This is a genomic window from Cytobacillus oceanisediminis (genome assembly GCF_007830235.1).
Lineage (GTDB): Bacteria > Bacillota > Bacilli > Bacillales > Cytobacillaceae > Cytobacillus > Cytobacillus oceanisediminis.
Genome location: NZ_VLKI01000014.1, coordinates 1 through 115,343 on the forward strand (window position 1 = coordinate 1; position 115,343 = coordinate 115,343).

Genomic DNA, 115,343 nt, shown 5'->3' on the forward strand with positions numbered 1-115,343 from the left:
AATGGTCGGGAAGACAGGATTCGAACCTGCGACCCCTTGGTCCCAAACCAAGTGCTCTACCAAGCTGAGCTACTCCCCGTTTATATGGCGCGCCCGAGAGGAGTCGAACCCCTAACCTTTTGATCCGTAGTCAAACGCTCTATCCAATTGAGCTACGGGCGCATTTTTTAAAGCAACTCTTATATTATAATGATGTAAAGAACATTTGTCAACAACTTTTTTGGTGCGGCCGAGAGGACTTGAACCTCCACGGGGTTGCCCCCACTAGGCCCTCAACCTAGCGCGTCTGCCATTCCGCCACGACCGCTTAATGAAGCGACAAATACTATAATACCAAGATGAAGCATACATTTCAATGGTAATTAATGGTGCGGGTGAAGGGAGTCGAACCCCCACGCCTTGCGGCGCCAGATCCTAAGTCTGGTGCGTCTGCCAATTCCGCCACACCCGCAATATAAAATTAAAATGGTGAGCCATGAAGGACTCGAACCTTCGACCCTCTGATTAAAAGTCAGATGCTCTACCGACTGAGCTAATGGCTCATAAATAAAAATGGCTGGGCTAGCAGGATTCGAACCTGCGAGTGACGGAGTCAAAGTCCGGTGCCTTACCGCTTGGCTATAGCCCAATAAAATGGCGGTCCCGACGGGAATCGAACCCGCGATCTCCTGCGTGACAGGCAGGCATGTTAACCGCTACACCACGGGACCCTTGTATTAAACGATGATTATCTATGCTCGTTTATACAACTTGTTAACTGTCCCTTCCTCTTCAATCGACTCAAGGAAGCAAATTCGTCGGGATAACTCAAAGTTATTCAAGCAGCGCCGCTCATCGCTACACCTCGGGACCTGTTTATTTAATAAGATTTTTATAAGAAAGTGACCCGTACGGGATTCGAACCCGTGTTACCGCCGTGAAAGGGCGGTGTCTTAACCGCTTGACCAACGGGCCATTGTGAGAATATTCTGGCGGAGAAGGAGGGATTTGAACCCTCGCGCCGCTTACGCGACCTACACCCTTAGCAGGGGCGCCTCTTCAGCCACTTGAGTACTTCCCCAAATATGGCTCCGCAGGCAGGATTCGAACCTGCGACCGTTCGGTTAACAGCCGAATGCTCTACCACTGAGCTACTGCGGAATAATAATTAATCTTCGTCGAAATCGTGGTAATCATCTTATCGACTCTTTACATTATAAGGACGTGGTCGTAAAAAGTCAACCTTGTTTTTGAAAGAATTTATTAACCTCATGTCTTGTTTTTGTCCTGCGACAATTACTAAATATAATGCCTTTTTAGTCCATTGTCAATTCTTTTTCTAACACTAATTTCCCCCTGCATTTTCCGCATACATATCTCTTGGTATCAACAGCTCTTCTTCTCTGATAAGTTTGATTGCACTCTTTGCAAATATAGATGAGTATTTTCTTGGGTGTTCTTCTTTTTTGACGATCAGGCAAGGCGGAGCAAAATCGTGGTGCTCCCACTTTCTTCATTAACTGCCTAAAATCCTGGTCACGGTGTTTATATCCTCTTCCCTCTATATGCAAATGATAATGGCAAAGCTCATGCTTAATTATGCCGACAAGTTCTTCCATTCCAAGCTGCTCATAATATTTTTTATTTAGTTCTATATGATGAGAGTTTAACATATACCTTCCGCCCGTCGATCTAAGCCGGCCATTAAAGTAAGCTTGGTGGCGAAACGGTTTGCCGAAGCTATCTAAAGATATCTTTTCAACAAGTATTTGAAGATCTTTGTCATTCATTGCAATGTTTTCCCCTTTTATTGTAAACATGACAACCTATTATAGCATACATTATATATACCTTTTACAGAGAAGAAACAGTTCTTATTTTATGATCCATACTTTTCTTCCACGCGAAGGAAGCCATCCTATATACACATAAACCTTAAGGATAAAATCTAACACACGGGAGGTAATCATATGCCTGTTTGGTTTCAGAACCAAATCCAGCGTGCATTTTACGAGAAGGACCGTTATCAGATTAAATTATTAAATCAATGCTGGTTTTTTTATAGAAAAAAACACTGCTCATAGAAAAGCTGAGCGCCTTGTTCAGCTCCGACAAGCATAAGGCGAATCACGCAGGAAACCTCCCAAAGCTACGCTTTGGTCGGGCGATGTATCGCTGCCGAAGCTTTCCTTGTCCTGATTTTTGAAGTGATTTGGCTTATGACTCGAGGAGCTAGACGCTGAAGCTAGACAAAATAAGCAGTGTTTTTCCATTTAACTTGACGGGTCCAGCATAGTTAAGGCGACTCTTCCTTTCTGTTTATCTACAGAGTCAACCCAGACTGTGACTACATCTCCTACAGATACAACATCCAATGGATGTTTTACAAATTGGCGGCTAAGTTTGGAGATATGAACAAGGCCGTCCTGTTTGACTCCAATATCAACAAAAGCGCCAAAGTCGACTACGTTTCGTACTGTCCCTTGAAGTTCCATGCCCTCTTGTAAATCTTCGAGCTTTAAAACTTCTTTCTTTAAAAGAGGCTTCGGCAGTTCATCCCGGGGGTCCCGTTCAGGTCTCATTAGTGCATCGATTATATCTTTTAAAGTCAGCTCGCCAATTTCAAGTTCTTGTGCTGTTTGGCTAGTGTCCAATTCTTTTAGGGCATCTCTTAATGACTGGGTCCCCAGATCATTGGACTTAAAACCGAGATTAGCTAACAGCTTATTTACTTCTGCATACGTTTCAGGGTGAATGCCTGTCCTGTCCAATGGCTCTTTGCCATCAACAACTCTTAAGAATCCAATTGCCTGCTCATAAGTTTTCGCTCCAAGGCGCGGAATTTTTTTCAGCTGCTTGCGGTCTGCAAATTTTCCATCCTCTTCGCGCTTCTTGACTATATTATTGGCAACAGTTTTTGAGAGTCCGGCAACATGCTGAAGGAGTGACGATGATGCTGTATTGACATTGACACCCACTTGGTTTACTGCAGTTTCCACTACAAAGTCCAGCGACCCGGACAATCTCTTTTGAGATACATCATGCTGATATTGCCCCACTCCAACAGATTTTGGATCAATTTTCACAAGCTCTGCAAGCGGGTCTTGAAGGCGGCGCGCAATGGATATAGCACTCCTTTCTTCTACCTGCAGATCCGGGAATTCTTCTCTTGCCAAATCGGATGCAGAGTAAACACTTGCTCCTGCTTCATTAACGATTAGATAGAAAATCTCATCCTTCATTTCTTTTAGAATATCCGCAATAAATTGTTCGGTTTCTCTCGATGCAGTTCCATTACCGATCGCGACCATTTCTACCTTATAGGCATTGAGTATATGAATAACTTTTTCTCTTGCCTGTTTTGTTTTGGAAACAGGAGGATGAGGATAAATGACATCGATATTAAGCACTTTCCCTGTATCATCAACTACGGCCAGCTTGCAGCCTGTTCTATATGCAGGGTCTACCCCTAGTACAATCTTTCCTTTTAACGGAGGCTGCAGCAATAGTTTTCTAAGATTTTCCGAGAAGATCATAATTGCCTGCTCTTCCGCCTTTTCAGTTAATTCATTTCGTATTTCACGTTCAATGGAAGGCTGTATTAATCGCTTATAACCGTCCTCAATCGCTTCTTTTACAATTGGCGTTGCAAGAGCACGGCCATCCTGCACCCACTTTTTAAATAAGTAGTTCAGGATAAAGTCTGTATTCGGCTTAATGTTTATTTTTAATACATCTTCCTTTTCGCCTCTGTTTAATGCCAGCGTTCGATGAGGAACAATTTTATTAATTGGCTCCTCATATTCATAGTACATTTCAAAAACGCCCTTTTCGTCATTCTCTTTATTTTTAACAGACGACTCGATTGTTCCTTTTTTGGCAGTTTCCGTACGGATCCATTTCCTGCTGTCTGCTTCATCCGATACCCATTCTGCGATGATGTCTTTTGCACCGGTGATTGCTTCCTCAACAGTGTTTACTTCCTTTTCCTCGGACAAAAATTCTTTCGCTTTTATTTCAGGCTTTTCATTAAGTGAAAAGGTAAGCAGCCATTCAGCCAAAGGCTCAAGCCCCTTTTCTTTTGCCACAGTCGCTTTCGTACGGCGTTTTTGCTTGTAAGGGCGGTATAAATCCTCAACTTCCTGCAATTTAACTGCTTTTTCAATTTGGGCCTTTAATTCATCTGTCAATTTGCCCTGCTCTTCAATTAGACGGACTACTTCTTCTTTTCGCTGATTAAGATTTTGTATGTATTGCCAGCGCTCCATGATATCACGGATTTGAACCTCATCTAATGCGCCCGTCTGTTCTTTTCTGTACCGGGCAATAAAAGGGACGGTATTTCCTTCTTCCAGTAAGTTTATCGTATTTTTCACTTGTTTAACTGCAATTGAAAGTTCCCCTGCAATCATGTTTAACACTTGATCTTGTTTATCCAGTAATTTCTCCAAGTTCATTCCTCCATCATAGAGTTTCATCTTCCATTTTAACAAAAACTATTTAAAGTTTCACAATTTGCCATGGCGGCCCATTCTTTTTTAAACAAGGCTCTGCTAAAGCTCATTGTTGATATTGGCACCCTATTGATTGGAACGGAAGGCGCGAGACTCCAGCGGGAGAAGCGAGTCAAAAGGAGGCCCCGCAGGCCCAAGTAGCCGAGGAAGATCCCGGACCGCCCGCGTTCGCTGAGCTTGTTAAGTGGAAATCAACAGGCAAGTTTACCAGAGCCTAAAACAAAAAAGCTTACCCTGTTTTAGAGTAAGCTCCCAAGTATAAAAGTAGCATCATCAGCTGTTGATGGATACTGCTTTTTAATATCCTCCGAGATAAGATCAATAGGGAGAAATGCTTTTAGCAAAGATTTAACCCCTTGAATATTTAAGCCATCTGAGTATAGCAAGAATTTTGAATCAGCTTCATACGTAAAGCGTTGGGTGTGGAAAACCTGCGGCCTCCCTGATAGATACCCTGTCACAGGAAGAGGGTAGGTTAGTTTGCCAGTTGATGAGTAAAGGAAAAATCGGATATTTCCTACGCAGCTGTAGACAAAGTCCCTGGTGGCAAAATGCACCTTAAACAATGCAACGGCCGCCCCTCTTTTTTGTACAAGAACCTCATTGCAAAGCTTCATGAGTGTATCAACATCTTTCTCATGGTGCTCTTCTACAACTGCTATAACGGCCGAAGAAGCTTCATACGCAAATTCTCCGCTTCCAAGGCCGTCTGCTAGTACACATACAAAGTATTCATCTGTTGCGGTGAAATAATATCCATCCCCGCAGAATGACTTTCCTTCTTTAGCCGTCTGGTGAGCGATCACTTCGATGTTGTCTCTAACCAATTTGGTCATGAAAGGCACTCCGAGTTATTTGTTTCAGCATGGATAGCTTCCTGGAGTTTTTTGATCGCACGCCTTTGAAGTCTTGAGACATGCATTTGGGAAATCCCCAGCTTATCTCCTGCTTCTTTCTGGCTCATATTCTCAAGATATGTGTATTGAATAATCAATTTTTCTCTCTCAGATAAGACATGCAGGACTTTTTCAAGTACAAGCATTTGGTTTACTTTCTCGAAGCCCTCGTCCTCATTTCCAACGATATCCAGCAATGTTACTGTGCCGCCATCGGAATCAGCCTCGATCGAGTGGTCAACGGAAAGCGCCTGATAGCTTTTGCCCATTTCCATTGCTTCCAGCACTTCTTCTTCTGATACTCCGAGCACATCGGCAATTTCGTCCACTCGAGGAGACCGATGAAGCTCAGTTGTAAGCTCTTCAACGGTCGCCTTTATTTTCGGGCCTAGCTCTTTTATTCGGCGTGGCACATGGACACTCCATGTTTTATCCCTTAAAAAGCGCTTAATTTCACCAATAATTGTAGGAACCGCAAAGGCTTCGAACGTCTTTCCGTATGATTCATCATAACGGCGGATCGCCCCTAATAATCCGATAATGCCGACTTGGACAATATCTTCATGATACGATCTGCCTTTTGAATACTTACGGGCAATGGCTTCGACCAGGTTCTGATATTGAAGGACAAGCGCATTTTGGGCTTCTTCATCTTGGTGAAGCTGATAAGCCTTGATTAAAGCATTGGTTTCTTCTTTAGATTTTTGATTAGGTTGAGATTGTTTTTGCATCCCTCTCCACCTGCTCTCCCTCTAGGTATTTGGTCATGAAGACCGTAACACCCTCTTTGTGATGAATTCTCACTTCATCCATCAATGTTTCAATCAGGTATAGGCCCAAGCCTCCTTCACGCAAAAATTCCACAGAATCAGTCTGGTCATATGGTCCAATGCCTTGTCTCGCAGATTGGAAATCAAAACTCTTGCCGCTGTCTGCAACCATAACTTCAAGACGGTCATTATATAACCCAAATCCGATGACTACTTCACCCTGTTCATTCTGCTTGTATGCGTGTTGGACTGCATTGGTGCATGCTTCACTGGTAGCAATTTTTAAATCTTCAATTTCTTCGTAGGCAAATCCCATTCTGCTGGCAATCCCCGATAGAGTCAGGCGGATTACCCCAACAAATTCCGGCTTGGCCGGAATCTTCACCTCTATATAATCAAATGGTTCGTTCATTGTACTCCACCTTCAATCTCGCTGTTTATATCGATAATATCGGCTAGACCTGTAATTTCAAAAAGTCTCTTTAAGCGATCCGACAAACCTACAATTTTGAACTTGCCGTTATTGGCACGTACATTTTTAAATACACCAACAAATACGCCTAAGCCGGTACTATCCATATAAGAGACTTCAGATAGGTTTACCACCATTTCCACTCCTTCTTTTTCCGTTAAAGGAAAAAGCTCTTCCCGGAGCTTTGGAGCTGTATATGCATCAATTTCTCCGCTAACCATTGCTTCAATTAGCATATCATTTTCTTTTACATCTATTGTAATATTCATAACTGACCCACCTCTTTACATGTCAACTGCTTTTTACTACTTACCCGTTATTTAAACCGGTTAAACATTTCTTTTTAAAATAATTAAGGTAAAATCGTCTCGCAATTGAAAATGCTGGAGCTTTTCGAGTTCTTTATATACGCTATTAACAATTTCCTGTGCACTCAAATGAATATATTTCTTGATTAATTCAAGCAATGTTTCTTTTTCAATAAAACCTTCTTCAGTACGGCATTCAGTTACCCCATCTGACATTAATATAATCATATCTCCGGGATTTACTCCTTTTTCGTACTGGCGGTACTTAGTTTTTTTATCAATGCCAAGAAGAAGCCCCTTTGCCACTAACTCTGTAAATGCACCTTCTTTGGCATTATAGAAAAGCCCTGGTTCATGTCCGGCAGAACCATATGAGAACCTATGGGTCTTTATATCGTATATTCCATAGAACATCGTAATGAACATAGTCAAATCCACGTTCTGTTCCACAACCCGATTCAGGTTCTCAAGAACACTTTTAGGATCATTGCGGTTTTCAGGCAAACTATCCATGGCGTACTTGATCATGGACATACATAAAGCTGCCGGAAGGCCTTTTCCGATAACATCAGCAATTGCGATGCTAATGCTACCATTTTCATCCTGAACAAAATGGAAATAATCACCGTTCATATGTTTGGCAGGAACACTAATTGCGCCAATGTCCAATCCTTCTACAGAAGGAACCTGCGTTCCCAGCAGGGTTTGCTGCACGTTAGCAGCAATCTCCATTTCCGTTCTAAGTTCCTGCTGAATATGCTTCAAGTTCTGGTGCTCCCGATAGGCAAATCCATAGCCTATCATGACTTCCAGAAGGATATCAAAAGAATGGTGAACATACTCAGGCAAGTCCGGATACAGTTCACCCATCAGGCTTTTATGAACGCTGATAATCTCTTCAGGAGAGACTTTGTGTTCAATTGACTTCCTGCTGAACTTCTGGCCCTGATACAGAGCCTGTTCAGATTGTTCCTTTATATAATTCTCCAGAATATCCCGATACTTTGACTCCATCATTTCTCGGAAATCCATACCGCTTCCCCCTAACGGAGCCATTTAGTTGCTTTTATATCTGTTCCGGTTCCAGGATTGGAGTCAATTAAGAACTCATCCATTAACCGCTTGACACCTGGCAGGCCGGCTCCTAATCCCCCCGATGTTGAGAATCCATCTTCCATTACTTGGCGTAAATCATTTATTCCAGGGCCGCTGTCTACTGCAACTATACGCAATCCCGCTTTTCCGCCGTCATATATTTTTTCTATACAGATCTGTCCTTGTCCGGCGTATAAATAGATGTTCCGGGCAAGTTCACTAATGGCTGTAGTGATTCTAGCCTGGTCAACTGTACCAAAACCAAGCTCTTTAGCAACATTCCGCCCAAGCTGGCGGGCTGCAACGATGTCCCATTCGTTTATGATTTTAACGCAGGATTGGTTTTCCATACAGTTACTCCCCCAATTCCTGTTGTAATTTCTCCAAACCTTTTTCTAAATCTAATGCAGTAAGGACATCATCTAACCCAATACCTAACTCAATCAGCGTAATAGCTACGGCAGGCTGTATCCCGGTAATGACTACTTTTGCACCCATCAGTTTGGACATATTTATTACGTCGCCTAAAACTTTAGCGATGAATGAATCAATAAAGTCAATGGATGTTAAATCAATCACGACTCCATTCGCACTTGTTTCATGAATTTTATGAAGCAAATCCTCCTGAAACTGAAGTGCAGTCTGGTCATCTAATTCCCATTGGATGGAGACTAACAAACAATCGTTCAACTTTAAAATAGGAATTCGCACTCTCACTCCGCTCCCTCCACATTCACAATTTTGCGGCTTGTTAACTCAAGTGCCGCTTCTACTCCCTTTTTAAGCGTGTTCTTTGTGGTGAACTGATTTAAATCGATGCCCAAGTTTACAATTGTTTGGGCAATTTCAGGCCGAATGCCTACAAGCATGCATTTAGCCCCGACAAGCCTTACAGCATCAGCAGCCTGAATGATATGATGGGCTACCATCGTATCGACAACCGGCACACCGGTAATATCAATGAGAACCACTTCAGAACGGTGTTTAACAACTCCATTTAAAAGATTCTCCATGATCTGCTTTGCCCTCTCCGTATCAATCGTACCGACAAGCGGCATCACGGTAATCCCTTCGAAAACAGGTATCAGAGGAGCTGAAAGTTCCTGCAGGGCGATCTTTTGCAGAGAAACCGTTCTTTCCCATGTGGTTGAATACATATTAACGACTTCATTCACCATCGGGGTCATCCAGCTGTCAAATTCGTATACAATTTTCAACTGATTTTCTTTCGTAACAATCCCCGCATCTTGCATACCTTCAAATACAATTTTCCCAAAGGTTTGCAATCCCTTTGTCACAAAACTAAGAGGCCAGCCTAAGCGGACAATTTTCTCAGAGAAATCACTTAGTTTTGAAGTGAATTCTTCATTTGAACTTTTTATATTTGAAATAATCAGGTCAATAAATTCCCTGCTCGTCCCAATAAATACCTGGTCAGAAACTACCTTGGTGACTCTTTCATCCGCATTTTCCTTGGTGGCCTGAAGCCAGTCATTGAATATAGCGTCTTTATTATTTTGAATATAATTTAAAATTGTGGAATCCATTAGTTCCTCCCTATTTTATCATATATCTATTATTAGCCTTCCAAATTCCCTTTATTGTAAAGCAAACAAAAAATTTGTAAAAAAATAAATAATACCCGTTCGATATACATCTATTTAATGATAACAAGGGGTGCCAGTCAAATGATACCTATTATGATTCCCAAATAATACAACGTCGCATTTGTTATTTCGACAGTTTTTTATAAAAAACCTCTTTTCATTCTGTAAATAGGATTAATTAAAGAACTGACTCTTGAAAAGCTAAACTGAATAACATGTGTATTCTTCCATTTAATTGGGTATATTTACACAATCCGAACGGTTTTTAAAATATAAAAGACTTTCTTTTTTACCCTATTCCAAAAAGAGTAAACCTTTTTTGGCCAAAAACAAAAAAAACGCCCTTTAGAAGAGCGTTTTTGCTAAAATTCGATGAGGCCCAAGCTGATCTGCACGGCTTCATCCACTTTTTCCATCATTTCGTCATCGAGATGGGTTATTTTATCGGTTAAGCGTTGTTTATCAATTGTACGAATCTGTTCTAATAAGATGACCGAATCCCTTTCAAAACCATAACGCTTCGCATCAATTTCAACGTGAGTAGGCAGCTTAGCTTTTTGAATTTGAGCTGTGATTGCTGCAACAATTACTGTGGGACTAAACCGATTCCCGATGTCGTTTTGGATGACAAGCACTGGACGGACGCCGCCTTGTTCTGAACCAACAACTGGGGATAGGTCTGCAAAATAAACGTCACCACGTTTGACAATCAAAGGATTATCCTCCGCTTACTAGACGTTCAACTGTGTGTTCTGCCTCGTATTCCGCTTGAAATGCTTCAGATGCAATCGTCAAATTTATTTTCGCCATCTCCATATAGCCTCGTCTCATGGATTCGCGAATTTGTCTCTTTTTGCGTTCACGCAAATACATTTTGGTTGCCTGATAAATGAATTCGCTCCGGTTAACGTTTTCCTGCTTTGCAAATCCGTCTAACTCGGTTAAAAGATGTTGCGGTAATTTTACCATTATCTCTGTTGTTGTGCTGGACTCAGACACAAACATACACCTCCACCATCACTACACACCATTTTTATATCTACCATTTTCAATATTACCATTAATAACGCCTAATGCAAAGGGGGTTCTTTAATTCTTCTGTATTATCGGCCAAAAAAATAGCCTTTTATGCATTAAATTAAGAAAAGCGTGAGGTACCCGCCTATCAGCGAAAACCACTCGAACCGATGAAGCCCCTCCTAAGAGCTACCGTTTTTAGTCATGCGATGACTATGCTACCCAGCTTGGAAGATAGACAGTTATTGAAGTTTGAAACCCCAACCTTCTTTATGTGCTTTCATTATAGCAGATAATTGACTCCCCCGATAATATGGCCATCTCTTTTATATATGCGCGGAACCCGCGAAGATACCATACAGGTAACTTCATAGTTGATTGTTTCAAGTTTTTGGGCGATTTCATCTACGGGGATTTTATCGCCGCCCTGCTCGCCAATCAGAGTAACCTGAGTTCCAACAGGCATTTCATGAGGAAGCTTAATCATGCATTGATCCATACATATTCTGCCAACAATCGGAACCCTTATACCCTCTGCAAGTACTTCCTGCCCCTGAAGCTTTCGGATCCAGCCATCCGCATAACCAATCGGCAAAGTCGCGATCCATTCATCCTCACCGGCCTCATAAGTAGCGCCATAGCTAACCTTTTCACCTTTATGAAGCTTCTTGACATGGGAAATACGTGTATGAAGGGTAAAGGCTTCTTTCAGCGGAAAAGGAAGTTCAGTCTTCATTTCCATTGAAGGAGCCAGCCCGTACATGCTGATCCCCATTCTGACAGCATTTAAATGGGCCTGGGGAAACCTAAGACCTGCAGCACTATTGCTGGAATGGACATACTTCGGATCCTCCTCCATCCAGTCCGCCATCTCCTCAAATCGGCTTAACTGCTGTTCAAAATAAGCATTATCCAATGAGTCTGCTGTGGCAAAGTGGGTAAATGCCCCTTCTATTAGAAAACGCTTGTCCCCTTTGATAACGCTCTCAATTTCCTGAAGCTCTTCCCGCCTGCGAATGCCCAGGCGTCCCATTCCTGTGTCAAACTTCAAGTGGATATGAAGTGTATTTACACTCTCGATATAACCTTTGGCAGCAGCAAGCCAATCCTTTTGGAAAACCGTAAGAGCAATATTCTCTTTGGCTGCATCACCCGCATTTTCCGGACGGCTTGCACCCATTACCAAAATTGGGGCTGCAATCTTTTTCTTTCTCAAAGCCATTGCCTCATCCAGTGTTGCAACCGCAAGATAGGAAGCACCTGCATTCAATGCAACTTCAGCCACAGCGGCATCGCCATGCCCATAACCGTTTGCCTTCACAACAGCAATGACAATTGTGCCTTCCTCTACATGCTTTTTCATTGACTCTACATTATATGAAATATGGTCAAGATTTATCTCTGCCCATGTATCTCTGTATATTTTTGTTTGTTCACCCATTGATGTATTCACGTCCTTTAGCCAGTGCCATAATTCTGTACATGTCGATTATTAAACTCCTCAGGAGTATTTGTCAAATGAATTATTTGGCCATAAATTTGGAATTTCTTTTTTCTAACGCAAATCGGTAAGTGCCTATGATTTTAACAAACCCTGATATATGGCCTAGTGACCGATATAACTGAAAAGTGACCGATAAAATGAAATTTTGACCGATATATTTAAAAAGTGACCGATAAAAACAAAATCTGACCGATAAATCTTTAAAAGCGGCCGATAATATGTAAGGCGAAATGGAAACAGCCTGAAAATCAATTTAATTCCCGGAAACTCAACCTGATTTTCAGCAAAAACAAATAAATGCTCTGGAAACAACAATAAAACAGGCCCCTCTTGAGGACCTGTCTGAAGTAAGACCTTATTTCACCATGTCACCCTGTACGGAACGGGCAAGCATGGACATTTCTTCCGGAGATAAATCGTTGGAAGCAATTATATAATCAACACCCTGGTATGTCCATGAAATGGTGTTGTCAGATAAAGCTCCAATTGTGAATCCAAGATCAACCGGTTCCCCTTTGACTGAAGTTACAGAGGATGAAGTTGGCATTACAGTTGCTTTTTCCTGTACAAGCGTGAAGGATTTCTCGCCATCATAGGTTAAAACAACCCGCTTGCCGTCTTCTGTTTTCATTTCCTTCTCATCGACTAAATTCACTCCGGCGATTTCCATTTGAGGATATTTAACCGAGAATTCCTGTTCTTCCACCTCTGCCATAACCGGTACTTCCAGCTGGGCACCTGTCATGTTCTTCTGCATATCAAAGTCCTTTTTATCAAAGCTGGCATTAAACTTCACATTTGAAAATTCTACAGTTACAAGTGCTTTTTTATCCGGATCCATAACCTTAACGCTAACCGGTGACAAGTCCGACTTTTTCAAAGTAATTTCTTGCACAGGGAGAATTTGGTTATTCTGGTATCTTGTCTTCGTTTCAAACACATAATGATCTTTGGTAGCAGAGAATTTAGCTTCCTTATCCTCAATAATATCCTTTACTAGTGATTCATATAAATAAGCCTGGCTGCTGTTCTGCGGCCAATCACTCTGGAATCGGAAGCTTTTATTCAGCGCAGGAGTGAGGACAAATACGCCGTCATCGTTTCGCAGAATCATTTGGCTCTGGTCCTTTTGGGCATTTTTCAGGTTTACCCGGTAATAGGTTGGTTCCTTATGCCACACTTCAATATCATAGGTTTGCGGGTCAGTGCCCATCTGCAGGGTCATTTTGGCATCTGCCTTATACCCTTTAATGTCTTCCAGCTTATTGCCAAGCTCCTTTACAACATCGTCTTGTGATTTAGATCCACAGGCAGACAATGCAAAAACAACCATGAGCCCGGCAAGCAGCATTAACAACTTTTTCTTCATTCCTTCAGCCCCTTTGTCTCATTTCAGTGAGATCGGCCATTCCAATTGGCCTGTCTCTCCTATCGCACTATGAATATATGAGACAACCTTAGGGAATATGCTAGGAGGAATGGCAAGCTTTTTGAATTTCTTGCCTCTGTCAAATTGCCTGTTAATTTCCGCTCCAGGCACTCAGCTAACCGCGGGCGGCCCACGCTCCTGCGGGGTCTCCCTTTGACACGCTTCTCCCGCTGGAGTCTCGTGCCTTCCGCTCCAATCACCAGGGTGCCAAAATCAAAATGAGCTTTAACACAGCCAATTTCTTAAGCTTCTTCTATCACCACCTGTGCGACGGCATACTCTCTGCTGTGGGAGATTGACAGATGGACCCCCTTTTTAAAAGGCTTCGAAATAAATGGCTTTCCCAGTTCATCCTTTTCAATTTCAATATCCTGAAAAGAAAGCTTCTCGCCAATCCCGGTTCCGACCGCTTTGGAGAAGGCCTCTTTCGCAGCAAACCTCCCGGCAAGATATTCGGCACGCCTTTTTTCTGGCAGGTTATTATACACAGCCATCTCCTTCGAAGTCAGAATCCGCTCAGAAAACCGCTCCTGCCTGGCTATTATTTTTCGTATACGTTCAAGCTCAGCAATATCTATCCCAATACCGGAAATCATCTCTCATCTTCCTTCTAATTAGATTATTTGTTGCATAAAGAATACAGTAGATGCTTGGGTATGTACACACACAAAGACCGTACTGGCCTGTACAGACGCTTTACTCACATGAACAAGGGTTATTGCATGCTGAAAACTGCCTTTTCAGGCTATGATGGAGATATAAGAACCTTTAAACCCAAAATAATGGAGGATACCTATGTTTACGAGAACGGAGAGCTTAAAAGAATTTATTCGCTTTTACCCTGTTGTTTCCGCCATCATTTTTATCCATATCTTACTCTATTTATTAACAGTCATTCCTATTTTCCCCAATGTACTGATATTTGAAAAACTCGCGGGAGTCAATCTATTTATCATCCAGGGTGAATATTGGCGCCTTTTCACCCCAATGATTTTGCACAGCGGATTTCCCCATGTTCTATTTAACAGCTTTTCTCTTGTTCTATTTGGTCCTGCCCTGGAACGGATACTCGGGAAAACAAAATTCATCTTTCTATATGTCACAGCCGGGGTGGCAGCGAACATCGCCACACTCCTTTTGGAACCTATGACATATATACATGTTGGTGCGAGCGGAGCTATATTTGGTTTATTCGGCTTCTTCGCGGCGATTATTATCTTCCGGAAGGACCTCTTATCAAGGGAGAACTCGCAAATCATACTCACCATTACTGTAATTGGTGTGATCATGACCTTTTTGCAGCCAAACATCAATGTAACAGCCCATATTTTCGGGCTAATTGCCGGGTTCCTGATCGGTGCAGCTTTCCTTTCGAAAGGACGTCCTTCTATGGCATCAGGAATACCGCGTCCAGGAAGAATATCCGGATTGCGCCCTTCTCTAAAAGGATTACCAGCTTCCAGACTCATCCTTTGGGGTGTGGTTTTGCTGCTGGCTATACTGGGGTTTCTTGCAAGGTAATAAAAAAAGCGCTCATGGGCGCTTTTCTTTTTGTAAAGGAGTATTTCCATTCAAGCCTGTATAGGAGTACCATTTATATATCGCATATACATCATTTCGATCAAGATCAAGCACCGTTCCGCCTGTTCCACCGGTCCCGGACATGGCCACCGCTTCAATGGTAGCCAGACTCCGCCTTTTCTGAAAGAAGCTTTCGCTCATCGTAAGAGACTGGATGCGATTTTTCCTCATAAATACAGTCGTCCTGACTATACCGCGATACCTGAGAGCAAGCTGATGTGAACTAATATCCCAGCCCGCATCTTTGTACTTAAGATACGACCAGACAATTGAAATGATCAGCAGTAGCAGAGAGAAGTATCCCCACGGCCTGAAAAAAATGATTGGGGCAATGGTAAACGGCATTACCACCAGAAGCCCCCTCCATATATACCTATTGAGTGCTCTTTTTGGAGCTTTGAAAAATCCTGGCTGGAGTTCATAATCAGGCAAATGGGATTTTAGCAATCCAGCTACCCTGCTTCTTTTAACAATGGGCAAAACCATGACGCGGGCGCTTTCACTATCTTCAAGGGAACCGCCAGCGCTTTCGATATAAACAGTGGCTAAACCAATCGGCTGCCTTATAAGATTCTCACTGATTTGAATCGCCTGGATGCGGTGCAGCGGAATGGTAATTTGCCTTTTCTCCAGTAAACCTCTGGTTATGATTAATTCCTTTTCTGTTTTTTTCAGTGTGAAGCCGGCATACTTTAACATCGTTCCTACAAGGGCGATAATCCACGCAAGTAAAAAGCCGATAAAGACAAGAATGCTCACAAAAATGATGCCGTTTGCCATAAACCCTTCCAGTCCGGCAAAAACTTTTTCATAAGGAATGATTTCTTCAAATTGAAAAATGAAAGCAAACACTGCCGAAATAACGACTCCCACTCCACCTGAGGTCGAAGCAAGAAGCAGCAGCTCTCCTGCTGAGATTTTATAAATGACTTTCCGCCTTGTTGCTGCCGATTCTAATTCATTACGGTTTTCTGAGGGTTTATTTTTGGCCGACGAAAATGCCTGTTGAATATAATCAGCATCTTTCCTGGAAATAGCGGTCAGCACCGCTTCCGCATCTCCTGCACCGCTCGAACCAGCGGTTTCCACTTTCATCTTCACAAGCCCGAAAGGCCTCTGCAGCAGTCCTTCAGATAAGTCCAGACTTTGAATTCTTTCAAGCGGGATATACCTTTTCTTTCTGACTAAAATACCGTACTCAATCCGGAGCTCCCCTTCCTCCACCCTATAGGTATATCTTAGCCAGGATAGGACTCCGATGATAAACACGGCTATAACAACTCCAGCAGTAATAACCAGCTGAAACACTTCGCCGTTTCCGCCCCTGCTTCCGAAAACCACAAAGATTAAAAACGGGACAATTAATTCCTTCAGTTGCTTAAGGAAATTGGCTACAGCAGATATGGGATGAAGCCTTTTCGGATTAGACATCATCATCTGCAACCCTTGCCAATTGAGAAATGAAAAAACGAAGCTCCTCTGCTTCCTCCACATCCAACGCAGGAATCTCATGGACTGTAGCAGCAGTGGATATTGTCACAGTTGCCAACCGATACTTTCGCAAAATCGGTCCTTGCCTTGTGTCTACATGCTGTACCCGAATCATCGGGACAAGCGTTCTTTTAATAACAAAAATTCCACGCTTAAGTTCAATTTCATTTTCCCGAACCTCATATCTCCATCTCTTCCACCTTAATGCTGGAATGACCGTGATTAAAAAATAGGCATAGGCAGAAAAAAACATCAGGGCAGCCCCAATCACCCAGATAGGCCAATCGAATAGGATGGCTAAAGCAATGATTCCCCCTGATAAAAGCAAAGGAAATACAGAGTGGATCGTGCCGGAGATTCTCCACGCAAGCAGCCCCCGCGCCGGGATCCTTTTATGCGGCTCTGTAATCATGTAGTACCCCCTGAAATTCCAAAATATCACTCTTATTAGTATACATGACACCAAAAAGAAGTGTCTTCCTTTTATGAAAAAAGTGCGGGGGCGTTTGCTTAAATTTCAAAGCTCGAGTTTGCTTAAATTTCAAAGCTCGATTGGTCGATAAATTTAAGGCCATGTTTCGTCCTTAAGTCTTCAGCCAGATGGAATAATGCACTGTCCTTCATCTTCGCTTCAATCATACAATGGATTTCGGGCACAGAGCCTTTTATATTCTGAAGGAATTCCATGAACATATTAGAGTCGACATAATCGGCATGGGCCCTGAAATCCTTATCCGACTTCGGGCTGGAGATATGCATTTTCACAGGAAGTTTGGAATGATCCCATGTAGCAGAAGCCCTCTCCCACTGATCGATCCAGTTGTCGTTTTGAAAGTTTGCCTGATGGTGATGGTAATCAAAAACAAGCGGAATTCCAAGCTTTTCACAAAGATACAAGGTGTCATCAAGCGTAAAGGTCGTATCATCGTTCTCGAGGATAATCATTTGCTGAATCCCGGCTGGCGTGAACCCCCAATTGTGTATAAACTGCTCTAGAGCCTTTTCTTTATCGTCATAACCGCCGCCCACGTGGAGAACACAACGATGAGCCGGATCAACCCTCATTCCTTTTAAGAGAGCCTCATGCATGGCTAACGTTTTGATGGACATATTCAGCGTATCCACTTTTGGTGTATTAAGCAGCACAAAATGGTCCGGGTGAAAATCGACCCTCATCGGATGCTCCTCTAAAAAGTCCCCGATTTGGGATAAAGATTCTTTAAGAGGACGCATAAACTTCCAATCAGACAATTCCTCATGATTGGCAAGCGGAATTAACCGGGAGCTGAACCGGAAAAAATGAATATCATGAGCGGTATTATGCTTCAGCAAGCGGAGACAATTCTCCAGGTTAGAAACTGCAATCCGCTCAAGCCTGCCAATGGCTGCTTCTCGATCCTTGATTGCAGAAAATTGTTTGAAAGTCATCGTTTGCGAGGGCGAAGCATTTTTTAAATTCATGCTCATTGCGACATATCCGAGGCGTACAATCGTCATGTTTGGCTCCTCCTGTACCGGCGTTTTTCTTAGTATGTACGGCCGGGCGGAGAAATTACTCTAAAAGGCTGGTCAGGTTTAATAACGGCAAACTGACTTGCCAATTCTCACCGGAGACCTTTTCCCCCAACAAAAAAGAGAGCAGAAACTCTGCTCCCTCAAATTTACCGATAGCTATTGCTGTTTGATCGGTTGTTGTTATTATGGCGTTTTCCAGTGTGGCCTTGGCGGGATTTGTAGGATCCCTTTTGGCCTCCTTGTCTGCCTCTTCCGCCGTAGCCGCCGCGGCTCCGATCGTTTGGCTTTCGGTCACGCTTGGACGGAAGCGGCTTCTCTTCTGTAAGCTTAACCGGAGTTGTATCTGGTTCTTTTGTCAGCATTTTCAGCACAGCCTGAACAACTGTTGAAGCGTCCTTTTGGGCAAGCAATTCATCCGCAGCTTCTTTATAGCTGCCAAGGTTATTTTCCTCGATCGTTTGCAGGATTTTATCCATAACTGCTTTTTGCTGGCCTTCAAGTGCTTCATCCAGGGTTGGAGCATCCATGCGTTCCATTTTTCTCTTCGTTGTTTTTTCAACAACATGCAGATAAGATTTTTCACGCGGGTTGATAAACGTCATCGCAACGCCTGTTTTGCCGGCGCGTCCTGTACGCCCAATGCGGTGAACATAGCTTTCAGGATCCTGCGGAATATCAAAATTGTACACATGTGTAACGCCGGAAATATCCAATCCCCGTGCGGCAACATCTGTTGCTACAAGGACATCAATACTGCCTTCCTTAAATTTGCGCAAAACAGAAATACGCTTTGCCTGGCTTAAGTCTCCATGAATTCCTTCAGCCATGTATCCGCGCAGGTTCAATGCCTCTGCAAGCTCGTCAACGCGGCGCTTGGTGCGTCCAAAAACAATCGCCAATTCAGGTGATTGGATATCCAAAAGTCTTGTTAGAACATCAAATTTATTTTTTTCATGAACTTCAATGTAATATTGCTCAATAGACGATACAGTCATTTCTTTGGCCTGTACACGGACAACCTGAGGGTCTTTCATGAAGCGCTCTGCCATTCTGCGGATTGGGGCTGGCATAGTTGCCGAGAAAAGAAGCGTCTGGCGCTCTTCAGGAATCTGCGCAAGGATTGCTTCAATGTCATCAATAAAACCCATATTCAGCATTTCATCCGCTTCATCTAGAATTGCCGTATGGACATGATCAAGGCGCAGCGTTTTGCGGTTGATATGGTCCAGAATCCGTCCTGGCGTTCCAACAATAATATGCGGCTTATTCTTTAATGCACGAATTTGCCGGTTAATATCCTGGCCTCCATAAATGGAAAGGACTTTTGTTTTTTTGCCATAACCAATTTTATATAGCTCTTCAGATACTTGAATGGCAAGCTCGCGAGTTGGGGCGATAACGATTCCCTGGATAAAGTCCTTCGTGTTGTCAATTTTATCGATCATCGGAATACCAAAAGCAGCCGTTTTTCCTGTCCCTGTTTGCGCCTGGCCAATTAAATCTTTATTTTCTAAGCTCAATGGAATCGTTTGGGCCTGGATTGGAGTCGCTTCTTCAAACCCCATTCGTTTTAGTGATTTCATCGTCGCTGGGCTGATGCCCAAGTCTTGAAACTTTGTCAATGTATTCATTCTCCTTCTAATCATAGAAAAATTTTGTTCCCGCATATTTGCAGGCAGGAATTCTCCTGAAAATTGGCCTATGAGGCACTCTTCCGGACGATTATAAGAAAAGTTTAGGCATCCCTGAAAGGAGCCTTGAACCGGAAGAATCCGGCTTCATAAAGCTATACTTTCTTATTTTTATAAAAAGTGCGGTGTATTTTCGCTTAGAAGAGTCTCACTCAATATGAAACCCGCTTGAGGAAAGGATGAGGGTAAATTCAATCCCTATTTGATTTATGGACAAGTAGGTCTCTTGAAATGAATAGCTAACCTTATAAGATGGATAGCACTCAAAGCCTAACCGAAAGTACGTCATTGGCCAGGAAATTTCATTGCTTAGGCACAATCTCCTGCACATGCGTACTTCCGTATTTAATGAAAAAAGACATTCTCCTGCTGGAGTATGTCCGGGTTTCCAAAAGAAGTTCCTGTTGGCACTTTGGTGTTAATATTACCATTTTCAAGTAAGCAATGCAAACTTGACGACTGGCTGAAAACCTTATCATGCCGGCTTTTTCTTAAGAAATTCGAGGATTGCGTGAAAGAGCTGATCTCTTTCTTCACTATGGCAGATTAAATGCTTCGAGTCTTTTAAAAAAATCAGTTTTTTAGCAGAAGAACCTATATTTTTGTATAAGTATCGTGCACTTCTGGGAGGAACAACGCCATCGCTTTCCCCTTGTGCGATTAGAGTCGGTACGGTGACCTGATTCAGAATAGGCCTAACGGAAGCCACCAGACGGCGAAACTGGAGTGTGGCTGTTATAGGTGTCGCACTGATTTTTCGTTTGTACCTGACAAACATTTCATTGTCTGCCAAGTTTCCTCGAAAAGCATCCTTTGCCATATCATTAATATCTAAAAAAAGCTGTTTAGGATTTATGTAATAGGCAGCCGCACTGAGCAGAACCAATTTATCTACAGGATAATGTACGGTTAAATAACTGGCAATCAGGCCGCCCATTGAAAAACCGACCACATATACCTTTTCGCACCGGTCAATAAGCCCTTTTAGCTCTTCTTCCGCATGCTCAATCCATTTGTGATATGCGATGCCCTTAAGCTTTAATTCATCCCCGTGACCCGGCAAGGTTGGAACTGCAACCTCCCAGTCTGTATGTTCCTTTAAATAATCAACAAGGGGCTCCACTTCATAGGGGGCTCCTGTAAATCCATGTATACACATGCAGCCAATCATCCGTGGCACCGCCTTCTTTTTTTAAATGAAGTCCATTCTATTTTACACTTTTTCCTTTTTCCCATACTAATCAAACCTATTACAAGAGCTTGATTTAGTTCAGAGGAACGATAGAAAAATAATTCAAACCCCTGTTCCACGTGAAACAGGGGTTTATTAACTGTAATAACAGTTTTATCCAATTTATTTAGCGTAAGGATTTATATACCCTTCTGAAAGCTTCACAATCATTTCTTTCATTCGCTTCTGTTTGGTTTCCTCACGCTTGGCACTGGCGTATAGGAACGTTTGTAAAAAGGTGCCAGCGAATTGAAAAAGGAAAGGCATTCAGTATGCTGTTCCAGTTCCTGCATGATTCTGTTAAAGCTGTATCATTATGCGTTTCATCTTTATTAAACTGAGTTTCACTTTTTGCCGGAGAACTTCTTCTCTTGCTGCCCCCTACTTCCTTAGCAGGACGGAAGCGCATAGCCGACCAGGTTTCATCAATAGCGACTGACGCAATTCCTGTATAGCCAGCCTCCTTTACAGGCTCCCAGCCTTCATCTCTTGTCAAATCCTCAAACAAGAAGAGGACTTTTTCGGATAACTGAACCATAACTGTCCGTCATACCCAATTACATGCAAAGCCTGACCTGCATATTGCTGAACCTCGGCTTTATTTTTGACAAACACTTGCACAAAAGGGTATTGATCCATTTCCAGAGTCTCTTCTACCGTTACATTCTCAGGATGTTGATCTTTGCTATTTAAATACGGGCGCATACAAAACAAGCAGTTTCATATTGCCAGCGATTTTCAGTTTTTTGACTAAATCTGCAATCATTGCTCAATTTCCTCGTAAAAGTTATTGAAGGGCTGAGACGACCTCTTCTAACTTCATGCCTCTTGATGCTTTTACCAGTACGATTGTTTCGTTATCGACATGCTTTTTCAATTCTTCAATCAATGACTGTTTTTCTGTAAAAGCAAACACCCTTTCACCTGAAAGTGATTGCTCCGCCCCTTTGGCAATAAACTTGCCAAGCTTGCCGAATGTAAAGACATAATGAACTTTTTCCACATCTACTGATTTCCCAATGGTAAAATGGAAATCTTCCTCCTGAGGCCCAAGCTCCAGCATATCACCGAGAACCAGGATTTTCTTTTTATAGCCAGGCAGATTGGCAATAAGCTCAATCGCAGCATTCATAGAAGTCGGGCTTGCATTATAGGCATCATTGATAATCTTTTCGCCATTCTTCCCTTCTAAAAGCTCCATCCGCATATTGGTCAGCTTCAAGCTGGAGAAGCCTTTATTCATTTTTTCATACGGCACATCAAAATGGGAAGCTGCAATCATAGCCGCCAGCGCATTAAGAACATTATGCGTACCTAATACCGGCAGATAAAACTCTTCATTTGTGCCATTAATCTTAAAGGTACTGCCGCTGTCATTCTGTTCAATCCTAATCGGGTAGACATCATTTTTTTCGGTTCTGCCAAAGGTCCTTAAAGCAGCAGAACCCATGTAAGACTCTAATTTTTCATTAAGAAGCGGCTCGTCACCATAATAAATGACCAGTCCATTATCCTGAAGACCATTAACGATCTCAAGTTTCGCTTCCGCAATTCCTTCCCTGGATCCCAAATCCTGAAGATGGGACTCGCCTATATTCGTAATAATAACTGCTTCCGGACGGGCCAGCTTTGTCAGAAAATCAATTTCCCCTCGGCCGCTCATGCCCATTTCCAATACAGCAATTTCCGTGTCCTCTTCCAGTGCGAGAATCGTTAATGGCAGGCCGATATGGTTATTGTAGTTTCCTTCTGTCTTTTGAACCTTGTATTTTAAGGAAAGCAAATTTGCGGTCATATCCTTGGTTGTTGTTTTTCCATTGCTCCCTGTAATACCTACTGTTTTAACCTTTAGTTCGCCGCGGTAGCTTCTCGCCAATTCCTGGAGAGCTGTCAAAGTATCTTCAACCAGCAGAATCGGCAAATGAAGTGGAGGATTTGGGACATCCTTTTGCCATAACGCTGCGGCTGCCCCTTTTCGAAGGGCGTCTTCCACAAAACGATGGCCGTCCGAATTCTCCCCTTTAAAAGGGACAAACAGATTGCCTTGCCCGATTTTTCTTGAATCAATACTTACCCCCTTAACGGCGGTATCATAAAAAGATGAAAAATCATTCTCAATCTTAATCATCTGTCCAATCTCTTGAAGTGTTTTCTTAATCATACGGGGCCTCCTAATTTGATAGTTTTCAAAATGCACATATGGCAGCTGAAGCACTATCCGTTATGTATGAACAAAAGGAACACGACAAATATGCCGTGTTTCCTTGATAATGACGTTATTGCAGCCAAATGGCTTTACATTGTGTGTTTAATATTTTGTTTTTCAGCGTGGCGTTCGATGGCCAGATTTACAAGCTTTTCGATTAGTTGTGGATATTCAACACCAGTATGTTTCCAAAGAAGCGGGAACATGCTGAAAGGTGTAAAGCCAGGCATTGTATTCACTTCGTTAATGTATAGTTTACCCTCTCGTGTCAAAAAGAAATCAGCTCTGACAAGACCGGAGCAATCGAGGGCTTTAAATGCTTTGATCGCCATATCCTTCAGCTCGCTGTACTCCTTTTCAGAGATTTCAGCTGGTATGATCAAAGCTGTATCTCCATCTTCATATTTCGCTTTATAATCATAAAACTCCAATTTCGGAACAATCTCTCCGGCAACAGAGCATTCCGGATAGTCATTTCCAAGTACGCCAGCTTCAATTTCCCTTGCTGTCACGCCTTCTTCAATTATTATTTTACGGTCGAATTGGAAAGCTTCTTTAAACGCTTCCTCAAGCTCTGAACGATTCATACACTTGCTGATGCCCACACTCGAACCCAGGTTAGCCGGTTTAACAAAACAAGGGTAGCCGAGTTCCTTTTCAACTTTATCATAGGCAGCGGCTGTTTCATTTTCCCATTCACTGCGGATGAACCAGACATATTTCACCTGCGGAAGGTCTGCCTGTGCAAAGATATTTTTCATGATTACCTTATCCATGCCAGCAGATGAAGCCAATACCCCATTGCCTACATACGGAAGGTTGAGCAGTTCCAATAAGCCTTGAACCGTGCCATCTTCACCATTTGGACCGTGAAGCAGCGGAAATATAACATCAAAAGGACCTTTTTGCTGAGAATCCTGAAAAAGAGTCGGTGCCAATGCTGTTGGCGGAAGTGCTTCTCCCTGGGAAAATTCCAGTTCCTTCACACTGGAAACAGGGCCCTGTAATTGAGGGCCCTTAACCCATTGTCCTTCTTCGGATATATAAATTGGATGAATTTCAAATTTGTCTAAGTCCAACGCTTTGATTACAGCCATTGCTGTCTGCATCGATACTTTATGTTCTGCGGATTTTCCGCCGTACAATAGGCCAACCTTCGTTTTCATAAAAGAACCTCCATTATTCAATCATGGATTACCCGGCTTAGTTCGCCAAGTGGTATTTCCAGTATAAGTATCATCTCTTGTTTGCCCACCAGATCAAACACGTGCTGGTGAAGCTTCACTTTATTGTAACACTTTCTAATTTAAGAAAGGGAGTGATTACATGTTCAATTATTAAGGAATTTTTTTCTGCACGTACGCCCATATTCCTATATGTATGAAAAAGCATTGGAAAAGGAAACTTTTCTTATCCTTAAACCTGAAAAAATGCTCTTATTATTACTTCCTTTTCTTCCATAATTTAAAACCAAACTACCGAATTATTATTTTAAAATAACGCTTTATTTCTTATAATATAGAGATTCTTTCGATAAACCCTTAATAAATAGATTAGTAGTCAGAATTCATATAATTATTTTATTTTTAAAACAAATATTTTTACTCTTAACTTTTTATTTGAAACAGGATATAATCCCTCTATTGAAAACAAGTGTATTTTTAAGGAGGACAAAAATGAAAAGGTTCGGTTTGCTTCCCAGAATTATTTTAGCTATCGCTTTAGGTATTATACTAGGTTCTTTTTCTCCTGAATGGTTAATTAAACTATTCGCTACTTTTAATGGTCTGTTCGGAAACTTTCTAGGCTTTGCCATTCCATTAATCATCATCGGGTTCATCGCACCAGGGATCAGCAGCATGGGCAAAGGAGCCGGCAAACTGTTGGGCATTACAACTGGTTTTGCTTATGCCTCCACAGTTGCTGCAGGTTTATTGGCATTCTTCACAGCCACTTTCTTATATCCGATTCTACTAAAAAATCAAAGCTTCAAAGAATTTGAGAATCCGGAAGAAGCATTGCTTTCTCCATTTTTCCAGGTGGACATGCCTCCTGTTATGGGTGTTATGACAGCACTTCTTATTTCATTCACTTTGGGACTTGGCTTAGCGGCGATTAAAGGAAACACACTTCAAAATTCCATGAACGATTTCCGTGATGTTATCGAAAAATTGATTGAAAAAGTTATAATTCCATTGCTTCCTGTTCATATTTTCGGGATTTTTGCCAATATGACACAAGGCGGACAAGTTGGCGCCATCATGTCTGTTTTTGCAAAAGTGTTTGTTATGATTATTGCCCTTCATATTATCTTTTTACTGATTCAATATACAGCTGCAGGAAGTGTTACTAAAACAAATCCGATTAAGCTGATTAAAAACATGATGCCTGCTTACTTCACGGCACTTGGAACACAATCGTCCGCATCAACGATTCCTGTCACGCTAAAGCAGGTTAAAAAGCTTGGCGCACGTGAAAAAATTGCTGATTTCTCTGTTCCTTTACTGGCAACGATCCATCTGTCAGGAAGCACGATTACTCTTGTAAGCTGTGCAATTGCGGTTATGATGCTCCAAGGACAGACTGCTTCTTTCGCAGAAATCCTGCCGTTTGTCTTAATGCTCGGTGTAACCATGATTGCTGCACCAGGTGTTCCAGGCGGAGCTGTTATGGCGGCACTTGGATTGCTTGAAAGCATGCTCGGCTTCAACGAGACAATGATTGCCCTTATGATTGCTTTATATCTTGCTCAAGACAGCTTTGGAACAGCCTGCAACGTTACAGGTGACGGAGCGCTCACATTACTGTCTGACAAAGCAAGCGGAAAAGATAAAAAAGCGCAGCCACGGGCTGTAAAAGCAAGCTAATTAGAAAGGTGTCCCGAATGGGGCATCTTTTTTTGGGTTTGATCCGTGATTATCGGTTAATTTTTAAATATATCGGTCAGATCTTAATTTTATCGGTCACTTTTTCAATATATCGGTCAGATTTTGATTTTATCGGTCACTTTTTTGATATATCGGTCACTTTGCGCTGCACCAACTTTACATCACTTGGAAAGTGAAAACAAAGCCCTTTAGCCAAAAAGAAAACTGCCAGATAAAAAACCATTTCAGTTCTTTTTATCTGGCAGTTTTCTTTTTATTTTACAATCATAACGGGCGCTTTAACCCGTTTGGCAATTTTATGGCTTACACTTCCAAGCACCATTTCCTGCAGTGCATTTAATCCACGGCTGCCTACTACCACAATATCAAAGTCTCTTTGATTGGCATATTCCACAATGGCCGGTCCGGGCTCGCCCTGTAAAATTTTCAATTCATATGATACGCCTTTTTCTTTTAATATCTTTTCTATTGGCTGCAAGCGGCGTTTTCTTGCCTCATCCACAACCGACTTATCAAAATGGTGAAGAATATCTTCCTTTGATGTCTGTCCATCAATCGCGTATACCACCGTAACTTCAGCATCGGGATTTTGTTCTGCAAGATAAATGGCTTTTTTGGCTGAACGAATGGAATGATCGGATCCATCCGCAGCTATCAGTATCTTTTTAAACACGTCTTCACCCCTAATCTTTATCCTTATCAAAAAAATACCACAGTCCAGAAGACTGTGGCAGTCATTTTTATTTTATTTTTAATGCCCGGATAATTTGGCACCAGGTTTGCGGTGAACCGCCAATCGCTCAATTAAGTTGGAGCTCGGTGCATTTAATCCTGATAAACGGACCAATACTCCATTGTCCCGCAGCTTTATCACAATTTTATCTATAGCAGCGACACCTGAGTCATCCCAGACATGCGCCTGTGAAAAGTCGATTTCAACCTCTTTAACATCTCCGTTAAAGTCAAATGCTGCTACAAGTTCGTCTACAGAAGCAAAGAAAACCTGGCCTGTGACAGCGTAAATTTTCTTACCCCCTTCAATACGTGATGTAACATGCACCTTAGAAATTTTAGCAACAAAGAAGATCGCACTCAAGATAATACCAGCAAATACTCCTTTGGATAGATCGTGAGTAAAAACAGTTATCAAAGTAGTTGTTACCATAACAATGGAATCTGTAACAGGTGTCTTGGCAAGGCCCTTAATCGAAGACCAGTCAAAGGTTCCAATTGAAACCATGATCATGACACCTACTAGTGCAGCCATCGGTATTTGAACGACAATATTGCCTAATACTAAAATCAAGAACATAAGGAAGGTACCGGCAACAAGCGCAGAAAGTCTGCCTCTTCCGCCTGATTTAACGTTAATAACAGATTGCCCGATCATTGCACAGCCTGCCATTCCGCCAAATAAACCAGCCACGATATTCGCAATACCCTGTCCGCGGCTTTCCATATTTTTATCACTCGCTGTATCAGTCATATCGTCAACGATCGATGCAGTCAGCAAGGACTCAAGCAAGCCAACAATCGCAAGGGCCAGGGAATAAGGGAAGATAATTTTTAGAGTCTCAAGATTTAATGGGACATCCGGGATAAAAAAGGTTGGCAATGCAGAAGTTAAAGCTCCCATATCTCCAACTGTTCGAACATCACTTTTCGTCATAATGGCAATGACGGTAATCACAATAATTGGCACTAAAGGTGATGGCACTGCTTTTGTTACCCTTGGGAAAATATAAATAATCGCCAATGCTCCTGCAACCATCACATACATAACCCATGTTGCATCCACAAATTGCTCAAGCTGGGCCATAAAAATCAAAATCGCCAGCGCATTAACAAACCCAATCATGACTGCGCGGGGAATAAATTTCATAAAACGGGCCAATTTAAGCACACCAAATAAAATTTGCAGAACCCCTGTCAAAATGGTCGCCGCAAATAAATACTGCAATCCATGGTCAGCTACTAATGTAACCATCAATAAAGCCATCGCACCGGTTGCAGCAGAAATCATTCCAGGCCTTCCGCCTACTATTGCAATGGTTACAGCAATACAGAAAGAAGCATACAATCCAACCATTGGATCGACACCGGCAATAATGGAGAAAGCAATCGCCTCAGGTATAAGAGCCAATGCTACCACAATTCCAGCAAGAATGTCCCCTTTTACATTGCCAAACCATTGTTCTTTTAATGAATTAGCTTTCAAATAAACACCCCTTCTCGAAAAGCAGCAGAGCGCCTGATTTTCGGCGCTCCTGTTAGACGATATTATTTTTTATTGTAATGACTTTGAACTCTCATCAAAGTCGGGCCGACAAAAACAATAGAATCATATCACATTTGTCAGGAAATACAAGTTAGAATGAAAGCGTTTATAAACCGTAAATTCTCTCAATACCTATTAAAATCTCTCTTTTTCTATTAGTAACATTATTTTTTTACACACACATAAAAAAGGATCCTAATGATCAGGACCCTCTTAATCAAATAGATAGGTTACACTAAATAATTTGGCAGCCAATTTCAAACACCACTCTATATGATCTCCTTTTAATTTCCAGGATAAAGCCTATTGAACCCATAATCCAAATAACCCTTCAGTTATGCCGAGATTATACATATAATAGATTCCAAACAGAAAACTTACTGATCCAGCAGCTTGGGTCAAAAAACGATTTAACTTAACATTGCCTTTGCTATAGACAAATGGAATACCAAGGATCGTTGTAAAAGTTAACATGCCAAAAATAGTCCCCAGTCCGAATATCCCTATATATAATGCTCCTTCCCAAACAGTGGTCACGGTTGACATGGTTAATAACACCATTGCCGCACTTCCAGCAAGCCCGTGGACGAATCCAATAATGGTTACTTTCATTAATGATGATTTTTCACGGGATTCTGTATCGCTATCAGAATCCTGGTTTTTCATAAAAAGCAAACTCTTAATGCCTAAGTAGACCAGCATAATGCCGACCAGAAATTCAAAGGACATTGCCCATTTATCTGTAAGCTCTCCTTTCATGAGAATGAAAGCCATTCCCACAATAAAGAGAGTAATCGTGTGTCCGATTCCCCAAAACACACCTGTTAGAGTTGAACGCAATAATTTCCTGCTCTTTCCCACCATCGTGGAAACAGCAATAATATGATCCGGTTCAATCGAGTGCTTAACCCCTAAAATAAATCCAAGCAATAACACTGAAATTAAACTCATAAACATGTTAGCCTTTCTCCCCGCTGACTAATTTCTTGTGACATTCTTCGGTGGATCTACACCCCTTCCCCATAGGCCTTCCAAATCTGTTCATAAACCTTTTTTAAGGGTATGTTATGAAGGGAGGCAATCTTTTTGCACTCCTCATATTCCGGGGCTCTTTGTACCACTTCCCCCTTATATATCCCCTCTTTTACCGTTACTGTTCCCCATTCGATGTCCACCTTTTTAAAATTGCGTTCCAAACGGTGAACGGTTAAAGGATAATAGCGGATGCCAAGAGTGGTCGTCTCAGCAAATAAGATGTCTTTCATTTTATTCACCTTTGCCAGCGAACAAAGCAGCTGCAATAATACTCCAGGCCTATTTTTCTTCATATAGATTGGAGTGTAGAACACATCGTTTGCTCCGGCTTCAAACAGCAGATCCATGACATGGCCCAGCCACTCCCCGGGTATATCATCAAGATTGACTTCCATTTTAAACATTTGATTATCCATGTGCTCATGGTCAGGCGGAAGTTGAGAAACCATTTCACTCACTCCTCTCATTCTTAAATGGAACGTCTACTCCCCGATAATGACACGCAAGACGTTGGGATGGTTTTTAAAGGTTTTAGTTCCCGCTCCATAGCCAATGGATTGAACTTTCATAGAAGGTATCGAACAAAACTCTTCTGCCAGTACAGAAACAATCGCGGCACCTGTTGGCGTGGTAAGCTCCGCTCTTACATCCGATTGTTCGATTGGAACGCCTTTTAATATTTCAAGCGTGGCAGGTGCAGGCACAGGATATATCCCATGATCAATATGGATTCTTCCCTTTCCAACCGGAACCGGCGAAGACATAATTTCCGAAATATCTAACTGGTCTATTAAAATGGCTGCACCGATAATATCAATAATTGAATCCACCGCGCCCACTTCATGGAAATGGACTTTGTCCAATGGAAGTCCATGGATCAGACCCTCCGCTTCACCAATTTTCCGGAAGATTTTTAGCGCCATATCCTCTACTTTGGGATTGAACCCTGCTGCTTTTATCATCTTTGCAATATCCGAATAGGATCGGTGATGATGATGGCCGTGACTGTGGCCGTGTTCATGTTCATGATGGTGGTCGTGGGTATGGCTGTCTTCATGCCCGTGATGATGATCATGGCTATGGCCGTGTTCTTCGTGCTCGTGATGATGATCATGGCTATGGCCGTGTTCATGCCCGTGATGATGTTCATGGCTATGGCTGTGTTCATGCGTATGTCCCTGGCCTTGACCTTCATTCAATAACACCACATCAAACTTGGTGCTTGTAATGCCATTTTTCACAACCTTTTTCCACTTCAGCTCATATTCATCTTCGATATCCAGCTTCTTTAATTCTTCAACTAGAACGCTAGGATTTGCCCCCGCATCGATTAAGGCACCTATAACCATATCTCCGCTCATTCCTGAGAAACAATCAAAGTAAAGTATCTTCTTCATTAATCCCGGCCCCTTTTTGTGCTATTCGATGGATGAGAACCGCGTTGTATCCGCCGCCAAATCCATTATCAATGTTTACTACGCTAATTCCTGAAGCACATGAGTTCAACATCGTGAGCAATGCAGATAGCCCATTGAAATTCGCACCGTAGCCAATGCTCGTTGGAACGGCTATAACAGGATGGGAAACCAGCCCTCCAACCACACTCGGAAGAGCTCCTTCCATTCCTGCCACAACTACGGAAACAGTAGCATTCTGAATTTCTTCCGCATGATTTAAAAGCCGGTGGATTCCCGCAACCCCTACATCATAGAATCGGCGGACCTCACTTCCAAGCACTTCTGCAGTAAGAGCCGCCTCTTCAGCCACCCTTAAATCTGAAGTCCCTGCCGCAACGACTGCAATATAACCTTCTGAGCTTTCACCAATATTTTTTTCATTTTTCCAATAGAGAATTTGTGCCATTTCATGATAAATAAACTCAGGGCACTCGAGTAAAACCGCTTTCGCCTTTTCATTAGAGATCCTGGTAACAAGAACCTGGTTATTTCTTGCTCTTAAAGATTGAATGATAGAAATGATTTGTTCAGCTGTCTTGCCTTCCCCGAAGACCACTTCCGGGAAGCCCTGCCGCTTTTTCCGATGATGATCCACTTTGGCAAAACCCAGATTTTCAAAGGTTGCCAGCTGCTCCTTTGCGTCCGAAACGCTAAGGGTTCCCTTTTGAACTTGCTCTAAAATATTTTCTAGAATGAGAAACAACCCCTTTTTATAAGCTTAAAAGGTTTTTACTATATCCTTTGCCAGCTTTTCATAATTTTTATAAATAGACTTGTACATTTTACTATTATCCTTATTTGGCAACACTGGGGCTTCCATTGGAATACTCTTTTTAATTTCATCGAAGGACTCCACCTTGCCAATCGCAACTAATGCTGTCCAGGCAGCGCCCCAGGCCGCACTGTGATGGGTTTCGGAGACATAGATTTCTGCTTCAAATATATCAGCCATCATTTGCAGCCATAATGGTGATCTTGCAAGGCCGCCATTAACATAGATTTTCTTTTGTTCTCCAGCCAATCTCCCCAGCGCTTTTCCTATTTGATAAAGATTAAAAGTAACTCCCTCCAGGACCGCACGGATAAAATGTTCTTTTTTATGGGTGATGGCTACACCATAAAAATTCCCTTTCGCCCGCTGATTCCAAATGGGAGCTCTCTCTCCATTTATATAAGGCAAAAATAACATGCCTTCTGCCCCGGGTCCAACTTTTCCAGCTTCCGCCAAGAAGTCAGTAAAGCTGCCCTGATCATTCAGGACATCTTTTAGCCACTGCAGGACGATGCCTCCATTATTCGTCGGCCCTCCAATAATGGTTGACTCGGCTGTAAAGGAGTAACAGAATGTTTCTTGCTGATCATCAATGTCCACTCCATTTGTCATTTGTCTGATAGCACCGCTTGTACCGACAGAAACAGCTGCCTCACCTGGAAGAATCGCCCCAATTCCCAAATTGGAAAGCTGCCCGTCAGCAGCTCCAATTGCAAACGGAACCTCTGGCTCGATCCCCATTTCCTCTGCAATTACATTGTTGATTCCCGTTAAAACTTCAGTAGGAGGGACAATATCAGAAAGCTGTTCAGCGGTTACTCCCGTCCGCTCCAATAAATCCTGCTCCCAGCTGAGAGTTGCCGGATTAAAAAGCCCTGTTGCCGAAGCCATGGAATAATCGATCACTCTTTTATTAAACCAGTGCAGAATGAGATATTCTTTAATGGACATAAAATACGCAGCCTGCCGGTACGGTTCATATTCGTTTTCCTTCATCCATAATAACTTTAGAAATGGCGACATTGGATGAACAGGCGTTCCGGTCTTTGAATACACTTTGTCCCCTATCGTATTTAGCACCTTTTCAGCTTGAGGATTACTCCTTCCGTCTGCCCAAATAAGGGCATTCGACAAAGGCTTTCCTTCAGCATCCACACAGATAAGTGAATGCATCGCAGCCGAGAACCCCAGAGAAAGCAACTCTCCTTCTCCAACATCCGCCTTCTGTATAGCTTCCTTTATAGCTTGTACACAAAAACGTTCAATTTCTTGCGGGTTCTGTTCAACCCACCCCGGCTGCGGATAATGGGAAGGAATCATCCTTTCTGTTTCAGCTGCCAGCTTCCCCTGTAAGTTGAATACACATGCTTTTACACTGGTTGTTCCAATATCCAGTCCCATTACATATTCTCTTCTCATGCCGCATCTTCCTTTAACTATATTTCAAAGATATTATGCTAACTTTATTAATAGCTCTGTTAAACTTGCCTGTTGATTTCAGCTCAATAAGTTCGCTTTCCTCGGACGGTCCGAAGCCACCTCGGCGCATGAAGCGCCTGCGAGGTCCCCCTTTGAGAAGCTTTTCCCGCAGGACATTGAACCAGCATCCTTGAATAAAAACCGCACTAAGGAAATGCAAATGCATTTCCGAGGAGCTGCGCCATTCGCTCCAATCAACAGGTTGCAAAATTCAACAATGAGCTTTTACATAGCTAATAGAAAAGGCTTTGGACTTTTCCAAAGCCTTTTCTATTAGAATTTATTCAGTTATGCGAATGGACCTTGTTCATGCTTCCGCTTTGGTAACCGATTAAATCTAATGTAATATATTTATATCCGTAGCTTTGCAGTTCCTGTGAAATAAGATCATGATTTTCCAGGATGAGCTTCATATCTGCCGGCTCTACTTCGATTCTTGCAATATCCCCATGTGTTCTTACCCGAACTTGACGGACATGAAGAGATTTTAGATAAGCCTCCGCTTTATCAACTTTGGTTAGCTTCTCTTTCGTAATATATTCCCCATAAGCAATTCTTGAAGAAAGGCAAGCAAAGGACGGCTTGTTCCATGTTGGAAGATCAAACTGCTTTGATAGCTCCCGGATCTCCTGCTTATATAGTTCAGCTTCGAGAAGCGGTCCCCGTATTCCTTTTTCCTGTGCCGCTTTCATGCCGGGCCGATGCTCATTGATATCATCTGTAATTACTCCATAAATAACATTATTAAATCCCTTGCGCTCCATAACAGGGATGAGCAGGTCAAACAGGCTGCTCTTGCAAAAATAGCACCGGTTCTTATTATTTTCAGCATAACCGGGAATGGCCAGCTCTGATGTTTCAATAACTTGATGCTTAACCCCGATTGTATCCGCCAATCCCTTTGCCTCTTCAAGTTCGCTCGTTGGGTATGTTTCCGAATCGGCAGTAACCGCAAGGACATGTTCAGCACCTAACGTATCGGCCGCCGCCTTTAATAAAAATGTACTATCGACTCCTCCAGAGAATGCGACAACTACTGATTCCATGTCCCGAAGAATGGACTGCAATTTTTGATATTTCTCCCGTAGCATTGTCCCAGCTCCCTTCTCTCAAGCTTTATCAACATTTATCATTTATTAATGCCCTGCCATTCTATTAGATTGTCATACCCCCGAAACCGCCGTCCACTCGGATTAAAGCACCTGTTACAAAGCTTGATGCCTTTTCGGATGCCAGCCAGACAGCTGCTCCCTGCAGTTCCTCAGGTGTACCAAACCGGTTCATTGGCGTATGTTTCATAATCGAATCGATTCTTACAGGACTTAAGATTTTTTTATTCTGTTCAGCCGGGAAAAAGCCAGGAATAATCGCATTCACACGTATCCCGTTTGGAGCAAACTCACGTGCAAGGAATTGAGTGACACTGTTAAGTCCTGCTTTCGATACTGAATACGTGAATACTTTTGATAAAGGCGTTGTTGAAGAAACAGATGAAATATTAATAATGCTGCCTTTTCTTTTTAGCTCAATCATTTTCTTTGCGAAAATCTGGCAAGTTAGCACAATCCCTTTTAGATTAACGTCCATAATGTCATCCCATTCATCCATTTCAAGCTCAAAAAATGGAGTGGAGCTATTTTTTCCCGGCGCATTCAATAGGATGTCCCAGCCGCCTGACCATTGTTCAATTTCGTCAGCTACCCTGATTAAAGAATCTCTCGAACTTACATCAGCCTGGAAAGCCTTTGCCGTTCCGCCGCTGTTCTCGAGTTCCTTTACTACTTCCTCGGCTTTTTCAAGATTGCGCCCAACGATGGCAACCTTGGCGCCATGATCGATAAGCCCTTGTGCAATAGATGAACCCAGTACACTGTTTCCCCCTATAGCAACTGCTGTTTTGCCTGTTAAATCAAATAGCTTTGTCATGTATCTCTCTCTCCCTATTGGTTAAAATAGATTTCCTTCTCCGTCAAAAGGCATCTCATAAAGATCTGAAATTTGCTCCATGTTTGGATGCTCTAGAACATACCCGAGCATTTCTTCCGATACCTCAATTTCACTAATTTCTAATGTATTTTTAATGCGGACCATCTTTACCTTTTTAAAATCTAATATATTGCTGGTCTTGATAGCCGCTTTAATAGCGTCTTTATCAGAAGGCAATGTAGTGGCAATTTTGGTTGGCGCCACCACAGTTGAGGTTAAGCCGTTCGCGTAGGTAGTTTCCAGATCCATTTTGTCAACGAGCCGCTGCGTTGTAAAATCGGCTGTACCGACTCCGTTGGCATTCCCTTCTGTTTGGGGTGTCAAATCAAGAACAACCATTTTATTGACATCCGGTCCCCCGAAAGCATAAGGAGTCGGGTATCGGCCTGTGATATTCGGGTCCATTCCATCACCGCTTATGTTTTTTCCAATCTGGTCGATCACAAGCACTTCCAATTGCTCGAAAAATAGCTTCGGCAAAAATTCCTTAGCCTTTTTTTGCAGATCTGCTTCTTTTACTTTTATTTCTTCCGGAGTTAGAACATCGACAATGGCAACCTTATCAAAGGCATTTTCCACTGTTGCAACGCCAAAGAGCACCGGTTTTTTTTCCATGATCATCTTAGCCATGGCAGGTACATTTTCCGCCATATACTTAAAGCCAAGCTGATGGCAGGCTTCTGCCCCTCTTTGCTTCCCCAATCCAATGCTGATCATCTTCATGATTCCGCTTTCAACAGGCCCGCGGAAAGCAGTATGGGGTTTTACACGGTTGATAACGATAATCCCATCAGCTTCTGATGCAAACTTGTCTATATATACCGGCAATCCATTGGGCAGTTCCCCAATCTTGACCACTTGCATCGAAGAACGAATTTCACAGCCTGCACTTTCTTCTGTAACACCGAGATGGGCTAAAACCTCACGCTGTCCTTCAGCTGTTGCCCCTCCATGGCTTCCCATGCTTGGCACGATAAAAGGCTTTGCTCCTAATTCTTTAAGAAGTTCAACCGTTGTCGCCGTCAATTCCACAATGCGGTCGAGCCCTCTGCTGCCGACAGCTACTGCAATCTCCATTCCCGGTTTAACAGTCTTGCGGATGTGCTCTTGCTGAAGCTTTTCCCTTAAAGCGAGTTCAAGATTATCGATTTTCTGATCATCAAACTTCACCTTTACCTTCGCCATTTTGGGAACTGGGATATCTTTTAGTAAATCCTGAAGGATCCCCATTATCTGATTCACTCCTTTTCTTCCTTATGGTTCACTTTAGATTCGCTTTCATATACGGAATTATGTGGTATCCCTTTTCATTAAAAAAACAAAATATTTTTCATATAAAAACCTATTATCATTTAATTTGTTTACCAAACAAACTAATTACTTGTATAATATCATTATCATTTTCTTTTCGTCAATATCTATGCAGCCATGATTTTTAAATGGATGATGTTAAAACAGAAACATTAAAAAAGGAGGATCTATATGGTTACCGGAGATGCTGGTTATATAAAAAAGATAAATCGGTCGGTCATTTTAAGTAAAATTATTGAGCACAAACTAATCTCAAGAGCAGAATTAGCAAAAGTGACCGGATTAAATAAGGCCACTATTTCTGTCCAGGTATCTGATTTATTAGCTGAAAGCTTGATTATAGAATCACAGCTTGAACATAACAATATCGGCAGAAGGCCTATCATGCTTTCCATTAACCCTCAGGCCGGGTTCGTTTTAGGAATTGATCTTGATAGAGAAACGATAACATTTCAATTGGCTGATTTGATGGGGCGCCCCGTTTCTACTGAAGTGGTCCAGCTGGAAACCTCAAATTATGATGTTATCCTTACACAGCTGATTCTCAATATTAAGGAGTTTGAGGGACGATGTTCGCATTCTCTTTATGGGCTTACGGGAGTTGTAATTGGCATTCACGGTATTGTAAACATAGACGAAACAATTTATTTTGTCCCCCATCTCCAATGGAAAAATAAAGATCTAAAAAAAGATCTATTAAATGGACTTGAGTTGAATATTTTTATCGAAAATAATGCGAATTTATGTGCCTTCGCTGAAAAGATCTTCAACTATCATCGTGCTGAATACCTTCTAACTGTTACGTTATACTCGGGGATTGGACTTGGGAACATTGTCAATGGCGAAACGCTTAAAGGGTTTCACGGTTATGCCGGAGAAATCGGCCATATGATAGTCGTGCCTTACGGCAAACCGTGCAGCTGCGGCAACCGCGGCTGCTGGGAGCAATATGCCTCAGAATCAGGCTTTATGAAAATTTTATCTGACAGAACAGATGAGAGACATTTACAGCACGGAGAAATTCAGCAATGGATTGCTGCAAAGGAGACTATCACCTGCAGTCTTTTGGAAGATTACATTAAGTTTCTGTCTATCGGCGTGAATAATATTATTAACCTGTATAATCCGGAAATTTTAGTGTTAAACAGTGAATTGCTTCGGCTTTATCCGGATGCCATTACAGAAATTAAATCTCTTTTATCATCATCTGTAGGCCATTGCCGGGAAATCGAACTTTCCCATTACGGAAAGCAAGCCTGCATTATGGGGGCCTGCGCGCTGGCAATCAAGAATTTCTTAGGAGTATCCGAACTGCGTTTAAGCATGGACGATGTTTCTTAAAAAGCAGAAAACCCCAGCCGCCGCTAGGGTTTTCTGCTTACATTCTACTGTTATTCCATCCAATTTGTATGGAAAATTCCTTTTTTATCGACTCTCTGATAAGTATGGGCACCAAAATAGTCACGCTGGGCCTGAAGCAGGTTAGCTGGAAGGATCTCTGCCCGGTAGCTGTCATAGTAGGCAATTGCACTTGAGAAGGAAGGGACCGGAATGCCGTTCTCAATTGCTAATGAAAGCACCTGGCGTAAAGCTTGCTGGTAGCTTTCAATGATTTCCTTGAAATAGGGATCCAGCAAAAGGTTAGACAATGAAGGTTCGCGGTCAAAGGCTTCTTTAATCTTTTGCAAAAATTGAGCACGGATAATGCAACCGCCTCGGAAAATCATTGCAATGTCCCCGTAGCGAAGATCCCAATCGTATTCCTCCGATGCAGCTCGCATTTGGGCAAAGCCCTGCGCGTAAGAGACGATTTTGCTCATGTATAAAGCTTTTCGCACAGTCTCAATAAACTCCTCTTTCTTGCCGTCAAATGGCTTAACTCCAGGACCATTAAGAACTTTACTTGCTTTGGCACGCTCCTCCTTCATGGCTGAAATGAAGCGGGCAAAAACGGATTCTGTGATAATTGGCAGAGGTACGCCTAAATCCAATGCATTCTGGCTGGTCCATTTTCCTGTTCCCTTTTGTCCGGCTGTATCCAGTATGACATCAACTAAAGGTTTGCCTGTTTCTTCGTCCGTTTTTGTGAAAATGTCTGCTGTTATTTCAATCAAGTAGCTGTCCAGTTCGCCTTTATTCCAATCAGCAAACACCTTATGAAGCTCTTCTGCATCTAAGCCAAGGACGTTTTTGAGAATAAAGTAGGCTTCAGATATTAGTTGCATATCACCATATTCAATTCCGTTATGCACCATTTTTACATAATGACCTGCCCCATTAGGCCCAATATAGGTACAGCATGGGTTGCCATCCACTTTGGCTGCAATGGCTTCAAAAATTGGCTTTACAAGATCATAAGCTTCCTGTTTTCCGCCAGGCATAATAGAAGGGCCTTTTAATGCACCTTCCTCTCCGCCTGAAACTCCTGTGCCAATAAAATGGTATCCTGCCGTTTCCAGTTCCTTATTCCGTCTGATGGTATCCTGGAAGAAGGTGTTCCCTCCGTCAATCAAAATGTCCCCTTCTTCAAGAAAAGGCTTTAAAGAATCTATGGTTGCATCAGTTGCTGCCCCTGCTTTAACCATCAATAAAATTTTGCGCGGTTTTTCTAGGGATTGGACAAATTCTTCAACTGTTTTAGCGCCGATGAAGTTTTTTCCAGCCGCTTCATTGTTTAGAAATTCTTTTGTTTTATCATATGAGCGGTTAAATACAGCAACCGAATACCCGCGGCTTTCAATGTTTATGGCAAGATTTTTCCCCATTACGGCAAGACCGATAACACCAATTTGTTGTTTAGACATAACAGCCCTCTACCTCTCTTCTTCCAAAATAATTTAATTTTTCTCTATCATTAAAATCAGGAAATTCACCAGGTATTTGTCTTTCCTTATCTCTCCAGAAAATATCTCTCCGCATTTTGGTAACCAATATTCCCCACCATACTTTTAAGCAGCTCCATATCATTAGGCGCCATACCCTTTTCAGCCCACTCTCCCAGAATATTGCATAGAATTCTCCGGAAGTAATCATGGCGTGCATAAGAAAGGAAGCTGCGGGAATCCGTTAACATACCGATAAAGTGGCTTAATAATCCAACATTCGCCAAGTCCTTCATTTGCTTTTCCATTCCGTCGATATGGTCGTTAAACCACCAGCCTGAGCCAAACTGGATTTTGCCCGGGACACCTTCTTCATAAAAATTCCCCATCATGGCAGCCAGAACAGCGTTATCCTTTGGATTCAGGTTAAACAGTACAGTCCTTGGCAGAGCGTTTTCCTGATCAAGCGCATCCAGGAAACGAGATAGTCCTTCAGCAAAGTTTGATTCGCCAATCGAATCAAAGCCTGCATCTGAACCGATCAATTTTTTCATCCTTGTATTATTATTGCGCATTGCTCCCATATGAAGCTGCATAACCCACTGCTTTTCAGCATACATTTTTCCGAGTTCTTTTAATAAAAAAGAACGGTATGATACCAGCTCTCCATCTGAAAGCTTATCTCCGCGCATTCGTTTTGTGAAAATCGCTTCGACCTCTTCTTTTGCTGTTTCCACGTATTCCATTCTTTGAATATCATGGTCTGAAGCACGGCCGCCGTTTTCATGGAAGTAATCAACCCGTTGTCTAAGCGCAGCCAGGAATTGGTCTAATGAATTTATCTTTATACCAGACACTTCAGACAATTTCTCAATCCAGCTTTCAAAGGTAGGCCGTTCAATGAAAAAAGCACCATCCGGACGGAAGGTCGGGGCAATCATTGTTTGGAATGACTCATCATTCTTTAATAACCGATGATATCCCAATGTGGAAACAGGATCATCTGTTGTTCCAATAAATTTGACATGGGCTTTTTCGATCAATGCCCTTGGAGTGAAAGCGGGATCTTGAAGCTTTTCATTGCACTCATCATAAATTTCACGCGCTGTTTCAGGTGAAAGTACTTTTTCAATTCCAAAGAACATTTTTAATTCCATATGTGTCCAATGATATAGTGGATTCCCAATCAAACGTGGCACCGTTTCAGCCCATGCTGAAAACTTTTCCCAGTCACTTGCATCACCAGTAATGAATTGCTCGCCAATTCCATGCATGCGCATCGTCCGCCATTTGTAATGATCTCCGCCAAGCCATAATTGGGTAATGTTTTTGAAAGACTTATTTTCCCAAACTTCTTGAGGGATCAAATGGCAATGAAAATCGAAAATAGGCAAGCCCTTTGCTGCTTTCTCATATAAAAGTATAGCTGTATCCGTGTTTAACAGGAAATGATCATCTAAAAAAGATTTCATTTGTCCTCCTCCTTATTTTCATTTTTATTGAAATATCATTTGAAAAAAAGATTTATTGTTTTGTTATATTAATTTGTTTATTAAACAAATTAATTATCTATAAATTATCACTTTTATGTGATTGCGTCAATTACTAGTTTATACAGGATAGTGAGAGCATTAGTAATAACTGCTATAATAATGATAGAGCCGATGTAATACAATTGCTCGAAACGGAGGATACCTATGGTTACCGGAGATGCATCATATATAAAGAGAATAAACAGATCTTTAATTATCAGTGAAATTGTCAAACATAGAATGATTTCAAGGGCTGACCTATCCAAAGCTATAAACCTGACAAGAGCAACTATTTCAGCTCAAGTAGCTGACTTATTGGAGGAAGGCCTTATTATAGAAACACAGCTGGAACATAATACAGTTGGCAGGAAGCCGATCATGCTTTCAATAAATGGACAAGCAGGCTATGCTCTCGGCATTGACCTGGACTATGGCCAAATTTCTTTTACCCTGTCCGACCTTTTGGGCATTCCCGTAACATCCGCTGCAATTGAATTAAATACAACGGATTATTCTGAGATCCTAGCTCTATTGATTAAACAGATTAACCAGTATAAAGCCGAATTCTCTGAAAGCCGTTACGGGATTATTGGGGTTGCCGTAGCCATTCATGGTTTAGTAGGAAAAGATGAAACAATCCACTTTGTGCCTCGTTTTAAATGGAAGGATATTCAACTTAAAAACGACCTGGAAAATAAAATTGACCTAAATGTATTTGTCGAAAATAATGCTAACCTTTCTGCCTATGCTGAACGGGTGTTTTTTCACCACGATACAGAAAACCTGTTATGCGCCACACTCTATTCAGGAATCGGCCTAGGAATGATGATAAATAACCAGCCATTTAAGGGACATGATGGATTTGCCGGTGAAATTGGCCATATGATTGTTGTTCCGGAAGGCAAGCAGTGCAGTTGCGGCAACAAAGGGTGCTGGGAGCTGTATTCATCAGAGTCCAGCCTATTTAGCTATTTGACAGAGAAGAAGCAAGTGAGCCATTTAACATACAAACAAATTCAGCAATGGCTTGATGACGGTGACCAAGAAGTCGCTGAATTAATGAAACAGGCCCTTTACTACCTCTCCATCGGGTTAAATAATTTGATCAACATCTACAATCCAGAGGTGCTTGTGCTTGACAGTGAGCTGCTAAGGATGAACCCCGCCTCCCTGGAGATCGTAAAGAACCATTTACATTCTTCCGTCAGCCATTACCGGAAGCTTGCCATTTCATCAATTGGAAAGGAATCATCCATTTTAGGAGCATGCGCACTCGCCATTAAGCATTTTCTTGATGTACCTATACTGAATCTAGCTCACGAGAGGGAATAGCTCTCAGTAGCTTCCCCTTTAGCGTAAGCGAAAAAAGGCAGGATACCTCGTCCTGCCTTTTGTTTTACCCTATCGGAGAACAAATCTCAATAAAATGTCCATCCGGATCTTCCACATAAGCCACCATCTGGCCCCAAGGTTTTTCAATCGGCTCCAGCAAGACAGGAACTCCGGCTCCTTTTAGCCTTTCCACAACACCTTCCACCTCTTCCGTAACGAAACCAAGCTCGAAGGTCTGCTCCTTTCTCACCCCATCCGGAATCGGAAGCCCCGTGACCTCACGACCGCTTTCTCTCGTATTAAAAGAAAGAATCGTACTGCCAGTATCGTATTCTATGTAGGTTCCAAACTCATTTCGCAGTTCCAGGCCAAGCAGTTCTCCATAAAACTGTTTCGTTTTGTACAGGTTTTCCGCATATAGAATTACATAGCCCATTTTCAGATTCATTCCGTTCACCTTCCTGTTAATTACTGTGCTTTATATACATTCAATACATGAAGCGGATTACCCTTCAACCATTTTACATTACGGGTATATTGGCCATCCGTTTCAATTTAACCTTTCCTTTTTCCTACTAAATAGCAGTCATTTGGTACGAACTTCACGAATTGGTATAGACAACTAGCTTTTTTAATGTTATTTTCTGACATATGAGAATTTATTGGAAAAAGGAGGGATATTTTTACTAATTCATTACCCCGCTATTCTTCTGACATACTGTTCTATACCTTTCTAACATTTCACAACTTTTTCTTGGATTTACCTGAATTTTACACCCTCTACACCTCTAGTTAAACTTCCGCTGATACGCTAAAGATACATGAACCATTTCTAAGGAGGTAATTTATTTTGTATTCTATTAAAAAGGGCTTCTTTTATTTTTTAGCTATACTGCTAGCTTCCCAGTCCTTTCTTTTTCATAAACCGTTAGACCAGAAAACAGCATCAGCAGCTTCCTTTTCGCTTGGATCGGTAATTGAAGAATGGACAAGGCCTGTAGCTCCAGGTGTACACGAGACTGAGATGACTATTAATAGCGAAGCTGGCAGACAGGAAATTTTTATGATGAATATCAATACTGACAACCCGGACATACATATTGAGGCCGGACTTCCAAACGGGAAGGACTTTGGCATGCAGACTGTCAGCGAACAGGCTTCCTTTGTTTCTAAACCGGGGCACGTTGTGGTGGGAGGCGTTAATGGAGATTTCTTTAATACAGCCAATGGAATCCCCTTAGGCTCCGTTATTCATGAAGGAAAAATACTAAAGGCCTCCAATACCGAAACCTTTGGAATAAAGGAAAATGGAAAAGCTATCATCGGCTATCCAAATCCTTCATTTTCAGCCGTAATTAGGGAAATAGAAACAAAGATTCATAGTCTGAACGGCACACGGGGAGTCAATCAGCTGGCTGTGTACACTTCTAATATGAAAATGACAGGCACAAATCATGAAGGCACCGAGGTACTACTCAGTGAAGTATCCGGCGATATTCGCAAACCCGGCACCCTTACTGCTAAAGTGGAAAAAGTGATGGTAAACCAGGGGAACTCTGAAATTCCCGATGGAAAACTTATTCTTTCAGGAAGCGGCACTGCCTCAGAAAAGTTGAAAACATTGGCCTCCGGAGAGGAAATAGAGCTTAAAACGGCGGTCGCTGCCGGCTGGGAAGATGTTAAACAAGCACTGGGCGGACGCATTACTCTGATTAAAAACGGGCAAAAGGTCCAGTTTGCTGAAAGCTCCTTCACAACAACAAGAGCACCAAGAACTGCTGCAGCCATTAAAGCAGACGGCAGCATTTTCTTTCTCGTACTGGATGGAAGACAGCCCGGTTACTCGGAAGGGGTTACTGTTTTTGAGTTAAGGGACTTACTTTATGAACTTGGGGCCGTTGAAGCATTAAATCTAGATGGCGGCGGATCCTCCACCTACTTATCGCGGACAAACGGAGAAGATGGACTATCGCTTGGCAACCAGCCTTCTGACGGGAATGAGCGGGGCGTTGCAAACTCTTTTCTTGTCGTATCCGCAGCTACGCAAGGTGAACTTCAGCAGCTTGCTGTCCAGCCAGATCATTTATTAATGCTCTCCGGAAGCACTTACGATTTTAATGCAAAAGGTATGGACACGGCCTTTAACCCAGTACAAATAACAAAAGAGCCAAACTGGAGTATGTCTGATCAAGCTCTTGGCATCATTTCAGCAGATGGAATCTTCACAGCGGGAGAAGGCCCAATGTCCGGACAATTGCTTGCGGGTTTATCAGGCGCCAAAGGTGCATCTGAAATAACTGTGGTAAACCAATTGTCCGATCTCCAGCTTCCGCAGGATACCCTTACAGTTAAACGCGGAGATGAAATTAAATTAGACTTAAAAGCTATCTTAAATGGAAGAGCGGTTCATGCAAATCCCTCAAACTTTGAATGGGAAATTATTGGTGATATAGGTTCTCTAGATGAAAATGGCGTGTTTAAAGCTTCTCGTGAAACAGCAGAAGGCTCCATTACAGTACGCTATGGCGATAAATCCGATACAATTAATATTCAGGTCGGCAAAATGCCGGTCATATTGGAAACCTTTGAAAATGGACTCGACCAATGGACTTTCAGCGGTGCCCGTTATCAATCGGTTGCTATTCGGCAAACTACCTACCCAGAACCTGCACGTTTTGGAAACCATGCACTTGAACTAAAGTATGATTTTACTGGAACGATCGGAACATCCGGAGCTTATGCCTACCCGAAGGAAGATATCATTATTGAGGACTATCCGGAAACCATCGGGATGTGGGTATACGGAGACGGCAACGGCCATTGGCTGCGTTCTCAGTTAAGGGATGGGAATAATAATGCTTTTCCAATTGACTTTGAAACAAATATGGATTGGAAGGGCTGGAAATATGTCGAGGCAAGCGTTCCTCCCGGAAAGGAAACTCCTTTAAAGCTTGATCTTGCTGTCCGTCTGATGGAAACAAGCAATGATAATAAAAATGCCGGAGCCATCTATGTTGACAATATCCGGGCCGTTTATGGCGAAACAAATGATGACTTAATGAATCCGGAAATTTCACAAATATATCCTGCTGAAAATGAAGTGATCCCTGCTAACGAGCTTAAGATTAGTGCAGTTGCAAAGGATAATGAAAACGGATCAGGCATCAACCCATCACGAATAAAAATGTACCTTGATGGCAATGAGGTAATGGCAGAATTTAATGAAGAGACTGGTGAAATTGCCCATACTCCTTCACAGCCTCTTTTGGATGGCTATCATGAGGTTAAAGTTGTTGTCCAAGATCATTTCGGAAACGAAAGCGAACGGGTCTGGCAATTTGAAATTGACAGCGGCAGCACTGGATTGAAACCTGTCTTTGAAACAGAAGCGTATTTGGGCAGCCCCTATGAAGTTCTGCTTCAAACAAACGAGCTGCAAAATATAAAAACACTAAAACTGCATTTTAGTTTTGATAACAAGAAGGTTCAGCCTCAACAAGATAAGGTTTTGCTCGATAATAGAATATCGGAAGAGCATATTGCAAAAAACGAAATAACAAAAGACGGCCAAATTTATTTGGAGCTTAAGGACATCCAGAATATTGAAGGGGCTGAAGAAATTAAAGAACTCGGAAGGCTTCCTTTCCTCATCCCGGCTAATAGTATCGAGCCTATTGAAATACAATTTGTTGAAGGCGCTTTGGTACTGCAAGAACATAAAGAACCTGTGTCTATTTATATGCCTGATATAAAGGCTGTTTTAAAGGCTCACTATAAAATAGATGTAGACCGTGCGTCTGTAGGGTTTGACGCCAACATCACCGTGAAAAATGAAGATGGAAAAGTGGTAAATGGTGCTGCAGTTAAGGTTTTAGCACCTAACCATAAATTGGCTAATGTGAAGGAAAAAGAATCTGCTCTTTATGAAAGCCCTGATATGGGCAGCAAAACCATTGCACTGCTGAGTAAACACGCCAGTGCATTGATCGAGCAACAGCAAGGCGATTGGACAAAGGTGAAATACGGACATTTTGAAGGATGGCTGAAGACAAAAGATGTCGAGGTTTCTCCTTGGATTCTTGGAACAACAGATCAGGAAGGAAAAATAAAAACGGACCGCCTTTCTATCATTCCTTCTGATCTTATTATTCAAGTCCAAAAGGGACAGCAATACAGTTTTATTACCAATGTAAAAGTGCTTGAACATCTCGGCTCACAAACACCGGAGCGTTTAAACCTAACATTTAGCGAGCAAGTCAACAGCATGAATATCACCTGGACGACTTCTCCCCTGACTGTAAATTCGGTTGTTGAGCTTGTTGAAACCGAACACTATGAGAAATCAGGCTTTGAAGGCAAGGAAGTAAAAACAGTAAAAGGCAAAAGCAGTGAGTATGCTTTTGGTGAAGGTGAAGTTCAGGTCCATTCAGCTTCTATTAATGGACTGAAACGGAACACCTCGTATACCTATCGTGTTGGTGATGGTTCAGAAGAAGGCTGGAGTGAAACGGCAGCTTTTACTGCAAGAAGCAGAGATAATAATCCATTTAGCTTTATCTTAATGGGAGACACACAGGCTCCACCTAATCAGACAGAAAATGGCTTTGGAATTTTCACAGAGCTCTTCCAAAAAGCCAAACAGGGAGATCCGGATGCTTCTTTCATGCTTCACGTTGGGGATATGATTGATGATGGTAACCTTTACACCCATTGGAATGCTTTCTTTGAATCCATGAAAAACCCTAAGTTGGCACCTTCCACACCATTTGTTCCAGCTGTTGGCAACCATGAAAACATTGGAACGGGTGTGGAAACCTTCAAGCATCTATTTAAATTACCTCAGAATGGACCAGAGAAATTTAAAGGTACTGTGTATTCTTTTGATTATGGAAATGCACACTTCGCTGTCATGAATACTGAAACTTCAAAAGAAGGCCTTCTCGAGCAAGCCGAATGGCTGAAAGAAGACATGACTGGAACAGATAAAAAGTGGAAGATTGTTGTTTACCATCGCTCCCCATATTATTCGAATCCAGCAGGCGGAAGTGAGATGGTAAAAGAAGTATGGCCATCTATATTTGATGAATTGGATATTGACCTTGCTATATCCGGCCATGATCATTCCTATGTACGTACCTTCCCGCTCAAAAATGGAGAAAAAGCAGAAAACGGCACCACCTATGTGATAGCCGGATCAACTGGGAAAAAGTTCTACGCAACAACACCGCAGCCATATATGGATGTATACTTTGATGAAGACACTCAAGTCTATACTAATGTTTCCATAGATGACCAAGGTATTAATCTGATAGTCAAAACAAGAGATGGCAGAATAGTTGATCAGCATACAATTAAGAAATAAAGTTTGGGCATCCGGGTTCCCGGGTGCCTTTTTATTAATAGCATCCGAATGGTTTCCTCTGAGAAGAATGAAAGGGTTAAAAGCCCCTTAAAAATAAAAAGCAGGCTCGCTTTCCGGCGGGCCTGCTTGCAATGTTCCATGCATCCTTCTAGTAAGAATTCTTTTTTATCACTATGTATTCTTAAAATGGTAAGGCTTGTTCCATGGATGATTGGCGGATCCCAAATACGCTCAACACTTTTGTAAGATGCAGACCTATTCCAGCAGGCATCAAACTTTCCCGGATATCTCTCTTTTATCTCAAATTCGTTTTGTCCCTGCCAGGCTCCTAGATCAATCTCCATAATCTTTTATCAGTTTCAATCGGCACTGGCTTTTTTCTTTTACCAGCTCTGCCGTATGGAATATCCGATTGCCAGGAATTGATACGCTTAAAGTTTATGTCTTTCAATTTTTCCCCTAGCAACAATGCCTCCGGCTTTCCTTTCCCGGTTAAATCCGAATCGAGGTGCCCCTGCATTCTTTTTTCTTTATTCCATTCTGTTTCACCATGTCTCGTCACATATACAGTAAGCATTATATTTTTCAAAACCCTTCTGCCAATAGGTAAAAATAACTTCCTGCCAGCAACCTAATCTCCTCCGCGTTCTCTTGAGGAAAGACGGCTATAAAGCAAGTAGATGGGCCTGCCGATTTATGAATATCCAAATCTGTATTTAAATCCATGTCACTGAACACCTTACTGAAAAACAGCCCATTCAGCTCTGCAAGGATACCCTTTGACCCAACCGGAAGAGTCACAACATCACCAAGGGAATTCACCTCCTGGAAAAGCTTCAGGGGAGCAGCCTCTGACTCTCTCCTGATTACCTCTTCTCCAACTAAAGGAGAACCAATGACAGCAATGACTGTTTGATCATTATAAACGATTTTCTCTGTACCGCCATTCCCCTTCTTTTTTCCAAGAACAGATAATCCAACAGCAGACTGCTGCAGGGCAAAGTTGCTTTCAGTGCTGCCGCTAATCTCAAGGTCACCGATACCCAATTCGCCAACACCACGTTTAATTCCTTTAACTAGACCTTCCCAGGCACCATCTCCGCAAAAATTCTGCAGAATAACCGCAAAGGGTTCTGCTCCTGCTGACAAACACTCCATGACTGCAACACGAAAGGAATAGTAAGCAACAGTTTCATAAGACACTTTAACTGCGTCCTGGTCTTTTTCGCCAATTGCGCCGCTGTTATCACTGGCAACGACTATGGACTCCTCTGAGCTGACAGGAAAGATTAGTACATCCCTCATTGCCCTTCACCCGTTTTAGAAAAATAAGGTTCGACAAACCTTGCCAGCCTTGGTATCGCTATATAAGCAATAGCCGTATTTAAAACGGAACCTATAAATAAGGAAGGCACAATTGCCAGGTAAAAAGCTTTGCCCATCAAAAATATAAAAGGGAGCGGTGCAGCAAAAGCATTGCCTAGCACAAATAGCATCCCAGCCTGCCAGCGCTTGCCTCTCCGGAATAGAAAGCCAAACACAAAGGCTAACAAAGCCATTTCTCCAGCAATGAGGAAATGAAGCGGACCAAGCGGCATACCGCCAATCATTGCCGAAATCAGATGGCCAATCGAGGCAACAATAGCTCCGCCAGATCCGCCAAGCAAAACAGCTGCAAGCAGGGCAGGAAAGGCGTCCAGAGCCACGCTCCCAATAATTGCAGGGACTTTAATGGCTGCTCCAACAGCTGTCAAAGCAACCAGCATTCCAGCCGTGGCCATTCTCATGCTTTTCATTTATTTATCCTCCTTGCGCTTTCCTTCCCGGAATACTTTCGCGCTTCGTACATACTCAACATCTTTTTCGTTCATGCGGAAATTGATGACTCTTGCCAGGGCGAAGAAATAATCGGATAATCGGTTCAAGTATTTTAAGGCAACTGCAGAAGTCTCCGGATCTGTTTTTCTTAATGCGACAACCAATCTTTCCGCTCTTCTCGTTACTGTTCTTGCTATATGGATAGATGCAGAAGCAGGAGTTCCTCCAGGCAAAATAAACCTTTCCAGCTGAGGTGCTTCCTCAATGAATGCATCGATTTTAGCTTCCAAATAATCAATCGATTCCTTGGTCAGTTTCAACTCCCGATTCTTCGAGACATTTGCCAAGTCCCCGCCGCAGTCAAAAAGCTCGTGCTGAATCTTTTCCAGATCCGCCAACACATCCAGAAAAACAGCTGAATCAAGCTGTGTCATGGCCTGACCGACAAAGCAGTTCACTTCATCCACTGTTCCATATGCCTCAACCCTTACATCATCCTTCTCCACTCTGCCTCCGATAATGCTCGTTTTCCCCTCATCACCTGTTCGTGTATAAAGCTTCATAAACAAATTCCCCATTTCATTTTATTTTTCGGCTTATGCCATACCAGATTAAATCTACCCTGTCAGAAAGGACTGCGGTATCCTGATAGGCCCAGCCAGTTATATCCCGCCACTTTCTGTCTTCTGCTTCCATGGGAACAATGCCTTTAGTAATATCCGTTCCTATTAAAATAATTTCTCTATGGATATCTTCTTTTTCCCAATCAAGCCAATCCCTTAGATGATTCTGCCATCTGGTTCGAACCTCATTGTCACCTGACTCCTTTAACCAATCCCGGATCCAAACCTCAATGCCCTCCATTACAACAAGTCCATTTTTATGAAAACCAGTGACTGTTTCACCCTTGTAGGCGGAGACCCACTGGCACGGAACATTCTCCAGCTGATAAAAGTTCCTCACCCATCTGGATTTTCCGTTAAAGGCGCCACCCGTAACAAAGTGCATCTCTCACCCCTCCTTAACTCTTCCTGATTCCATACAAGCTCGTATCCTTTTCCAAAGGGGATAGGCCATTCCCAGAATTCTTTGCCATCAGGTCCATATTTGCTTAACAGGTACCGGATCACACCGCCATGCGTTACAATTGCTGCTTTCCGAATCCCTTCTTCTAGCATTCGATTAATCAGCTTTTGCCAGCCCCTATCAACCCGTTCCGAAAATTCCTCGAAAGATTCCCCTCCGGGCACCTTTTCTAAAAAAGGGGCTTCTAGCCACCTTTGATAATCGGCATCATCTTTTAATTCTTCATAGGTTCTGCCTTCCCACTTGCCAAAATAACATTCCCGCCATTCTTTGCCTATTTCCAGTTTGTTTCTTGGAAAGAGTATTTTAGCTGTTTGCTGGCATCTTCCTAAATCACTGGATTGAACCAATTCATAACCGCTAGGAACTTCAGCTATTTTTTCCTTATCGATGGGGCATAGAGGGGAATCCGTCCAGCCCAGGTAGGCATGCCGCTTATTGGCCTCTGTCAGCCCATGGCGAAATAGTGCAATAGCCATACAACCATCCATAGCAAAACCTCCGTTCCTTCTACACTTGCACCCAGCACATCTCCTGTCATGCCGCCAAACCATGTGTTAACTTTTTTTGATAGGAAAAAGAAAAGCAGCACGGAAATCACAATCATTATAAGAACTCCAATCAGAGCTGGGTCCATAAGCATTCCTGCTGCTCCGGCAATTATCAGCAGATAGATGGGATAGATATGCAAAGTATTACTGGAAGCGGACTGCTGAAATAAGAATCCGAGGCCTTCCTCCTTGGCGGCCTTCACCTTCAGCAGCAGTATTCCCATCATCATTTTTCCGAAAAAAGGGATCAAGGCAATTAAAAAGTAAGATACAGAACTTGCCAGCAGGACAATTTCATAGATGAACAGAAAGCGAGTGCTTAATAAAACAAGTACGGATAACACACCAAATGCTCCTGTTCTCGGATCACTCATGATTTCGAGCCTTTTTTTCTGATCGCGATAAGAAAAAAAGGCATCGCTCGCATCCATCCACCCGTCCAAATGAATACCGCCAGTCAGTACTATTCCTGCGAGCCAAACTGCAAATGCAGCTACTAAAATTGAAAAAGGAGTCCATTCAAGAAAAGCATAAAGAATAAAGGCATAAAGGCTGCCCTGAAACAGTCCAACTAGCGGAAATGTTCTTATCGCCTTCTCAAGATGTTCCCTGTCCATCGGAAGGGCTATCGATATCGGAATGCTTGTAAAAAATTGAAGATTGATTAATAATCCCTTAAGCGATTTCATCGCTGGTTCTCCAATTAAATACAATTTTCATCAGCTTTTCCCAATCTAAATGCTTCAGCATGCCCTCGGCAAGTTCATCATACTTTTCATCGGCCACTGCACCCTCAGCCTCATTACTTTCAACGTTGGAGAGTGAATCCTCTACTGGAATGTGATGATTATTTATGTATGGAAGTACACCAATTACAGGAAGCTTTGTTTTATCTTCAATCCACTTGATGCCATCCTCGAACAGCTCGGGTTTACCGTGAAATTTATTAATAATAATGCCCTGTACCCGTTGTCTTTCTTCTGGAGAAAGCAGCTCCAAAGTTCCAACAATGCTTGCAAACACTCCGCCCCTTTCAATATCGGCGACTAAAATCACCGGCACATCTGCCATCTCAGCTGCCTTCATATTGACGAGTTCTTTTTCTTTTAAATTGATTTCGACCGGGCTTCCCGCTCCTTCCAAAACGATAAGATCGTAATCCCTGCTTAATTTTTCAAGGGCCATCTGAATAGTTTCCAGTCCTGCTTGATAGAAGGAATCCTTGTAGCACCTCCCAGTAACCGTACCGATTGGATCTCCAAGGAGAACAACCTCTGATTTTTGGTTTGGCTTAGGTTTTAATAGGATCGGGTTCATCCACTCGCTTGCCGCAGTTTTTGCTGCTTCTGCCTGGAGCCCCTGGGCTCTCCCAATTTCCTTTCCTTCCTTTGTTACATATGTGAAATTGCACATATTTTGCGATTTAAAGGGAGCCACCCGATATCCTTCGTTCGCAAATGCCCGGCATAAAGCAGTAGCGATCAGGCTTTTCCCGACATCAGATGATGTACCCTGAATCATAATTCCTTTCATGCAGGTTCTCCTTTCATTTGAACTGGAATACCTGCTTCAACGAGATATGCTTGATTAGCTACTTCCACGATTTTTTGATGAAGTCTGCCCAGCATTTCCCCATATGTAAACACCAGTTTATTCCCGCCAATCAGTTCGTTTAACACTTCATTACTGACAATAATGATGGCTTTGCACCTCTGATGAATTTCAGCAATAGCCTGCAGAATACCAGAGGACACCTTCTCCTGAAAATCCTGTTTCCTCCATAGGTCTTCGGCCAAAAAAAGCTCATTATTTAAAAGAGTTGTCAAACAATCGAACAGAATAATATCATTTTCGCCAAAGAATTCAGAAAGCTCTGCAAGCCTGGCAGGCTGCTCCCAGGTTATCCAGCTCATCCCGCTTTTTCGCCGGTCTTCCTTATGCCTCTGGATTCTTGCTTCCATCTCAGAGTCATACGCTTTACCTGCAGCAATGTAATGAAGGTTTCCGCCAGTCTGTTTTGCCAGATCAGCAGCAACCTTTTCTGCAAAGGAGCTTTTTCCGCTGCGCACTCCCCCAGAAATAAAAATTAGCGAACCTTCCGCCATTCCTGTATCGCCTCCATCAGCCGGTCATTATCTTTCGGCCCTTTAATGGCAAAACGCAGCCATTTTCCTTCAAGTCCAGGGAAATTCATCGTGTGCCTAGGGATTATTCCTTTTTCAAGCAAAAATTGAAAGAGAGGGAGCTGAGCCTCCAATTTGGAATCCTTCAGTAAATAAAAATTCACAGAAGAAGGGGAGACAGAAAAATCCAGCTGCCGATAAAAAAGAGCCAGCCTATCCCTTTCCTGTTTGATCAATTTCTTTGTTAATTGGACATGCTCTTTACTTTCAAGGCACCACTCTCCTGCTTTTAAAGCGAGAGCATTTACACTCCAGTGAGGTTTTAGGGCAGCCATTTTTTCAATTAAAACCTCGTTTGCTAGCAAGTAGCCGAGACGCAATCCAGGAATCGAAAACATTTTTGTCATGGAGCGTAAGACTATAACATGCATGTTGTTTTTTATTACAGGAATAATAGATTGATAGTCGCAGGCGAAGTCATAAAAAGCTTCATCCATAACAAACAGACAATTATAAACCCTGCATCTTTCTATCAGTTCCTCCACAATCCCCGAGGAATAAAAAACACCGGTGGGGTTGTTTGGATTGCAGAAAAACAGAGCATCAGCATCCTTTAGTTTTAAAGATAACGCTTCCATATCGAGGTTCCAGCCTTCAGGCTCCAGCTGATGATAGGCAACCGTGCAGCCATTTACCCTGCAAGCTTCCTCATATTCCGAAAAGGCCGGCTGAATAATCAGCACTCTTTTTCCAGCTATCATCCTTGCAATTAGAGTAATCAGCTCGGCACCGCCATTTCCGACCAGGATCTGCGTTTCCTTTACTCCCTCTGCAGCGGCCAAGTTACTTTTTAAAAGAGAGGCATGAGGGTCCGGGTAATCTGTAATATATTCAAAAAGGGTATTCCACCTGGCTTTTAACTCCTGAGGAGGGCCAAGAGGATTTATATTTGCACTAAAATCAATCCGTTCTGCTGGCATTTTAATATTCATAGCTTCATATAAATATCGGGGATTAGAGCCGTGTGAGGGCCATTTCAAGGAGCATCCCTCCTGTCCATAGTAAGAGTAAAAATATGAAAACAGTCCTTTTCATAATCGATATGCTTTTTAAAATATGTTCTTTTTCAAGAAGGACCATAGGGTTTCCCATTGTTGCCCTGTTGGAGATTACACCTTTATAAAAATTTATTCCCCCCAATTGGATGCCAAGTAGAGCTGCCACAGCTGCTTCCCCCCAGCCGCTGTTGGGACTTGGATGCTCCCTTGCATCTCTTAGCAATATGCTCCAAGCATCTCCAGCTGAAGTATGGTCCGGCTTTTGGGTCAGCATGATGCATACCGATGTTAACCTGCTGGGAATCCAGTTAGCGATATCATCAATCCTTGCAGATGCCCAGCCAAATTCTCCGTATCTTTCATTTCGATGGCCTACCATGGAATCACATGTATTTATAGCCCTGTAGATAAGGGCAAGCGGAGCACCGCCAATGAATGCCCAAAATAACGGAGCAGTAATTCCATCGCTTGTATTTTCAGCTACCGTTTCCACTGTAGCCCTGACAATCCCGGGTTCATCCAGACTATCTGTATCCCTGCCAACAATATACGAAAGCTTTTCTCTCGCTTCTTTCATATCTCCTTTTGCCAGAGGTTCGTAAACATCCAGAGCCGCTTCTTTTAAGCTTTTTTGAGCGATGGCAGTGAAAATAAGAATTCCTTCTGCCAGGATGCCGGCGGTCGGGTGGATTCCATAGAAAAATCTGATGATTAAAAAGGAAATCCCTCCTGCAGCCAACAGGACGATTGCCAGCATGCCGGCTCCTTTTAATTTTCTCGATCGTCCTTTATTAAGCGATTTTTCAAGTTTATATATCAAAGCACCTATCCACCTTACAGGATGCGGCCAGTTTGGAGGGTCCCCTATCACCATATCAATGATATAGGCTAATGTAATAGCAATCAGGTGATGCATGATCATTTTTTTATCCTTCTTTGTGAATTCTGTATCGCCATAACTGTACACTCATAGACACCTTTTCCAATCACTTTGCCAAGCGGTGTAATGGTTCCTGCATACTCAAGGTTCTCGCCCTGCTGAGTGGCAGCAATCAAAATACTATCTGTAGATGTTCCGGTTGCAATCGTCCCTGTTACAGAGTCCTTCACCTGCTGGTCATGCAGAGCCCTTGTCTTTGCCTCGGTTGCGGTCATGATACATTGAATAAAAGCTTCCTCTGTCAGATTTCCATTAACGAAAACCCATGTGTTGATCGTTCCAGGTGTCAGATGATGAGAATGCACTTCACTTTTCGAGGCGTCAACAGCATTGCCGACACCTGCTGTCACGACCACATACACAGAGAAGGTTTCTTCTTCACAAAATTTGCTGCTGTAATCTTCAACATATACGGCAGTCATCATCCCCACTGTTTCTCCGGGTTCAAAGCCGATGTTCCGGACAAACTCCGCCATCTCTGCTCTATGATCACTGCAATCATAATTCTTGCTCACATGCCGGTTAAGAAATATGCGATTCCAGCCGGTCCCCGATCCAGTTACACCTGATGACATGGTTTTCAGCGGAAATGGCGAGCGAAGGACTAGCAAATTTTCCTTTACCTCCAGGCTGGCTGGATCGACTCGCTTCTCTGATTGGCTTTCCGCCTGAGAGCGTTCAGGCACCAACACCATCTGAGGGGCCGGGACTCTTGGATGCGGGAGCTTCTCAATCTTCGTCCTATAAACCTCCCGTATCCGCCCTTCTTTCAAAACCTCATTGGGAACGTGGTTAATATTGACTTCGCCATTCTCCAGCAGCAATAGGCGATCACAGTACAGGCCGGCCAAATTCAAATCATGAAAAATAGAAATGACCGTCAACCCGCAGTCCTTTGACCATACAGAAAGCAGATCCAGCAGTTCCTTTTGATAGGATAAGTCAAGATGGTTAGTCGGCTCATCCAGCAATAATATTTCCGGCTCCTGGGCAAGGGCCTGAGCTAAAAACACCCTCTGTCTTTCACCGCCGGATAATTGCTGAATATCAAAGTCTTGAAACTGAGAGATGCCCGTCTGCTCCATGACTCGATTGACCGTAGCCTCATCTTCGCTGCTCCAGCTCTGAAACCAGCCTTTTTGATGGGCATAACGGCCAAGGGAAACCGTTTCCTTAACGGTATAAGAAAAGGCCTGAGAGGAGTGCTGAGGCAGAACAGCAATAATTTTTGCAAGCTCTTTCGGTGTATACTGTGAAAGATTCTTTCCTTTGATCAGAATATCTCCTGACTTATAAGGCAAAATGCCGCTCAGCATCTTAAGAATCGTGGTCTTGCCGCTTCCATTCGGCCCCAATATTCCGAAAAGCTCCCCTTTTTCCACTTCAAAGCTTATATTTTTCACAACCGGTGCACCGGCATATCCGCCAGTGATTTGCTGAACGCTTAGCATGATTAACCACTTCTTTCTGAACTAAGATATGCACAAGCGCCTGCTCACCACCGACTTCTTGAATGGGTTGACGATTGCGCTGGACAGTTATCGAAGTTCAAAGTTTATTCTTTCTTTTAATTAAAATAATAGCAAACACAGGTGCACCGATTATCGCTGTAATCACACCAATTGGAAGTTCGGTAGGTGCAATGATCGTCCGTGAAACCAGATCAGCAATAATAAGAAAACCTGCTCCCATCAGAATGGATAGCGGCAATAGATGCTTATGATCCGGCCCCCATAACAGCCTGGTCAGATGAGGGATCACAAGCCCAACAAATCCTATCGTTCCAGACACAGCAACAGCTGCACCCGTTAAGATGGAACCGGCTATCAGGACCATCATTTTTCTCTTCTGAACGTCCACCCCTATATGGTGGGCCTTTTCTTCTCCGAAGCTCATGGCATTAAGCTCCTTGCTGTTCACTAAAAGAAGGATGGCACCTATCACAAAAAACGGAAGGATAATGTTAATATATGCCCAGCCCCTCATGGATACACTGCCAAGAAGCCATCCGATAATTTGCCTAAGCTCCTCTCCCGTCAAGGCGATCATAAGGGATATGAGCGCACCAAGAAAAGAGCTGAAAATAATTCCTGTCAAAATAATTGTTTCCACTTTCATGGATCTTTCAATATTTCTAGCAAATAACAAAACGGCAAAAATGGTTAAAAAAGAAAAAAGGATACTGAATAAGGGCAGGGTAAACATTCCGGCAAACGGAATAGATAAACCTAAAAACAAAGTTAAAACAGCACCGAGAGAAGCTCCGGAAGATACTCCTATTGTATATGGATCTGCCAGAGGATTTCTTAATAAACCTTGAAAGGCGGCTCCCGCAATTGCAAGAGACGCCCCTACTAAGCCGGCCAGCAATACTCGCGGCAGCCGAATATTCATGATGATATTTGAATGCATAGTGTCTGTATTTTCTAATGAAATAAATGGAAGAACCTCAGCAGCTATCACTTTGATAATCGTCATAGGGGGAACAGACACCGTACCAATTGAAATCCCCATCAGCATAGCAGAGAGTAAAAATGCTGCTGCTAATACATAAGCTAGTATTTTATTATTTAAATACATCCGGATATACTGCTTTTGCAAGTTCCTCGACTCCTTCAACAATACGCGGGCCAGAGCGGGTAACCATATCGGAATCTACATCGACAACTTGCTTATTTTTCACTGCGTTTATATCCTGCCAGCCATCCCTGCTCATTACATTGCCAACAGCATCTTCAGTGTAATAACCATGAGTTGTGATGATCACATCCGGATTTCTTTCAATAATCGCTTCCGGATCCATTTTTGGCCATCCTTCTTCAGTTATGATATTTTTTGCATTTATTGCACTTAACATCTCGTCCATAAATGTATTTGTACCTGCCGTATAGATTTCAGGAGCAGGTGAAACTTCAACGAATACAGATTTACGATCCTCTTCTTTTATGCCTTGAGCTTTTGTTTTAATTTCATCAAGCTTGCTCTTCATGTCCGAAACAAGCTGTTCCGCTTGTTCTTTTTCTCCGGCCGCAGTTCCAACCATTTCAATGGATTCAAAAACCTGATCAAAGCTCTTCGCATCATTTACAACAAGCACTGTCACGCCAGCATCCCTTAATTGCTGAAGACCTGCTTCCGAATTATGTGCACTGGAAGCGTGAGCTAGGACAAGGTCGGGGTTTAAAGAGATAATTTTCTCTACATTAAATTCCATGCCCCCAATCTTTTCTTTCTCAGTGGCTTCAGCCGGGTAGTTATCAAAATCGGAGACTCCTACAACTTCCTCTCCCAGCCCCAATCCAAAAGCAATTTCTGTGTTGCTTGGAATCATGGAAACGATTCTTTCAGGCTTGGATTCAATGACCACTTCATTATCAAGAGCATCCTTTATGGTTACAGGGAATTCAGATTCTTCCTCCCCAGCAGACTGATCTTCCTTAGCTGAATCATTATCCTTAGGCTGCTCAGCACTCTCCCCGCAGCCAGCCAGCACTCCAGCAGCCAGCAGCATAGCCAATAACAACGAATAAAATTTCTTCATCCTTCATTCCTCCAATACTTTTCGACAAAATTCTGGTGGTACCTGGTACCAACAATATAAATAAAAAAACATCTCCTCAAACGGCAAGGAGATGTTTGTGTGGTCATAATTCAGAAAAGCAAAAAGAATAGATGGCCGGACCAAACACCTCCCTATCCTCGTAGGTTAAGAGTGCTTAAGAATCAGGCAGGTCTCCTGGCTCATGGTCATTGCTATTCTGCTCCTTCCCATACAATTAAAGTACAGTGGGTGTTGCAGACAGCTCCCATTTACAGTGGCGGGACCGCGCTGGAATTTCACCAGCTTCCCTATTAAGTCTTCAAAAGAATAAATGGCCTATTGGCCTTTACTCCCTTTAAGAAGACACCTGTTCTTTCGTGCATATTGAATTTTTTCTATTTCCGATTATACACCATTCAACTAAAAATGTAAGAGAAATTTGCTGAATGCTGTAAAAAAGTTCAGAATTCTATCGGGAGTAAATCTTCCATTCCCTTGTTTTTTTATCGAATACAATCTTGGCTTCACAAGGTTCCTTCACGATGGATTCATATTCGTCATACATGTCATCCATGTTGGCAAAATCGCCAATTATCCAAATCGGAATTTCAATTCGTACCCGATTCTGGTCAATGTCCTTTATCGACAGCACTGCCCCTTCTTTCATTAATGGCTTCAGTGAAAGAAGGACATCTCTTGAAATGGGCGGATACGTCCTTTTCTTTTTAATGCCGAGCAGCGTTTTTTCGACTTTCATTTGCCCCATTTTACCCGGTATGACTTCCCCGAGCATCCGATAAAAGTCATTCAGGTCCCGATAATAAGTACGGTTAAACCAGCCGTCATCAATGGCAAGGTACACATACCGATTGCTCAAATAATTGTAAAACGGCGGCTTTAAGTGTTCTTTAACATGGCCAAGGTAAAGAAGCTCTGCGATTGACTGGCCTGGAAGCTCATTTACAGCTTCCTCTTCCTCAAAATCGATCCAGCAAAAATCGCCATAGCTGTATACATCATCTTCCACTAGCCTTCCCAGTTTGTCTCTTGACACGTAATCAAACATCGTATGCATATTATAATCGCCATGTTCATAACGGTGCTTCAGCAATAGCAGATTATTAATTGAATCTGAAAGAGTACGGACAAACTCCGCGAATTCAATTCCATAGGTCATAACATACTGATCCTGTTCATTAAGATGGATATAGATGAGATCACGAATAGTATGATTTCTTTTTTTCAATGGCGAAACCTCCGAACCGTTAACAAGAGTAGTATATTCAATAAAAAAACAGCTTCTGACTTTGAAACTGTCTGCCTAACATTACGAATATTTTCTTCTCTTATTGTAGCAAAAATATTAAAAAATATCTTTCCAGATTAGAAAAATATTATTAGATTTCCCATTTTATTTCCATATAACCTCTTTACATTATTTCAATATATAATGAATAAATTAATTATCGGAAAGTAATCTTTTCTTTGGCCCTTTATATTTTATGGAAAAGCAGGAAACTATCACGCTCTTTATTTCGTCTAATTAATACCGAGCAATAAAGAAATCACATCGAAACAGCCATTGTAAGGGGTATTTTTCTTTGTTAGGATAAAAATGTAAAAAAAGGTAAAGAAACCAGGTGTGTATGGATGGACCAGACTAAAAGATTTTCAGATCGAATTGATTGGACGTTATGTTTTCTATTGCTGCTATTTTTTCTCATTAGCTGTACCGCTATATACAGCGGGCAATCCTCCGATCAATATGCTGGCAACTTTGTTATAAAACAAATCGTTAACTATGTAATCGGAATTATTATTGTTGCTGTAGTTATGTATTTTGATAGTGAACAAATCAGGAAGCTCACCTGGTTCTTATACGGTTTAGGGATCATTTTATTGCTGGGATTATTTGTTGCACCGGAAAGCATAGCACCTGAGCGCAAAGGGGCAACTCTTTGGTATGTGATTCCCGGGCTAGGCTCCGTTCAGCCCTCCGAGTTTGTAAAAGTTTTTTTGATCATTGCTTTAAGCAAAATCATAGCTGACCATAATCAACAATATTTAAGTAAGACACTTGGTTCAGATTTTTTTCTTCTTACTAAGCTTGGGGCAGTGACATCGCTCCCATTAGGGTTAATTATTATTGAAGACCTTGGAACAGCCCTAGTTATTGTCGCTATTCTAACAGGAATTATTCTCGTTTCAGGAATATCATGGAAAATACTTGTGCCTATCTATGGGTTTCTGGGAGCCATCGCCGGCACCATTCTCTATCTGGTTATACAGGCACCGGAGATTCTGGAGAAATACCTGGGGGTAGACCCCTACCAGTTTAGCAGGATTTATTCCTGGCTTGATCCTGTAAACCATAAGCAAGGAGCGGGAATGCAGCTCTATAACTCTATGATGGCAATTGGGTCAGGCTTGATTTCCGGAAAAGGCTTTACTGACAGGCAGGTATATGTCCCAGATGCCCACACTGATTTTATTTTCAGTGTCATTGGAGAAGAGTACGGCTTTTTTGGAGCGAGCGTTGTCATCAGCCTATTTTTTCTTCTAATCTATCATTTGACAAAAATAGCGTTGGAAACAACTGACCCATTCAATACCTATATATGTGTCGGTATCATCAGCATGATAACCTTCCACGTTTTCCAGAATATCGGGATGACCATCCAGGTTCTGCCGATTACTGGCATTCCGCTGCCTTTTATCAGCTATGGGGGCAGTTCGCTTATGGGAAATATGCTGGCAATGGGCCTGATTTTCAGCATGCGATATCACCATAAATCCTATATGTTTTCAACAGATTCAAATTTTGTTGCAAAATAACTCCAGCAGAGTATAATAGCATTAATATATGTAGAGTCCATGATGAAGAGAGTAGCAAAAGACCCCTTCCTTAAGCGAGACAGGGACGGTGTAAGCCTGTTGGAAATTCTTTTGCGAAGCGCACTTTGGAGATGCAGAGCTGAAAATCGGGTAGGCTTTGCCGGGGGTTAAGGATCCCGTTAACAAATTTCTTAAAAGAGGTCCAATCATTTAGAATGGACAATCAGAGTGGTACCGCGGGCAATTCAAGCTCGTCTCTATTTTTAGAGACGGGCTTTTTTATTTTCAGGGAGGTGTAATTATGTTGAACTTTAAAGAAATATTCACCGCTCAATTGGCATCTGCTTTGGATCGACAGATGTCTGAAGAAGTGATTGCTGCTTTAATCGAAATTCCCAAAAATCCTGAGCATGGGGATTTGGCTTTTCCTTGTTTTACGCTTGCCAAAGCATTAAGGAAATCGCCGGCAGTTATTGCAGTTGACATCGCTAGCCAGATTCGGGCCCCGCTCATTGAAAAAGCAGAAGCATCTGGCCCTTATATTAATGTCTTTTTTTCAAAAGCAGCTGCCGGCAAAATCATTATGGAGAGAATTCTCAAAGAAGGAAAAGAGTATGGGAAACTTACAATTGGCGCCGGAAAAACAGTGGTGCTCGATTTTTCATCACCAAACATTGCAAAGCCTTTCTCCATGGGCCATTTGCGCTCAACGGTTATTGGAAATGCACTCGGCAATCTTGCTGATAAATGCGGTTATCAAACTGTCAGGATTAATCACTTGGGGGATTGGGGCACCCAGTTTGGCAAGTTAATTACAGCTTATAAAAAATGGGGGAACCAAGATAGAGTAAAAGAAAATCCAATCCAGGAGCTGCTTAGCTTATATATTCAGTTTCATGATGAAGTCGAAGAGAATCCTGCATTGGAAAATGAGGCACGATATTGGTTCAAAGAGCTCGAAAATGGCAATGAAGAAGCTGCCAGCCTCTGGGAATGGTTTAGAGAAGAATCCTTGAAAGAATTCGAACGCATATATGACATGCTTGGGATCAAATTTGATTCTTATAACGGCGAGGCTTTTTATAATAACAAAATGGAAGCTATTATTGAGAAGCTAAGCGCCAAGAATCTGCTTGTTATGTCCGACGGAGCTGAAGTAGTTCAACTTCCTGATCTGGACCTCCCTCCTTGCCTGATCAAAAAATCGGACGGTGCAACCTTATATGCAACACGTGACCTTGCCGCAGCTTTTTACAGAAAAAAGAAATATCACTTTGATCAGTCCTTATACATTGTCGGCCAGGAACAAAGCATCCATTTCCGCCAGGTTAAAAGTGTCATTAAAACGCTGGGCTATGAATGGGCAGACCACATGGCACATGTCCCGTTCGGCCTTTATATGAAGGACGGCAAAAAGATGTCCACCCGAAAAGGCCGGGTTATTCTTCTGGAGGAGGTTCTGAATGAAGCTGTCCTTCTCGCAAAGCAAAATATTGAGGACAAGAATCCACATTTGGAAAATAAAAAAGATATCGCAGAAGCTGTAGGGATTGGCGCCATCCTTTTTCATGATCTGAAAAATGACCGCATGAATAATATTGAATTTTCACTTGAAGATATGCTGACATTCGAAGGCGAAACCGGCCCTTATCTGCAATACACCAATGCTCGTGCCTATTCCCTGCTGCGCAAGGCTGAAGATGGCCCTTCATCTGAAAATGGCCTTTCTGATTCACATAGCTGGGAAATTATAAAGCTCCTCTATCAATATCCTGACAAGCTTGAGCAAGCATACCAGCATCTTTCACCATCTGTCCTGGCAAAATATTTAATAGATGTGGCTCAGGCCTTTAACAAATATTACGGGCAAGTAAGAATATTAGAGAAAGATACGGACATTAAAGGCAGGCTAGCACTTGTAAAGGCTGTCACGATTGTGCTCTCGGAAGGCATGCAAACACTCGGAATGAGGGTGCCTGAACAAATGTAAAAGGAGAGGCCGTTATGGTCTCTCCTTTTCTTCTTTATATCGGGACTTTGCCAACTTTACTTTAGCTATGCTTCTTACTAAAAAACCGCCGACAAATATGGCCATTAAAACAAGACCCGCATAATTCAAGTTCACTAATTTAAGAATGACACTGGCGACCGTTGCCATATAGAGAGCGCCCAGCATATAGGTAATCTCTTCGTTTTCGAAGTAGGCTGTGAGCTTCGCCCCGAATTGAGATCCGACCAGGCCTCCACCAACTAAAGAAATGCCAATCCAATAATCGATGGAAATCGCGGAAGCATACGAGAGAAAACCTGCTGTCACGATTAATAAAATAGCAAATAAGCTGGTGCCAACTGCCTTTTTAGGCAATAATCCCAAAAAGGCAACCGATAAAGGCACCATAATAAAGCCCCCGCCAACCCCCAGTGTGGTTGAAACAAACCCAGCAAAAAAACCGATTAAAATCATCTTTATAATTGAAGGAGACCGTCCATTGTTGTTCTCCGTACCCGCTTTAGATTTCTTTCCTCTTTTAAGCATGGTAAGAGCAAAGTAAGACAGCAGGACGATATAGAACATAGGAACTGCCCACACATCCCAGCCTCTTTCTTCCAGAAAAAACACAAAGGGCCGAGCTGCCTGTGTTGCAGCCATTCCGCTCATGCCTAGGATAAGGCCTTGTTTCAGCAAAATATTCTTCATCTTGATATGAGCGGAAATACCGGAGATGGAGGTTCCGATTGAAAAAAGCAAACTTGTTGTAATAGCTTCTATAGGAGAAAATCCAAATAGCATTAAAGTCGGGGTCAAAATAAATCCCCCTCCTACCCCAAAGAAGCCTGAGAGCACACTTATAAGTGCCCCTAGAATAATGAATAAAAGATATTCCATTTGAAATCCTCACTTATGAATGTTTTACTTATTGACTGATACTATATCACTTTACCATACTTAGCAGGGTTTATAAGAATTGATCTCCACATTCGCAAACATTTCGGAAGGATAATATCCCAAACCCTTAACAATCCATTCCAGCATGACGGGCTGACCCGAAAAGTGGTATACTTCACATGTGTAATGATGAAAGCTATAAAGGAGAATAAAATAAATGTCTGAAATGATTCATGTAATAGAAGCATGGCTCATGGAGTACGGAGTCTTTGGCTTGTTTTTCGTCTCCTTTGCCGATTCTTCTTTCTTTCCGATTCCACCTGATGTTCTGCTGATTCCAATGGGAATATCCAACCCTGATAGTGTGCTTTGGTACGCTTTTATTACCACAGTCGCTTCCGTATTGGGAGCTATTCTTGGCTGGTTTATCGGAAAAAAACTTGGCCGTCCTGTATTAAGGTACATTATCTCTGAAGAAAGAATCCAAAAGGTTGAAGACTATTTTACAAAGTATGGTGCGATGGCGATTTTAATTTCCGCATTTACTCCGATTCCTTATAAAGTCTTTACGATTTTTGCCGGAATATCAAATATCCGTCTGAGAGTTTTAGTCATTTGGTCCATCATCGGCCGAGGAGCCCGTTTCTTTCTGGAAGCTGCCATTATTATGGTTCTGGGTGCACAGGCAAAGACGTTTATCGAAGAAAACTTTACAATGCTAACGCTCATCGGCGGACTAGTTATCCTTGTTGTTTATGTTATTTACCTTGTTATTAAAAAAAGAAATAAAACTGCGTAACTCTATCCCGGTTTAAAACCGGGATTTTTTTCTTTTGAACATTCCCCTATAAAAATCTTATTTATAATTATTATAAATAAATATTGATTTTAATTTAATATTTGTTATAATAAGATTACAAGCTAATCAAAGGGGGATTTTTCAATGGAAAAATTATATTCAGCATTAAATGTTCAAATTGCAAACTGGAGTATTCTTTATACTAAACTGCACCGTTACCATTGGTTTGTAAAAGGGCCATTCTTCTTTGCCCTGCATGAAAAATTTGAGGAATTATATAATGAAGCAGCAGAAGTTGTCGATGAAGCAGCTGAACGCCTGCTTGCGATTGGAGGCACTCCGGCAGCAACTCTGAAGGAATACTTAAGTGTGGCTACCCTGGAAGAGTCCCATGGTGAAAAGAAAGCAGAAGACATGGTTGCAGGTTTGGCTGCAGATTACAAACATTTAAAAGAACAATTAATTTCATTAGCCCAGGCCGCTGAGGAACACGAAGACCAAGTGACAGCAGATTTTGCAATCGGGCTTATTGAAAAACTTGATGCTCACATTTGGATGCTAAACGCCTACTTAGGAGAATAATTTAATACAGAAAAAGAGTCGGTGAGAATCACTGGCTCTTTATTTATGTTCGGAAGAGGGTACCTTTATGGTCTCAATTATTTTTTCCAAACAGCTGCTCTGAGATGTTATGATTGACCTGATTAGTTCATACAACTTAGAAAGGAGTTTCCTTAATGGCAAATTTAAAGTATTCTTTATTCATTTTTTTAGGCGCATGCAGTTATGGCATCTTGGCATCAATTGTCAAGCTTGGTCTTCAGGCAGGCCATACCGTTCACGAGCTGACAGGCAGCCAATATTTATTTGGGCTCCTTTTGCTAATACTTTCCTTCCCTTTTATCAAAAAAACGAAAGTGTCCCTTAAACAAGCAGCCGCTCTGCTAATTACCGGTGCCTCCCTTAGCTTAACGGGAATTCTTTATGGGCTGAGCCTTGACCGGAACCCGGCTTCCATCGCTGTTGTCCTATTATTCCAATTCACCTGGATTGGTATTCTTATAGAAGCACTTTATGAAAAAAAGAAACCAAGCAATGCAAAAATCATTTCTTCAGTCTTTCTGATTATTGGTACAGTGTTTGCGAGCAACCTTATTGCCGGCGGCTCCCATACGTTTAGGGCAGACGGACTAATTTACGGACTCCTATCCGCCGTTACCTTTGCATTGTTTATTTTCGCAAGCGGCAAGGCAGGAAAAGGAATCCCAGGAATTCAGCGTAGCATCTTTATTACGCTTGGAGGCCTTCTTCTAGTTGCAGCTGTTTCCGGGCCTACTCTAATCAATGGCGGATTACAACTGCAAGGTTTATGGAAATTCGGGCTGCTGATGGCCTTATTCGGCGCCATTTTCCCTATTATCTTCTTTGCAATCGGCTCTCCCCACATAGACTCGGGACTGGCCACAATCGTCGGCTCTGCGGAACTTCCAGCCGCTGTTGCTGCTGCCATGCTTCTGCTCGGAGAAAGAATCACAGAAGCACAAACCTTTGGAATTGTCCTTATCCTGATCGGAATCAGCATTCCACAGTTTTCTTTTAAAAAAGTTTCAAAGAACCGTTATAGCACATAAGGAGGGGAAACCCTCCTTTTTCTTGAATACATAAACCTATGAGGAGGGATTTTTTTTGATAGATGCTGTTTATAAAAAAGTCATTAATTCCGAGGAAGAGCTCCGTTCATTGCTGGGAACTCCCAGCAGAACAGCAGCCAATAAAATCATACATAAGCTGGATCATCATTGCCGGGAGTTTATTGGTAAGTCCCCTATATTGTTTCTCTCAACTGCTGACAGTGCGGGCAAATGTGACACTTCCCCGCGCGGCGATGCCCCTGGATTTGTACATATTTTGAATGATCATTCTTTTGTAATCCCTGAACGCCCTGGAAATAAAAGGGTGGATTCATTACTTAATATCCTATCCAACCCGTATATCGGCACGCTTTTTGTTATTCCCGGACTTGAGGAAACACTAAGAATCAATGGCCGTGCGAAAATAATTAGAGATTCGGAGATTTTAGAACAAATGGCAGCCCAAGGCAAGAATCCGATTCTGGGAATAGCTGTTGAAGTGGAAGAATGCTATATACACTGCGCAAAAGCTTTTAAGAGATCTAAACTTTGGGATCAAGGCGAATGGCTGGATAAAAAAGATTTGCCTAAACCCTCACAAATCCTTGCCGACCATGTCAATCTGCCTGATTTGGATAGTGATAAAATAAAAGCCGCCCTTCAGGAAAGCTATGAGAAGAGGCTGTATTAAATTCAATTTGGGGCCTGGAGCAGGTTTCGCAGATAAAACAGGAATTTGGAGGATATATTCAAATTTCCACGGATAAAAAAGAATTTCCGCGGTGTTTATTTAATTTTTTCGCGGATATCACATTTTCCTGTCAGCTAAAAAGGGCTTTGGACTCGTCCAAAGCCTCTTTCACGTGGAAAACTGCTATTGTCCGACTTAAATAACTGCAGCTTGCCACTTGCGGCAATTAGTTAAGTATGTTTTCCTGTTTACGCCAAAAGGAATTGGGTATATGAAAGTATGCAAATATACAATTCTTTAAGGAGTGAACGATATTGGACAATAATCGGTATTGGGGCGGGTTTGATTACCTTTTGGCCAAGCTGCCTGACTTATTATTAGCACTTTTAGTTTTATTAATTGGATGGGTTATCGCAAAAGCCATTGAAAAGGCAGTTTTAAAAGGACTTCGTAAAACCAGCCTCGATGACAAGGTATTCCCCGATAAAGCAAACAGAAAATATTCATCCGAAAAAATTATCAGTAAGATCATTTATTACCTTCTGCTAGTATTCGTGTTCATCTTATTCTTTAATATTCTTGATTTGGACATTATCGCTACTCCCCTAGTGGGCATGTTCTCCTCAATCATGGCTGCCGTTCCTAGCATTTTAAAAGCAGCCCTTATTCTATTATTTGCATGGCTTATTGCTTCCGGCCTCAGCTTCTTAATTAGAAAAGGCGGAAAAACGCTAAAAGTTGATGAAAAGTTGGATAAATGGAATTTAACCGACAATAAGCAGCAGCCTTCCACTGTAATCGATAAGGTTGCAAAAATTGTTTTCTATCTTGTCTTGCTTATTTTCCTGCCAGCTGTATTGGGTGCTTTAAACCTGAATGGCATTGCGGGTCCGTTCACCGGCATGGTGGAAAGTATCCTGGCATTCCTGCCTAAGCTTTTGGCAGCAGCCCTTATTTTATTAGTTGGATGGTTTATTGCAAAAATTGTCCGCGATATCGTAACGAATTTCCTGCAGGCAATCGGAACTGAGAAATTAACGAAAAAACTTGGCTTAACTCGTTTATTTGAAGGGACAAGCCTTGCTTCTGTGATTGGTACCGTTGTATTCGTACTGATTTTAATCCCCACAGTTATCGCTGCGTTAGAACGCTTGGATATTGAAGGCATTTCCGGACCAGCCATTGCGATGCTGAATGACGTTCTGACCATGCTGCCGAATATCGCCGTAGCCATTTTCTTTGTGCTGATTGGTGCATGGATCGGAAAATGGGTTCGAAAATTCGTTTCCAATCTTTTAGAGCGAATCGGATTTGATTCGTATTTCTCAGGAATGGGATTGAACAAATCTGCTGCAACAGGTAGTGGTTTGAGCTTCTCCCAGGTTATCGGCTATATTGCTGAGGTCATTATTGTCCTACTGTTTGTTGTGCAGGCCCTTAATATTCTGGGTCTTGACTTCCTGGTAACACTTGCAACCGGCGTTATTGCTTATCTGCCTCATGTCATTGCGGCTCTCGTTATTCTTGGAGTGGGCTTATGGCTCGGCAGCCTTGTAAAAAAACTGCTGAGCACCATACTTCAAGGACCGCATTATAAATTTCTGGCAAACGTTGCGCAAGTAGCCATTGTCGCCATCTCGATCTTTATGGCGCTTGACCAGCTTGGCCTTGCCGCATCCATTGTCAATGCTGCCTTTATTCTAACGCTTGGCGCATTGGCACTTGCATTCGGCTTATCATTCGGCCTTGGCGGAAAAGAATTTGCTGCCAAGTATCTGCAAAAACTCGATCGGAAAATTGAAGAAACGACCATTAATAAAGATGCAGATACAAAAAGGGTGCTGAAAGAAGCAATACCTGAAAAGAAAACAGGAAACACTTCATCTGCCCCTACTAATGTAGATAAACCGATAAATCCATCAAGCCCGGATCCGACCAGAAATCCGGCCAACGACCCATTAAATCCGCGCAATAACCGCATGGATGAAAACAATGGGCCAAAGAAGCCATAAATAACGCCAAGTGAAGCACGTCCTTTTGGGCGTGCTTTTTATTTTTTAGCCTTTACCCTTCACAAAATCAAAAAAATTAAGTACAATACTAATACCAATAAAACCAATAAGAAAGGTCGGGAAATGATTTGGCAACTAAACCTTCTTCCATCCCCCGTCCGCTAGTAAGAACAAACCAATGGTCTATTGTATTGAGTGTTTTAGCCGCATGGCTTTCTGGTCAAGCATGGATTCTAGCCATTCCGCTGCTCTCAAGCATAATGGGCTTATTATTTGGTTTCAATCCTATCATGCGTTTTGCGAAGCTTTTTTTAAAAAAGCAGCCTTCAGAATATATCCCCGAGGATTGGGATCAGCAGCAGTTTAATCAAGTTATTGCAGTTGCTTGCCTGGCATTTGGCTTAATTAGTTTTCTGCTGGGTTGGACGTTCGCCGGATATGCGTTTACGGCTATGGTTGCTTTATCTGCATTTATTGCCATTCTTGGATTCTGCATAGGATGTTATATTCGTTTTCAGCTAAGCCAATATAAATACCGAAAATCTTCGGAAAGAACATAAGGCAGCCGTTGTGGCTGCCTTTTTCTTTTCCTTTTTGCCCAGTTTGTTTCAAAGGACTTTTTTACGGGTACTTATGTCATATCAACACTAAATTTCGGCAACGTTCTTATAAATCAATTCTGAGGTGAAAAAAATGAAAACTGCCAGCAAGTTTCTTTTAACGAAAGAAGATATGACTAACCCCGATATCGTACCTGAGTGGGTCATTAAGGAATACCTAACCTTTCATGATACAGTAACGGATAAAACGTTCCCTTGTTATTTTGGGATGACTGCAGAGCTAAGGGGCGAGCTGCGTTATGCATATATTACCCAGGAGGACTGGTCCAATCTGCCGGAAGCCCTTGAGTCTTTTATCGATCTTTTCAATGCTCCCAAAATGATTCGGCACGGCCTTTTTGTATTTGTAGAGCCGGAGAAAGAAGAAAAATCATTAGAACATTACAGAGAGTCTTTCTGGAATATCCTTCAGTACTTGCATAAAGTTGATACAAAGCCTTGGCCGAAAGATTATCCAACAGATCCCGACCACCACTTATGGGCATTCTCATTTGCCGAAGAACCTTTCTTTGTGTTTGGAAATGCACCTGCTTATAAACAAAGAAAGACAAGGGATCTTGGCAATAGCCTTGTACTGGGGTTCCAGCCGCGCCGAATCTTTGAGGGCCTTGAGGGTACCTCCAAAGGAGGCATAATGTCCAGAGAAAAAGTAAGGGAACGTGTAGAAAAATGGGACGGACTCCCTACCCATCCAAACATCAGCCACTACGGTGACCCTGAACACCGTGAATGGAAGCAATACTTTATTGGCGATGATGTTAAACCAATCGAAGGGAAATGCCCTTTTCATCATAAATAAGTAAAAGGCTTGGACAACAGATGGTCCAAGCCTTTTTAAGAGTGTAAAAATTCAACCACAAAAAAGTTGCTAATATAATTTAAAAGCTGCAAATATTTGGGTGAGAGTTGCAAACAAAATGAAAAACTTGCTAATATATTGGCCAAAGTTGCAAATAAACTTCTCTTCAATATAAAAAGGAGCATGAAATAGATGAATTCATGCTCTTTTTTATATATAACCCCTTAAAAGCTGCACTTTCTAGTCTATTTTCTTTTAGTTATTCCAATCCTTTTTCAATTTCCTTCACCATTTCGGCAACAGAAACTAATCCGCCGCCAGAAAGGTACCAATAATCAGGATTTAAGTAGACAATATGATCATTTTTATACGCTTTTGTCTTTTTCACAAGTTCATTTTCAATGATTTGTTTGGCAGAGGACTCTCCTTCCACTGCTGCCCCTCTATCGATGACAAATAGATAGTCCGGATCTTTATCTACAATATACTCTGAAGAAACGCTTTGCCCGTGAGTGGAAACTTCAATTTTATCATCGGCAGGCTTAACGCCAAATACATCATGGACAATCCCAAAGCGGGAGGCAGATCCATATGCACTAAGGCTTCCTTCATTCGCTAAGATGATTAAACCATTACTTCCATCTGCAGTTGCTTTTTCTTTTAATGCTGCGATGGATTCTTCAATGCTGGCAAGCTCTTTCTCTGCTTCTTCTTCCTTGCCGAAAATCTCTCCTAATGTCTTGGTGTTTTCCTTAAAAGATTGCATGTATTTAGATGTATCTACACCCATAAAAATAGTTGGTGCAATTTCGCTCAATTCTTCATAAGCTTCCTGCTGCCTTCCCGAAATGATAATCAGTTCGGGTTCAATTTCGCTGATTTTTTCAAAATCAGGTTCTTTCAGGCTTCCAACATTCTCATACTTGCTGTCTTCAAACTTAGAAAGATATTGAGGAATATTCACCTGAGGAACGCCTGTTACTTTAACGCCAAGCTTATCTAATGTATCCAGCACACCAAAATCAAAGACTACTACTTTTTCCGGATTCACTTTCACCGGAGTTTCTCCCAATTGATGCTTAATTGTGATTTCGTTTGATTCTGTTTTGCTGCCCTCATCTGATCCATTTGCTTCCTGTGATGTTTCTGTACCGCAAGCTGCAGTCACAATAGCCAACACAGCCATTATTAAAAACAATGATAACTTCCTTACCATGTTTGTCCACCTCATAGAATAATATATTATTTCAAAAATTGCCCGCTCATCTCAGAACTATTCATAGAGGAGGGCCCTTCCTCTAATTGCCCTTTGAAAAGCGCCCAATTTTAAGAAACCATTAGTTGAATACCATACAGAACTTTTGGCAGTTAAACTCATGAATTTGGATATTCATATCATAGACTTCCTTTAACACGGGAGAAGAAATGATTTCATCAGTCGTGCCAGCCTTGACTACTTTGCCATTCTTTAAAGCGACAATATAATCGGAATAGGTGGAAGCAAAATTGATATCATGAATAACAATGATGACGGTTTTTCCCATTTCCTGGGTCAGCCTGCGAAGCACCTTCATAATCTGCACCGAATGCTTCATATCCAGATTATTAAGAGGCTCATCCAGAAGGATATAATCGGTATTTTGGGCAATGACCATGGCGATATAAGCCCGCTGCTTTTGGCCGCCGCTCAATTGGTCCAGATATTTGTTTTCAATATCCTTTAATTCCATATAGTCAATGGCTTCATCAACAAATTTCCAATCCTCTTTTGTTAAACGCCCCTGTGAATAAGGAAAGCGCCCAAATGAAACGAGCTCCCTGATCGTCAGCCTGATGCTGATATTATTGGATTGTTTGAGGATTGAAATTTGTTTGGCAAGATCCTTGCTTTTACATTGATCCAGCCTTTTGCCTTCGATTAATATTTCTCCCTCATCAGCAGAGATAAGGCGGCTAATCATCGAAAGAAGAGTACTTTTACCAGCTCCATTCGGCCCGATAAAAGACGTGATCTTTCCTTTTGGGATACTAACTGAAACATTTTCAACTACATATTTGCTTCCATATTGTTTTGAGACATTTATAACATCTACCATGTTTTATTCTCCTTTAATAGAAGATAGATAAAATACACGCCGCCCGCAAAGTTAATGATGACACTCAACGTCGTAGAGAAAGTAAACACTCTTTCCACAATCAGCTGGCCGCCGACAAGAGCGATAATGCTAATTAGAATTGAACCCAGAATTAAGTATTTGTGCTGAAACGTTTTCATGAATTCATGTGCGACATTTGCGACAAGGAGGCCAAGGAAAGTGATCGGCCCGACTAAAGCTGTCGCAATCGAAACCAGGATGGCAACAATAATCAAAAGCCTTTTTACGACATAATCGTAGTCAACGCCCAGATTTACCGCCTGCTCCCTTCCCAGGGAAAGCACGTCGAGGTATTTTGAAAAACGGTAAAAATAGGCTCCCGTTAAGGCGATAAGGACCATCGCACTGATTAGAAGGTCTGTGTTGACATTGTTGAAGCTGGCGAACATTCGATCCTGCACAATCATAAACTCATTCGGGTCAATCAGAACTTCCATGAATGAAGAAATACTTTGAAAAAAGGTTCCAAAGATAATCCCTACTAATAAAAGAAAATAGATATTCTGGCCGCCCTCTTTTTTAAAAAGGATACGGTACAGCAGTCCTGCGAATAATACCATCAATCCTACCGAGATTAGAAAGTTAATATTTTTATTCATAACCGTCTCATTCATTGAGCCCAATACGAAGATGAGGAAGGTCTGAATTAGCATGTATAGGGAATCCAGGCCAATAATGCTTGGCGTTAAGATTCGGTTATTCGTAATCGTTTGGAAAATCATCGTTGAAAAGGCAATGATTCCGCCCGTTAATATGATGGCGAGCACCTTTTTCCCTCTTTTAGGAAGTGCATAGTCCCAATTGCTTCCTAAATCTATAAATAAGAAACCTAAAATCAAAATAATAGATACACCTGCAAGGATGCCGATTTTTGCTTGTTTACTCATATGCCTTTCTCCTCATGATCAGATAAAGAAAAATTCCGCTTCCAATCACACCTACTGTTACACCAATCGGAATTTCATACGGATAAATAATTACACGTCCGGAGATGTCACAGATAAGCACGAATATTGCGCCCATCAGAGCTGTATGGGAAAGGCTTTTCTTTAGGTGGTCCCCTTGATAGATGGTCACGATATTCGGGATAATTAAGCCGAGGAACGGGATCATCCCCACCGTTAAAACGACCACCGTAGTGACAAGTGCGACGATAATCAAGCCTATATTCACAACCTGCCTATGGTTAAGCCCCAGGTTCACAGAAAATTCTTCTCCCATTCCCGCAATGGTGAACTTATTGGCATAGAGGTAAGCAACGAGCACAATTGGAATGCTAATATACAGGAGCTCATATCTTCCCTGAATCATCATAGAAAAATTCCCTTGCAGCCATGAAGACATATTCTGAACCAAATCCTCCTTCAAGGCGAAGAAGGTTGTGATGCTGCCTATGATATTTCCAAACATCAGCCCGACAAGCGGGATGAAGATGGCATCCTTAAACTTGATTCTATCCAGTATTTTCATAAAAATGAAAGTTCCCAGAAGCGCAAAGGCAAAGGCAACCAGCATTTTTACGAATGGACTAGCTGAAGTAAACAGCATAAGAGAAACCAGAATACCAAGCCGGGCCGAATCCAGCGTACCCGCCGTGGTCGGCGATACAAATTTGTTTCTGGACAGCTGCTGCATAATCAATCCGGCAATACTCATACTCATCCCCGCAATAATGATACTTATAAGCCGCGGGAATCGGCTGGCTGTTAAAATATGCAGCTGGTCTTCATCCATATTAAATAAATCGAGCGGATTTAAATTCTTAACCCCAATAAATAGAGAGGTAAAAGATAAAAGAATAAGGATAATGATTAAATACCTTTTTTTCATGGCAGTTCCTAACACTTTCCTAGATTGAAGTTTATAAAATATGAAAATAATAATCATTCTCACTATTAATCAAAAAAATAATTGATAATGGTAATCATTATCAAATGAACTTTTATATTGTAGAGGAAATTTTTAACAATGCCAACAGATCAAGTGAGAAGGATTATCATTGCTAAATAAAAAAATAATAGCATTGCTTGTTTAGACAAGTTTCCTGGAGGAAATCTCATTTGAGATTTTCCCTTACCTGATCCAGAACTCGGAGACATATTTCAAGCTCCTTACTATCGATTGAATCTGATGCATCTTCAATCGTCTTTAAAGCAAGTGCTGTGAGACTATTTTCCATTTCCCTGCCCTTGTCTGTCAGATAAATAAGATTAATTCTCTTATCAGCCTTATTACTAATCCGGGCAACCAAACCTCTTTTAATCATATTATCAACCAGCCGCGATACACTTGGCTGATCTCGCTCATTTTTAGTAGCAAGCTGATTCTGGGTTTGGCCGTCTTTTTCATAAAGCCGGCTTAAGATTTGCCATTGCTCATACGTCACATCAAAACCGGCATCCCTGAAATTTTTGTTCAGCCGATTGGACATTAAACGTGAGGCGTGGAAAAGCTTATAGCCAAGAGAATCATCCAGAAGATACTTTTCCTTTGCCATAATGTTCTCCTCTTCTCTTCAGGAGCTTATACTATTAAGTGTAAATGAATATACTTGTTGATGCAAGTATATTTCAAATTGTTCATAAATATGACTGATCGCAAAGTGACTTCTCCCCTAAACTACTAAAGAACCGTCCCCATCAGAACGATTCTTTAGTCTTTAATCATATATCTGTATATCCGGTTGCCAATAAAGGATAGAACATCTCTTCCGGCTGCCTGGTTCTTAAGCTGGTCAACAAGTACGGCAGTGTAAACTGTTCTTCCATTGCCGGTAAATATCCCACAGTCATGTTCAACTCCCGGCAATTCTCCTGTTTTATTGGCTACCTGTACTTTCTCCAGATCCACAGTGTTTGCCAGTTTGTTTTTATACTGCTGGCCGTTTAAGATCCGCCTCGCCAAATCCTTATTTTCCACTGATAAAATTGAACGTTCTGCCAAACCCTCTAAGCAAAACGCCATATCTCTGGCAGTAGTAGTATTATCAACGCCCTTTTTTAGAGCCTCAAAATCCATCATCTTCCGATTGAGTTCTGTGTTTTTCAATCCGATATTTTTCATATAGCCATTGATGTTCTCTTTCCCTATCAAATCAATGACGAGATTGGTAGCTGTATTGTCTGACACTATGATCATAAGCGTCATTAAGTCTATTACTTTCATCTTCAGACCTTTGGACATGGACTGCAATACCCCAGATCCGCCAACCCGGACAGCATTATTAATCTGAACTTCCTCTTCCAGCTGAAGCAGGCCAGTCTCAGCTTGAGAAAGCCCCGCCAGTAAAATGGGTACCTTTATTAAGCTAGCAGAAGAAAATGCCTTTCTGCAATTCTCTTCAATAATACCTTCCTCTGATTGGATATACACCCCAACACGGCCTTCACAGCAGTTGGCCAGTTCCAGAATTTCTGCCTTTAATTTTAAAAAATCCATCTTATTTAGTCACCGCTACTTGCGGCCGGTTATTGTCTCCTGTGACTTTTTCATTGTATAGATGGCATGCCACATAATGTTCCTTTTCAATCTCCTGCCATTCAGGCTTCATAGTCTCGCATGTTTCCATAGCATATGGGCAGCGGGTTCTGAATACGCAGCCGCTTGGAGGATTCATCGGACTTGGAAGCTCTCCTTCCAAAATAATTCTTTCCCGATGGTCCTCGACATCTGGGTCAGGAATGGGAATCGCAGACAGCAATGCCTGGGTATATGGATGAAGAGGGTTTTTATATAACCGATCACTCGTCGTTAATTCAACCAAGTGACCCAAATACATAACACCAATACGGTCACTGATATGTTTAACCATTGATAAATCATGGGCGATAAACAGATAGGTCAGGCCTTTCTTTTTCTGCAGCCCTTTCAGCAGGTTCACAACCTGGGCTTGGACGGATACATCAAGCGCGGAAATGGGTTCATCGGCGATAATGAATTCCGGATCGAGCGCCAATGCGCGGGCAATCCCAATCCTCTGTCTCTGCCCGCCGCTGAATTCATGAGGGTAGCGATTGGCATGGTCCCTATTCAGTCCAACATCCTCCAATAGCTGGTACACCCGCTCAAGACGTTCCTTTTTATTCGGATATAAGCCGTGGACCTCCATAGGCTCTGAGATGATTTCTTGGACTGTAGACCTTGGATTTAAGGACGCATACGGATCCTGAAAAATCATTTGCATCTTCCGGTGAAAAGCGAACCTTTCTTTTTCAGTCATTGTATGGACGTTTCTTCCGCCATATGTAACCTCGCCCTCGGTACGATCATATAAACCGATAATCGTACGCCCTGCGGTTGACTTACCGCATCCTGACTCACCTACGATTCCAAATGTTTCGCCTTTCCGGATATGAAAGGAAACATCATCCACCGCTTTTAAGGTTTGTCCCTTGCCCATTGAAAAATGCTTTTTTAGATTATTGACCTTTAATAGTGCTTCGTTTGGCATCTTTATTCCTCCGTCTCTTGCCAGTAGCGTCTAGCTGCACATAATTCCTTTTCGTATATGGTACCTTTCAGATCGATAATTTCGATCGTTTTGCCGGTATTAGGAGAATGAAGCAATTTTCCTTCACCATAATAGATACCTACGTGATGAAGCTTGCCTTTTCCTTCTTCATATGCAAAAAACAATAAATCACCCGGTTTAAGGGCATCAAGTTCTACCGGCTTCCCTGCTTCAGCCTGGTCATGCGCATCGCGAGGAATGATATACCCATTGGCTTTGCACATGGAATAACTGAATCCGGAACAGTCATAGCCAAAGCTGCTCATGCCGCCCCATAAATACGGCAGATTTAAAAATTGTTCTCCTGCTGCAACGATGTCTTTTCCGTTCCCTTTCGGAACGCAGTCCATAGATTCATATACACTCACATCTTCAGCCTTTAAAAGGCCTTCTCCATATGGGGTCTGCACTGTTATCCATTCAGAATCCACTTTCAAAACCGGAAGAACGGTTTGGTAGCTTAAAATAAGTTCCGGTTTCTGACCTTCTGAATAAAGCTCTGCTTTTTTCTTTTGCACAACAGCAACCTTGCTGTCATCCAGGCCCCAATTATTTTTTTGTACAAGCTGGGCTTTTGGGATCCACCCCGGATATCCTCTCTCGTCCTTTGAAGAAGATTGGTCTGGTACAATCACGTGGGCCCAATCCTCTTTCACTTCCAGTACGATTACTTCTTGCCCGTATAAAACCTGTGATTGCACAAGATTTCCGTCGCAAAGCTCCAACCGGGGCTCATATGTTAGTTTCTCAAGCCATGAATCAAGGTCGACTGGATTGTTGACTGCCTCCCGGTCTATATCCCTTGAGGAATCAAATGCCGTCCACAATGTTGCTACCGGAACAGAAACCAGCCATCTTTGCTGTATTGCCAAAACGAACTCCTCCTTTATAAAAGGTGCATGTGCCAATAATAAATAATTTCCCTCTGAAAAGGGGCAGTGGTCTGATTACACTACCAGCTTTCTTAATCAAGAAGTCAATTCCTGTTTGCCCTCAATGAAAGAAACGTTCCGGATTCCAAGGCCAGGATCGGATGGCAGCGTAATTTTGCGGCCCGTATACCGAATGCCTCCATCCACTACTTCCTTGGCCATCATCAATGGGGCGTCAAAATCAAAGCGGGTTATATTCTTTTTGCTGGCTGCAAAATGTGCAGCAGCTGTGATCCCGATTCGGGTTTCGATCATGCTGCCGACCATGCATTCCATCCCGCAGACTTCTGCAAGCTGATTAATAATCTGCGCCTGGTAGATGCCGCCTGATTTCATCAGCTTAATATTGATTAAGTCCGCACTTCTCGTTTTGATTACTTCAAAAGCCTGCTTGGGCGTAAATACACTTTCATCAGCCATTATCGGTGTATCAACTGCATCTGTTACCTGCTTAAGCCCTTCGATATCCCATGCTTTAACAGGCTGCTCGACAAGCTCAATATTTAAATCGAGAGACTCCATTTTGCGGATCGCATAAACCGCTTCTTTTGCCTTCCAGCCCTGGTTGGCGTCAAGCCTAATTTTAATTTTGGAGCCAACCCGATTGCGGATTTCCCTGATTCGCTCGATGTCTGTCAAAATATCATCCTTGCCGACCTTTACCTTTAGGACATCAAACCCCTGCTGTACATAGGAAACGGCATCTTCTCCCATTTCCTCCGGTCCATTGACACTCACCGTATAATCAGTTTCCACTTCATTTTTATGGCCACCCAGGAACTGGTAAAGCGGCAATTTGCATTGCTGGGACAGGCAATCATACAGCGCCATATCAACTGCAGCCTTGGCACTTGAATTTCCTATTAAGGCTGACTGGATCCCTTGGAAAATATCTTCATAGTTTAGAAGGCTTTTATTTATTAATAATGGCTTTAATACGTGGTGGATCGCCGATTCAATACTTGAAAGGCTGTCACCTGTAATCACAACAGTCGGAGGTGCTTCTCCCCAGCCGATGATTCCGTTATCACACGTTACTTTTACGACTATTGTTTCTGCTGTCTCGACAGTTCTTAATGCTGTTTTAAATGGTTTTTTCAGTGGTACCGTAACTCTGTTTGTTTCAATTTTGTATATTTTCATCTATACCACCCTTTTACTCAATGCCGCTTTCAATCGTCAGCTTTTTATTGGTTGCATCCAATTCTGCCCTTACGCCAAGGGGAACGGAAATATGGGGAGAACAATGGCCGATATTAAAGCCTTTTAAAGCCGGCTTATTTACCTTTTTAATATAAGTATCCAGCACTTCATCCAGTTCCAGGGAAAGGTCTCTTTGCGGAACACAATTATTAAAATCGCCGATGATAAGGCCTGCCGCATCCTCAAGCTTCCCTGCCATATGAAGCTGGTTTAGCATACGGTCCACTGCACGGGGCTCTTCGTTAATATCTTCAATTAACAAGAGCTTATTTTTTGTATCTATTTCATATGGCGTTCCAATCGTGCTGGCAAGCAAGGATAGATTTCCTCCGGTTAGAATCCCTGACGCATTTCCATCCACCAACGTTTCCAGATTGGAAACTCCTTCTGGATAGTCAAGAACGAAAGGCTCGAATAATTGGCTAAAATATTTCTTTGATAGGGGATCCGCATCTTCTTTTCCAATATCTGAAGCAAGCATTGGCCCATGAAAGGTTACCAGCCCAGTCTGCTGGCGAATTGCGGTATGCAAAAAGGTTATATCACTGTAACCCCAGAATATTTTCGGGTTGTTTTTTATCAAGTAATAATCGATTTGTGAAGCAATCCTGCTTGTGCCATAGCCCCCGCCGGCACATATGATTGCTTTTATTTCCTTATCAAGGAACATCTTATGTAAATCTGCCAGACGGTCTTCATCTTTTCCGGCCAAGTAGCCATATTGATCGTAAACATGGTCCCCCATCTTTACCTTTAAACCCAGCTCTTCCAAAAAGGATAAGGAACGTTTCAGGTTATCCTTGTTAGGCGGACTTGCCGGTGCAATAACCCCAATGGTATCTCCCTTATTAAGGCGGAGTGGTTTGATTGCCATGCTGTCACATCCTTTTTAGTTGGTATTTAGCATTATATGCTCCATCGGCAAAAACTTTGTTTGGGAAATGAATTCATTTTCGAGGATATATGCTAAATTTCGGGAAAATCTATTATTTTTCGGGAAATAAATTCGAAAAGCGGAGGCGACTGCTTAGGGACGAAAAGCATAAGACGATTCCTGCAAGAAGGCGTTTTTTCCTTCTGGAAGGAAGCGGCTTATGGCCTCGAGTCCCTAGGAGCCGCAGCTGGACACTCATCAAAGTTCAGAAAAAATGATTTGTCCTTTCTCCTTAAAAAAAGGGATGTTCGTGCGAACACCCCTTTTTTCCCTGTTCCTTTAAATCAAACTGAAGAAGAATTACTTCTTATCTGCCCACTTAAGTTCCATGTATCCTACCGGATGGCGGACGATACCTGAAACAGCATCATTCGTAAGATATACTTGGTTGTAGAAATGGATAGGGATAATCGGCATCTCTTCAAATAGGATTTTTTCAGCTTCGTACATTAGTTCAAAGCGTTTCGCTTCATCTGCTTCATTTTTTGCATCCTTAATTAACTGATCGTATTTAGCATTGCTCCAGCCAGTACGGTTCATTGAATGACCTGTCTGGAAGTTTTCAAGGAAGTTGATTGGATCAGCATAGTCAGCAAGGAAAGAGCTTCGGGATAATTGGAATTTAAGCGCTTTTTGTTCTTCTGAGAAAACATTCCATTCCATGTTGGCAAGCTTTACGTCAACGCCAAGGTTTTCTTTGAACATTTGCTGAAGCGCTTCAGCAATCTTTTTGTGAGAGTCGCTTGTGCTGTAGGTTAAAGTTACTTCAGGAAGTGTGTCATAGCCTTCTTCTTCCATACCTTTTTGCAGAAGCGCTTTTGCTTCCTCTACATTTGTTTTAACAAGATCGCCTGCTGTTTCACGGAAGTCGTTTCCTGAAGGATCTGTAAAGCCATATGAAACAAAACCATAAGCCGGTTTTTCGCCATTCTTTGTTACGTAATCAACAATTTGCTTCTGGTCTACAGCCATCGCAAAGGCTTTACGGATGTTTACGTTTTGGAATGGTTCCATTTCTACATTAAAACGGTAGAAATAATCGCCAGCCTGATCTTCAACATTTGCTTCACCTAAAAGCTGCTCGCTTAGCTCTGCTGGCACATCGGAAACATCAAGCTCGCCTGTTTGGTACATTTGGTACTCTGTATTGGTGTCATCAATGATTGCCCAATGAACTTTATCCAGTTTTACATTTTCAGCATCCCAGTACTGGTCGTTTTTTTCCATTACAAAATGGCTTTCATGCTCCCATTCGGATAAGTTGAAAGGACCGTTTCCGACAAAAGATTCTGCTTCAGCAAACCACTTTGGATTTTCTGTTGCTACCTTTTCGTTAATCGGGAAGAATGCAGGGTTTGTGATTACACTTAAAAAGTAGCCCTGAGGACTTGTTAAAGTCACTTCAAATGTCTTGTCATCAACCGCTTTTACTTTTACATCGTCGGCTGAACCTTCTCCATTGTTATAAGCTTCTCCGCCTTCAATGAAATAGCCAAGGAATGCTGCTGAAGATCCTGTGTCCGGATTTAAAAGGCGCTTCCACGCAAATTCAAAATCGCCTGCTGTTACATCATCACCATTTGACCACTTTGCATCTTCACGGATATGGAATGTATAGGTCTTTCCATCTTCTGAAACATCCCACTTTTCAGCGATTGCCGCTTCTGGTTCATGGTCTTTTCCTAAACGGGTTAATCCTTCCATTAAGTTGTTTAACGCGCTCCAGGAAACAGAGTCAAAGCCGATTGGAGGGTCAAACGATGTAGGCTCCTGTCCATTGTTCAAATAAAGAACCTTCTCAGCACTTTCTTCCTCTTTCTTGCCGTCATCCTTGTTATCAGTCTCATTTCCGGCATTTTCGTTTGCCGTACAAGCTGCCATTACAAATAGCAATACAGCCGCTAACAGCAGAGATAAAAACTTTTTCATTCCTTTTCCCCCTCTATTAATATTAATTTCTTTCTATATTCAACTGTTCAATGACAGCTGAAAGAATAATACTTTCACTGCACCTAGTTGGGACAGTGAAAGGAATAACCTACTTTATACCAGCAAGCATTTTCTGTGCCCTCTCATCCTGGAGCCAGCAATCGACATGGTGTTCCCTGCTCAAATGGGTTTTATATGGATAGACCCGGTCACATACTTCCATCGCAAAGTCGCAGCGTGCCGCAAATGGGCATCCCGCAGGAGGAGAAAATAAGTCCGGCGGCGATCCGCCGATTGGCACAAGGTCAGCTCCATCCAGGTCAAGCCGCGGAACTGAATTTAACAGGCCTTTTGTATATGGGTGCTGGGGATTGTAGAAGATTTCCCTTCTTTCCCCGGCTTCAACTATTTTTCCGGCATACATGACGGCGATGCGGTCAGCTACTTGAGCGACAACCCCCAGGTCATGGGTAATGATCATAATTGAAACACCCGTTTTCCTTTGGATATCTTTAAATAAATCCAATATCTGCGCTTGGATGGTTACATCCAATGCAGTCGTCGGTTCATCCGCAATCAGCACTTCAGGCTCACAGACGAGAGCCATGGCAATGACAATACGCTGCCTCATGCCTCCGCTGAATTGGTGCGGATAATGCTTCAATCGTTCAACCGGATTAGGGATTCCTACCAAATCAAGCATTTCCAGTGTCTTTTTACGGGCATCCTGCCTTGAAATCATTTCATGCTGCATAATACCCTCTATAATTTGCTCCCCAATTGTAATCGTGGGATTTAAAGCTGTCATGGGATCCTGAAAGATCATGGATATATCAGCGCCGCGAACGTTCCTCATTTCCGATTCTTTCAATTTAGTCAGATCCTGTCCCTTAAATAAGACAGCGCCACCGGCTATTCTGCCGGGAGGAGAGGGAATAAGGCGCATAATGCTTTGTGATGTGACACTCTTTCCGCAGCCCGATTCGCCGACAATGGCCAGGGTCTCTCCCTTGAGGAGGTCAAAAGATACTCCCCTCACTGCCTTGACCTCGCCTCCGTATGTTGTAAATGTGACATGCAAGTCTTTTACTTCCAGTACTTTCTCCATGCTGCTACCTCCTTAACTTCGGATCAAGGGCATCCTGCAATCCGTCTCCAAGCACGTTAAATGAAAACATCGTCAAGGAGATGAAAAAGGCCGGGAAGAACAGGCGCCACCAATGTCCCGATAGAATAGTCGATAACCCATCATTCGCCATTGAACCCCAGCTTGCAAATGGCGGCTGAATGCCCAATCCGAGGAAGCTTAGAAACGCCTCTGCAAAGATGGCTGACGGTACTGTTAGGGTCATTTGTACAATAATGGGCCCCATTGTGTTTGGCAGCAGGTTTTTCTTAATGATCCGGGAAGTCTTAGTTCCGAATGTTTTTGATGCAAGTACAAATTCATAATTTTTAATTTGCAAAACCTGTCCGCGTACAATCCGGGCCATGCCTACCCACCCCGTCACAGAGAGGGCAAATATGATTGTAAATAAACCGGGTCCCATTACAACGCTGATTAATATAACAACAAGCAAGTACGGAAGCCCATACAGAATTTCAACGATTCTCATCATGGAATTATCTGTTCTTCCGCCTTTATAGCCGGCAATTCCGCCATATATGACACCAATTGCAAAGTCAATCATGGCCGCTACAATTCCGACGAATAAAGAAATTCTTGCCCCATACCAGGTTCTTGCGAATACATCACGGCCCAGCTCATCGGTGCCAAACCAATATTTTGAAGATGGAGGAAGATTCTGATTGGCCAGGGACTGCTCGGAAACACTGTGCGGTGATATGACTGGACCGAATATGGCCATAAAAGCTAAAGCAATGAGAAAGAATAATCCTGCCATTGCGAGCTTATTTTTCAATAGCCGGCGCCAGGCATCCTGCCAGTAGGAGAGACTTGGCCTTACAACTGCTTCCGCTTCATCCTGGTCCTTGGCCTTGGGCACAAACCAATCATCCGGAATATCAGGTGCAAGATTATGGTTATCATGCTGTTTGCGCAGTTCCATTAGCTTCCCTCCTTTTTATGCAGCTTAATTCTCGGGTCTAAAACTCCGTATGCGATATCGACGAGGAAGAGCATCATAATTAAGATGGTGCTGTAAAAAACGGTCGTTCCCATTATGACCGGATAATCTCGCGTATTGATGCTTTCAACGAAATACTTTCCCATTCCAGGAATAGCAAAGATTTTTTCAATAACAAATGTACCCGTTAAAATGCTTGCCGCCAGTGATCCCAATACGGTTACAACCGGGAGCAGGGCATTTCTTAATGCGTGTTTAAAAACAATTTTTACAGGGGATAGGCCCTTTGCCTTAGCTGTCTTTATGTAGTCCTGCGTCAGTACCTCCAACATGCTTGAGCGTGTTAATCGGGCAATAATGGCCATTGGCCCGGTTGCGAGCGCCAAGGTTGGCAAGATCATATGTTTCGGGCTTGACCAGGTGGCCACCGGAAGAATAGTCAGGTTAACCGCAAGCTGCTGAATTAACAATGTGGCCAGCACAAAGTTTGGTACTGATATCCCCAGGACAGCAATGGTCATCGCCAAATAATCAATAATGCCATTGTGGCGGAGAGCCGCAATGATTCCCAGGGCAATTCCGGAGAAAACGGCCACGATAAGAGTGACTATCCCCAGTTCAAATGAAACCGGGAATCCCCGTCCCAGCATTTCATTAACCGTCTGGGAAGACTTTTTAATAGATGGACCAAAATCAAATGTAACAACAGACTTTAAATACATCCCATATTGAACATAGAGCGGTTCATCCAAATGGTAGAACTTCTCCAGGTTTCGCTGGACCGCTTCACTCGTATTCCTTTCTTCATTAAAAGGCGAGCCAGGAATAGAGTGCATTAAGAAAAATGTCAGTGTGATAATGAACCACAGTGTTACGATCATGGCGAAAAGGCGTTTAATTATGTATCCAGTCATTCATTAACACTTCCTAACAGAATGTAGTTCTCATGGCCAGCTCAGTCATCACCAGCATTGCCTGGTATGCTTCAAGAATGTCTTTTGCCTGATAGCGGACGGTGGTTGTATTCTCTTCAATCTCTGCGCCTGGCATCAACGCTGCCCATTCTGCCTGGCCGTAATTGGCAAATTCAATTCTTAATACAGGGTTATCTGGCGGAACAAGGGGCTTGACGAGGTCTTTCTTTTTCAGCGCCTCTGCTGCTTTTTCTTTTAAAAGCTGCCCTGCTTTTGCCGGAGTCAGCGACTTTACCGCAGAACGGGAAATCGTTTCTTTTACAACAGCTGTCGTGACATTTGGGATCAGCTTCTCCGCTTCCAATGCCGCCTGGTCATCTCCTGCAACCATTAACACTGGTACACCATGATAGCCAGCCACATAGGCGTTGAAGCCCATTTCACCTATTGCTGTACCATTGATATACATATGCCGTACGCCAAATATCATGGAGTGTGACATAACCCCTTTCATGGAAGCCCTTGCATGGTATCCGACAAACATTGCACCGGCAAAGCTGGAATCCAGCCCCTGAACCATTGAATATGGTTTAACATCACCGGTAATCAGCTGTGTTTCAGGATGCATCCTTTCAATTAGCAGATTATTCATTTTCGAGTGGCTATCATTCACAATAACCTCACTGCATCCTTCTTCAAAGGCAGTTGTGACAACATGATTTGCTTCATCGGTCATGATCACTCTGCCCCGCTCATAATTATGCTTTGATGAATCTACATGGGTGTGGTCAGCCAGCCCTGTAATCCCTTCCATATCAACAGATAGATAAAGCTTCATTCAGAATCCCCCAAATATTATATTATTATAGTATTTTTCTATATTATAGATTATTTTATATTTTCTGTAAACTCTTCCAATAGTTTTCCAAATTGAGATATTTGCAGTTCCCATTTTAAATGAAAAAAATCCAGCTATCGGAGAATTATAGTTCTTCTCTGATAGCTGGATTTCATCTGCGGAAAACAGAAAAAGCAGCTCTATTTATTCATAATTTGTGCGTATTTTATATGGGCATTTTTAAAAGCAACCATTAAGGCCTTTTGAGAGGAACCGAAGTAGCGGCTTTCAATTTCTTCCATCACCTTATCTACTTCTAATATGGATTTGCCTACAAATATCGATTTAATAAATAATGAGGTTAAATTAATGGTAGATGAACACTCTGCATCTACAATTTCATCTGTTTCCCTATCGATTACAAGTGCTACAAAGAAACCATTATATTTTTGCATGATAGGATTGTTCAATGATGTCTTGCTGTCTCCGATAATATATACGGTTTTTTGCTGGTACATGAACTTGCCTCCTGCAGAACCGGATATTATATGAGGTATTTATGCGGTTAACATAAACATTCATTATAATGCATGGCCTACACTAAAATTGTAATACAACAGCAACTGTATTACAATCGTTTTTCAATACTTTTCTAAATATTTTATCAATTAACTCTATTAAACTTGCCTGTTAGTTTCCGCTTAAGAAGCTCAGCGATCCGCGGGCCCGGGAGCCTCCTCATGCAATAAGCCCGGGGTCTCCCTTTGACTCGCTCCTCACGCTGGAGTCTCGCACCTTCAGATCCAATCAACAGGGTTCCAAAATCATCATAAGGCTTCAACATAGCCTTTCAATTAAAAACCTTTAATTAACCTTTTGTCCTGCAATTTCCACTGCTTGCTCCAGCAGCATTTCTCCGCTCATGAGCTTCTCCCCGCCACCTTGTGCAAATTGAGGATTTCCGCCGCCTTTGCCATTAATCTTGTTTAAGAGAGCGGCAGCTAATTCCTTCATATTGATTTCAGAAAGCTGTCCCCTCGCACATACAAATTGCAGTTTATCCTCCGTCTCATTTACTAAAATAACGGCTGCATTGTCTGATTGTCCTGCAATAAGGTGTGCGAGCTTTTGCAATTCCTGAATGGAACGTTCCTGGTAGATTCCATTAATCAGTTTTTTGGATTCCCCTGCAGCTGCACTACTGGCCATCTCCTTTGCTTCATAGGCTAAAAGGGCTTCTTTTGCTGCTTCCAATGCTTTTTCCAGGTCCTTTCCAGTTTCGATTAATCTTTTCCCAGCCAAAGGCAGCTCCTGTTCGGGAGCATTAAGCAGCTTGCTTAGCTCCTTCGTAATCCTGTGTTTTTGCTGAAGCTGTTTGAGAACCCTTCTGCCGCAGACAAATTGCACACGTATTTTCTTTTTTTGCCGCTCCCACTCCAATATTTTAATGCTGCCCACTTGTCCAGTAGAAGATGGATGCGTTCCGCCGCAGCCGTTATAGTCGTATTCAGGAATGATGACCAGCCGAATATCTTCGTTAACAGATAGCTGCTTGCGAAGAGGAAAATGCGCAGCTTCTTCAGCTGTTACCCACTTTGTTTCAATAGGCCGATTCTCAAGGATGATGGTATTGGCCAATCTCTCAGCTTCCTCCGTATGCCGTTCCGGCAGGTCGGCAGTATCCAAATCAATCGTTAAAATTTCTTTGCCCAAATGAAAGCTGACCGTTTTATAGCCATAAAGCTCTTCAAAGGCAGCAGATAAAATATGCTGGCCGGCATGCTGCTGCATATGGTCAAACCGCCTGTTCCAATCTACGTCACCAGATACTTTAGAATCAGAAATATCCAATTCTCTTTCTAAATAGTGGCGGATCTCGCCATCAACCTCTTCTACATCGAGCACATTTACTCCATTAAGTGTACCCAGATCATGGGGCTGGCCGCCGCCAGTCGGATAAAAAGCTGTTTCCTTAAGTACAGCAAAAACCCTTTCCTGTCCATCCGTTCCCTGATGCAGCAATTCCGTTTTAAATGATCGTATGTATGGATCCTTGTAATAGATTTTATTCAATTTAATCAACCTTCCTAGTCTATTCTATTATAAAACTAACCATTTAGCTTTTGGAGGTCAAGCAAACTCGTTAGTCAAGGGTAAATTATTAGTAATTTTACCCACCTGGTTTATAGCAGTTCTTAAAAAGGTATGTACACCAATAGATAAGCAGCAAAAAACAAGGAGGATGATAACAATGGCAACAAGCAAACATATTGTAGGCGCATATGATACAGAACAGGAAGCTATTCAAGCTGTAGAAAAATTAAGAGCTGAAGGATATCGTCCTGAGGATATTTCGGTAGTCAGTAAAAATCAAGAAGATGTAGATGCAGTTACAGAAGAAACAGGCACTAAAACAGAAGAAGGCTTAGCCGCTGGAGCCGCCACGGGCGGAGTTCTCGGAGGGTTAACTGGGCTTCTTGCAGGAGTTGGTGCATTGGCGATTCCTGGTATCGGACCAATCGTTGCTGCGGGACCAATCGCCGCCACTTTAACTGGTGCAGCAGTTGGCGCAGGGGCAGGTGGAATAGCCGGGGCTTTAATTGGGATGGGCATTCCAGAAGAAGAAGCTCACCGTTATGAAGCGGATGTTAAATCCGGGAAAATCCTTGTGTTAGTGGATCCTGAAACGAAATCTGCTGATTTTAATAACGGATATACCGACACTAACCGTACAACGCTTGAAGGAGATCGGACAACCTATACAAATGTTGATCCTTTAAATCCTGGCGAGCTTGATCGCGGAACGAATGCTTTCAAGGATGATACTCGAAACAGCAGCAGTGTTTGGACAGATGACAATCTTGATTCAAACCGTCCGTTAAGCGAAAACCTTGGGGATACAACAGCGGATGACTTTACTGACCGCACTGTATCCGGCTATAACGATGAAGTGGATGTTCGCCGCAGAGACGCATACGACTTTGATAATGTAAGGGAAAATCAGAAAAACCCTTATAAAGGATAAGTACTTTACGAGTAGAATATATAATATAAATGGGAGCTGCTTTCGATTAGAAAGCAGCTCCTTTTTCCCGTCATCATAGAGGCCCAAGTTGCAATACCCCTATTAAATTCCAGATTTTGCAGGCTTGTCCTTACTATTTTCAAAGTTATACTTAAATGTAATGGAATGGTAATTTAATTTTAAAAATTATAAAGATGTTAAAAAGAGATACGGAGGGATATTATGAGAAGGGTGTTGCCTGCACAGATTGTTTCTCATAGTCAATTTGGGTATAAGAAAATTCCCGCAAGTGTTCAATGCGAGTGTCCAAAATGCAGTAAAACGAGCCTTTTTACAATAAAGGCTAATTATAATCATACAAGCAAGTCAAGCATTCTTTCCCACGGGGTATGTTCGACCTGCAAGAAAGAATCAGTCTTTATTATGATTCTTAACCAAACCGATCAATTCAGCGAAGAAACTGCTCTTTATATTTATGACCCCAACTCTGCCAAAGAACTCCTGACTCACCTTGAGAAAATTAAAGATATACCGGCTGATTTAACAAGAGCTTACCGATCAGCTTTAAACGTCAGCCAATCCAAAGATACAGTTGCTACTGCAGTCATGTCAAAACGGGTCCTTGAAAGTATCCTTAAAAACTTTCTAGGTGAAGAAATAAAAGGGCAAAATCTTTCAAAGCAATTTGAACAATTGCCAAAGCATGTTGATTTAGCAAGACCATTGCAATCCCTTAGCCAACTGGTCCAGCCGGGAAGCGCCTTTTACCAGATGCTTGATCTTGAGAAGGATATAGATCAAGAAATGGCCGCTTTATTGATGGAGCTACTAGAGAGTTTAATAGAATATTTATTTGTTCTCCCAAATAGAATCGAATTTTTGCAGGCAAAGTTGGATCAAAAGCTCCGTTAGCAAACTTATAAAACCTCTATAAAGCATACAAAACCCCCTTATTGGCCACCCAAAGGTGCTAATAAAGGGGTTTTAAAGTATACTTTCGCGGATTCATCCTGCCCATTGTTTTCTAACCTGGTCTTCTGCCTGTTTCACAATTTCCTCATCGCGGGCTTCTTTATTTGTGATGATATTGGTCTGATATTTCATTCCACCAAAATCAATCGTTACAGTAATTTCTTTCATATCTCATGATCCTTTCTGGTTGTTATATTATATAACTACCAACAAAGGCAGGTTTTAAAACCTCTTTCCCTAAAGCATGCTGAGTACCGATTTTGTATATCTTTCGAGCAGTGCATTCTTTTCTTCCGTTTTTAAGTTGTGATAGGGCCGATCATTTGGCAGAATGATATAACTTAAAAAGATCCCTCCAAGCTGTCTTGCACAAAGTTCTGTATCCACTGGGATTTCTTTTCTCTGAAAATGATGATCCAAAGCCTTTTTTATGCTATTAAAAATGATTTCCGGCAATTGCAGCTCTTCCGTCAAATTCCCCATCAAGCTTTCGGAAATAAGCATCCTGACCATTGGGGCATTTTCAGATAAAACATCAAGCCTGTTATTAATTACTTCCTTCAAAAAAACCTCTGTATTTTCCTCTTCAGCCAACTTCATAAGCTTCGCATCAAATTGAGTCTCGAGCACTTTCTTCATAACTGTTATAAAAAGGTTTTGCTTTGTTGAAAATTTGCGGAATAGCGTTATTTCCGCAACATCTGCTTCCTTTGCGATTTCCTGTGTAGTTGCCTGAAATCCTTTTTTAATAAAAGCAGCAGCTGCCGCGGCTAGAATCTGCTCCGTTTTGTCTCTCACTGCTATCACCCTGTCACTTTAAGATCATTCTTCCCTCTTGATTTTATTTTCACAAAACGATCCAAAATAATCAATATTGCAGGCATAACGACCAAGGTACTTATTAGGGCCAATGTGATATTAATAAGTGTCATTAATCCAAAATTGCTTAGAATTACAAAGTCTGATACCAGCAAGGCGCTGAACCCTCCAATCGTCGTCAGTGCAGAAGCAAAAATGGCTTTTCCTATTTTTTGATTGGCAACCTCCACAGCCTTATTGGCAATTAGCCCTTTCTTGCGCTCTTCATAATACCTTTCCATTATTAATACTGTAAACTCTGTTCCTATCCCGATAATAAGGGCTCCCAAAGTTGCAGTTAACGGAGTATATTTGATATCCAGAAAAGCCATAGCGAGACCCGACCATCCAACAATGAGGATAATAGGCAGCAATGGAATAAACGCTTTAACAGGGTGCCGGTAAATTAGCAATAGGCCCAAAAATACGAGTCCCATGCCAAGCAAGGTCATTTTGTATCTGCCTGTTGTTAAAGCCGTTACCATTTCAGCATCCAACACAGCCTTCCCCGTAATAGCCGTTTCAAGCCCCGGCTCTTTCCTATCCTCCAAAAATATCCTTAATTCACTAATAAACTCTTGCAATTGCTGCGCTTCCAAGTGTTTTATGCCGACATTGATGACTCCTTTGGAACGATCCTCATTTATTAAAAGTTTCAGTTGCCCATCCGGCATGTCATCAATTTGTTCTGATAACTCATCTCCTTTCGGCAGATCTCCTTCATTCATTTTCTTTAGAACACTTGTGATTGAATTTGTCTCGATAACCTCATCCGGAAATTCACTATCCAGCTCGTTTGTCACAGAATGAGTCCAGGCAAGACTTTCTTCAGACAGCACATCTGTCCCTTCATAAACAATGGATACCTGGTCAGTTGTCCCAACAATATCCCGCAGTCTATGAATATCCTCCAACTCCCGTGTATCCTGCGGCATAAATGTTTCAACATCCGTTTCCACCCCTGCATCCAAATCAGTCCATATCCCATATCCTGCTATCAAGAATGCAGAGATAAGGATCAACCATCGCCATTTAATAAACTTCCTTGTAAGAAAGGTAAGCAAAGCTTCAGTCTTAGAATTACCCTCTCTTGTTGTTTGGGATCTTACTTCTTTTGTGCCAAAAAAGGAATCTCTCGCAAATAGGATTGGAAGCAAGAGAAAGACTCCCACAAAAAAGCTGACAACCATACCAACTGTCAGCATTTTTCCAAAATCCTGAATCATCGGCACAGGGGAAGTATACAGGGAAATAAATCCGAGCGCTGTTGCGATCAGAGCAGTCATGACAGCTGGTGTCATTTTAACAGTAGTTTGGTATAAACTCTTTTTAGCACGGCTTTGTACTTGTTTATTCATTTTGAGCCTCCTCTGCACTCATTTCTTCCGAATAGCGGCTCTGGAACTGAATCGCATAATCAATTCCCAAGCCAATTAGAATCGGAAAAACAGCCATTGAAACCATTGTAATCGGAATGCTAATCCATCCCATTAATCCGACTGTGCCTATGACGGCAGCCAGAATAATGCCAAGTGGAAGAATACGCCAGCCTACTTTAAAAACAAGGGATAAAATGATAATCATGAATACTACTGATAGCATCATCATTTTCTGCATGCTTTCCTTCATGGATGCACGAATGGCATCGTCCAATACCGGCTTTCCGGAAACGAAAACATCCGCAGATTCAACTTTGTTTTCATCTAGAAAACTATTTATCTTTTCAACAATTTCACTTTTAGAAGAATCGGGTGCGCCTCCTTCAAATTTGATGATCATCATCATATGCCGCTCATCGACAACAACCTCTTCAAACAGACTTCGAAGCTGGCCTTCATCATCGTAGACCATATTCTCCAATGTTTCTTGCTTCTCAGGCAAACCTGGCTGTAAAACATCTGCATTGGCTGACATCAAATCCAATTTTCTGCTGATGGATGAAAGGTTCCCCCCCACTTTTTCCAAGCTGCCGCTAATTTCCTTTATTCCATCCTGATAAGTTTGAAATTTCTTATCTACCATTTGTTCAACAAGAGTGACAGGACTGAGAATGCTGTAAATATCGTTTTCTGCAAGCAGTTCATTCTCCAGCCGTTTCATATGATTTAAATTTTGAACAGCTAGCAGATTATCTCTTCGGGCTTCATACATCACTATGACCGATTCACCGCCAAATTCTTTTTCCAGCTGTTCGTTCTCCTGATATACCCTAGATTCTCTGCTGACTAAAGTATCATTGCCAGTTGCCATTTCTATATTTTGCGCTCCAACTCCAGTTACAATAATGGCAGCAATTGAAAGCAGGATAGCCTTCATCGGATATTTCTCCAATATTCCCGCAAGCTTAATAAGGATCTTCAATCTATTTTCCTCCCTAGTTATTCATATTGTATGTTAGTGATTACTTACATTTAATTATACAAACGCGTTTTAACTTTGGTGTGATTCAAATCACACTTTGAAAATAAAAAAGATGAAGTTACAGGAAATTCCCTACTTCAGCTAATAAATAATTAAATTAGAACTTTTTCTGCTAATCTGCATATGTGAATGGAATAAAAAGCAAAGAATAATAGGTCCAGCTAAAATTTAATGTGTATTATCCCAGGATAAACATAAGGATTAGAAAAACTAGCATGAGGAGATAAACAATTACTCTTTGCAATGACTGGGGGACTAATATTTTTCTGAGGAAATCTCCGTATTGCAGCACGCTCGTCATTTTCAGCGGCAGAATGGGGTTTTTGCACATTTTCACAAGGACGATTATTTTTTGATAACTGAAGTGGACGACAACTAATAAGAATAAAAAAGTCAGAATTAATTTCATTATCTGCCCCTCCTTTATTTTAACTACGAGTTTAAAAGATAAGGTTTCATTTTTAAAAAAATGTGAAATTTAGGGATTGAAGAAAGTAGCTAATTTGAATATAATCTAATTAGATATATATCTAATATAGATCACTAGATAAAAGAATGGAATTATTTTTTGTTACCAGATTAGATATTCATCAAATTAGCAAGATAGAGAGGCTGCCGAAATGACAAACTGGATTATATGGAAAAAAGAAAAAAATTATCAAATGCTTTTTTGGGCCGGTGTCATTAATGGTGTAGGAAACCGGTTTACACAGGTAGCGCTTCTTGCACTGCTTTACCAGGTTACAGGTTCAGGAGTAGCTATAGGGCTGCTGTTTGCCATCCGTATGGCTCCTTTCCTCTTCTTGGCCCCAATAGGGGGTATGCTGGCTGACCATTTTTCTAAAAAAGCGATCCTAATAACGATCGACCTTCTGAGAGTGCCTGCTGTTCTTGCATTGCTTTTTGTCCAGGAACCGGAGCACCTATGGATCGTCTATTCGGGTTCATTCATCATAGCCATGGGAGAAGCAATCTACTCTCCGACAAGAATGTCTTCCATTCCCGCTCTCGTAAAACCAGATAGGCTTTTATACGTAAATGCGATTGAACAAATCATGACAGGGTCTGTCCTCATTATTGGATCAAGTACCGGAGGCATTCTATCTTTTGTATTCGGAACCCAGGCAGCTTTTATGATAAATGGGGTAACATTTTTATTATCAGCCCTACTTATTTCAAAGCTATGTATTCCGGTCTCCGATAAAAAAGAAACGAAGCCAAAAACAGTATCTTCACCTATTTTTTCACCTTTAAGGCTGGTATTCGGTTCATCTGCACTCATAGCTTTCTTCATCATTATGCTGACGATGCCGCTTGCCAATGGAATAGACAATATCCTTGTGAGCATTTACGGCCTTGAAGTATTCGATATGGGAGAATTGGGTGTAGGCTTTATGTATGGGGCTTTGGGGCTGGGCCTTATTCTTAGCTCGTTCTTTTCACATATGATCAAACGCGGCCTCATTACACTGGTGATTATCTTCATTGCCCTGGAAGGAACAGGACATATTTTGCTAAGTCTTGCTCCAAGCTTTTATTTTGCTCTTTTAACCGTAGTGTTCATTACCTTCGCTGGAGGCCTCGGCAATATCTGTCTGGACACAGTCATGATGAAGTTTATACCCAAGTCAAAGCAGGGAACATTTTTTGGGCTCATGCAGATGCTCTCAAATCTTTCCCTGGCTATCTCAATGGGTTCCGCCGGGTTTCTATTGGAAATCTTCGCACCTCGGACTCTTAGCTTAATCGTAGGCCTTGCTTATATCCTGTTTACCTCCATGTACGCCCTTCTGTTTGCTAGGGTGGATCTTGTAAAGGAAAAAAGGGAGTTTATAAAAACAGCTCTATAAACTGAAGAATGGTAAATTAATATACTCAAGCCCTATTAATAATTGAAAATTCACTAGTTTAATAACATCATTGTAAAATCTTATAACATTTTCATGAAGATAGCATAATTTTTTAAAACAAGGCTGTATAAAAGCTCAATGTTGATTGGAGCACCCTGTTGATTGGAGCGGAAATTGCGAGATTCTCGAAAATGCATTTGCATTTCCTTCGTGCGATGTAAATTCGGGGAAGCTTATTCAAAGTCCTGCGGGAGGGCGGATCAAATGGAGACCCCGAAGCTAGTGCTTGAGGAGGCTCCCGGACCGCCCTCTGTTCGCTGAGTGCCTGGAGCGGAAAATCAAAAGGCAAGTTTAACAAAATTAAAACAAGGAGTCAGTAAATGAATATAGAAATAAATTAAAACTGGATGAAAGGAGCAAATGCTCTCATTGACAGTTAGGATATATACAAGGAGCTGACAAAATGAAGGTTGCTTTAGTACACGCTATGATCGAATCGGTCCAGCCTATTGAAGAAGCTTTTAACGAGGTTGCCCCCGATGCAGAAATTATACATTTACTGGATTCCGGTTTATTAAACAGCTTAGAAGAACATGGTGAACTAACCCCGGCTATTATAAGAAGATTCACCCGTTTGCTCGATTCAGCAATTGATTCCGATGTGGATATGATCCAATTAACTTGTTCTGCATTTAATAATTTGTCTAGTGTCCTGCAGCCTTTATACGATGCTAAGATATTTCGGTCGGATGAAGCAATGCTGGATAAAGCCCTAGCTTATAATCGAATTGGCTTAATTTCTACCGTACAAGCCACCCCCCTCGCACTGCAAGGCTATTTATATGAAAAAAGCCCAAACATTCATGTTGAGTCTTTAGTTAATAAAAAAGCACTTCATTTATTGAAAAGAGGCAATACGGAGGAGCATGATCGATTAATTTCAGAAATGATGCTGGAAATAGAAAAAAGTGTGGATGTAATTGTTTTATCCCAATACAGTATGTCTCATGTTGCCAGCCAAATCGATACCTCTGTTCCCATTTTAACGGGACCGATACTTACTGCTAAAAGATGTTTGGATTACTTCAAAGATAGGCATTAATTTTCCAAATAATCATTTTTTACTATGGTGATTTCATATTTCAAGTTTATTACTTACGTGGATGCCACTTTGTAAGTGATCGGATCAACAGTACTAAAAATAAAAAGGCCCTGCAGGCTGCTATTCAACCTTGCAGGGCTATCTTTTTAGTTTTCTTCAATTTCTTTACGGTTTTTCTTGAATATCTTAGATAATACTTCGTAAACTATCGGTACAATAATTAGTGTTAGTAACGTAGAACTTGTTAAACCGCCGATTACCGTAATAGCAAGGCCTTTGGAGATTAAACCGCCACCGCCTGAGCCAATTGCAAGTGGGATTAAAGCACCAATTGTTGCAATGGCTGTCATAAGAATTGGACGAAGTCGAGTTGCGCCGGCTTCGAGAACCGCTTCCCGCATCTCCATACCGCCGCGTTCCATATGGATAATACGGTCAACAAGTACGATGGCGTTCGTTACCAATTAACATTAATAATCCCATCATGACAGAGACTGAAATCGTTTCATCAGAGATTAATAAACCAACAAATGAACCTATGACTGCAAATGGCAGCGAGAATAGGATGGCAAATGGCGCAACTCCTTCACGGAATGTTACAACAAGAATGAAGTAAACGATAGCGATGGCTGCAAGCATGGCTGCCCCAAGCTGTGTAAATGTTTCGGTCATATCCGCCTGTACTCCGGCTACTCCAACTGTAACTCCTTTAGGCATATCCAATTTATCAATGGCTTCATCAGTTTCAGATGTTGCTTTGGAAATATCATTACCAATGACCTTGCCTGAAACTGTTGCGTAGTATTCTCCTTTGCTTCGGGCAAGCGTATTAAGCGGTTGTACCCTCTTCAACTGTGACAAGCTCTGAAAGCGGCATTGTCGTCCCCAGGGCGGTCGGAACCGGAGTTTTCAGGATATCATCGATAGATCTAGGCTGTTCTGTTTGTTCCTGCTGGACAATAACTTCTAATGTATCACCGTCTTTTTCAATAGTTGTTAGCACATCCTGTGTTTTTGCCGGATTTAGCATCATGACAATTTGTCCGGCTGTTAATCCATACTGCAGCAGCTTATCCTGCTCTACATTAAATGTATATTCAACATAAGCATCCTCTGCACTTGAAGAAATATCTTCCAATCCTTCATTTTCCTTCATTACGTCTTCTACCATTTTTACAGCTTCATTCAGCTTATCTAAATCTTCACTGTAGAATGTATAGCTGACTTCATTTGTTGAACCAGACATAGAAGAGAAATTCTGGCTTTTCCATTCACCTGATTGGCCAATATCGTACACATAGTCTTCTATTTCTTCACGGACTTCCGGGAAATTATCCATCTCCGGGTCAAAGATCAGGTACATTAATGCACCGCCTGCTCCGCCGCCCATCATGGCTGTCATTTGATCTGCTTCCTCTGTGACAGATATTTGAACAATATCAATATCATCATGTTTCAGCATTTCTTCTTCTACTTCTTTAACGTTCTCTAATGTTTCTTCCTTAAGCTCGCCAGCTTCCGGGTTTAGGAGAGCCTGTTGTAGTGGACAACATCGCTTTTCTCCCTTTTAATCCACCAGTATCATATCTTTTGTCTTTTGTATTGTTGAATAATGGCCCCTTTATTTCTGAAGGATATTACCAATCATATAATATTAAAGAGTTTTTAGAAGCAAATAACGAGAATAATTGGTTAATCAGTATTCCACAAACACAAGAAAATTTAATAGACTAAAACTGGAAATTTCGACCTAAACAGATAAGTTATTTTGTATTCATAAACAACAATTTTTAGAAAATAACCTAAATGCTTATAGATAAGCAGATGAAGATACAAAAACAGAAGGACTGAAAAGATCCTTCTGGGGAATTTTAAACCTGAGATTTTGAGGAAGATATAACAGGCCTTGACATATTCGATATAATGTTAAACATTTTATAATTTTCCTCTTTTAACAAGTGTTTTATAAAATATCTTGACTTTTAATAAAAATCTAGCTCCCTATTTTTTCTATAGATATGCGACAGATCAATAATTCGTTGATTTCTGCTACCGCGAAATTTTAGTGTTAAATCTCTCTCAGCTAATATAAATGGGCCATCGACGAGTACATCACAAATAGTCAGTAATTTACGTTGATAACGATCGTCCGAATGACTTAGATACTCGAAGGTGTAACCACTGTACACCCATATGTTTTTACCTAGTTGTTTAATTTTTTGCGCGAGTTCACACACCTCCATTGCTTGAAAAAATGGCTCTCCGCCAGTTAAAGTTACGTTGGTAAGCGGGTTGCTAGTTATTTCTTCTAACACTTCTTCAACTGCCATATCTGTTCCATTTTTTATTTGCCAACTGGCAGGATTATGACATCCTTTGCAAAAGTGTGGGCAGCCAGCGAAAAAGACAGCAGTTCTTAGTCCAGGCCCGTCAACGACGGAATCATGGATAATGTTCATTACCTTCACTTATGTTTCACTCTTTCTTGTTCTTCCGATCGTTTTGCTGTATTCCATTTACTCATATCACCAACTAGGTAACCAGTAATCCGTCTAATTCGCTCAATCATATCTTCGGATTGGTTTTGACAGCTTGGACATTCATTGTTGATAATTCCTGTATATCCACAGCACTTACAACGATCGACTGGGTGGTTGATGGATCCGTAGCCAAAATCACTAACTGCCATTGTTTTCACTAACACATCTAGAGCTTCCACGTTTTTAGAAACATCCCCATTGCATTCAATATAGGAAATATGCCCTCCATTACAAAGGGAGTGGAAAGGACCTTCCTTTGTAATTTTCTCGATGGCTATAATCGAATAATAGACAGGAATGTGAAAGGAATTAGTATAATAGCTTCGATCCGTGATCCCCTTTATTTTTCCAAAGGTTTGCTGATCCCGTTTGGTGAATTTTCCAGATAGCCCCTCGGCAGGAGTAGCAATTAAAGAGAAGTTTAATTGGTACTTTTCACTAGCTTGATCCATTTTTACTCTCATGTATTTAACAATTTGATAGCCGAGTTGATAAGCAGATTCTGACTCGCCATGATGCTTCCCAGTTAATGAAACTAGTGCTTCAGCCAAACCAATAAAACCGACACTTAAAGTTCCATGCTTTAAGACGGTTTCTAATTTATCTTCACTGTTAAGTTTATCGCTATCTTTCCAAACATGCTGTCCATATAGGAATGAGAAATGTTTTGCTCGTTTGTTTATTTGAAACTCGTATCGCTCTAGAAGCTGTTTTATTGCAAGGTCAAGATAGTAATCTAGTTTCAATAAAAATGATTGATAGTTATCGGCAGTAAGTGCAATTTTTACTATATTGATGGATATAAAGGACAAGTTTCCTCTACCGATACTATTTTCTTGCCCATGTATGTTCGCCATCACTCTTGTCCTGCACCCCATGTAGGCCACTTCAGAATCAGGTGTTCCATCGTAAAAAGGCTTATTAAACGATGAATCAATGAAACTAAAGTTAGGAAATAACCGTTTTGCAGTCGTCACCAGTGCTAATTGATATAAATCATAGTTGGGTTCTTCTGTATCAAAGTTAATCCCTTTTTTAATTTTGAATACTTGAATCGGAAATATTGGTGTCTCACCGTTACCTAACCCAGCTTTCGTAGCTAGTAATATATTTTTTATTAACAGTCTGCCTTCCTTCGACGTATCTGTTCCATAATTAATTGAAATAAAAGGGACTTGTCCACCGCCTCTCGAATGCATGGAATTACAGTTATGTATAAAGGATTCACTGGCTTGGTAAACATCACGATCCGTTTCCTTCCATGCAAGCTCCTCTATTTCTTCCAATGTCAATGTAATTGGATAGCTTTTTAGTCGTTTGAGGTGATTACAATACGTCTTATGTACATAAGGTGCTAAATCATAGTCAAACAATGGATAGCTTTGTCCACCATGCTGCATATTTTGATTTGATTGCAAGATAATTGATGAAAGTGCCAAAGCACTGGAAATATCATTTGGTTCTCTCATAAACCCATGTCCTGTATTAAATCCACCCTTTAATAACTTTCCTAATGGAATTTGACAACAAGTTGTTGTTCCAGTTGCCATAAAATCTAGGTCATGAGGATGAAGGTAATTGTCATTGATTGCTTGTATTACTTCTTCACTCAATATTCTGTTTTTGGTGTAAAACTTAGCAGTTTCTGAGGCGAGTTTAGACATTTGACCCATTGGTGATTGTCCATCCACATTTGCATTTTCTTGAATTAAATCTTGATTACTTAAATCAACAATCTCTGTTAACGCTGCTAGTAGTTCTTCAGTGTGAGGGGTGGCTAGTGTTGTAGTGCTCATTTTTATCACTCCTATAAAACTATATATTGTGTTTAATTTTTAATAATACAACTATATATTGTATCTTGTATTCAACTTAACATAAGAGTTTGATAGAAAACTGTGATATAATTCACACAAAATGAAAAACTTGAAGAAATTTATGTAAATAAAGCCTTCCTGTTCTGGTTCCAATAATTTCTATGAAATTCCCGCAACAGGGAGAAGGAATCATCTCCCCATCCCTAACTAAAAAGCCCTTCAAAAGTGTTTTCACTCAGTTTATAGTCTTATTTAATCACCCTGTCTATTTAGTGCGAAAAGAGCTCAAAATAAGAAAACTGCTCCCTAAGGAACAGTTTCGTATTTAAAGTTATTGTATACGGAAAATAAATATGGTTGCTAAGAGCCCTTTGATTGTTGGGAATGACTGTAAAAAAGGGTTAAATAGCCGTTTTCTGCAGTACTTCTTTATTATTTCTAACGTACCAAATAAATTTTCCTGTATAGCCATAGATGATAGCAAGCGCAATGGAAACAAAGCTCAACCACATGAACGGGGCATAGGTGAAAGTAGAGATTCCAAGAATCCCTGCCATGAAAATTCCATTGTCGGACCATGGAATCATTCCGGATGTTAGTGTCCCCCCAACTTCAGAGTTACGAGCTAGCACTCTCCGATCAATACGCAATTTGTCATAGCTTTCTTCCATGATTTTAGGCGTTAAAATTAATGAAACATACATAGCGCAACCAAATACATTTGCTAAAAAAGCAACAATTAAAGTAGACACGGTCACATTTCCTGCTGATGTCAAGTGATTTTGAAACTTCGAAACAATCACTTTTAGTACCCCTAAGTACTCCAGCAAACCACCAAAGCCTAGTCCAAAAATAATCACGACGACCGAACCGAGCATTCTTTCGATTCCCCCGCGGTTCAGCAGATTATCTGTGAATTCAACGCCGGTATCAATTGAGAAACCGCTATAAGCAGAACCAAGAGCCTCTGAAACATCTATTCCTTGAAACAAGGAGGCCCAAATGGCACCAAGAAGAGCCCCTGCAGCAATCGTAGGTACAGAAGGTTTTTTCAATGCGAGCATAAGAATAACAAAAACTGCAGGGATAAGCATCCAAATTTGAATGTTAAAGGTGTTAAGCAATGACGCCTTCAGGAATTCCACTTTTTCTAAATCTATGTTTTTTCCACCGTATATAAAACCTGCCGTTGTAAAAAGAACAGCCGTAATAATATATGCAGGGATATCTAGATATAACATGGCACGTACATGTGCAATTACATTCACCTTTGACATAGATGCAGCGAGTACTGTACTGTCCGATAGAGGGGAGAGCTTATCTCCAAAGTACGCACCAGAAAGAACGGCACCGGCCACAAGCGGAAGAGGAATGCCAAGTCCCTCTCCAATTGCCATCATAGCGATTCCGGCGGTCCCAACCGTTCCCCATGACGTACCTGTAGCTAAAGATGTAATCGAGCAAATGACGAGTGTAGCTAGTAAGAAAACGCTTGGATGGATAAACTCCAATCCATAATAGATAAGCGTTGGCACTACCCCCCCTGCAATCCATGTCCCAATAAGAGCACCGACTGCAATGAGTATTAGTATAGCCTCAAGTCCATTCGAAATCCCGGTTGTAAGAGCCCCCTGCAGTTCCTGATAACGGTGCCCTAATCGTAAGCCAAGTAAAATAACGAGAAACAGCGAAATAAATAAAGCTAACTGTATCGGCAACTTAAAAAATACGGTAAAAGAAAACACAATAGCCAAAAACAACCCCAATGTCACAATAATTTCTAATATAGACGGTAATCGAATGTGTTCCACCTTAACTCCCCCTCAACAATAAAATGTGGATTTAAAATAATGTTTGATAATTTGTAAAAAGTTCGATAAGAATGGCCTCCCGGGATATTATGTCTTTTATATATTGGTTCGAAGTGCGGCTTTTTTCAGCTAGAATATCTAATTAAGACTCTGTTGAACTTACCTGTTGAATTCCGCTCCAATCAACAGGATGCAAAAATCAACAAGGAGCTCTAAAACAGCCAATTTTAATGCTTGCTATAAGTTAAATGAGTAATAATTAGCTAGTTACTTTTTCCATTTGCATCATCTTCTTAGCTGCTCCGGATTCTATGGCGGCTACGGCAACTGCCCGTGCTACGGCCGGAGCAACACGCTTATCAAATGGTAAAGGGATGACGTACTCTGGAGTAAGGTCATCATCTGATACAAGTGAAGCAATCGCGTGGACAGCGGCCTTTTTCATCTCTTCATTAATATCTGTCGCACGAACATCTAGGGCGCCGCGGAAAATTCCAGGGAAGGCTAATACGTTATTGACTTGATTAGGCAGATCTGAACGACCTGTACCAATGACTTTTGCGCCACCTTCTTTTGCTTCAACAGGCATAATTTCAGGAATTGGATTTGCCATCGCAAAAATGATCGCCTCATCATTCATTAATTCCACCATTTCTTTAGTCAAGGCGCCTGCAGCCGAGACCCCAATAAATACATCTGCTCCTTTTATGACGTCTTGTAATGTTCCTTCTTGTTGATCGAAATTAGTAATAGAAGCTATTTCATCTTTAATGTCATTCATGCCGTACAAACGACCTTCAAAAATGGCTCCTTTTGTGTCGCAAAGGATGATATCACGTGCACCGAACTGATGTAAAAGTCTTGTGATGGCTACTCCGGCAGCACCAGCTCCATTTACTACAACTTTAATGGAAGTCATCGTTTTATTGACTAACTTTAATGCATTCATTAGGCCAGCTACTGTCACAATAGCTGTTCCGTGCTGGTCATCATGAAAAATAGGAATATTTGTTTCTTGTTTTAAACGTTTTTCAATTTCAAAACATCTTGGTGCAGCGATATCTTCCAAGTTAATACCGCCAAAAGTGGGTTCAAGCTGTTTAACCGTTTCGATAATTTCATCAACAATTGTGGTCTTTAAGCAGAGCGGGAACGCATCAATTCCTGCAAAGCTTTTAAATAATACTGCTTTTCCCTCCATTACCGGAAGGGCTGCTTCAGGGCCGATATTTCCGAGTCCTAACACAGCCGTACCGTCTGATACAACAGCTACCGTGTTGCCTTTCATTGTATAATCATAAACACTGTTCGGGTCTTTATAGATCTCTTTACAAGGTTCTGCAACACCAGGGGAATATGCTAGGCTTAAGTCTTTTGCGTTTTGGACAGGCACCTTTGCATTTACTTCAAGTTTTCCTTGTTTGGCTTTATGCATGGCAAGTGCTTTATCACGTAATGATTCCATGTTTTCCTTCATCCTTTCCGTTATAAAACAAGCTCTTTTTCTTTTAAATGAGCTCCAGAAATTCCTGGATGTGTCATTTCATAGCTATCTAAAATAATATTGAGCTCTTCATTTGAAAGTATATTGTATGCAACGTACTGATTTTCCTGATGTTATTGCTTCTCGTGCAAGTTGTGCTGATTTTTCATAGCCGATATGTGGATTGAGAGCCGTAATCATCCCTACACTTTTTTCAACGTTGTCTTTTAATAGCTTTTCATTTGCTTCAATACCAGCTACACAGTAATCGGTAAAAACTTTGAAGCCGTTTGTCATCATATGAATCGATTGAAGCAGATTAAAAACAAGAATAGGTTCCATAACATTGAGTTCAAACTGCCCTGCTTCAGAGGCAAGGCTTATAGTCTGATCATTTCCAATCACATGAAAGGCAATTTGGTTAATGACTTCAGCCATAACAGGATTCACTTTTCCAGGCATAATCGATGAACCCGGTTGACGGGAAGGCAAATGAATATTATTAAGTCCTGTACGCGGACCTGATGCCATAAAGCGCAGATCATTTGCAATTTTCGACATGTTCACCATACAAATTTTTAAAGCCTATGATAATTCAGTATAGGCGTCTGTATTTTGTGTGGCATCGACAAGGTGTTCCGCTCTTGTTAATGGAAGCCCGCTAATCACTGAAAGATAAGCGACGACCGCTTCAATATATTTTGGATCAGCGTTTAACCCAGTGTAAGCGCATTCCACTAAAACCTACAGAAAGTAACAATAAAAAACATTAAAATTTTCATAATGATGCTAATAGCCGTACCATTAGCTGGTGAGTTGAATTTTTACCCTTTTGAAGGGTTTATCATCGTCCGATTTTGGTTGGAGGATTTGGGGTTTTTATCGAGATTCTAGCGAGCATGATCTAATCTCTTTAAGATAGGTAGTGTCAGGAGATCTTATCAATTTTTTGACCCTCATACTAATCATTGAGGTTGCCTTTATTCGCAGCTTCTTTGTTCTTGGCTTTTTTAACATCTTAATTTTTCGCCAAGTAATGCGCCATTTTGTTGAAGAATTGAATCATTACCAGTAATGTCATTCTTCTTCAATTAGTTAAAGGATAATTATAAATTAATTTCATATTCCATTCGTTTTGCTGACTCTATAGCAGCTTCCTTTCCAAGCAGTCGAGAAATCAGATGAATAGACATATTTATTTCTGCTGAAATCACTCCAGAAGTTTAATTTTTTTTATCAACATAAATCAATCTCTGTCACAAATACCCCTTCTTCATCGTCTTGATTTGTGAATGAATATATAGGAGGTTATTTGGATGAATCCAAAATGGGATGTTGTTATTGTTGGTGGCGGATTAGCTGGTTACGTTGCGGCAAATTTTTTAGCTAATACTAATTTGAAAGTGTTAATTTTAGAAAAAGCAAAGAAGGTAGGAGGACGTGCCAAAACAGATAGAATCAATCAGCAGTTCTTTAATTTAGGCCCTCATGCTCTTTATAATAAAGGAAAAGCCAGACCTATTCTCGAAGAATTAGGCATTACCCCTGAAGGGAACACGCCAAGATTAGGAGGTCTCTTATTAGAAAACAATACCCAGTATACAGCGCCTTTCTCTACACTCGGGCTCTTAAAGACAAGGTTTTTGAATTGGAAAGAACGTAAAGAGTGGATCTCATCGTTGATAAAGATAAAAAATTCCATATCAGATGAATTAGTCACACAGACGTTTCAAAAGTGGGTTCAGCAAACTGCCAAATCTGAAAAAGTCCGATCGTTACTTTATATCATGGGGAGATTGGCCACGTATTGCCATTCCCCTGAGAAAGTCAGTGCAAACGTTATTGTCTCTCATATGCAGTATGCTATGGGAGGTGTCATTTATTTAGATGGCGGATGGCAGACGATGATTGATCAGCTCCACAATCAAGCGGTCATCTCAGGAGTTCAAATTCAAACTAATTCAAACGTGAAACAAATTGTCACAAATGAATCAGATCAATTTCAATTGATCCTGTCAAACAACGATATTATTCAATCAAAACATATACTTTATACAGCAGCCCCTCATGAATTAAACAAATTGTTAGCAGAATCAGTCCCCCAGCCTCAGAGGAGTTTTTTCGAACAGATAAAACCTATAAAAGCCGCAACATTAGATGTCTCATTAAAAAAGCTCCCCATTCCAAAACTGCTGTTCGCCATGGGGATAACCGATTCCATCTATTATTCTGTCCATTCAAAATATGCAAGACTTTCGAAAGATGGACTGAGTACAATCCTTCATGTACTTAAATATCATCACCCAGATGAGAAGATAAATGGGAGAAAGGAGAAAGCTAACCTCGAAAAGTTCTTAGACATGATTCAGCCAGGTTGGCGAAAGTATGAAGTGGCAAGTCGTTGTTTACCTCAAATAACCGTAAGTTATCGCTTACCCCAAATTGGGGATGAAAAAGAGTCTGTCACTCCGAAACACATATTCCCGGGTTATTTATAGCTGGTGACTGGGCATCGCCGTATTCTATTTTATCAGAAGGAGCTGTCGAGAGCGGAAAACAAGCAGCAAATGAAATCATTCGAAAAGAATCGAGGTGGTCTAATGCAACTTAGTAATGAAAATTATCAAAACTTTAAACCTTTGTTATTCTCATTAGGTTATCGAATGCTAGGTTCAGTGGCGGATGCTGAAGATATTGTACAAGAAACTTTCTTACGTGCTTTCCAAATCAAAGATCAAAAGGTTGAAAACAAAAAAGCTTATCTTTGTAAAATGATGACGAACCGATGCCTTGATCTATTAAAATCCGCAAGAAAGATACGAGAACAGTATATTGGTCCATGGAATCCTGAACCATTATTTTTGGGGGAAGCTGAGGCTGATGATCCATCAGAAGTTCTCCTGCAAAAAGAGGGCCTAAGTTTTGCTTATTTACGAATGATGGAGCATCTGTCTCCTCATGAACGTGCCGTTTTACTATTAAGAGAGGTATTCGACTTTTCTTATGCAGAGATTGCCAATATCATAGAAAAGAATGAGGACAACTGCAGAAAGATATTCAGCCGATCAAAGCAAAAAATCTCAGCTGTAGAGAACGAGAGCTTGCACTATGAGAAAAATAAATCCGTTGTCAGTCGTTTTATCCAAGCCTTTCAAATGCAAAATACAGCTGACCTGCTTGAGCTAGTATCAGATAAAGTCACATTGTACTCAGATGGCGGCGGGAAAGTCAAAGCCGCTGTTCGTCCAATTCTATCACGTCCAAAGGTTTTCGCATTTTTATTCGGTGTGGGAAAAAAGTTGCAGAAGACTATTATTTTGAAATCAAAAATGCCAATGGTCAGCTCTCACTCGTTAATTATATGAACGGCACCATTCATAGTACTATCAGCTTCTATATTCACAATGATAAAATTATGGAAATTTATTTAACTATGAATCCTGATAAGTTACCCATTCTAGGAAAATAGAGGATTAAAAAACGGTCAGGCGTAAAAATGGTCTAATTCAAAAGGACACTTCCTTATTTAGAGTGTACTGCAAAGTACAATTTATGAAAATAAGGCTCTTTTCTAAAAAATTGTTGTTTTTGAATAAGTTGTGTGAAGGAACACTGTTGACAAAAAGGTTGGTTGATTAGAGCGTAAGGTGCGAGACTCCAGCGGGAGGAGTGGGACAGGTGAGACCCCACAGGCGCTTTTTGCCGAGGATGCTCACCGCCCTCCCCGCGGTTCGCTGAGCATCCTGGAGCGGAAATCAACTTCTACCCAATACGTTTTAATTAGCAACAATGTTTGCGAAAACAGCCAAAAATAAAGAATGGTAAAAAAAAGACTTACCTCCAGAACAGCACGACTTTGCAGCACTCTCATTTAATTAAAGCGCCCGATTGTTGAAGATCTTAATTACTTTGTCTTGTCGAAATAAGCACCCGTTTTTGAACAACAAATTATATAGATTGATCATTCCGAATATCGTAGTATTCCTACTCCTGTTCCATCATTGAATTCTTTAAAATTTTGTTTTTTCCAAAAAGCGTCACTCTCAGGACTGTACGAATATAAATAGATTTCGGTCCCATTTAAGTCTTTTTTTAATTCATCAATAATCTTACTTCCAATACCTTTTCTTTTTTCGAAAACCTCAAAGTTGTCTATATGTAGTTAAGTGCTCCATACATAGCTTTTGAGTATTCTATTAAAGCGACGATTTCCCCATCAATTTCTATTTTATTTAGTATTATCTCACTTTCGAATCAAAGTTTGGGTTCCATGTTTTTAATGTTAAAAGTTTTTTATAAAATTCAAATTCCTCTTTATTACAGTCTAATAATTTCAAATCTACCCCCATCTTTTAGCATCTTTATCGCCAATATTTTCTTTCGGATCATATCACAAACTGTCAGTTAATATGGATTTTCTTATTAAACTAACCAGTAGAGAAGAAGAAATTTTATACTTTCTTATCAAAAAAACTCCTGGTTCGACTCAATTTCAGGAGATAACTATGCACCTTTTTTGATTAATTAATATGAAGCCAAGTTACCGTTCTTCAGCAAAAAATCATTTTTCCGCGTGTGATACACCTTTTCAACTTCCTTAAATTCTTTAAACAGAAATGGCAAATGACAGATATATTCCGAAACGATTTCTGATAAGCATCCACACAAACCAGTTGTATAGTAAAAATCACGGTCAGCCTCAGGCTCAATGCCCGATCTTAGTTTTCCGTTACCATCTACTAAATAACACCATGATATAGATTTATGTTGATCGTGATCGTAGGTTGTACCACTAAATAAATAATAATCTTCAAATGTTCTTATTGTTTCTATATTATGTTGCCAGCTCTTCATATGGATCCCTTTAATCAAATTCTCTTAAGACTCGTATTTTCTAACTACTTTGAAATATCTTCAAATAGGGGGAAAACTAGGTTATAGTTTGAGATTTTCTTTCTTTGGTTCTATAAAGAACATATTTGCTCATCAATTGAGCTTAACCGTTAATCATTATGTAGCCGGTCGCTTCATCACATTCCCACCTCAGATATATTTAATAGTAGCTTTCTCTAATAATTAACAGATATTGGAATTAAGGGATATTCTTCGTTCTTCAACCTGCCCCGTTTGTTCAATTAGAAGTTCAACAAAAAAGACGTTAATCTTGCCGATCAACGCACTAGTTGGTTAGTATTGTCCTTTTAAAACTTACCTTTCAGTTTTTAGGCAATGAATATAATACAAGTTATAACTACTTTGAGCCATTCACTGAACAAAATGTACAGATCATCAAATCACTGTAAAGCTGAATGATCACTTAGTATACTTCACAACGGTGTAGGAGTATTAATTTGTTCATCAAAATTTAATTCTAAAAGTTGTCCAGCGTGAACCAATCCAGATCCAAAACCGTACATAAGAACTCGGTCTCCATTTCTGACTTTTCCCTCACGGATACCAAGATCGAGAGCTAAAGGAATTGTTGCAGCAGAGGTATTTCCAAAGTTGACCAAGCTATAAAGGGTTTTTTCCATTGGGTATTCTAGTTTTTCGCAAATCGGCTCTATCAACCTCAAGTTAGCACTATGAGGTAAAAACCAATCAACTTGATCTAAACTCGTTTGTGTTTTTTCTAAAATATGTCTTATACTATCGGGAACATTCCTTACAACCCATCGAAAAACCTCTCTACCATTTTGCACAAGATAATGAGTATCGATTAACTCAATCCCATTAACCTTTTTTGAAAGTCCAGGACGATATACATGTTGTGCTCCTCTCCCATCACTTCCTAGATGGAATCCAATGAAACTTTTTGATTGTTCATCTCTTTCAACTAATACCGCACCGGCACCATCACCAAATAAAATACAAGTACTTCTATCGTTATAATCCGTAATTTTTGAGAGTGTGTCTGCTCCAATAACTAGTACCTTTTTGTGAAGCCCAGAAGAAATTAAACTGTGTGCTGTATGCACTGCATAAACAAATCCTGCACACGCTGCACTTAAATCTATGGCACCTGTTTGAGATATATTTAATTGGTCCTGAATGATACTTGAGACAGATGGGAATGGAAAATCTGGTGTGCTTGTTGCCACAATAATCATATCTACATCTTCGACTTTTTTATTATATCTTTGCATTAAATCTTTTACAGCAGATACACATAAATCACTGGTAAATTCATCAAGACGAGTTATTCTACGTTCATGAATTCCTGTTCTTTGAACAATCCACTCATTATTTGTTTCGACCATTTGCTCTAGCTCAAAATTTGTTAATTTTTTTTCGGGTACATATGTCCCAATAGCTGTTATTCTAGCCCCTATCATACGCTCCACCCCATATTTTTTTAGAAGTTAGTATTAATACCTGGTACTAATTATAACAATTTATATTATTAAAAATCAATTTAAGTTCCTTTTTTCTATAACAAAAAGGCATACGGTACCTGCCCCAGTGGAAGGTGTTGAGGTGTTTTTTTCATGAGGACGAATTAAGTAAAGTGGACAATCAACAAGAACATAAACAGTCACATAAAATCTTAGCAATCGAGAGTAGGATAAGGAGGGATAGGCTTTATTCATCGTCAAAATATTCCAGACCTTTTGAATTACGTGATGAGAATTCCGATTATCGTTCATCCAGTTACTACGATAGTTACAGGTGTCTATAGAGGAACGATCCAGGGGAGCCGTTTCGGAGGTAAGAATATAACCCTGAGGTTCTCTCAATATGGTTGGGTAGAAGGATTTATAGATGGAAATATACCGATTTATGGTAATACTTACGAACCAAATAACATAAGTCTACGGGAAGTAAGTGTAAATGATATAAGAATGTGGATGGCCGGTAACATTTCAACTACAAGTTCAACGACGCCGGAGGGGGGAAGCTTTCATGCGACTCCTGTTCCTGGACATTCCATAATTATAACTGGAGAAGTTTTCACTCCCGGGGGCAGAGTAGAAGATTTTAGTGCTCGGCTGATTAGGCCTGCAATGTTAACCCGTGAATAAAATGTTCACTATTCTGCATTACTTCCGTATCACCTTTATCTTACTGCAAAAATAAATATCGTGATAATAATACCCATAAAAGCTGAAACGTCATGTGTTACAAAGAATTAAAATAACTGATCTAAGCCTACGTGCATAAAGAGTCATCAACAAATCAATAATTTTTTAGGAGATGAAATGTTAATGTATCCAACTCCACTAATCACTTATTACCATCCACAGGCATATTTTTCGTTTAGACCAAATCCTTTTCTTTATGGTCCATGGGTTAATTATGCTCCACTCAACCATACAACCTCTACCTCCACTATATTTTTATATGTATGATCCAACTTGTTATAATAACTGCATAGCATTTGGAGGAACTCCATACAGCTGTTCCCGCAGGTGCCGGTGGGAACCCCAAATTTAGAGGGGAACCTACTGAGTCGTGCCATTCCCTCATATACATTCTTCAAATTGATTTAGACCTGAAAAAAGGTTCTAGCTCTGTTCAACCAAGTAAAAAAATGGAAACCCATAATAATTGGGTTTCCTTAAATTTTATCTAAAAATCAACATTAAAGATTAACAGAGCCTTAAAAAAAGGAATGTCTTTAAGATAACAATAACCTGATAAGAAATTACTTATCAGGTTTTTTGGTTCACGATTAAGTTGCTCAGTTCACTACTAAGTTGTATAGGGTTGTATAGTTTACAACTGAGTTGTCTAAAGTCAGTGATTCGATGCTCAGGTTTTGTTAAAGTAAAAGCCAAATAAACCCATAAAACAATATAATTTTCAAGTGAGTAAAAAAGAAGCCGCCAATTTGGAGGCTTCCTCTGTATTATTACGCTATACAGCACTTTAATCCCTGTATAATAACTTTAATTTAATTGAACAATAATGCTTTTATATTTTCCGGCTTACTCAACTGTAACCGACTTAGCCAGGTTACGCGGCTTATCTACGTCGCACTCGCGGTGCAGCGCAGCATAGTAAGAAATTAACTGTAAAGGTATAACAGAGATAAGAGGTGTTAATAATCCATTCACTTCCGGAATGATAAAGCTGTCTTCTTCCGTTTCCAGCCCTTTCATGGAAATGATGCAAGGGTTAGCTCCGCGGGCAACAACTTCTTTTACGTTTCCGCGAATGCTTAGATTAACACTTTCTTGAGTTGCCAAGGCAATAACTGGCGTACCGTTCTCGATTAAAGCGATTGTACCATGCTTTAATTCTCCGCCGGCAAAGCCTTCAGCTTGAATATAAGAGATTTCTTTTAGCTTAAGCGCACCTTCAAGGCCAACATAGAAGTCAATTCCGCGGCCAATGAAGAAAGCGTTGCGTGTAGTTGAAAGGAATTTGCGTGAAATCTCTTCAAACTCTTCTTTCGCGTCACAAAGAACTTCCATGGCATTTGCTACAATGCCCAGCTCCTGGACAAGGTTGAAGTCTAGGTCAATTCCACGGCTCTTTGCTGTAACTTCTGCAAGGATAGATAATACGGCAATCTGTGCTGTATAGGCTTTTGTAGAAGCAACGGCAATTTCAGGGCCGGCATAAAGCAATAATGTGTAATCTGCTTCACGGGATAAAGTTGAACCTTGAACGTTCGTAATCGTTAACGCCTTATGGCCCATTTCCTTTACGTTTACAAGCACTCCACGACTGTCAGCTGTTTCACCGCTCTGGGAAATAAAGATGAATAGCGGCTTTTCTGAAAGTAAAGGCATATTGTAGCCAAACTCACTAGAAATGTGCACTTCAACCGGAACCTTCGCCATTTTTTCAATGAACTGCTTTCCAACCAGACCTGCATGATAAGAAGTACCAGCCGCAATGATATAAATGCGGTCAGCATCATTCATCGCATCTACAATTTCCTGGTCGATTGTTAGATCGCCCCGGTCGTTTTGGTACTTTTGAATGATTTTGCGCATCACTAAAGGCTGCTCATCGATTTCTTTTAGCATATAGTGAGGGTACGTTCCTTTTTCAATATCACTGGCATCCAGCTCAGCAGTGTATGGGTCACGGCTGATGTCATCGCCATTCAGATTCTGAATCTTGACTTCATTCTTTGTGACAATAACGATTTCTTTATCCATTAGTTCAACGTATTGATCTGTAACTTGAAGCATTGCCATTGCGTCAGACGCTACCACATTAAATGTTTCGCCTAATCCGACTAAAAGCGGGCTTTTGTTTTTTGCAACAAAAATCGTCTCGTTGTTTTCTACATCCAAAAGGGCAAGTGCATAAGATCCTTTTAAAAGTGTCAGTGTTTTGCGGAACGCCTCTTCAGTAGTTGATCCTTCGTTTACGAACAAATCAATAAGCTGAACGATGATTTCCGTATCTGTATCACTTTTAAGAGTAACTCCCTGCAAGTATTCGCGCTTTAAGATGTCATAGTTTTCAATTACGCCATTATGAACAAGCGTAAAACGGCCGGAAGTGCTTTGGTGAGGATGGGCATTTACTTTACTTGGCACTCCGTGAGTGGCCCAGCGAGTATGTCCAATCCCTGTGTTTGCCATAACATCTTCGTCAACAATGTTTCGTAAATCGGCAATTCGGCCTTTTTCTTTGAAAACCTGAACGCCGTTATCGTTCATCACAGCGATTCCTGCTGAATCATAGCCTCTATATTCAAGCTTTTCCAAGCCTTTTAATAAAATTTCTTTCGAATCCTGGCTCCCAATATATCCAACGATACCACACATACTTCTTTTCCTCCTAAAATGAAGGGGCAAGAAGCCTTTTCGGGGCAGTCTTGCCCCTTATCTCTGTAATTTATTAATGCCGCCTGTACAGGCTCTTGAACCTTTTCTTTTAGCGACTTTGGATTATTTTTAGCATTCCCTTCTCTTTGTCCATTCAGTTGCCCAAATGTTTTAAAGAAAGGATTGTCGGTTGTGCTTTCAACCGGGAGGCATCCGCCGAACATTCGATAAACCTCCTCCTCGTCAACTAATCCTTTACGTCCAGGATCAGTTCAGGCGCTTTTAAAAATATTTATTTTCACTATCCACCTTTCTCTTCTTGAATGAGGACATTTTGTATTCTTAAATACAAAAACAGGATTATCATACATCAAAGTCAGACTTCCGTCAACAAATAACTTCAAAGAGGCAGCAATATGGGTATTCCCTAAATGGAAAAGGTGTAAACTCCCATATATAAAAATATGCATAAGGGAGTTAATGAGTTCCCTTATGCATATTGTCTGTCTTATTCTTTTAAGCCCATTTCATTCTCTACAACAGCAGCAATACGCTCTACATAAGCTGCACATAGTTCACCTGTTGGGGCTTCTGCCATCACTCGCACAAGCGGCTCTGTACCGGAAGGACGGACAAGAATTCGGCCATTTCCATTCATTTCTTCCTCAACCTGTGAAATCACTTCTTTAACTTTCTCATTATCCGTAACGTGATGCTTGTCTGTCACGCGGATATTCACAAGCTTTTGAGGGAATTTTTGCATTTCCTTTGCAAGCTCGGATAATGGCTTCTTCGTTACTTTCATAATATTTACAAGCTGAAGACCTGTCAGAAGGCCGTCGCCCGTCGTGATATAGTCTAGGAAAATGATATGTCCTGACTGTTCACCGCCAAGGTTATAGCCATTCTTCTTCATTTCTTCTACAACATAGCGGTCACCTACAGCAGTCTGAACGCTTTGGATGCCATTTGATTCAAGTCCTTTATAGAAACCAAGATTGCTCATAACAGTCGAAACAACGGTATTATGCTTGAGCCTGCCTTGCTCTTTCATGTATTTTCCGCAGATATACATAATTTGGTCGCCATCCACAATATCTCCATTCTCATCAATGGCAATCAGACGGTCGCCGTCTCCATCAAAAGCCAAGCCTACATCTGCTTCTTTTTCCTTCACAAATGCAGCAAGCGCTTCTGGATGAGTCGAGCCTACACCTGCATTGATATTTAATCCGTTAGGAGAAGCCCCCATCATGGATAAGTCCGCATCAAGATCAGC

105 protein-coding genes, 10 tRNA genes, 3 pseudogenes, 1 riboswitch and 1 other annotated feature (1 of these 120 running past the window's edge) are annotated in these 115,343 nt (G+C 41.4%); of the genes and pseudogenes, 24 read left to right on the plus strand and 94 right to left on the minus strand.

Annotated features, from left to right (window positions below; genetic code table 11):
• Nucleotides 1–2: 2 nt before the first annotated feature.
• The 11 genes from IQ19_RS18940 to IQ19_RS18990 all read right to left on the minus strand — a co-directional run bounded on the left by IQ19_RS18940 (nucleotide 3) and on the right by IQ19_RS18990 (nucleotide 1,769).
• Nucleotides 3–79, minus strand: a tRNA-Pro gene (locus IQ19_RS18940).
• 6 nt (nucleotides 80–85) lie between these two features.
• Nucleotides 86–162: transfer RNA gene (locus tag IQ19_RS18945), tRNA-Arg, on the minus strand.
• 59 nt (nucleotides 163–221) lie between these two features.
• A tRNA-Leu gene (locus IQ19_RS18950) sits at nucleotides 222–307 on the minus strand.
• A 59-nt stretch (nucleotides 308–366) separates the two neighbouring features.
• A tRNA-Leu gene (locus IQ19_RS18955) sits at nucleotides 367–451 on the minus strand.
• A 15-nt stretch (nucleotides 452–466) separates the two neighbouring features.
• Nucleotides 467–542: transfer RNA gene (locus IQ19_RS18960), tRNA-Lys, on the minus strand.
• Between the two features lie 11 nt (nucleotides 543–553).
• Nucleotides 554–628 (minus strand) — tRNA-Gln (locus IQ19_RS18965).
• A gap of 6 nt (nucleotides 629–634) precedes the next feature.
• Nucleotides 635–710, minus strand: a tRNA-Asp gene (locus IQ19_RS18970).
• A gap of 172 nt (nucleotides 711–882) precedes the next feature.
• Nucleotides 883–954 (minus strand) — tRNA-Glu (locus IQ19_RS18975).
• Between the two features lie 15 nt (nucleotides 955–969).
• A tRNA-Ser gene (locus IQ19_RS18980) sits at nucleotides 970–1,060 on the minus strand.
• Between the two features lie 5 nt (nucleotides 1,061–1,065).
• Nucleotides 1,066–1,140 (minus strand) — tRNA-Asn (locus IQ19_RS18985).
• A 155-nt stretch (nucleotides 1,141–1,295) separates the two neighbouring features.
• Nucleotides 1,296–1,769 carry a SprT family protein gene (locus tag IQ19_RS18990; RefSeq protein ID WP_144544108.1) on the minus strand — a complete coding sequence of 158 codons (474 nt, stop codon included), beginning with the start codon at nucleotides 1,767–1,769 and terminating at the stop codon, nucleotides 1,296–1,298.
• 180 nt (nucleotides 1,770–1,949) lie between these two features.
• On the opposite strand from IQ19_RS18990, the gene cmpA reads away from it, so the two are divergent.
• Nucleotides 1,950–2,063 carry a cortex morphogenetic protein CmpA gene (cmpA, locus tag IQ19_RS18995; RefSeq protein WP_009336300.1) on the plus strand — a complete coding sequence of 38 codons (114 nt, stop codon included), beginning with the start codon at nucleotides 1,950–1,952 and terminating at the stop codon, nucleotides 2,061–2,063.
• 189 nt (nucleotides 2,064–2,252) lie between these two features.
• Here the strand turns inward: cmpA and IQ19_RS19000 are convergent, their stop codons facing one another.
• From IQ19_RS19000 to acpS, 14 genes are all read right to left on the minus strand, one after another.
• Nucleotides 2,253–4,430, minus strand: a complete 2,178-nt coding sequence (locus IQ19_RS19000; protein ID WP_144544109.1) for a Tex family protein — start codon at nucleotides 4,428–4,430, stop codon at nucleotides 2,253–2,255.
• Nucleotides 4,431–4,732: 302 nt separating this feature from the next.
• Nucleotides 4,733–5,329 (minus strand): PP2C family serine/threonine-protein phosphatase, encoded by a 597-nt coding sequence (locus IQ19_RS19005; RefSeq protein WP_144544110.1) that lies wholly within the window; start codon nucleotides 5,327–5,329, stop codon nucleotides 4,733–4,735.
• Entirely contained in the window at nucleotides 5,326–6,120 is a 795-nt protein-coding gene (gene sigB / locus IQ19_RS19010; RefSeq protein WP_144544111.1) for an RNA polymerase sigma factor SigB, read from the minus strand. The genes IQ19_RS19005 and sigB overlap by 4 nt, the downstream gene beginning before the upstream one ends.
• Nucleotides 6,098–6,571 carry an anti-sigma B factor RsbW gene (gene rsbW, locus IQ19_RS19015; RefSeq protein WP_026580741.1) on the minus strand — a complete coding sequence of 158 codons (474 nt, stop codon included), beginning with the start codon at nucleotides 6,569–6,571 and terminating at the stop codon, nucleotides 6,098–6,100. The genes sigB and rsbW overlap by 23 nt, the downstream gene beginning before the upstream one ends.
• Nucleotides 6,568–6,900: an anti-sigma factor antagonist gene (locus IQ19_RS19020; RefSeq protein WP_144544112.1), complete on the minus strand. Its 333-nt coding sequence runs from the start codon at nucleotides 6,898–6,900 to the stop codon at nucleotides 6,568–6,570. Before IQ19_RS19020 ends, rsbW begins: the two co-directional genes overlap by 4 nt.
• A 60-nt stretch (nucleotides 6,901–6,960) precedes the next feature.
• Nucleotides 6,961–7,971: a PP2C family protein-serine/threonine phosphatase gene (locus IQ19_RS19025; protein ID WP_144544113.1), complete on the minus strand. Its 1,011-nt coding sequence runs from the start codon at nucleotides 7,969–7,971 to the stop codon at nucleotides 6,961–6,963.
• 11 nt (nucleotides 7,972–7,982) lie between these two features.
• Nucleotides 7,983–8,384: an anti-sigma regulatory factor gene (locus IQ19_RS19030; RefSeq protein WP_026580738.1), complete on the minus strand. Its 402-nt coding sequence runs from the start codon at nucleotides 8,382–8,384 to the stop codon at nucleotides 7,983–7,985.
• A 4-nt stretch (nucleotides 8,385–8,388) separates the two neighbouring features.
• Nucleotides 8,389–8,745, minus strand: a complete 357-nt coding sequence (locus IQ19_RS19035) for an STAS domain-containing protein (protein ID WP_026041667.1) — start codon at nucleotides 8,743–8,745, stop codon at nucleotides 8,389–8,391.
• A gap of 2 nt (nucleotides 8,746–8,747) precedes the next feature.
• Complete coding sequence (locus IQ19_RS19040; RefSeq protein ID WP_144544114.1) at nucleotides 8,748–9,581, minus strand: RsbT co-antagonist protein RsbRA; 834 nt, start codon at nucleotides 9,579–9,581, stop codon at nucleotides 8,748–8,750.
• 422 nt (nucleotides 9,582–10,003) lie between these two features.
• Complete coding sequence (gene ndoA, locus IQ19_RS19045; RefSeq protein ID WP_009336311.1) at nucleotides 10,004–10,354, minus strand: type II toxin-antitoxin system endoribonuclease NdoA; 351 nt, start codon at nucleotides 10,352–10,354, stop codon at nucleotides 10,004–10,006.
• 4 nt (nucleotides 10,355–10,358) lie between these two features.
• A complete protein-coding gene (locus IQ19_RS19050) occupies nucleotides 10,359–10,640 on the minus strand; it encodes a CopG family ribbon-helix-helix protein (protein ID WP_035331931.1) in 282 nt (93 codons plus the stop codon).
• 301 nt (nucleotides 10,641–10,941) lie between these two features.
• A complete protein-coding gene (gene alr / locus IQ19_RS19055) occupies nucleotides 10,942–12,099 on the minus strand; it encodes an alanine racemase (RefSeq protein ID WP_144544115.1) in 1,158 nt (385 codons plus the stop codon).
• Nucleotides 12,100–12,517: 418 nt separating this feature from the next.
• Entirely contained in the window at nucleotides 12,518–13,531 is a 1,014-nt protein-coding gene (locus IQ19_RS19060) for a LolA family protein (RefSeq protein WP_144544116.1), read from the minus strand.
• 302 nt (nucleotides 13,532–13,833) lie between these two features.
• Nucleotides 13,834–14,187, minus strand: coding sequence for a holo-ACP synthase (gene acpS, locus IQ19_RS19065; RefSeq protein WP_144544117.1), 354 nt, complete (start codon nucleotides 14,185–14,187; stop codon nucleotides 13,834–13,836).
• 199 nt (nucleotides 14,188–14,386) lie between these two features.
• On the opposite strand from acpS, the gene IQ19_RS19070 reads away from it, so the two are divergent.
• Entirely contained in the window at nucleotides 14,387–15,112 is a 726-nt protein-coding gene (locus IQ19_RS19070) for a rhomboid family intramembrane serine protease (RefSeq protein WP_144544118.1), read from the plus strand.
• A gap of 12 nt (nucleotides 15,113–15,124) precedes the next feature.
• On the opposite strand, the gene IQ19_RS19075 is transcribed toward IQ19_RS19070, so the two are convergent.
• The 8 genes from IQ19_RS19075 to IQ19_RS19115 form a co-directional block, all read right to left on the minus strand.
• Entirely contained in the window at nucleotides 15,125–16,609 is a 1,485-nt protein-coding gene (locus IQ19_RS19075) for a PH domain-containing protein (RefSeq protein ID WP_415802602.1), read from the minus strand.
• The gene (locus IQ19_RS19080; RefSeq protein WP_144544119.1) at nucleotides 16,596–17,075 is read right to left on the minus strand and encodes a PH domain-containing protein; all 480 of its coding nucleotides are present in this window, start codon (nucleotides 17,073–17,075) and stop codon (nucleotides 16,596–16,598) included. The genes IQ19_RS19075 and IQ19_RS19080 overlap by 14 nt, the downstream gene beginning before the upstream one ends.
• 122 nt (nucleotides 17,076–17,197) lie before the next feature.
• Nucleotides 17,198–18,160, minus strand: a complete 963-nt coding sequence (uvsE, locus tag IQ19_RS19085; protein ID WP_144544120.1) for a UV DNA damage repair endonuclease UvsE — start codon at nucleotides 18,158–18,160, stop codon at nucleotides 17,198–17,200.
• A 164-nt stretch (nucleotides 18,161–18,324) separates the two neighbouring features.
• Nucleotides 18,325–19,800 carry a degradosome RNA helicase CshA gene (cshA, locus tag IQ19_RS19090; RefSeq protein WP_144544121.1) on the minus strand — a complete coding sequence of 492 codons (1,476 nt, stop codon included), beginning with the start codon at nucleotides 19,798–19,800 and terminating at the stop codon, nucleotides 18,325–18,327.
• Nucleotides 19,801–20,344: 544 nt separating this feature from the next.
• Nucleotides 20,345–21,040 carry an alpha/beta hydrolase gene (locus IQ19_RS19095; protein ID WP_144544122.1) on the minus strand — a complete coding sequence of 232 codons (696 nt, stop codon included), beginning with the start codon at nucleotides 21,038–21,040 and terminating at the stop codon, nucleotides 20,345–20,347.
• A 259-nt stretch (nucleotides 21,041–21,299) separates the two neighbouring features.
• Nucleotides 21,300–21,638 (minus strand): hypothetical protein, encoded by a 339-nt coding sequence (locus IQ19_RS28155; protein WP_144544124.1) that lies wholly within the window; start codon nucleotides 21,636–21,638, stop codon nucleotides 21,300–21,302.
• Nucleotides 21,639–21,887: 249 nt separating this feature from the next.
• Nucleotides 21,888–23,261, minus strand: coding sequence for a UDP-N-acetylmuramoyl-tripeptide--D-alanyl-D-alanine ligase (locus tag IQ19_RS19110; RefSeq protein WP_144544125.1), 1,374 nt, complete (start codon nucleotides 23,259–23,261; stop codon nucleotides 21,888–21,890).
• A 134-nt stretch (nucleotides 23,262–23,395) separates the two neighbouring features.
• Entirely contained in the window at nucleotides 23,396–24,472 is a 1,077-nt protein-coding gene (locus IQ19_RS19115; protein ID WP_144544126.1) for a D-alanine--D-alanine ligase, read from the minus strand.
• Between the two features lie 510 nt (nucleotides 24,473–24,982).
• Between IQ19_RS19115 and IQ19_RS19120 the strand changes: the two genes are divergently transcribed.
• Nucleotides 24,983–26,173 (plus strand): dicarboxylate/amino acid:cation symporter, encoded by a 1,191-nt coding sequence (locus IQ19_RS19120; RefSeq protein WP_144544127.1) that lies wholly within the window; start codon nucleotides 24,983–24,985, stop codon nucleotides 26,171–26,173.
• Between the two features lie 274 nt (nucleotides 26,174–26,447).
• Here IQ19_RS19120 and IQ19_RS19125 read toward each other — a convergent pair whose 3' ends face one another.
• The 9 genes and pseudogenes from IQ19_RS19125 to IQ19_RS19170 form a co-directional block, all read right to left on the minus strand.
• Complete coding sequence (locus IQ19_RS19125; RefSeq protein WP_144544128.1) at nucleotides 26,448–26,867, minus strand: universal stress protein; 420 nt, start codon at nucleotides 26,865–26,867, stop codon at nucleotides 26,448–26,450.
• Nucleotides 26,868–26,945: 78 nt separating this feature from the next.
• The gene (locus IQ19_RS19130; protein WP_144544129.1) at nucleotides 26,946–28,412 is read right to left on the minus strand and encodes a SulP family inorganic anion transporter; all 1,467 of its coding nucleotides are present in this window, start codon (nucleotides 28,410–28,412) and stop codon (nucleotides 26,946–26,948) included.
• A 363-nt stretch (nucleotides 28,413–28,775) separates the two neighbouring features.
• Nucleotides 28,776–29,429, minus strand: a complete 654-nt coding sequence (locus IQ19_RS19135) for an urease accessory protein UreH (protein WP_144544130.1) — start codon at nucleotides 29,427–29,429, stop codon at nucleotides 28,776–28,778.
• Nucleotides 29,430–29,479: 50 nt separating this feature from the next.
• Nucleotides 29,480–30,904 (minus strand): annotated as a pseudogene (gene larC / locus IQ19_RS28645) (nickel pincer cofactor biosynthesis protein LarC).
• Nucleotides 30,882–31,658 carry a nickel pincer cofactor biosynthesis protein LarB gene (gene larB, locus IQ19_RS19150; RefSeq protein WP_144544289.1) on the minus strand — a complete coding sequence of 259 codons (777 nt, stop codon included), beginning with the start codon at nucleotides 31,656–31,658 and terminating at the stop codon, nucleotides 30,882–30,884. The pseudogene larC and the gene larB overlap by 23 nt, the downstream one beginning before the upstream one ends.
• A gap of 24 nt (nucleotides 31,659–31,682) precedes the next feature.
• A complete protein-coding gene (locus tag IQ19_RS19155; protein WP_144544133.1) occupies nucleotides 31,683–33,155 on the minus strand; it encodes a gluconokinase in 1,473 nt (490 codons plus the stop codon).
• A 344-nt stretch (nucleotides 33,156–33,499) separates the two neighbouring features.
• Nucleotides 33,500–34,306: an ATP-dependent sacrificial sulfur transferase LarE gene (gene larE / locus IQ19_RS19160; RefSeq protein WP_144544134.1), complete on the minus strand. Its 807-nt coding sequence runs from the start codon at nucleotides 34,304–34,306 to the stop codon at nucleotides 33,500–33,502.
• Nucleotides 34,307–34,370: 64 nt separating this feature from the next.
• A complete protein-coding gene (locus tag IQ19_RS19165; RefSeq protein WP_144544135.1) occupies nucleotides 34,371–35,141 on the minus strand; it encodes an SDR family oxidoreductase in 771 nt (256 codons plus the stop codon).
• Between the two features lie 21 nt (nucleotides 35,142–35,162).
• Nucleotides 35,163–36,431 (minus strand): nickel pincer cofactor-dependent isomerase, group 22, encoded by a 1,269-nt coding sequence (locus tag IQ19_RS19170; RefSeq protein WP_144544291.1) that lies wholly within the window; start codon nucleotides 36,429–36,431, stop codon nucleotides 35,163–35,165.
• Between the two features lie 252 nt (nucleotides 36,432–36,683).
• On the opposite strand from IQ19_RS19170, the gene IQ19_RS19175 reads away from it, so the two are divergent.
• Nucleotides 36,684–37,853: an ROK family protein gene (locus IQ19_RS19175; protein ID WP_144544136.1), complete on the plus strand. Its 1,170-nt coding sequence runs from the start codon at nucleotides 36,684–36,686 to the stop codon at nucleotides 37,851–37,853.
• A 50-nt stretch (nucleotides 37,854–37,903) separates the two neighbouring features.
• On the opposite strand, the gene gndA is transcribed toward IQ19_RS19175, so the two are convergent.
• Nucleotides 37,904–39,316 carry an NADP-dependent phosphogluconate dehydrogenase gene (gndA, locus tag IQ19_RS19180; RefSeq protein ID WP_144544137.1) on the minus strand — a complete coding sequence of 471 codons (1,413 nt, stop codon included), beginning with the start codon at nucleotides 39,314–39,316 and terminating at the stop codon, nucleotides 37,904–37,906.
• 86 nt (nucleotides 39,317–39,402) lie between these two features.
• Nucleotides 39,403–40,806 carry a glucuronate isomerase gene (uxaC, locus tag IQ19_RS19185; protein ID WP_144544139.1) on the minus strand — a complete coding sequence of 468 codons (1,404 nt, stop codon included), beginning with the start codon at nucleotides 40,804–40,806 and terminating at the stop codon, nucleotides 39,403–39,405.
• A gap of 225 nt (nucleotides 40,807–41,031) precedes the next feature.
• On the opposite strand from uxaC, the gene IQ19_RS19190 reads away from it, so the two are divergent.
• Nucleotides 41,032–42,198 carry an ROK family transcriptional regulator gene (locus IQ19_RS19190; RefSeq protein WP_144544141.1) on the plus strand — a complete coding sequence of 389 codons (1,167 nt, stop codon included), beginning with the start codon at nucleotides 41,032–41,034 and terminating at the stop codon, nucleotides 42,196–42,198.
• Nucleotides 42,199–42,262: 64 nt separating this feature from the next.
• Here the strand turns inward: IQ19_RS19190 and IQ19_RS19195 are convergent, their stop codons facing one another.
• Nucleotides 42,263–42,646, minus strand: coding sequence for a VOC family protein (locus IQ19_RS19195; RefSeq protein ID WP_144544143.1), 384 nt, complete (start codon nucleotides 42,644–42,646; stop codon nucleotides 42,263–42,265).
• A gap of 402 nt (nucleotides 42,647–43,048) precedes the next feature.
• Between IQ19_RS19195 and IQ19_RS19200 the strand changes: the two genes are divergently transcribed.
• Nucleotides 43,049–47,560 carry a phosphodiester glycosidase family protein gene (locus IQ19_RS19200; protein WP_144544145.1) on the plus strand — a complete coding sequence of 1,504 codons (4,512 nt, stop codon included), beginning with the start codon at nucleotides 43,049–43,051 and terminating at the stop codon, nucleotides 47,558–47,560.
• Here IQ19_RS19200 and IQ19_RS28650 read toward each other — a convergent pair.
• From IQ19_RS28650 to IQ19_RS19275, 16 genes are all read right to left on the minus strand, one after another.
• Complete coding sequence (locus IQ19_RS28650; protein WP_242021064.1) at nucleotides 47,539–47,904, minus strand: histidine phosphatase family protein; 366 nt, start codon at nucleotides 47,902–47,904, stop codon at nucleotides 47,539–47,541. The genes IQ19_RS19200 and IQ19_RS28650 overlap by 22 nt on opposite strands.
• Complete coding sequence (locus tag IQ19_RS28655) at nucleotides 47,889–48,149, minus strand: histidine phosphatase family protein (protein WP_242021065.1); 261 nt, start codon at nucleotides 48,147–48,149, stop codon at nucleotides 47,889–47,891. The genes IQ19_RS28650 and IQ19_RS28655 overlap by 16 nt, the downstream gene beginning before the upstream one ends.
• Nucleotides 48,146–48,865 carry an ATP-binding protein gene (locus tag IQ19_RS19210; RefSeq protein ID WP_144544147.1) on the minus strand — a complete coding sequence of 240 codons (720 nt, stop codon included), beginning with the start codon at nucleotides 48,863–48,865 and terminating at the stop codon, nucleotides 48,146–48,148. The genes IQ19_RS28655 and IQ19_RS19210 overlap by 4 nt, the downstream gene beginning before the upstream one ends.
• Nucleotides 48,862–49,356 (minus strand): ECF transporter S component, encoded by a 495-nt coding sequence (locus tag IQ19_RS19215; protein WP_144544149.1) that lies wholly within the window; start codon nucleotides 49,354–49,356, stop codon nucleotides 48,862–48,864. The genes IQ19_RS19210 and IQ19_RS19215 overlap by 4 nt, the downstream gene beginning before the upstream one ends.
• On the minus strand, nucleotides 49,357–49,941 hold the full coding sequence (locus tag IQ19_RS19220) for a cob(I)yrinic acid a,c-diamide adenosyltransferase (RefSeq protein WP_144544151.1): 585 nt from the start codon (nucleotides 49,939–49,941) through the stop codon (nucleotides 49,357–49,359).
• Nucleotides 49,942–49,957: 16 nt separating this feature from the next.
• Nucleotides 49,958–50,386, minus strand: a complete 429-nt coding sequence (locus tag IQ19_RS19225; protein WP_144544153.1) for a bifunctional adenosylcobinamide kinase/adenosylcobinamide-phosphate guanylyltransferase — start codon at nucleotides 50,384–50,386, stop codon at nucleotides 49,958–49,960.
• Nucleotides 50,338–50,955: a histidine phosphatase family protein gene (locus tag IQ19_RS19230; protein ID WP_144544155.1), complete on the minus strand. Its 618-nt coding sequence runs from the start codon at nucleotides 50,953–50,955 to the stop codon at nucleotides 50,338–50,340. The genes IQ19_RS19225 and IQ19_RS19230 overlap by 49 nt, the downstream gene beginning before the upstream one ends.
• Nucleotides 50,913–51,704: an adenosylcobinamide-GDP ribazoletransferase gene (gene cobS, locus IQ19_RS19235; protein WP_144544157.1), complete on the minus strand. Its 792-nt coding sequence runs from the start codon at nucleotides 51,702–51,704 to the stop codon at nucleotides 50,913–50,915. The genes IQ19_RS19230 and cobS overlap by 43 nt, the downstream gene beginning before the upstream one ends.
• Nucleotides 51,691–52,548 carry a cobyric acid synthase gene (locus tag IQ19_RS19240; protein ID WP_144544159.1) on the minus strand — a complete coding sequence of 286 codons (858 nt, stop codon included), beginning with the start codon at nucleotides 52,546–52,548 and terminating at the stop codon, nucleotides 51,691–51,693. The genes cobS and IQ19_RS19240 overlap by 14 nt, the downstream gene beginning before the upstream one ends.
• Complete coding sequence (locus IQ19_RS19245) at nucleotides 52,545–53,120, minus strand: bifunctional adenosylcobinamide kinase/adenosylcobinamide-phosphate guanylyltransferase (RefSeq protein WP_144544161.1); 576 nt, start codon at nucleotides 53,118–53,120, stop codon at nucleotides 52,545–52,547. The genes IQ19_RS19240 and IQ19_RS19245 overlap by 4 nt, the downstream gene beginning before the upstream one ends.
• Nucleotides 53,102–54,178, minus strand: a complete 1,077-nt coding sequence (gene cobD / locus IQ19_RS19250; protein WP_144544163.1) for a threonine-phosphate decarboxylase CobD — start codon at nucleotides 54,176–54,178, stop codon at nucleotides 53,102–53,104. The genes IQ19_RS19245 and cobD overlap by 19 nt, the downstream gene beginning before the upstream one ends.
• Complete coding sequence (gene cbiB, locus IQ19_RS19255; protein ID WP_144544293.1) at nucleotides 54,153–55,118, minus strand: adenosylcobinamide-phosphate synthase CbiB; 966 nt, start codon at nucleotides 55,116–55,118, stop codon at nucleotides 54,153–54,155. The genes cobD and cbiB overlap by 26 nt, the downstream gene beginning before the upstream one ends.
• Complete coding sequence (locus IQ19_RS19260; RefSeq protein WP_144544165.1) at nucleotides 55,115–56,587, minus strand: adenosylcobinamide amidohydrolase; 1,473 nt, start codon at nucleotides 56,585–56,587, stop codon at nucleotides 55,115–55,117. Before IQ19_RS19260 ends, cbiB begins: the two co-directional genes overlap by 4 nt.
• Before the next feature lie 97 nt (nucleotides 56,588–56,684).
• Nucleotides 56,685–57,737: a FecCD family ABC transporter permease gene (locus tag IQ19_RS19265; protein ID WP_144544167.1), complete on the minus strand. Its 1,053-nt coding sequence runs from the start codon at nucleotides 57,735–57,737 to the stop codon at nucleotides 56,685–56,687.
• Nucleotides 57,703–58,677, minus strand: coding sequence for an ABC transporter substrate-binding protein (locus IQ19_RS19270; RefSeq protein WP_144544169.1), 975 nt, complete (start codon nucleotides 58,675–58,677; stop codon nucleotides 57,703–57,705). The genes IQ19_RS19265 and IQ19_RS19270 overlap by 35 nt, the downstream gene beginning before the upstream one ends.
• A 168-nt stretch (nucleotides 58,678–58,845) precedes the next feature.
• Nucleotides 58,846–59,032: riboswitch (cobalamin riboswitch) on the minus strand.
• A 114-nt stretch (nucleotides 59,033–59,146) separates the two neighbouring features.
• Nucleotides 59,147–59,923 carry a hypothetical protein gene (locus IQ19_RS19275; RefSeq protein ID WP_144544171.1) on the minus strand — a complete coding sequence of 259 codons (777 nt, stop codon included), beginning with the start codon at nucleotides 59,921–59,923 and terminating at the stop codon, nucleotides 59,147–59,149.
• Nucleotides 59,924–60,327: 404 nt separating this feature from the next.
• Here IQ19_RS19275 and IQ19_RS19280 point away from each other — a divergent pair, with 404 nt between their 5' ends.
• Nucleotides 60,328–61,512 (plus strand): FtsW/RodA/SpoVE family cell cycle protein, encoded by a 1,185-nt coding sequence (locus IQ19_RS19280; RefSeq protein WP_144544173.1) that lies wholly within the window; start codon nucleotides 60,328–60,330, stop codon nucleotides 61,510–61,512.
• Nucleotides 61,513–61,542: 30 nt separating this feature from the next.
• Nucleotides 61,543–61,774, plus strand: a binding site (T-box leader).
• Nucleotides 61,775–61,816: 42 nt separating this feature from the next.
• On the plus strand, nucleotides 61,817–63,502 hold the full coding sequence (gene argS / locus IQ19_RS19285) for an arginine--tRNA ligase (protein WP_415802612.1): 1,686 nt from the start codon (nucleotides 61,817–61,819) through the stop codon (nucleotides 63,500–63,502).
• Nucleotides 63,503–63,514: 12 nt separating this feature from the next.
• On the opposite strand, the gene IQ19_RS19290 is transcribed toward argS, so the two are convergent.
• Complete coding sequence (locus tag IQ19_RS19290) at nucleotides 63,515–64,399, minus strand: sulfite exporter TauE/SafE family protein (RefSeq protein ID WP_144544176.1); 885 nt, start codon at nucleotides 64,397–64,399, stop codon at nucleotides 63,515–63,517.
• A gap of 217 nt (nucleotides 64,400–64,616) precedes the next feature.
• Between IQ19_RS19290 and IQ19_RS19295 the strand changes: the two genes are divergently transcribed.
• From IQ19_RS19295 to IQ19_RS19325, 7 genes are all read left to right on the plus strand, one after another.
• Nucleotides 64,617–65,198, plus strand: coding sequence for a YqaA family protein (locus IQ19_RS19295; RefSeq protein ID WP_144544178.1), 582 nt, complete (start codon nucleotides 64,617–64,619; stop codon nucleotides 65,196–65,198).
• A gap of 144 nt (nucleotides 65,199–65,342) precedes the next feature.
• Nucleotides 65,343–65,780: a Dps family protein gene (locus IQ19_RS19300; RefSeq protein WP_144544180.1), complete on the plus strand. Its 438-nt coding sequence runs from the start codon at nucleotides 65,343–65,345 to the stop codon at nucleotides 65,778–65,780.
• 155 nt (nucleotides 65,781–65,935) lie between these two features.
• On the plus strand, nucleotides 65,936–66,829 hold the full coding sequence (locus IQ19_RS19305) for an EamA family transporter (protein ID WP_144544182.1): 894 nt from the start codon (nucleotides 65,936–65,938) through the stop codon (nucleotides 66,827–66,829).
• Between the two features lie 55 nt (nucleotides 66,830–66,884).
• Nucleotides 66,885–67,520 (plus strand): pyridoxamine 5'-phosphate oxidase family protein, encoded by a 636-nt coding sequence (locus IQ19_RS19310; protein WP_199749503.1) that lies wholly within the window; start codon nucleotides 66,885–66,887, stop codon nucleotides 67,518–67,520.
• A 314-nt stretch (nucleotides 67,521–67,834) separates the two neighbouring features.
• Nucleotides 67,835–69,532 carry a mechanosensitive ion channel gene (locus tag IQ19_RS19315; protein WP_144544184.1) on the plus strand — a complete coding sequence of 566 codons (1,698 nt, stop codon included), beginning with the start codon at nucleotides 67,835–67,837 and terminating at the stop codon, nucleotides 69,530–69,532.
• A gap of 128 nt (nucleotides 69,533–69,660) precedes the next feature.
• Entirely contained in the window at nucleotides 69,661–70,092 is a 432-nt protein-coding gene (locus tag IQ19_RS19320) for a DUF4395 domain-containing protein (protein WP_144544186.1), read from the plus strand.
• A 133-nt stretch (nucleotides 70,093–70,225) separates the two neighbouring features.
• Nucleotides 70,226–70,951: a YqcI/YcgG family protein gene (locus IQ19_RS19325; protein ID WP_144544188.1), complete on the plus strand. Its 726-nt coding sequence runs from the start codon at nucleotides 70,226–70,228 to the stop codon at nucleotides 70,949–70,951.
• Between the two features lie 259 nt (nucleotides 70,952–71,210).
• On the opposite strand, the gene IQ19_RS19330 is transcribed toward IQ19_RS19325, so the two are convergent.
• The 17 genes from IQ19_RS19330 to IQ19_RS19415 form a co-directional block, all read right to left on the minus strand.
• Nucleotides 71,211–72,167, minus strand: coding sequence for a siderophore ABC transporter substrate-binding protein (locus IQ19_RS19330; RefSeq protein ID WP_144544190.1), 957 nt, complete (start codon nucleotides 72,165–72,167; stop codon nucleotides 71,211–71,213).
• 121 nt (nucleotides 72,168–72,288) lie between these two features.
• Nucleotides 72,289–73,047, minus strand: coding sequence for an iron ABC transporter ATP-binding protein (locus IQ19_RS19335; RefSeq protein WP_144544192.1), 759 nt, complete (start codon nucleotides 73,045–73,047; stop codon nucleotides 72,289–72,291).
• Nucleotides 73,041–73,994 (minus strand): iron chelate uptake ABC transporter family permease subunit, encoded by a 954-nt coding sequence (locus IQ19_RS19340; RefSeq protein WP_144544194.1) that lies wholly within the window; start codon nucleotides 73,992–73,994, stop codon nucleotides 73,041–73,043. Before IQ19_RS19340 ends, IQ19_RS19335 begins: the two co-directional genes overlap by 7 nt.
• Complete coding sequence (locus IQ19_RS19345; protein WP_144544196.1) at nucleotides 73,987–74,937, minus strand: ABC transporter permease; 951 nt, start codon at nucleotides 74,935–74,937, stop codon at nucleotides 73,987–73,989. The genes IQ19_RS19340 and IQ19_RS19345 overlap by 8 nt, the downstream gene beginning before the upstream one ends.
• Nucleotides 74,938–75,163: 226 nt before the next feature.
• Nucleotides 75,164–75,604 (minus strand): MarR family winged helix-turn-helix transcriptional regulator, encoded by a 441-nt coding sequence (locus IQ19_RS19350; RefSeq protein WP_144544198.1) that lies wholly within the window; start codon nucleotides 75,602–75,604, stop codon nucleotides 75,164–75,166.
• 155 nt (nucleotides 75,605–75,759) lie between these two features.
• Nucleotides 75,760–76,545: a serine hydrolase gene (locus tag IQ19_RS19355; RefSeq protein ID WP_144544200.1), complete on the minus strand. Its 786-nt coding sequence runs from the start codon at nucleotides 76,543–76,545 to the stop codon at nucleotides 75,760–75,762.
• A 1-nt stretch (nucleotide 76,546) separates the two neighbouring features.
• Nucleotides 76,547–77,557 (minus strand): ABC transporter ATP-binding protein, encoded by a 1,011-nt coding sequence (locus IQ19_RS19360; RefSeq protein ID WP_144544203.1) that lies wholly within the window; start codon nucleotides 77,555–77,557, stop codon nucleotides 76,547–76,549.
• Nucleotides 77,558–77,559: 2 nt separating this feature from the next.
• A complete protein-coding gene (locus IQ19_RS19365; protein WP_144544205.1) occupies nucleotides 77,560–78,489 on the minus strand; it encodes a C40 family peptidase in 930 nt (309 codons plus the stop codon).
• A 96-nt stretch (nucleotides 78,490–78,585) separates the two neighbouring features.
• Complete coding sequence (locus IQ19_RS19370) at nucleotides 78,586–79,692, minus strand: dipeptide epimerase (RefSeq protein ID WP_144544207.1); 1,107 nt, start codon at nucleotides 79,690–79,692, stop codon at nucleotides 78,586–78,588.
• Between the two features lie 13 nt (nucleotides 79,693–79,705).
• A complete protein-coding gene (locus IQ19_RS19375; RefSeq protein ID WP_144544209.1) occupies nucleotides 79,706–80,626 on the minus strand; it encodes a S66 peptidase family protein in 921 nt (306 codons plus the stop codon).
• 360 nt (nucleotides 80,627–80,986) lie between these two features.
• Nucleotides 80,987–82,615 carry a peptide ABC transporter substrate-binding protein gene (locus IQ19_RS19380; RefSeq protein ID WP_144544223.1) on the minus strand — a complete coding sequence of 543 codons (1,629 nt, stop codon included), beginning with the start codon at nucleotides 82,613–82,615 and terminating at the stop codon, nucleotides 80,987–80,989.
• 109 nt (nucleotides 82,616–82,724) lie between these two features.
• Nucleotides 82,725–83,723: an ABC transporter ATP-binding protein gene (locus IQ19_RS19385; RefSeq protein WP_144544225.1), complete on the minus strand. Its 999-nt coding sequence runs from the start codon at nucleotides 83,721–83,723 to the stop codon at nucleotides 82,725–82,727.
• A gap of 4 nt (nucleotides 83,724–83,727) precedes the next feature.
• Nucleotides 83,728–84,684, minus strand: a complete 957-nt coding sequence (locus IQ19_RS19390; protein ID WP_144544227.1) for an ABC transporter permease — start codon at nucleotides 84,682–84,684, stop codon at nucleotides 83,728–83,730.
• Complete coding sequence (locus IQ19_RS19395) at nucleotides 84,684–85,616, minus strand: ABC transporter permease (RefSeq protein WP_144544229.1); 933 nt, start codon at nucleotides 85,614–85,616, stop codon at nucleotides 84,684–84,686. The genes IQ19_RS19390 and IQ19_RS19395 overlap by 1 nt, the downstream gene beginning before the upstream one ends.
• A 13-nt stretch (nucleotides 85,617–85,629) precedes the next feature.
• Entirely contained in the window at nucleotides 85,630–86,454 is an 825-nt protein-coding gene (locus tag IQ19_RS19400) for a M55 family metallopeptidase (RefSeq protein ID WP_144544231.1), read from the minus strand.
• A 200-nt stretch (nucleotides 86,455–86,654) separates the two neighbouring features.
• A complete protein-coding gene (locus IQ19_RS19405; RefSeq protein WP_144544233.1) occupies nucleotides 86,655–86,972 on the minus strand; it encodes a DUF3870 domain-containing protein in 318 nt (105 codons plus the stop codon).
• A gap of 346 nt (nucleotides 86,973–87,318) precedes the next feature.
• The gene (locus tag IQ19_RS19415) at nucleotides 87,319–88,527 is read right to left on the minus strand and encodes an alanyl-tRNA editing protein (RefSeq protein ID WP_144544237.1); all 1,209 of its coding nucleotides are present in this window, start codon (nucleotides 88,525–88,527) and stop codon (nucleotides 87,319–87,321) included.
• Between the two features lie 178 nt (nucleotides 88,528–88,705).
• On the opposite strand from IQ19_RS19415, the gene IQ19_RS29315 reads away from it, so the two are divergent.
• Entirely contained in the window at nucleotides 88,706–89,479 is a 774-nt protein-coding gene (locus IQ19_RS29315) for a general stress protein (protein ID WP_144544239.1), read from the plus strand.
• A 222-nt stretch (nucleotides 89,480–89,701) separates the two neighbouring features.
• Nucleotides 89,702–90,391, plus strand: coding sequence for a hypothetical protein (locus IQ19_RS19425; protein WP_144544241.1), 690 nt, complete (start codon nucleotides 89,702–89,704; stop codon nucleotides 90,389–90,391).
• 93 nt (nucleotides 90,392–90,484) lie between these two features.
• Here the strand turns inward: IQ19_RS19425 and IQ19_RS19430 are convergent, their stop codons facing one another.
• The 5 genes from IQ19_RS19430 to IQ19_RS19450 all read right to left on the minus strand — a co-directional run bounded on the left by IQ19_RS19430 (nucleotide 90,485) and on the right by IQ19_RS19450 (nucleotide 94,139).
• Nucleotides 90,485–90,619, minus strand: a complete 135-nt coding sequence (locus tag IQ19_RS19430; RefSeq protein WP_144544243.1) for a BA3454 family stress response protein — start codon at nucleotides 90,617–90,619, stop codon at nucleotides 90,485–90,487.
• Between the two features lie 69 nt (nucleotides 90,620–90,688).
• Nucleotides 90,689–91,249, minus strand: a complete 561-nt coding sequence (locus tag IQ19_RS19435) for a TetR/AcrR family transcriptional regulator (RefSeq protein WP_242021066.1) — start codon at nucleotides 91,247–91,249, stop codon at nucleotides 90,689–90,691.
• Between the two features lie 5 nt (nucleotides 91,250–91,254).
• Nucleotides 91,255–92,667, minus strand: coding sequence for an efflux RND transporter permease subunit (locus IQ19_RS19440; protein ID WP_144544247.1), 1,413 nt, complete (start codon nucleotides 92,665–92,667; stop codon nucleotides 91,255–91,257).
• On the minus strand, nucleotides 92,660–93,670 hold the full coding sequence (locus tag IQ19_RS19445) for an MMPL family transporter (protein WP_144544249.1): 1,011 nt from the start codon (nucleotides 93,668–93,670) through the stop codon (nucleotides 92,660–92,662). The genes IQ19_RS19440 and IQ19_RS19445 overlap by 8 nt, the downstream gene beginning before the upstream one ends.
• A 238-nt stretch (nucleotides 93,671–93,908) precedes the next feature.
• On the minus strand, nucleotides 93,909–94,139 hold the full coding sequence (locus IQ19_RS19450; RefSeq protein ID WP_144544251.1) for a hypothetical protein: 231 nt from the start codon (nucleotides 94,137–94,139) through the stop codon (nucleotides 93,909–93,911).
• 211 nt (nucleotides 94,140–94,350) lie between these two features.
• Here IQ19_RS19450 and IQ19_RS19455 point away from each other — a divergent pair, with 211 nt between their 5' ends.
• Together IQ19_RS19455 and IQ19_RS19460 are read left to right on the plus strand one after the other, a co-directional pair.
• The gene (locus IQ19_RS19455) at nucleotides 94,351–95,580 is read left to right on the plus strand and encodes an MFS transporter (protein ID WP_144544253.1); all 1,230 of its coding nucleotides are present in this window, start codon (nucleotides 94,351–94,353) and stop codon (nucleotides 95,578–95,580) included.
• 463 nt (nucleotides 95,581–96,043) lie between these two features.
• Nucleotides 96,044–96,682: an aspartate/glutamate racemase family protein gene (locus IQ19_RS19460; protein WP_144544256.1), complete on the plus strand. Its 639-nt coding sequence runs from the start codon at nucleotides 96,044–96,046 to the stop codon at nucleotides 96,680–96,682.
• 146 nt (nucleotides 96,683–96,828) lie between these two features.
• Here IQ19_RS19460 and IQ19_RS19465 read toward each other — a convergent pair.
• Nucleotides 96,829–98,204 (minus strand): annotated as a pseudogene (locus tag IQ19_RS19465) (efflux RND transporter permease subunit); the annotation flags it as partial.
• Between the two features lie 20 nt (nucleotides 98,205–98,224).
• On the opposite strand from IQ19_RS19465, the gene IQ19_RS27830 reads away from it, so the two are divergent.
• Nucleotides 98,225–98,416 (plus strand): hypothetical protein, encoded by a 192-nt coding sequence (locus tag IQ19_RS27830; protein ID WP_158638860.1) that lies wholly within the window; start codon nucleotides 98,225–98,227, stop codon nucleotides 98,414–98,416.
• A gap of 248 nt (nucleotides 98,417–98,664) precedes the next feature.
• Here IQ19_RS27830 and nrdG read toward each other — a convergent pair whose 3' ends face one another.
• The 5 genes and pseudogenes from nrdG to IQ19_RS19495 form a co-directional block, all read right to left on the minus strand.
• Complete coding sequence (gene nrdG / locus IQ19_RS19475; RefSeq protein WP_144544258.1) at nucleotides 98,665–99,150, minus strand: anaerobic ribonucleoside-triphosphate reductase activating protein; 486 nt, start codon at nucleotides 99,148–99,150, stop codon at nucleotides 98,665–98,667.
• Nucleotides 99,147–101,018: an anaerobic ribonucleoside triphosphate reductase gene (locus tag IQ19_RS19480; protein ID WP_144544260.1), complete on the minus strand. Its 1,872-nt coding sequence runs from the start codon at nucleotides 101,016–101,018 to the stop codon at nucleotides 99,147–99,149. The genes nrdG and IQ19_RS19480 overlap by 4 nt, the downstream gene beginning before the upstream one ends.
• 422 nt (nucleotides 101,019–101,440) lie before the next feature.
• A complete protein-coding gene (gene nhaC, locus IQ19_RS19485; RefSeq protein ID WP_144544262.1) occupies nucleotides 101,441–102,850 on the minus strand; it encodes a Na+/H+ antiporter NhaC in 1,410 nt (469 codons plus the stop codon).
• Nucleotides 102,851–103,109: 259 nt separating this feature from the next.
• Nucleotides 103,110–104,315: an NADP-dependent malic enzyme gene (ystJ, locus tag IQ19_RS19490; protein ID WP_144544264.1), complete on the minus strand. Its 1,206-nt coding sequence runs from the start codon at nucleotides 104,313–104,315 to the stop codon at nucleotides 103,110–103,112.
• 20 nt (nucleotides 104,316–104,335) lie between these two features.
• Nucleotides 104,336–105,056: pseudogene (locus tag IQ19_RS19495) on the minus strand (lyase family protein); the annotation flags it as partial.
• Between the two features lie 593 nt (nucleotides 105,057–105,649).
• On the opposite strand from IQ19_RS19495, the gene IQ19_RS19500 reads away from it, so the two are divergent.
• The 3 genes from IQ19_RS19500 to IQ19_RS19505 are packed head-to-tail and all read left to right on the plus strand — an operon-like array spanning nucleotide 105,650 to nucleotide 107,698.
• Entirely contained in the window at nucleotides 105,650–106,831 is a 1,182-nt protein-coding gene (locus IQ19_RS19500; protein WP_242021067.1) for a phytoene desaturase family protein, read from the plus strand.
• Entirely contained in the window at nucleotides 106,828–106,944 is a 117-nt protein-coding gene (locus IQ19_RS29150) for a hypothetical protein (protein WP_338422693.1), read from the plus strand. The genes IQ19_RS19500 and IQ19_RS29150 overlap by 4 nt, the downstream gene beginning before the upstream one ends.
• Nucleotides 106,901–107,698 (plus strand): sigma-70 family RNA polymerase sigma factor, encoded by a 798-nt coding sequence (locus IQ19_RS19505; RefSeq protein ID WP_242021068.1) that lies wholly within the window; start codon nucleotides 106,901–106,903, stop codon nucleotides 107,696–107,698. The genes IQ19_RS29150 and IQ19_RS19505 overlap by 44 nt, the downstream gene beginning before the upstream one ends.
• A gap of 1,159 nt (nucleotides 107,699–108,857) precedes the next feature.
• Here the strand turns inward: IQ19_RS19505 and IQ19_RS19510 are convergent.
• Nucleotides 108,858–109,187 (minus strand): hypothetical protein, encoded by a 330-nt coding sequence (locus IQ19_RS19510; protein WP_144544266.1) that lies wholly within the window; start codon nucleotides 109,185–109,187, stop codon nucleotides 108,858–108,860.
• 473 nt (nucleotides 109,188–109,660) lie between these two features.
• Nucleotides 109,661–110,668, minus strand: a complete 1,008-nt coding sequence (locus IQ19_RS19515) for a ketoacyl-ACP synthase III (RefSeq protein WP_144544268.1) — start codon at nucleotides 110,666–110,668, stop codon at nucleotides 109,661–109,663.
• 288 nt (nucleotides 110,669–110,956) lie between these two features.
• On the opposite strand from IQ19_RS19515, the gene IQ19_RS19520 reads away from it, so the two are divergent.
• Complete coding sequence (locus IQ19_RS19520) at nucleotides 110,957–111,355, plus strand: hypothetical protein (RefSeq protein WP_144544270.1); 399 nt, start codon at nucleotides 110,957–110,959, stop codon at nucleotides 111,353–111,355.
• A gap of 906 nt (nucleotides 111,356–112,261) precedes the next feature.
• Here the strand turns inward: IQ19_RS19520 and glmS are convergent.
• Both glmS and glmM read right to left on the minus strand, forming a co-directional pair.
• A complete protein-coding gene (gene glmS, locus IQ19_RS19525) occupies nucleotides 112,262–114,064 on the minus strand; it encodes a glutamine--fructose-6-phosphate transaminase (isomerizing) (RefSeq protein ID WP_144544272.1) in 1,803 nt (600 codons plus the stop codon).
• 508 nt (nucleotides 114,065–114,572) lie between these two features.
• Nucleotides 114,573–115,343: the 3' portion of a phosphoglucosamine mutase gene (glmM, locus tag IQ19_RS19530; protein ID WP_144544273.1), read on the minus strand. Its footprint extends 579 nt past the window's final position; 771 of the gene's 1,350 nt are visible here — the last part of the coding sequence; the start codon falls outside the window, past its right edge; its stop codon occupies nucleotides 114,573–114,575.

Excerpts from the sequence above, each read along its gene's own strand:
- IQ19_RS18990 (WP_144544108.1), bottom strand. The coding sequence starts at position 1,769 with ATGAATGACAAAGATCTTCAAATACTTGTTGAAAAGATATCTTTAGAT.
- cmpA (WP_009336300.1), top strand. The coding sequence starts at position 1,950 with ATGCCTGTTTGGTTTCAGAACCAAATCCAGCGTGCATTTTACGAGAAG.
- IQ19_RS19005 (WP_144544110.1), bottom strand. The coding sequence starts at position 5,329 with ATGACCAAATTGGTTAGAGACAACATCGAAGTGATCGCTCACCAGACG.
- sigB (WP_144544111.1), bottom strand. The coding sequence starts at position 6,120 with ATGCAAAAACAATCTCAACCTAATCAAAAATCTAAAGAAGAAACCAAT.
- rsbW (WP_026580741.1), bottom strand. The coding sequence starts at position 6,571 with ATGAACGAACCATTTGATTATATAGAGGTGAAGATTCCGGCCAAGCCG.
- IQ19_RS19020 (WP_144544112.1), bottom strand. The coding sequence starts at position 6,900 with ATGAATATTACAATAGATGTAAAAGAAAATGATATGCTAATTGAAGCA.
- IQ19_RS19025 (WP_144544113.1), bottom strand. The coding sequence starts at position 7,971 with ATGGATTTCCGAGAAATGATGGAGTCAAAGTATCGGGATATTCTGGAG.
- IQ19_RS19030 (WP_026580738.1), bottom strand. The coding sequence starts at position 8,384 with ATGGAAAACCAATCCTGCGTTAAAATCATAAACGAATGGGACATCGTT.
- IQ19_RS19040 (WP_144544114.1), bottom strand. The coding sequence starts at position 9,581 with ATGGATTCCACAATTTTAAATTATATTCAAAATAATAAAGACGCTATA.
- alr (WP_144544115.1), bottom strand. The coding sequence starts at position 12,099 with ATGGGTGAACAAACAAAAATATACAGAGATACATGGGCAGAGATAAAT.
- IQ19_RS19060 (WP_144544116.1), bottom strand. The coding sequence starts at position 13,531 with ATGAAGAAAAAGTTGTTAATGCTGCTTGCCGGGCTCATGGTTGTTTTT.
- acpS (WP_144544117.1), bottom strand. The coding sequence starts at position 14,187 with ATGATTTCCGGTATTGGGATAGATATTGCTGAGCTTGAACGTATACGA.
- IQ19_RS19070 (WP_144544118.1), top strand. The coding sequence starts at position 14,387 with ATGTTTACGAGAACGGAGAGCTTAAAAGAATTTATTCGCTTTTACCCT.
- IQ19_RS19075 (WP_415802602.1), bottom strand. The coding sequence starts at position 16,609 with ATGATGATGTCTAATCCGAAAAGGCTTCATCCCATATCTGCTGTAGCC.
- IQ19_RS19080 (WP_144544119.1), bottom strand. The coding sequence starts at position 17,075 with ATGATTACAGAGCCGCATAAAAGGATCCCGGCGCGGGGGCTGCTTGCG.
- uvsE (WP_144544120.1), bottom strand. The coding sequence starts at position 18,160 with ATGACGATTGTACGCCTCGGATATGTCGCAATGAGCATGAATTTAAAA.
- IQ19_RS19095 (WP_144544122.1), bottom strand. The coding sequence starts at position 21,040 with ATGATTGGCTGCATGTGTATACATGGATTTACAGGAGCCCCCTATGAA.
- IQ19_RS28155 (WP_144544124.1), bottom strand. The coding sequence starts at position 21,638 with ATGGTTCAGTTATCCGAAAAAGTCCTCTTCTTGTTTGAGGATTTGACA.
- IQ19_RS19110 (WP_144544125.1), bottom strand. The coding sequence starts at position 23,261 with ATGATTAAGAAAACACTTCAAGAGATTGGACAGATGATTAAGATTGAG.
- IQ19_RS19115 (WP_144544126.1), bottom strand. The coding sequence starts at position 24,472 with ATGAAAACGAAGGTTGGCCTATTGTACGGCGGAAAATCCGCAGAACAT.
- IQ19_RS19120 (WP_144544127.1), top strand. The coding sequence starts at position 24,983 with ATGAAAAGGTTCGGTTTGCTTCCCAGAATTATTTTAGCTATCGCTTTA.
- IQ19_RS19135 (WP_144544130.1), bottom strand. The coding sequence starts at position 29,429 with ATGTTTATGAGTTTAATTTCAGTGTTATTGCTTGGATTTATTTTAGGG.
- IQ19_RS19155 (WP_144544133.1), bottom strand. The coding sequence starts at position 33,155 with ATGAGAAGAGAATATGTAATGGGACTGGATATTGGAACAACCAGTGTA.
- larE (WP_144544134.1), bottom strand. The coding sequence starts at position 34,306 with ATGCTACGGGAGAAATATCAAAAATTGCAGTCCATTCTTCGGGACATG.
- IQ19_RS19165 (WP_144544135.1), bottom strand. The coding sequence starts at position 35,141 with ATGACAAAGCTATTTGATTTAACAGGCAAAACAGCAGTTGCTATAGGG.
- IQ19_RS19170 (WP_144544291.1), bottom strand. The coding sequence starts at position 36,431 with ATGGGGATCCTTCAGGATTTACTAAAAGATATCCCAGTTCCCAAAATG.
- IQ19_RS19175 (WP_144544136.1), top strand. The coding sequence starts at position 36,684 with ATGGTTACCGGAGATGCTGGTTATATAAAAAAGATAAATCGGTCGGTC.
- gndA (WP_144544137.1), bottom strand. The coding sequence starts at position 39,316 with ATGTCTAAACAACAAATTGGTGTTATCGGTCTTGCCGTAATGGGGAAA.
- uxaC (WP_144544139.1), bottom strand. The coding sequence starts at position 40,806 with ATGAAATCTTTTTTAGATGATCATTTCCTGTTAAACACGGATACAGCT.
- IQ19_RS19190 (WP_144544141.1), top strand. The coding sequence starts at position 41,032 with ATGGTTACCGGAGATGCATCATATATAAAGAGAATAAACAGATCTTTA.
- IQ19_RS19195 (WP_144544143.1), bottom strand. The coding sequence starts at position 42,646 with ATGAATCTGAAAATGGGCTATGTAATTCTATATGCGGAAAACCTGTAC.
- IQ19_RS28650 (WP_242021064.1), bottom strand. The coding sequence starts at position 47,904 with ATGGAGATTGATCTAGGAGCCTGGCAGGGACAAAACGAATTTGAGATA.
- IQ19_RS19210 (WP_144544147.1), bottom strand. The coding sequence starts at position 48,865 with ATGAGGGATGTACTAATCTTTCCTGTCAGCTCAGAGGAGTCCATAGTC.
- IQ19_RS19215 (WP_144544149.1), bottom strand. The coding sequence starts at position 49,356 with ATGAAAAGCATGAGAATGGCCACGGCTGGAATGCTGGTTGCTTTGACA.
- IQ19_RS19220 (WP_144544151.1), bottom strand. The coding sequence starts at position 49,941 with ATGAAGCTTTATACACGAACAGGTGATGAGGGGAAAACGAGCATTATC.
- IQ19_RS19225 (WP_144544153.1), bottom strand. The coding sequence starts at position 50,386 with ATGCACTTTGTTACGGGTGGCGCCTTTAACGGAAAATCCAGATGGGTG.
- IQ19_RS19230 (WP_144544155.1), bottom strand. The coding sequence starts at position 50,955 with ATGGATGGTTGTATGGCTATTGCACTATTTCGCCATGGGCTGACAGAG.
- cobS (WP_144544157.1), bottom strand. The coding sequence starts at position 51,704 with ATGAAATCGCTTAAGGGATTATTAATCAATCTTCAATTTTTTACAAGC.
- IQ19_RS19240 (WP_144544159.1), bottom strand. The coding sequence starts at position 52,548 with ATGAAAGGAATTATGATTCAGGGTACATCATCTGATGTCGGGAAAAGC.
- IQ19_RS19245 (WP_144544161.1), bottom strand. The coding sequence starts at position 53,120 with ATGGCGGAAGGTTCGCTAATTTTTATTTCTGGGGGAGTGCGCAGCGGA.
- cbiB (WP_144544293.1), bottom strand. The coding sequence starts at position 55,118 with ATGATCATGCATCACCTGATTGCTATTACATTAGCCTATATCATTGAT.
- IQ19_RS19260 (WP_144544165.1), bottom strand. The coding sequence starts at position 56,587 with ATGCTAAGCGTTCAGCAAATCACTGGCGGATATGCCGGTGCACCGGTT.
- IQ19_RS19270 (WP_144544169.1), bottom strand. The coding sequence starts at position 58,677 with ATGAAGAAATTTTATTCGTTGTTATTGGCTATGCTGCTGGCTGCTGGA.
- IQ19_RS19280 (WP_144544173.1), top strand. The coding sequence starts at position 60,328 with ATGGACCAGACTAAAAGATTTTCAGATCGAATTGATTGGACGTTATGT.
- IQ19_RS19290 (WP_144544176.1), bottom strand. The coding sequence starts at position 64,399 with ATGGAATATCTTTTATTCATTATTCTAGGGGCACTTATAAGTGTGCTC.
- IQ19_RS19295 (WP_144544178.1), top strand. The coding sequence starts at position 64,617 with ATGTCTGAAATGATTCATGTAATAGAAGCATGGCTCATGGAGTACGGA.
- IQ19_RS19300 (WP_144544180.1), top strand. The coding sequence starts at position 65,343 with ATGGAAAAATTATATTCAGCATTAAATGTTCAAATTGCAAACTGGAGT.
- IQ19_RS19305 (WP_144544182.1), top strand. The coding sequence starts at position 65,936 with ATGGCAAATTTAAAGTATTCTTTATTCATTTTTTTAGGCGCATGCAGT.
- IQ19_RS19325 (WP_144544188.1), top strand. The coding sequence starts at position 70,226 with ATGAAAACTGCCAGCAAGTTTCTTTTAACGAAAGAAGATATGACTAAC.
- IQ19_RS19330 (WP_144544190.1), bottom strand. The coding sequence starts at position 72,167 with ATGGTAAGGAAGTTATCATTGTTTTTAATAATGGCTGTGTTGGCTATT.
- IQ19_RS19335 (WP_144544192.1), bottom strand. The coding sequence starts at position 73,047 with ATGGTAGATGTTATAAATGTCTCAAAACAATATGGAAGCAAATATGTA.
- IQ19_RS19340 (WP_144544194.1), bottom strand. The coding sequence starts at position 73,994 with ATGAGTAAACAAGCAAAAATCGGCATCCTTGCAGGTGTATCTATTATT.
- IQ19_RS19345 (WP_144544196.1), bottom strand. The coding sequence starts at position 74,937 with ATGAAAAAAAGGTATTTAATCATTATCCTTATTCTTTTATCTTTTACC.
- IQ19_RS19350 (WP_144544198.1), bottom strand. The coding sequence starts at position 75,604 with ATGGCAAAGGAAAAGTATCTTCTGGATGATTCTCTTGGCTATAAGCTT.
- IQ19_RS19355 (WP_144544200.1), bottom strand. The coding sequence starts at position 76,545 with ATGGATTTTTTAAAATTAAAGGCAGAAATTCTGGAACTGGCCAACTGC.
- IQ19_RS19360 (WP_144544203.1), bottom strand. The coding sequence starts at position 77,557 with ATGCCAAACGAAGCACTATTAAAGGTCAATAATCTAAAAAAGCATTTT.
- IQ19_RS19370 (WP_144544207.1), bottom strand. The coding sequence starts at position 79,692 with ATGAAAATATACAAAATTGAAACAAACAGAGTTACGGTACCACTGAAA.
- IQ19_RS19375 (WP_144544209.1), bottom strand. The coding sequence starts at position 80,626 with ATGGCAATCAAACCACTCCGCCTTAATAAGGGAGATACCATTGGGGTT.
- IQ19_RS19380 (WP_144544223.1), bottom strand. The coding sequence starts at position 82,615 with ATGAAAAAGTTTTTATCTCTGCTGTTAGCGGCTGTATTGCTATTTGTA.
- IQ19_RS19385 (WP_144544225.1), bottom strand. The coding sequence starts at position 83,723 with ATGGAGAAAGTACTGGAAGTAAAAGACTTGCATGTCACATTTACAACA.
- IQ19_RS19390 (WP_144544227.1), bottom strand. The coding sequence starts at position 84,684 with ATGGAACTGCGCAAACAGCATGATAACCATAATCTTGCACCTGATATT.
- IQ19_RS19395 (WP_144544229.1), bottom strand. The coding sequence starts at position 85,616 with ATGACTGGATACATAATTAAACGCCTTTTCGCCATGATCGTAACACTG.
- IQ19_RS19400 (WP_144544231.1), bottom strand. The coding sequence starts at position 86,454 with ATGAAGCTTTATCTATCTGTTGATATGGAAGGGATTACAGGGCTGGCT.
- IQ19_RS19405 (WP_144544233.1), bottom strand. The coding sequence starts at position 86,972 with ATGTACCAGCAAAAAACCGTATATATTATCGGAGACAGCAAGACATCA.
- IQ19_RS29315 (WP_144544239.1), top strand. The coding sequence starts at position 88,706 with ATGGCAACAAGCAAACATATTGTAGGCGCATATGATACAGAACAGGAA.
- IQ19_RS19425 (WP_144544241.1), top strand. The coding sequence starts at position 89,702 with ATGAGAAGGGTGTTGCCTGCACAGATTGTTTCTCATAGTCAATTTGGG.
- IQ19_RS19430 (WP_144544243.1), bottom strand. The coding sequence starts at position 90,619 with ATGAAAGAAATTACTGTAACGATTGATTTTGGTGGAATGAAATATCAG.
- IQ19_RS19440 (WP_144544247.1), bottom strand. The coding sequence starts at position 92,667 with ATGAATAAACAAGTACAAAGCCGTGCTAAAAAGAGTTTATACCAAACT.
- IQ19_RS19450 (WP_144544251.1), bottom strand. The coding sequence starts at position 94,139 with ATGAAATTAATTCTGACTTTTTTATTCTTATTAGTTGTCGTCCACTTC.
- IQ19_RS19455 (WP_144544253.1), top strand. The coding sequence starts at position 94,351 with ATGACAAACTGGATTATATGGAAAAAAGAAAAAAATTATCAAATGCTT.
- IQ19_RS19460 (WP_144544256.1), top strand. The coding sequence starts at position 96,044 with ATGAAGGTTGCTTTAGTACACGCTATGATCGAATCGGTCCAGCCTATT.
- IQ19_RS19480 (WP_144544260.1), bottom strand. The coding sequence starts at position 101,018 with ATGAGCACTACAACACTAGCCACCCCTCACACTGAAGAACTACTAGCA.
- ystJ (WP_144544264.1), bottom strand. The coding sequence starts at position 104,315 with ATGGAATCATTACGTGATAAAGCACTTGCCATGCATAAAGCCAAACAA.
- IQ19_RS19500 (WP_242021067.1), top strand. The coding sequence starts at position 105,650 with ATGAATCCAAAATGGGATGTTGTTATTGTTGGTGGCGGATTAGCTGGT.
- IQ19_RS19505 (WP_242021068.1), top strand. The coding sequence starts at position 106,901 with ATGAAATCATTCGAAAAGAATCGAGGTGGTCTAATGCAACTTAGTAAT.
- IQ19_RS19510 (WP_144544266.1), bottom strand. The coding sequence starts at position 109,187 with ATGAAGAGCTGGCAACATAATATAGAAACAATAAGAACATTTGAAGAT.
- IQ19_RS19515 (WP_144544268.1), bottom strand. The coding sequence starts at position 110,668 with ATGATAGGGGCTAGAATAACAGCTATTGGGACATATGTACCCGAAAAA.
- IQ19_RS19520 (WP_144544270.1), top strand. The coding sequence starts at position 110,957 with ATGAGAATTCCGATTATCGTTCATCCAGTTACTACGATAGTTACAGGT.
- glmS (WP_144544272.1), bottom strand. The coding sequence starts at position 114,064 with ATGTGTGGTATCGTTGGATATATTGGGAGCCAGGATTCGAAAGAAATT.